Raw genomic sequence first — 115,343 nt, forward strand, 5'->3', positions numbered from 1 at the left:
CTGATCAAGCATATGGCGATGCTGGGCAGTAACACACACCTCCAATGAAAGCATTTCGCGTAGCTGCTGTATCGCTTTGATGACAGGAGCCATCTTGATCGCCTCAGGTCTTGTGCCAAATACAACTAAGATTTTCTTCATTCAAAAGCCATCTTTATTTTTGGTCAACCAACCAATTCATGCCAACATTCGATGTTTTAAGATGCTACAATTATACGAAATACATTGAAGTAATATTTTTCTCGGTGATATATCCATTTCACAAACGCTTGCATAGCTAACATGACCTTCACAGCTAACGCAGCCATGGGGCCTTGCGTCTTGCGAAAATACAATTGCCTACTTCTGGAAAAGGATTTCAGTTTATACAGCGGCCATTTGGCGACTGTTCCATTGCCTCCCCCTTCTAAGTGTACCACCTTCGCAGCTGGTACCCAAGCGGATTTAAACCCAGCTCGTTTAAGACGCCAAGCCAGCTCTGTCTCCTCAAAATACAAGAAGAAATCCGAATCAAATCCGCCCAACCGTCGGAACACCTCGGCGCTTACAAAAAGATCCGCACCAGAAATGTAATCGACTTCCTTCGCCTGTGTATCTGCATTTTTTACCGCGATGGCGAGGTGGTCAAAAAAACGCTTTTTATAGAACCTGTACATACCAAGCTCCGAGAATATTCCAAAAACGGAGGGAAAGTTTCCATAAGAGGCTTGCGGCTCACCTTCCGGGGTCAACAACGTCCCACCACAACACGCGATTCCTTCGTTGCCCTTCGCCTCCATGAAGGTGTGCAAAATACTAACTGCATCATTCAGAAAGTAAGTATCGGAATTGACAAAGAAAAGATAATTTCCCTTTGCGCGTTCAACTCCCTGATTATTCGCTCGGCCGAATCCTACATTCTCTTCGTTACAGATCAGTATAATATCAGCTGTGTCTTCCAACAGCTTAGCAGAATCATCAGACGAATGGTTGTCAACGACGATAATTTCATATGGAACATCTTTTACCATTGAACGAATGCTCCGAATACACTGCAGCGTCAACTCAGCGGTATTGTAATTGACGATAATGATCGAAACATGTATATCGGCGCCTGTCGACGTGTTCATTGTTTATCGGGTATTTCGTTATCAAGTCTACACTCCACCAGCAGCAACTTGCTATGCAGTATGCTCACGACAGGGAGCCAAACCGCTATTTTACGGAGCAACCAATTGCCTGTATAGTCCCCTCCCGATATTTTGATTGCACCGAATCCCATTCCCTTGAGCAACCGGGTGATTTGCTTGGGTGTAAAAACATGAATGATCGGTTTGTTGCTCAAATAAGCATCGCCAACCAGTTCACCACGCATCAGCGACCGGATGGCAAGCCACCGGTACGCGTTAGGCACAACCAATTTTACCGTTGCATTGGCCTTTAAGTTGGCTCTCAACCAAATGAAGTAATCAGCCAAATCCTCTTGATAAGACAAGTTAAATTCCAGTACCGCTTCGTCTACTTGGCCAAAGACACCGGTAAACGGCACCACCCCCGTGATGTTATCACAGTGTTGGATGACAAATCTCGATGCCGATTTGATGTGGTCATGTATAAAAATGTGTTCGTAATGACCCGATTGGTTGAGCAGATGCGGAGACTTGTGCATCGTGTCTAAAAACAGTGTGCCGCGCTTTATCAATGAGACACAAAAGTTCTTGGTGACCAAGGGTATCGCCCGTATTGTCGCCTTGTCAATACGTTTCATGTCAACGCGTTGTAAATCAAGCTTGGTCAACTCGTCTAAAAGATACGAAGCTAGGCATTCCGTAGTAAGAAAGTCTCGTGTATATTGCAAGAGCTGACCGGCGTAGTCGTCGTAGCGTTCGTCAGACAAGCTCCCTTGATCTACTTCTACTTTTATCCGCTCAAGTAGCGTCTTGGGTAATGTTGTCAACGTATCGTGCGGACAGTTCTCTATATCAATAAAATACAGCAGGCAGCCATTGGCCAAAATCTCATAATGCCTTAGGCAATCCCATCCGGCTTTCTTGCATGTCACCGCGTACTTTGACCCGCGATAATCTTCATAATAATCCACTTCCCGGTTATAAATATAGGTATAAGGCCTGCCCGGATAGTTAGTTGCCCACTGTCTATATTTTGGTTTCAGATTGTCAATAATCTTTTCCTTTGGTATAGCGAAACTGATGGGTCTCACCCACGGTAGCCATCGATTTTTACCCCCCAATTCCCGCTTAAAATATAGTCCTGCACCGAAATATTCGCGCTGGATGTCGGTTTCATCTTCCCCATCGATAAAAGCGACTTCACCGGGGGCATAATACGCCGAGACGGCGTCTAATAGTTCATTGCTTCTCCGGATGGACCCATAGATAATGAACGAATAGTGTCGGCTCTGCAACCGTCCCAGTGCTTCGTCGTGGGTCACCACCCGTTGCAAATCACGACTTATATTCCCATATAATGTAAATCCCTTACCGTATAATGCACGGCGATCATCATCACGTATCGAATCGTACATATACCACATATCCGATAGCGACTCAACAGCAATTCCATATAGCCGTTTCAAGCCGTGGTACACAGCGTCTGCTTGATAATCTGGCGAACCACTCGTATTGATATAAAGGATGTTCATTCCAATCATCTCATTAATTTGCGTTCAAGCGTTGTATAGATTTTCAATGCATACGTGGAAATGACTTTATACTCCTCGGTTCTGAAAACAAATAGCAGTAAACACAGCCACAGCAAAATAAAACAACCGTTAGTTAATAATTGCAAAAAGGCGTGATCTACTATAACATATCTGTCAAATAGCATCGAACCAGACCACATCAACAACAAAATGCCAAAATAGCTCAGTAAAATAAGCAAGGTCTCGCGCTTGCTGAAAGGTAAACTCCTGAATAAAAGCATTGCCGCGATGGCATGGCTTAGACACAGCCCGATGGGAAACACACTTGGCCCAAGTTTAGTATAAAGTACGATGTTAATAATGATCATAGCCAATTGAGCGAAAAGCCCGATAAATGCATAAACTTTTCCCTTATTTTGAGACAACAGCGTAAGCCCAAACAATAGATACAAAAAAATAGATAGCGACGCCCAACTGTAATACGTGCTCAATTCGCTTATTCGTGCCAACGCGTCTTCAGCGATATGCCCTTGATCGTATAAAACCTTTATCATCTCGTTGGCTGATGTTGACACGAAACAGGTAAGCAGTGTTACCAGTAACATGCCAAATTGCAGCATCTTCTTAAAATCAATGAACGCTTCGTTTACCTTTACTTGCGCGAACGAACGAGACAGGACAGGCACAAGCATGGTTGTCAACACACTTGTTAGTACGGTCAGGAAAACATCCGGTATTTTCCGCGCATAATCTAGCGAGGAAACCACCCCTATTCCCAAGCTACTTGCCAATGATTTCTCAATCACATGATTAAGTTGTGCAAAAAAATAAGGAACAAAAAATGGGAGTGCGAACAGTATGAAGGGTTTTGTTTGCCTCAAGCTAAACTCACGAACATCTGTAAGTAACGCGATCTTCCGTTTACGGAATTGCGCCAACAATAAAATAGTCAACAAAACCAATCCGATGTAATACCCCAACGTCAACGCATATATGCCCATTGAAGGGGCAAAAATAATGATCATCACTACATTCAACGTGGTGGCTACACAGCTTGATATCTCAGGAATGTAAAATGACTCATATGCATTTAATATGCCTATCGCCAGCTGAGTAGTTTGATTGAATAAAAGTGAGGGTGTCAATACAAGTAGCATCATGGCCAATGCCTGTTTATCCTGATCAGGAAAACCAGGTGCTATAATAGAAGCAACGTATTCCCTGTTTAGCACGATAAAAATGACTATGAAGACGGAAATCAGTGTAGTCGATACAAACAGCGACCCGGATGCCATCAAACTATCCCGCTCCCCTCGCTCAGCTTTCAGCGAAATAAATTTTGCTCTAAACGTTTCATTAATAGGCCCCCAAAGCGCTGCATCCAGTACGACAATACAATTCAATGCCAAAATCCAAATATCTCGGTCCAAGCTAACACCGAAATATTTCGCCGCCAACATCAGATTGAGAACAGACAAAGCCATTTTCGTCATTCTCAGCATGAAAAGTATGGTCGTTTTTTTTCTCAACTGCAATTCCTTCTAAACAGCTTTATTTCAGTTCAGCGCCTTCCTGCTTTGCAAAGAAAGGTTTTTTTTGAGACTTTAGCCGAACAATGAACAGCTTTTCCAAACACTTGAGATAGCCCGCTGTTTTTTTATATAACTGCATCAAGAAATAAACCATTGACGACAATGCACATTAAATTGTACAACCAATCCGCCTACCTCAACGGCAAATTCATCACGGGCCGCAAGACCTTTGATGTCGTCAACCCCGCCACAGGCGAGGCCATTGCTTCAGTACCGGACCTGGGCATAGCCGATTGCCGAAAGGCGATCGACCATGCACACGCCGCATGGCCTGCTTGGCGTGATACCATAGCCACCGACCGCAGCGATATCGTACGGAAGTGGTACGACCTCATCATGGCCAACCGGGAGGAGCTAGCGCGTATCATGACCATGGAGAGCGGCAAGCCGCTGGCAGAAAGCCTCACCGAGGTGGACTACGGTGCATCGTTCGTGGAATGGTTTGCCGAGGAAGCGAAGCGCGCCTATGGTGAAACCATCCCCGCGCCAAAAACAGGCCAACGCCTCGTCACCATCCGCCAACCGGTGGGCGTGGCGGCCGCCATCACGCCGTGGAACTTCCCGCTGGCGATGATTACGCGCAAGGTGGCCCCGGCCCTCGCAAGCGGCTGCACCGTCATCCTCCGGCCGGCTTCGCAAACGCCGCTTACCGCTCTAGCAGTGGCTAAGCTGGCCCATGAGGCGGGGTTTCCACCGGGGGTTTTGAATGTGATCACCGGCAAAGACAGCAAGGGTATGGGTACGGAGTTGGCCACCAATGAGAAGGTGCGCAAAATTTCGTTTACGGGCTCTACCGAAGTGGGACGCTCGCTGATGGCACAGGCCGCAGGCACCATCAAAAAGGTATCGCTCGAACTGGGGGGCAATGCGCCTTTTCTGGTGTTTGACGACGCGGATATTGATGCGGCGGTACAGGGGGCTATCGCAGGCAAATTCCGCAACTCGGGTCAGACCTGCGTGTCCATCAATCGCTTTTTTGTACAGGATGGGATATTTGACCGTTTCGCGAAGAAGCTCACTGCAGCGGTGAAGAAACTCAAGGTGGGCAACGGCCTGGACGAAGGTGTGCAGGTTGGACCGCTCATTAACCAGGATGGACTTGACAAGGTGAACGTGCATGTGGAAGATGCCATTGCCAAAGGCGCCCGATTGCTCACGGGTGGTAAGGCTAAATCGGGACTATTCTACGAACCCACGGTCTTGGCCGATGTCAACTCATCGTCCGTGATCGCTCGCGAAGAGACGTTCGGACCGGTATGTGCCTTATTCCGCTTCAATACGGAGGAAGAGGGCATCGCCATGGCCAATGATACGGAGTTCGGGTTGGCTTCCTATTTTTACAGCCGGGATGTAAACCGGTGCTGGCGGGTATCCGAACAGCTTGAAGCGGGCATGGTGGGTATTAATACGGGCTTGCTTTCCAATGCGGTAGCGCCCTTTGGCGGTGTCAAGCAATCGGGCATCGGCCGTGAAGGGTCAAAACACGGACTTGACGAGTATACCGAAATCAAATACCTGTGTTTCGGCAGTTAGCTGCGCTCCCGGAGTTTTTTGTATCCCTTCACCGCGAGCATCAGCATCACGGACAACAGCAGCAGGCCCAGCACGCCGTATATCCAGTTGATAGCGCTCTTGAGCACGACCGCAAATACGATGGCAAAGAGGATCACAGTGGCCAGTTCGTTCCACAGGCGGAGTCCCGTGGATGTCCACCTGCTTGCTTCATTCCGGAGCCTGTGCATTGTCCGCTGGCAGATGAAATGGTAAATGATCAGGCCGAGCACAAAGGTCAGCTTGACGTGCATCCATCCCGCCTGTAGCAACGCCGGGGTGATATAGAGCATCGTTAGACCCGCCGCTACCGCCAAATACATCGATGGCGTGGTAATGATCCACCACAATTTGCTTTCCATCACCTTGAATTGTTTGTGCAACACCAGGTATTCGGATTCGGGCTTTTGCCTGGCCTCGGTATGGTAGATGAATAGCCGCACCATATAAAACAACCCCGCCATCCAGGTGATGACAAAGATGATGTGTATGGCTTTGGCGTAAAGGTATACCATGGTATCTAATAACTAAACGCTTTCACCACCTCAATAGCGTACTTCACGTTGTCAAAGGGAATATCGGGCATAATGCCATGTCCCAGATTGAAAATGAATCCATCCTCCCCGCGCATGCGTTCGAACAGTTGCCATATTTTTTCCTTGATCACCTTCTTATCGGCATACAATACAAACGGGTCCAGGTTTCCCTGTACGGCCACACCTTGTGGCAGGCTTTCTTTGACCAGACGGAGGTCCGCATTCCAATCCACAGAAACCACATCTGGTTTAGCTTCCGCCATCAGGGGTGCAAATACCGAACTTCCCTTGCAAAAGGAAATCACCGGAATACCTTTCCTATCTAGTTTTGAAATGATATAGGCATTGTATTGATGGGCAAACATCTTGTAATCGTCCCATGCCAGTGCCAATGCCCAACTGTCGAACAACTGTACGGCATTGACACCTGCATCGATCTGCATGTTCAGGTAGTCGACCGTTACATCGGCGATTTTTTGCAGGATCAGGTGCGCCATGGCTGGCTCATTATGCAGCAGTAGCTTCGTGCGTTTGAAGTCTTTGGACGATCCGCCTTCCACCAAATAGCTCAACACCGTAAATGGTGCTCCCGCAAAACCAATCAACGGGATACCTCCCTGCAGCCGTTGCTGGATGACCCCGATGGCGTCTGCCACATAACGCAAGCGATCCGTCACGCCCGTCTGCAAGGCCTCGGCGTCTGCCCAGGTGCGGACGGGATTGGCAAACCGGGGACCCACGCCTTGCTCGAAACTCAATTGTCCGCCCATTGCCTCGGCCGTGACCAAAATATCCGAAAACAGGATGGCGGCGTCCACGCCCAGCAAATCCACGGGGAGCATCGTCACATCCGCGGCGATTTCCGGGGTCTTGCACATTTCCAAAAAGGAATACCTGTTCTTTATGTCCCAGTATTCCTTCATAAACCGGCCTGCTTGGCGCATCATCCACACTGGCGGGCGTTCGGTAGGCTGCGAAAATGCAGCGCGAATCAGTAAATCGTTTTGTAAGTTGGTTGTCACTATTGATCTTTAGGTATTTCGTTTTCGATTTTATTAATAATCTGCGCGACGCGCGAAGTCACTTCCAGTTTCCGCGCGAGGTCGACATATGCCTTTACACGTTCAAAATCTTTCTTGCGGAGGTTGATATTGGCCAGGTTCACCAGAATGATCGCCTTATCGTTCGGTCGCCGGAAAGGCAGCCGCGAGGCGATCTGGAAGTGCCGTTCGGCAGCATCATAATCTTCCACCTTCAGGGCCAGGTTGCCGCTCATAAACTCATAATAATTACGCCGACCTTTGCGCAGGTATTCGGGGTTTCGGATATCCGCAAGCAACCGCCGTGCTTTCTCAAAGTCTTGTTTTTGGAATGCTTGAGTGGCAATAAACACCGTGCCCTCCCGATAATGGCTCCAGGTCAAATAGCCCATTGCCCCAGCAATCATGACCGCCACCTGGTATATGCCAGCGTATACCGCCCACATCAATAACACAAATGCAAGCACCAACACCACGGCACGAGCTTTGGACGTCATCATTGAGTGTGCGGATTATCCGTAAATTTATAGCCTACACCGCGGATGGAATGAAAATATACCGGATGCTTTTGGTCGGGTTCAAAATATTTGCGGAAGGTCAAGATGAAGTTGTCAATGGTGCGGGTAGATGGATATACATCATAGTTCCACACGGTTTCCAGGATCTGCTCACGCGAAACAGCTTCGTTGCGCCGTTCGATCAGTAGTTTAAGCAACATGGTCTCTTTTTTGGTCAGCGAGGTTACCGTGCCATCCACGTGATGCAATTCAAAGGAATTGAAATAAATGGTTTTATCACCGATCGTATAGGAGTTGAGTTCCTTCAGCTCATCCCCCTTCATCCCCCTCCGCACCAGTATACCCACCCGCAGGATGAGTTCTTCCAGGTTGAATGGCTTGACCAAGTAGTCGTCGGCACCTTTCCGAAGTCCCATGATGCGGTCCTCACTGCTGTTTTTAGCGGTGAGGAACATGATCGGTACCTCCGTGTTCTGCAACCGTATCGTTTCGGCCACCTGAAATCCGTCGATTTCGGGAATCATCACATCCAAGATCACCAGGTTGAACCGTTCCTCCTTAAATACTTTCAAGGCCTTCTTTCCATCGGTGGCCGTTGACACCCGGTATCCTTCCAACTCCAAGTTGAGTTTAATGGCATCCAACAGGTGCTCCTCATCTTCCACCAATAAGATACGTTGCTTAGTTTGTTGCATAGTGGTTATTAAATATGACTTCAAAAATACTGCCTGACGGCGTATTGTCTTTCACTTTTATCTGTGCGCGGTGTTTTTCCAGCACGGTTTTCACAATATACAGTCCCAGTCCCGTGCCTTTGGTTTTCCGGGTATCCTCGTTACCCACCCGATAAAATTTATTGAAGATAAACTTTTTTTCCTGGTCTTCGATCCCGATACCGTGATCGGCCACGCTGAACACAACATGATCATCCGCTTTGGTAAGTCTCACGAAGACATGCGCGCATGGGGGTGAATATTTAACTGCGTTCTCGATCAGGTTGGTCACCACATTGGTGATGGCAAATCGATCCCCCTCGATCCGGATACTCGGCTGCAACTCGGTCTTGATGATTTGTGTGGTGCAGGAATGAATCTGCAGTCTCCCCGCCACACTTTTGACCAGCTCGGTAAGGTCAATATCTTCTTTCGGAAAATTATAACGCAGATCTTCCAGTTTCGTCGCAATCAGCACGTTGCCCACCAAATCGTCGAGCCGTTCGATATCTTTCAATGAATTGGAAAGGAACTGGTTGCGCTGTTCCTGGCTGAGATCGCGTTTCAGGATGGTTTGGATGGCCAATTTGATGGATGCCAGCGGTGATTTGAGCTCATGGGTAACGGCCAGCAAGAAATTTTGCTGCTGCTGCTGTATTTTGTGCTCGCGGACAAACGCCTTTTTCAGCTTGAGCGCTCCGAATACAAAGATCAGCATAAAAAAAATCCCCTCGCCGATGATCATGACCTTGCGGCCGGGTTGCGCCTCAATGAGCAGTACGCCCCACCAGATCAACTGCGCCGTTGCATAAAAAACAAGAAAATAAAATAGCACCAAAGGCTTCCGCATAGCAAACTCCTGAAAAGCAACCACAAAAGTATCGATTTACATCAGTTAAAAGCAAATAAGGGAGACATTATGACAATAATAGGAAATTAAATATACACCCTTGCCCCCGAAAAATTCTCCCGAAACGCTTTTGGCGTACAGCTTTTCTTTCGTTTGAAGATGCGGTTAAAATTCGAGATGTTGTTAAATCCGCAACCGTAAGCAATTTCAGCAATCGTTTGGTTGGTATCAATCAACAACCGTGTCGCATGCCCCAGGCGAATCTCATTCAGACTGTCGATAAATGTTTTACCTGTACTTTTCTTGACAAACCTGCTGAACGACGCTTCGTGCATGTTGGCATGGGCCGCCATGTCTGCCAGCGTAATGGGCTTGCTATAATGGTCGTTCATGTATTCAAATACTTTCATGATGCGCCGGCTGTTGGATTGCGCGTGGTGGTCGTCAAATCCGACGCTGCTCAAGCGCTGCATACCATCGGACTGCGATAGGCAATTCAAAATGCTCATCAATTCCAATACCGAATCGAACCCCGTTTTATCTTTCAGGTCAAGGATCCGGTCTTGGAGGGATCGAATGGTTTCGAGCGAAAAGAGGATGCCCTGACGTGATTTGTCAAACAGGTTACGGATAATACGCAGTTGGTTTTTGCGGAGAAAATCATCGCTGAATAGGTTGCGGTGAAATTGGATGGTGACCTCTGTGATCTCTTCGCTTTCGCAGGCATCATCAAACCATCCGTGATATAGATTAGACCCCACCAATACCAGTTCCACATCGTCGATACGGGCGACATGATCACCCACAATGCGTTTGGCCCCTTTTGCATTCAGGATCAGGTTAAGTTCATATTCATCGTGGTAGTGTAGCGGAAAGTCGAAATTTTTCTTGACACGCCAAAATAACGTAAAGCAATCATTTTCAGTCAATGGCGTTACCTCTCTCGTAATTTTCTGGCCCATGGTTTATCCGCAAAATGGTACCACAAAGGTAAAGATAATACCAATTCGACGCAAATATTCACGCGCTCCCGTGTTGTAAGTTGATCACAAAATGCTAAAAAAGTATTACCTTAGATGGTTAAACATCTTGTATGTTTGCTTTTGTTATAACACCGAGTTAACCAAATTATGATGATCCAACGAGCCAGTTTCCTGTTAGCTGTTTTCTGTCTCTTCATGCTTCCGGCATTCGGGGACCGTTCGCCGGAAACGGATGCGTTATTAAACGCCTTAAAGGCATTAAGCGGCAAACACATCCTGTTGGGGCATCAAGACGCCACGGCTTACGGTGTCGGTTGGTCCGGCGAGCCGGGGCGGGCTGATGTGCACCGCACCACCGGGGCCTACCCTGCCGTATATGGGTGGGATGTAGGGCATATCGAAATCGGCAACAAGGCGAATCTGGATCATGTTTTATTCGATCTGATGCGGACCCGCATCACTGAGGCCTATGCGCGTGGCGGCATCAATACGATCAGCTGGCACTTGGGTAATCCCATAAACGGGCGCAGCGCATGGGATACCACGCATCATAGTGTGCGGGAAATACTACCCGGAGGTAGCCATCACGACACGTATAAACACTACCTGGATCGACTGAGCACTTTTTTCAAATCCCTTAAAACGGAAGATGGCGTGGCGGTGCCGATCATCTTCAGACCCTTCCATGAACATACCGGAAGCTGGTTTTGGTGGGGCGCCGACTTCTGTACGCCGCAGGAATACATCGCCCTGTGGCGGTATACCGCAGATTTTCTCCGCAATGACCGAGGACTTGATAACCTGCTGTTTGCCTACTCCAGCAGCACCATCAATACCGAAGCTCATTATCTGGAGCGATATCCGGGCGATGATTATGTGGATATCGTAGGGTTTGATGATTATTGCATGGGCGACGAAACCGCGTATGCCGAACGCATGTCCCATAGCCTGGGCATCCTCACAAAGATTGCCAAAGACCGGGATAAAGTACCGGCGATCACCGAAACCGGTTATGAGCAGATTCCTAACCCAAGGTGGTTTACGCAAGTACTTTACCCCACCATCGCGGCGTATCCGGTTGCTTGGGTATTGTTATGGCGGAATGCCAACAACCGCCCTAATCATTATTACATCCCTTATCCGAAGCATGAGGCCGCCGCAGATTTCAAGGCCTTCCATCGTCTACCCAAGATACTGTTTGAGGATAAATTGGCTCCGCTCCGGATCTATCGGTCAACCCATTAGCCGTTTGCATCATGAAGCTCCAGACCCTCGATATCCTCATCATCGCTGTATACTTGATCACCATGATCATATTGGGCATATTGCTGAAAAAGCGCGCCCAACGTGACAAGGAATCGTATCTCCTTGGCGGCAAAAAATTGCCTTGGTACCTATTGGGTATGTCCAATGCATCGGATATGTTTGACATCTCCGGCACGATGTGGATGGTTACCCTGGCCTTCGTATATGGGATGAAAAGTATCTGGATACCGTGGCTTTGGCCGGTCTTCAACCAGATTTTCCTCATGATGTATTTATCCGTATGGTTGCGGCGGAGCAATGTCACCACAGGTGCCGAATGGTTGGGCACCCGTTTCGGTACCACGGGGCGCGGGGTATTGGCCTCCCACACCATTGTGGTGATATTTGCGTTAATCAGCTGTTTTGGCTTCCTTGCGTATGGCTTCGTCGGTCTGGGCAAATTCGTCGAGATATTCATCCCCTGGAGCGCTGTCGAATCCTATGTGCCGTTTACGGTAGCACCCCGATATGTCCCGCATGTTTATGGCGTGGTATTCAGCCTGCTCACCATGTTCTATGCCATCTTGGGGGGTATGACCAGCATCGTCATCGGCGATGTTATCAAATACATCATCATGTCCACGGCAGCCATCGTCGTGGCCGTCATCGCCACTCAGCATTTGGCCGTCAAGCCACTCCATGTTCCGGAGGGCTGGTTTACGCCGTTTTTTGGTTTGACATTAGATGACCTGAACTGGACGGGTATCATCGATGAGGTGAATGAGAAGGTCGCGAGCGATGGGTTCGGCTTATTTTCGGTCTTTTTCATGATGATGTTGTTCAAGGGCATCTTTGCGAGCCTCGCCGGCCCGGCCCCGAATTATGATATGCAGAAAATACTGTCGACCAAGTCGCCCAAAGACGCTGCAAAGATGAGTGGTCTGGTATCGGTGGTCCTTTTGCCCATCCGATATGCTATGGTCATCGGCTTCGCCGTGCTGGGTCTTTTATATTATGAACAATTGGAGCTTGATTCGGCATACGGTGTTGACTTCGAAAAGATACTCCCTTCGGCCATCCTGCAATTCGTTCCCGCAGGCCTGATGGGACTGCTATTGGCTGGACTGATGGCTGCTTTCATGGGCACATTCGCCGGTACGTTGAATGCCGCGCAAGCCTACTTTACCAACGATATTTTCCTCAAGTATGTCAAGCCTGATGCATCCAACAAAACCATCCGAAATGTCAATTATACCTCCGGAATCCTAATTGCCGCAATAGGCATTGTCATCGGGTTTTTCACCCAGGACGTAAACAGCATCTTGCAATGGATCGTATCGGCGCTGTATGGTGGCTATATCGCAGCCAATTTGCTGAAATGGCATTGGTGGCGGTTCAATGCCGCTGGCTTTTTCTGGGGTATGCTGGCCGGGATCGTGCCGGCATTGATATTTCCCCTGGTATTCGATTTTCTGGATCTTTACTACTTCCCATTGTTGTTTATATTATCATTAGCTGGATGCATCATCGGCTCGCTCGCTACTCCGCCTACCGATATGGAGATCCTTAAGGGGTTTTACCGCACGGTGAGGCCCTGGGGATTTTGGCAGCCTGTACACCGGTTGGTCGTGGCTGAAAATCCCGCATTCCTGCCGAATAAAAACTTGGGCAGGGATTTATTCAACGTTGCACTGGGCATCATCGGACAGCTCTGCCTGACCATCTTGCCCATGTACATCGTGCTGATGATGAAAACCGAACTATGGGTTACCGTATCACTGTTGGGGGTGATCGTCATCGTCCTAAAACAAACATGGTGGAATAAACTTGAAGATTAATTCATTCAATAACATTAAGATTGTGTCACTGTCAATAACTGATTTCGAAGCGAAAAGAGTCGCCTTAAAAGCGCGGCATGAGGCCCTGCTTACCCGTAAGAATGAACCAATATGGCCAGACAATGGGATTTTCACCCGGTTCAACCATCCGGTGCTCACCGCTGCCCACGCACCGCTGGAATGGCAGTACGATTTTAATCGGCACAGCAATCCATTCCTGATGCAGCGCATGGGCATCAACGCGACCTTCAATGCCGGTGCCATCAAATGGCAGGGGCGTTACCTGCTGATGGTCCGGGTAGAAGCCACCGACCGAAAGTCGTTCTTTGCCGTCGCGGAAAGTCCAAATGGCATCGACAATTTCCGGTTCAGGAAATATCCGGTGAGCATCCCGCAAACCGCTGACCCGGATACCAATGTGTACGACATCCGGCTTACTGCCCATGAAGACGGCTGGGTGTATGGACTCTTCTGTACCGAGCGTCGCGATCGCACCGCTCCAGAAGCTGATCAATCCGCCGCCATCGCCCAATGCGGCATCATCCGTACACGCGATATGGAACATTGGGAGCGCCTCCCCGACCTGAAGACCCATTCGCCTCAACAGCGTAACGTCGTGCTTCATCCGGAATTTGTCAATGGCAAATATGCCCTATATACACGTCCGCAGGACGGCTTCATCGAAGCAGGAACGGGAGGCGGCATCGCCTTGGCCCTGGCAGACAGCATGGAACATGCCATCGTCGATAACGAGCACATCATCGATGCCAAAAAATACCACACGGTCTATGAAGCCAAGAATGGCCAGGGCCCCACGCCCATTAAAACAGCGATGGGATGGCTGCACTTGGCACACGGCGTGCGACATACCGCCGCCGGTCTACGGTACGTGCTCTATATGTTTATGACCGATTTGAATGACCTGACCAACATCACCCATAAACCGGCCGGTTATTTCCTGGCCCCCGAGGGCGAGGAGCGCATCGGCGATGTATCCAACGTGGTGTTCTGCAACGGCTGGATCGTCGATGACGATGGCAAAGTATACATCTACTATGCATCGTCGGATACGCGGCTGCATGTCGCATTGAGTTCGATAGACCAACTGATAGACTATGTGTTGCAAACGCCCGAAGATGGCTTCTATTCGGCTACTTCGGTCGAAAACATCAAAAAACTAACCAACCAGAATGAACACATTGGATAGTCAGCGTACGCGGCACTCCTGGGTAGCCGCTGGATTCGAAACCGAGCTGTGCCGCATTCTGGACTATTGGGCGGATGTGGTTTATGATCACGCCAGTGGTCGCTTCCATCCCAAGGTAGACAATGAAAACCGGACTGATGACGGCGTCCCCTCCGGTGCGGTCATGTACGCTCGTATATTATGGGCGTTCTCGGCCGGTTATCGTCATGCACCCACACCCCAATACATGGAAATGGCGGATGCCGCATACCGTTATATCCGGCAGCACTTTGTTGATCCGCAATATGGCGGCGTGTATTGGTCGGTACAGGCAGATGGAAGCCCGGCGGATAGCCGCAAACAGATCTACGCAATTGCCTTCACCATATATGGCCTGACCGAATATTATAAAGTCCGGGCGGATGAGGGGATACTGGTGCTTGCCAAGCAACTTTACACCTGCATCGAGCGGTACAGTGCTGATCGCAAAAACGGCGGGTACATCGAGGCGTTAGCCAGCGATTGGACCCCGACCGATCAACTCAAGCTGAGCGAAAAGGACGATAACGAAAAGAAAACGCTCAACACGCACTTGCACATCTTGGAAGCGTATACCAATTTGTATAAGGTATGGCCAGACCCCTCATTGAAGGAGCGTATTGCGGCCCTGCTGGAGCTTTTCGAACGCCGCTTTGTGGATCGCCACGATCATTTGACGTTATTCTTTGACGAACATTGGCAGGTCAAGTCGCCCCTTCAATCGTTTGGCCATGACATCGAAGCCTCTTGGTTGATCTGCGAAGCCGCGAGCACCATTCACCACGGACAAGTGCCCGACGCCATACGGGACTTGGCCCTGCGGCTCGCCCAGGCCTGCACGGAGTGGGTCGATGAATCCGGCGCCCTGTGTTATGAGCTCGATCCCATCGCTAACCGGCTGATCGAGGAGAAGCATTGGTGGGTCCAGGCGGAGGCGGTGGTTGGCTTCTACCATGCCAGCCTGCTGTCCGGTGATAGCCGCTATGCCGAGCGCGCCTCGGACATTTGGCAATACATTATCGATTATATCGTAGACCGCGAAAACGGAGAATGGTTTTGGGGACGGGATGGAAGCGGCGAGATCATGCCAGAAGACAAAGCGGGGTTCTGGAAATGCCCCTATCATAATAGTCGGTGTTGTTTGGAGATGATGCGACTGACCAGTTGACGGTCATGATGCGTATCGTATTCAATACCGCATTGGCCAATATTTTTGCTATATTAAACCAGTATAAAATCGCAGTTAATCAATTGTAAATTTAATATTATAACTATGAGGTCCGTATTCTACAAAAAAAGCAAGGACAGGGCGTTACATTCTGCAATGGGATGTTTAGCCTTATATCTCATCGTTGTTTCGAGTGTGCCAAACGTGTATGGCCATTACTCGTCGACGATCGGGATCAATCAAGGCGCGATGCAAACGCGCATCACAGGGTCGGTTACCGATGCATCGGGAATACCATTAGCCGGGGTAACCGTCAAAGAGCAGGGCACCACGTCGGCGACCACGACCGACGAGCAGGGGCAATACAGTTTGGCACTAACGACGGCCAATGCTGTGGTGACCTTTTCTTTTATTGGGTTCGTCACCCAGGAAGTCACCGTCAATAATCAGTCGGTCATTAACGTGACGCTGGAAGATGATGTAAACACCTTGGAAGAACTGGTGGTCATCGGCTATGGCACGCAGAAGAAGAAGCTGATCACCGGTGCGACCATACAGGTGAAGGGTGAAGACCTGCAAAAATTGAGCACCTCAAGCGTCTTGGGAGCACTACAGAGCCAGTCACCCGGCGTGCAGATTACCCAAAGTTCCGGCATGCCCGGCCAAGGATTCAAAGTGACCGTACGGGGTATCGGAACCATCGGCAACTCTTCTCCGCTGTACGTGATTGACGGGGTAGCTGGAGGAGACATCAATATGCTCAACCCTTCGGACATCGAATCGGTCGACATTTTAAAGGACGCGGCATCGGCAGCAATTTATGGTGCCCGCGCCGCCAATGGCGTGGTATTGGTCACCACCAAGCAGGGCAAGGTCGGCAAACTGACGCTGAGCTACGACACGTACCTGGGCATGCAGAATGCCTACAAAATGCCCTCGCTTCTGACCGCGAAGGAATACATGGCCATTCAAGACGAGCGCCGGTTCAACGAGGGCCTAGCCCCCTACGATTGGGCTACCTTAATTCCCAACCAGTATGAACAGGCAATGGCCGGCACATGGAACGGCACAAACTGGCTACGCGAAATCCACAACGACGATGCCATCACCCAAAACCACGCGGTCAACCTAATGGGTGGGGGTGAGCAATCCCGATTCTCGCTTGGTTATTCCTTAGCCATACAAGACGGAATTTTCGGAAAACCCGTGTCCCCCAATTCAGAACGCCACACCGTGCGGCTCAACTCTGAGCACATTATTCTCAAAAATGATGATTTCGATGTCATCAAATTTGGCGAAAATGTCACCTATGCGTACAACACAACGGCGGGCATTGGCATTGGTAACATCTATTGGAACGACATCCATAACATGTTGGTGGGCAACCCGCTTCTCCCTGTGTACAACGCCGACGGCGGGTACTACGATCACGCCAGCAAAGTGGCCGACGGATGGGCGTTCGATGGTGCGACTGCTAACCCAATTGCTGACATGCATTATCGGCGGGGACTCAATCGAAGCAAGAACCATACGTTGATGACCAACGCTTACTTAGAAATTCAGCCGATCGAGAACCTAAAGTTCAGGAGTAATTTTGGATACCGCCTCCAAGCAAACGCTTATCGATCATATACGCCAGCCTTCCAGTTATCCACCACTTCGCAAAATGCAGTGGACGACATCTCTCAGAATCAAGGACAGGGCTACAACTGGATTTTGGAGAACACGATTGCCTACCAATGGGCGCTGGATAACTCCCATAATTTTGACGCTGTAATTGGTCAATCGGTAGAGCGATGGGGTCTGGGAGAAGATTTGAGCGCCACTACCGCCAACTCCTCATTTCCAGGGAGCTGGCAAAATGCCTGGGTGATCAACGGACAGGGATATGATGGATTCACCCCCACGGTAGGCGGTCAGCACTGGCCGGATGGGGTATTGGCTTCCTTCTTCGGTCGGGTTAACTATAATTACAAGGAAACCTACATGGCTTCCCTCATTATGCGGGCGGATGGTTCATCCAATTTCGCCAGGGGTAACCGTTGGGGTTATTTCCCATCGGCGGCTGCCGGTTGGGTGCTGACCAATGAATCTTTCATGCAATCATCTTCAGACTGGCTGAATTTCTTCAAGATCCGGGCGAGCTGGGGCCAGAATGGCAACTCCAGTATCGACCCCTTCCAATACCTGGCTACTATCGCTATCACCAGACAAAGTGGCTATTATTTCGGCAATAATAAAAATACGCTGGTCAATGGCGCCTATCCCGATGTACTGCCCAACCCCGACATCTCCTGGGAAACCTCCGAACAGTTGAACATCGGCTTTGACTCGCGGTTCGTCAACGACCGGCTGGGGGTGGTATTCGATTGGTACCGGAAGAGTACGATCGACTGGCTTGTTCAGGCGCCTGTGTTGGCCATATATGGCACCAATGCCCCCTTTATCAACGGGGGGGATATCGAAAACAAAGGTGTTGAACTGGGATTGAATTGGAACGAAACCATCGGCGACTTCCGCTATGGCATCAGTCTCAATGGTGCCTATAACCAGAATGAGGTGAAACGCATCGAAAACGACGAAGGCATTATTCATGGCGCTGATAATGTGCTGAGCCAGGGCACCACCGAGATGTACCGGGCGCAGGTAGGGTATCCCGTAGGATACTTCTTCGGATACAAAACCGATGGCATTTTCCAAAACGCCGAGCAGATCACAGACTACCGCGCCAGGGGACTAGGCGTATTAGCTACGGCCCAGCCAGGTGACGTCATTTTTACCGATACCAACGGCGATGGTACCATTACCACCGACGACCGGGTAATGATCGGCAATCCGCATCCGGACTTTACCGGCGGCATGAGCCTCAATTTTGGGTATAAAGGCTTAGACCTATCCGTCACGGCCACCGGTGCTTTCGGGCACCAGATTGCCAAATCTTACCGCTCGTTTGCAGACAGCCCGCTGCAAAACTATACCACCGAGGTGTTCGAACGCTGGCACGGAGAAGGAACATCCAACCGATACCCGCGGCTTACCAGCGGTAGCCATACCAACAGTCAGTACGTCTCGGATATTTACATTGAAAATGGCGACTTTGTAAAAATCCAAAATGTGACATTGGGGTATGACTTCAAATCCCTGCTTCCGAAAATGCCGTTTGGCCAGGCACGCTTGTACTTGACCGCTCAGAACCTGTACACCTTTACCGGCTACTCCGGCATGGACCCGGAAATCGGCTACGGTTATGATCAAAGCTGGGTATCGGGAATTGACCTGGGTTTTTATCCCAGTCCGCGGACATTCCTGCTTGGACTGAATCTTAAATTTTAATACGCATAACGATGAAAAAGCTACTCTATATAATTGCTTTTAGCCTGACCTTAACCGGTTGCGAAAGCTTTTTGGATACCGAAAGTTACGATAAGAAGAATACGGGGAACTTCCCACTTACCTTGGCGGATGCTGAATCAATGTTGACGGGAATTTATTCTTCGTTCAGCAGTGCCATATCCAATCCGCAAAACACGCATTTCTACATGGCAGAATTAGCGTCAGATGATCGTTTTGGAGGGGGAGGCGAAAATGACAAAGATATGCAGGGAATCGACCACCTGATGAACACCCAACCCAGCCGGTTTGAAACCTACTGGACGGCACGTTATCAGGGGATTTACCGGGCAAATACCGCTATTGGGACCTTGGATCAGGTAACAGGCTGGCAAAGTGATGCCCAGCGGAATCAATTCCTCGGAGAGGTTCATTTCCTGCGGGCGCTATTTTACTTCGAGCTGTCCCAAATGTTCGGCGAAGTGCCCTTGGTCATTCAGACGGAAGCCGAAAATAAACCAAAAGCACCAGCCGATAGTACCTACGCCCAAATTGCGTACGACTTGCAACAGGCCATTTCGCTCATGCCCAGTCAGCCCTATACCAGCGTAGCCTCCGGCCACGCCACCAAATGGGCCGCCCAAGCGTTAGCCGCACGGGTATTCCTGTTCTATACCGGATATTACGATAAAACAGCGCTCCCCGTTGCAAACGACGGCGGCGAGATCACTAAGGCTCAAGTGATCGCCTGGTTGGAAGAGTGCATCGGCAATAGCGGACACGATCTGGTATCGGATTTCAGAAACCTTTGGCCATATACCAATGAATATACCGCTGAGGACTACGATTATGTATCGGAAAATGGCTTGCAGTGGGAAGGTGATGGCAACAAAGAAACGGTCTTTGCGATAAAGTTCGGAACGTTGGTCGACTGGGGCGATCAATATATGCTGGGTTACGCCAATCAATACAACTTGCATTTTGGCCTACGCTCCAATAATGGACAGGCCGGCACGTTCCCCTTTGGTCAGGGTTGGGGCGCAGGTCCGGTGAATACCACCCTGTGGAACCAATGGCGGCAGGCTGAACCCACTGATATCCGGCGGACCGGATCCATCATTAACGTCGAAACTGATCTGGAAAATTACATTTATGGTGCCGATAATCAGATGGAAGAGACCGGATTCTGGCAAAAGAAATATGTGCCCGTAACCGCCTATAGCGAAGGAAACCTCCTTCCTTCATATGCGATCTTGAAAGATGCGGCGCCTACGGACTACCAACTTGCCCATACCCAGGACCTGGTGCTGATCCGCTTTGCCGATGTGCTGCTCATGCAATCTGAATTGAAGGAAGACAATGTCGGACTGAATCGGGTACGGGCCCGCGCTAAGCTGCCGGCAGTTCCTTATTCGCTGGATGCCCTCAAACGGGAGCGCCGATGGGAACTGGCATTTGAAGGCCTGCGCTATTTCGACCTGATGCGCTGGCATGATGCGGCGGATGCGCTGGCTGCCCAAGAAGGTGTCGCCATCAAAAATAAAAGTGTCGATACCCAAATGCGTGCCTTTGGGGGTGGATACCGGGCAAGGTTTGAAGCTACTGGTGGCTTCTGGCCGATCCCGCAGTCGCAGATAGCCCTGTCCGATGGCGTATTGACACAAAATGCAGGATGGGGAACGGTCGCAGACGAATTTCCAGGATGGTAATACTTAAATGAGAAAAATCATGAAACGAATCATATTTTTTATCGTTGCCGCACTCGGCGCGATGTACATGGGTTGCGAACCGATTGAAGACCGCCTCGATATGGGCGGAGCCATCACCGCTGACCAATTGGAGATTACGGCAACGCCCGTCATCGTCGATGGCAAAAACTCAAACAAGGTAGTACTGGACAATAAAAGTCCGGTATTATCCTCGTGGGATTACGGCGTGGGCGTGACCCAAAAGAAGACCGATACGGTGTTGCTGGTGTCGGAAGGTGACAACGAAATCCTATTCACCGGCCTCAATCCGGATGGCACGAAAATTACCAAAACGCTGACCGTCAACGTAGACGAGCTGACTTTTGAGGTACCGTTGGAATGGGGCTTCCTCACCGGGGGTAGCGAACGGGAATGGGTTTGGGATGATACCCAACCGGCAGTGTGGGGCAATGGAGGCTATATGGGTAATGTCGCGCCTGCATGGTGGGCACTCCCCGTAGCCGATATTGATGGGCAGGCGCCGGGAGAAGGCGCAGGAGCCAAAATGGTCTTCTCGTTGCGGGGCGCCCAGTTGACGAAAATCATGTCAACCGGTGAAACGGAAACCGGAACGTTTTCATTTGACATGACGAAAATAACCACCTTAGATGACGGATCGGTGTGGGCGAAAGGAAAACTCACGACCAGGGGGGTGACGGTATTGTGCGGCAAATCACCTAATGAAGGTAATGCCCCCGTCTACGAATATGATATCCTCATCTTGGATGATGGCCGGATGGCGCTGAGCTATGCTGCCGCGGGTGTTGCCGCCTGGGGAGAAGCTTGGTTCTGGATGTTCCGAGCCGCAAACTAGCTCTTCAATTATTATCGGACCTTAGCCGTCTGGAAATCGCGATTATTTTCGTTTTCCAGACGGCTTTTTTTAACTTCGATACCATGAAGGATTTTCCGAATCGCTTCCAGCTTGCACTTGCCCTGCTAATAGCAGGCATGATTTGCAGCTGCTCACCACGCATCCATCCGATAGCAGCGCACGGACCGCTTTCGGTGGCGGATGGGCGCATTGTCAACCAGCATGGTGTTCCCCCGCAATTACGCGGGATCAGCTTCTCCTGGAGTGTGTGGGGCGGCAAGAAGTACTATAATGAGCAAGTGGTCGATTGGCTGGTGGATGATTTCAAGGTCTCACTCGTTCGCCTGTCGATGGCCGTGGAGCCCGACAGCGGATACTTGCAACAACCCGATGAACAGGCGGCACTCGTCCAGCGGGTAGCCGACCGCGCCATAAAACGGGGAATTTATGTCATCATTGACTGGCACGACCATAACGCTGATAAGAACAGGGATGCGGCTAAGGCTTTTTTTGCAGAAATGGCGCGCCGGTATGCCGGTACCCCTAATATCATCTATGAGATATGGAACGAGCCTGAGCGTCAATCCTGGCCGGTCATCAAGGCGTATGCGCTGGATGTCATACGGGAGATCCGAAAGCATGATCCCGACAACTTGATTGTTATGGGCAGTCCCCATTGGGACCAGGATGTAGACATCGCCGCCGCTGACCCTATCCCGGGCTATGGCAACATTGCCTACGCCTTCCACTTCTACGCCAGCGACCCCCATCATCAGGACAGTCTCCGGCGCAAGGCGGAAGTGGCCTTAGCACGGGGGCTCCCCTTGTTTGTGACCGAATGGGGGGTGGGCGAATCCAATGGCGACGGTGTATTCGACGGCGAAAAAACCAAGCAGTGGATGGCTTGGATGGAAGAACGGCAGCTAAGCTGGGCAAACTGGAATATGACCGATAAAGCGGAGACCACCGCGCTGCTTCGTCCCGGCGCACCGACTTCGGGTAGTTGGTCGCCAGATCACCTGACAGCGGCAGGACAGTATATCCGCGATCAGCTCCGGCAACGCAACACTCCGTAAAAGTCCCTATCTTTGCCATATGCAACACACAGGCAAAAGGCATATCTTTTTTGATCTGGACCATACCATCTGGGATTTCGAAAAGAACGCGGAAGAAACGCTGATGGAGCTGTTCGATACCTACCAGTTCAATGGACTGGGTATCCCGTCGGCCGCGTTGTTCATTGAAACGTACAACCGCAATAATCACCGCCTGTGGGCGCAGTACCACAATGGTCACATTACGAAAACCCAGCTCCGGGAAGCACGTTTCGCCGATACGTTCGTCGAATTAGGTTTAGACCCGACGTTATTTCCAAGCGCTTTTGAAACCGATTACCTTCGGCTCTGCCCACAGAAGACCAACCTTTTTCCGCATGCGCATGAAACACTTGGATACCTACAGGAAAAATACACCTTGCACCTGATCTCAAACGGCTTCAGCGATGCCGCGGAAATCAAGGTGACGAAGTGCGACCTGAAGAAATATTTCTCCACGGTGGTGATTTCGGAGATCGTGGGGGTCCATAAACCCCATCCAAAGATCTTTCACTATGCCGTCAGCAATGCCAACACGCGGATCAGTGAAAGTGTCATGATTGGGGATAGTCTTGAAGCGGATATACGGGGTGCACAAAATGTCGGGATGGACGCCATTTATTTCAATCCCAACAATACCGAAGTACCGCCGGATGTCAGGCAAAGCATCGCCGCGCTGGAAGAACTTCAGGCACTTTTCTAGAATTGCGGTTCCTCGCCGCCCAAATCGTTGTTTTCTTCCCGTTTGCGCCGCTCTTCCCGGTCCTCGAAATCCTGGCGGCCAAACCGGTAGTTGAATGACACCATAAACATCCGGCGCATAAAGCGGTTTTCAAAGTACCGGTAAAATTCATTCGTTTGGGTATACCCACCCCAACGGCGCTGGTTAAGCAGGTCCCGCACGTTGAACATGATGCTTCCCTTCTTACTCAGCACATCCCAGCGCACGCCCGCATCGATGACAAACTGCTCAATACCCCTACCCTGCGCCATGACCTCTGGCGCTTGGTATTCGGCGCGCGCCTGAGCAGACAGCCAAGGTTTGATCCGGTAATTTGCCGTCAGGTTGGCGTTCCAGTTGAACCCATCCGCCGGAGCGATATTATGCTCCTCGCTGCCGTAAAACTTGCTGTAATACAGGTTGGCATTCACCATGGCATCTATATTTTTCCCAAACTTGATGGACGATATCAGTTCCAGTCCGGAGGCTTCATTCCGGCTGATATTATCCCATTGCGAGAATGTCACCCCATCCTGTCCCGCTGCTTCGGTAATGATGGGCTGTACCACATCATTCACCCGGCGGTAGTAAGCAGATGATGTCAAGGTGATCTGCTCCCAGAATTTTGCATAGCCCAGTTCAAATGAATGGATATCTTCCGGCAACAGGTTGGGGTTGCCCTGACTGATATTCATCGGATCGGATACATCCACAAATGGGTTGACCTGCCATCCCCTCGGTCGGCTTACCCGCCGGGTATAACTCGCTTGCAGTTGGTTTTTATCCCCGAACTCCTGGGTCAGGAAGATACTGGGATATACCCTGAAATAATCCAATTTACCCACCGCATTTCGGTCTTCAGCGGGGATCTCCGGATCAAAAGAAATGTATTCCGTATTCAAATAGGCCTGTTCGGCCCGCAGCCCCACCTGGAATCCCAAGGTCTCTGTGAGCTTTTGCTGATAGTTGGCGTAGAGCGCATGCACGATATCCTTCATGTTGAAATCGTTGGTCAGGTCATAATCCGGCACCAGCATATCCTGCTCCACCTCGAAATATTCGGAGCGCTGGCCTTCGTCAGACCGTCGTATGGATGTGCTGTATCCGGCCTCGAATTTGTGCTCCTCACTCATTGGAAGCACATAATCTACCTGCACCCGGAAGCGCCTGCCGTCCTCTGTTGTATTGTTGATCCGCCTGTCCAGCGGCATATCCGGATCGGTAAAGGTCTGGTCAAACCGATTCACTCCCTCTTCGGTCTCACGGCCAAAGTCAACATCTGCCGTCAGCAATTCGTTCTCCCTGGCAAAACGATGTTCAAAGTCCAGATCCAGATCGAAGCCGAGATCATCCTCTTCCTGGCGGGATGTGCGGTCACTGGTGCCCGTCAGCTGCGGATGATTGAAGTATAAATAAGCCATATCCTCATTTCGGCTGTTGCCCCGGAGGCTGAGGTCCCCCGATAGTCCGATCACGGTCTTATCCGTGATGTAATAGTCCGTACCCAGCTGTATGCTGTGATTGAGCCCGAGCCGATTACTTCCATTGCGGTTTTCGGTGAGGCTGTTATTGGAAAACTGCTGGGTGCTGTTGAAGCCATTGCCCACACCGTTTCGCCTGTTGAATTGGTATCCCCCGTAATAATTAAACTTGTCGCCCCTGAAATTGAGGTTCACCCCAGCGTTGTAATTATCATACGAACCCGCAGAAGCGTTAACGGTACCGTTCAATCCGATCCGGGCCTCTTTCTTCAATACGATGTTGATAATGCCCGATTGCCCCTCGGCATCGAATTTGGAAGAGGGATTAGTGATGACCTCCACCCGTTCAATCAGGTTTGCTGGCACGGACTGGAGCAATTGGGCGACATCCCCACCGCCCAGCGAGGACTCCCGTCCATTGATCAGTACCCGTACACTGTTCGATCCCCTCAGGCTCACACCGCCATCCATATCCACTTGCAGGGATGGCACGTTCGCCAGCAGATCAGATGCGTTACCCCCCACGCTAATGGTGCTCTGTGCCACGTTGAAAATCTTCCGGTCTATACCCAATTCCATCGCCGGAGGGGTGCCTTCTACCACCACTTCCTCCAATAATTCACCGGAAGATTTGATCAAAATACTGCCTAAATTGATATCCCTCCCCGATTCGACGACAATGTTTTCTTTCAAATAGTCTTCGTATCCCACATAAGTGATCCGCAAGGCATATACCCCGGGAGCCACGTCGGTGAATAGGATTTTACCGTCATCCACGGTCTGCATTCCCTTGACATAGGCTTTCGATGTTTGCGTCAGCAATGCCGCACTGGCAAACCCCACCGGCTCTTTTGAGGCCTCATCAATGACGATAGCCGATACAGCAACGTTCCGCTCTTGCGAAACCGCGCTCAGCGGCAATGCCAATACCGTCAATAAGTATAGATACCCGATCCTTATTTTGTAACCAACATTCATCAATTTGCCCTCAATTAAAGCGTATCTGATTATTTGGCCGCAAAGATTGTGCTTTTATTGCATTTGTCGGCAGATGGTAACCGCATTATTACAGCTTGGGGGCCGCATCGGTCACATTGTTACCATTGACAGCATGTGGGACTATTCGATGCTGACGGTCAATCCTTCGGATTTGAGTATCTTGCGATAGACGTCCACTTCGGAATAGGTACCTTCCAATACGGTACACTTGCCCTCGGTATGTACTTTCCATGCTATTTTCTCCGCTTGTGCCGCAGTGTATTGCAAGTGTTTGATCAAACAATTGATCACATGTTCAAAGGTATTGGTTTCGTCATTCCACAGGATGAGCCGATGGGCAGCAGTAATAGCCGCCAATACCTCGTCAAGTGTGTAGGTTTCTTCTTCCGTCTCGACCGTCATGAACGCAAACTTAGCTAAACTTGCATATAAAAGCAAGTTATTGGTCGCTCATCTGCCATTGAAGGACAAGCCATGCGACTAAAAATTACGTCTTTTTTATAAAATTTTCCGTACAATTGTATAACTCAAAGAGAGGAAGGGATACATGTACCAATCCAAAATAGCCGGCATGGGATATTATGTCCCCAAGCAGGTATATACCAACCATGATCTGACCCGTTTCATGGATACCAGCGACGAGTGGATACAGGAGCGGACTGGCATAAAAGAGCGCCGTTTTGCCAGTCGCCTCGGCGAAACCACGACAACCATGGCCATCGAAGCCGCTAAAATAGCGCTTGAGCGGGCAGGCACCACTGCTCGGGACATCGATTTTATCGTGTTTGCCACCCTGAGTCCCGATTATTATTTTCCGGGCTGTGGCGTTTTGTTGCAACGCGAAATGGGTATGCGTGAAATCGGCGCGTTAGACGTTCGAAACCAATGTTCAGGTTTTATATATGCGCTGTCTGTGGCCGATCAGTTCATCAAAACAGGCATGTATAAAAATGTATTGGTGGTGGGCAGCGAGAAGCATTCGTTCGCGATGGACTTTGAGACGCGCAGCCGCAATGTTTCGGTCATTTTCGGAGACGGTGCAGGTGCTGTCGTGCTCCAGCCCACCGAAGAAAAGACCAAGGGCATCCTCAGTACCCACCTGCACAGCGATGGTGCCGAAGCCGAGTCGTTAGCCATGTATTATCCCGGAGCACACGCCAATAAATGGCTCAAGGACAAGCCACCGTTTCCGGAGCAGGAACTGGGCGGTCTCTTCCTGACCGCCGAACAGCTTGAAAGCGGCGCAGCATTGCCTTACATGGATGGGCCTGCGGTGTTCAAGAAGGCCGTGGTCAAATTTCCGGAAGTCATCAAGGAGGCATTGGCCGTCAACAGCCTTTCGGAAAAAGATATCGATTTGCTCGTGCCCCATCAAGCGAATCTCCGCATCAGCCAATATGTACAGAAGTTACTGGGATTAGCCGACGACCGCGTGTTCAATAACATCCAACGGTATGGAAATACCACAGCGGCTTCGGTGCCGATCGCCCTATGTGAAGCGTGGGAAGCAGGAAGAGTCAAGGAAGGCGACCTGATCTGCCTGGCCGCATTCGGTGCTGGCTTTACCTGGGGAAGCGCACTGATCAGGTGGTGATCATGACCACGCTAACCCGCCGAATCCAACGCCTCAAAGGGTGAATTTTTACTGACAAATTCGGGAACGATCTCCTTCATCTTGCGGACCACTCCGCTGCTGTTTCTCCGTTCGTTGAGCGCGATCAGTTCGTAAATCGAACGTTTGGCCAGCTCGTGCTCGATGGAATTGACGCGGGCGATGTGAATCTTGTCGTGATGCGTGGGCAATACCTTCTCGCCGTCGTTCAACAACTCTTCATAGAGTTTCTCGCCGCTGCGAAGTCCGGTATAGACAATTTCAATATCCTGATCGGGTTTAAGTCCCGCCAGCTGTATCATTTTTTTGGCCAGGTCGACAATCCTCACCGGTTTCCCCATGTCAAATACGTAAATTTCACCCCCGTTGCCCATGGTACCGGCCTCTAATACCAATTGCACGGCTTCTGGTATGGTCATAAAATAGCGCGTGATATCCGGATGGGTCACCGTAATCGGTCCGCCTTTTTCGATCTGCGCCCGAAAACGCGGAATTACCGAACCATTAGAACCCAAAACATTGCCGAATCGCGTGGTAATGAAACGCGTCCCTTTCACCATTTTGGTCTTGCCGGTGGCCGTGTCCATCAATTGCAGTGACTGTTGTCCGTCAAGGCTTTGGGTGTAAATCTCTGCGATCCGTTTGGAGGCCCCCATCACATTTGTCGGGTTCACGGCCTTATCCGTGGAGATCATCACAAACTTCTTCACGCCGAAAAGGATAGACAGATCGGCAATATTCTTGGTTCCTCCCACATTGGTACTGACCGCTTCCCCTGGATTCCGCTCCATCATCGGCACATGCTTGTAGGCGGCCGCGTGATAAACCAACTCGGGTCGATAATCGTTGAATATCTGATGCATGCGTTCCAGGTTTCGGATGTCCGCAATGGCCACCACCACGTTGCTTGATGGGAATGTTTCGTCGATCTCCAACTGAATCTCATGCATGGGAGATTCCGCTTGGTCGCAAAGGATCAGCATCTGGGGTTCATATCGCAGCACCTGACGAACGATTTCCGAACCGATCGAACCGGCGGCGCCGGTGATCAAAATCCGTTTGCCGCATAGATCATCACATATCTTATCGTTATTGATCTTGATGGGCGCCCGCTGCAATAGATCTTCGATACGCAGATTCTTGATCTGCTGAGGGCGGAGCCTGCCCGATATCCATTCGGATGCCGGAGGCACGGTCAGCACCTTAATTCCGAGCCGCAAACAGCGCTCTACGATGACCTTTTTCTCCCGGCTGCCCAAATGATCTTTCACGAAAATCATCTGATCAATGGCATACCGATCTTTCAATGCCGCAAGATCCTTGACATGGTAAACTTTTTTCCGCTCGATATAGCTGTTCAGCTTACTCCTTCCGGTATCAATAAACCCAATGATAATGACCTTCGACTCCCGGCTATTCTCCAATGCCTGCTTCGCCATGATCGCATTCTGATCGGCTCCATAAATCAATACCCGCACCGTATCCACATCCCGTACCCGCCGCATGAGCATAAAATAAATGCTTTTAACTGTGATGCGCAGCATGATGAGAAATGACGTCGCGATAAAAAAGTTGATCAGCAGGACCAATCCCAAATGCGCATCGCTCGTATGGAGAAGCGGGTTGACGACCAGGTAGGTGACCAGTAAATACGTGACCGAGGTGATCAGCATTGCTGAGAATATTTTCAACATATCCCGTGTATCGGAATACCGGATCAACCCGGTGTGGATCCGCATCAGGAAAAATATCGGCAACGCAATGCAACTGTATATTGCCGTATAAATAAAAAAATGCCCCCGAATAATGTCGTGGAAATTAAATTGTTTAGCGACAAAATAGGATAGCGAAAAAGACCAGGTCAGGATTAACCAATCTAAGAGCAATATTGCCCAACGAGGTACGGTCTTGAAGCGAAGTATAAGTTCTTTCATGTAGTTCAGATAATGTAGCCTCACTCACCTTACTCGACCGAACGAGTTACCCCGCCTATTTGCTACAACTTGTGCAACAGTACTTGATGCTTGAAAAGCAATCAAGCGTTATATAAAAAACGCCGTTCAAAGATACAACGCAAAAATATAAGAAATGTTTAGTAAAACATATACTTAACAGTAGGTATTTTTTGGCCATCCAATAAAACGAAAAAAGGGCAAAAATGCCCTTTTTGATGCGTTTTGTGGACCACAAATGGTCCGCTAACCATTGGATAGCGCAGCGGCTCCGCTCACGATCTCCGTCAACTCGGTGGTAATAGCGGCCTGTCTGGCCTGATTATACGACAATTTAAGCGATTTCAACAGGTCACCGGCATTGTCGGTGGCCTTATCCATCGCCGTCATCCGTGCCCCATGTTCGGAAGCATGCGAATCTAATATCGCTTTGTACAGCTGCACTTTAATCGCTTTGGGAATCAGCTCCTCGATGATCTTTTCCTTAGAGGGTTCAATCAGGTAATCCACTTCCAGTTTCGACTGCGCAGACTCCCCTGTCGGCGGCAGCAACGGCAGCAGTTGCTCGGCGGTCAGGACCTGGACGGCCGCATTCTTAAATCGATTATACACCAGCTCCACCCGATCATAGTCGCCCTCCACAAATCCCTTCATGATCATCTCTGTGATCTTAGCGGTATTTTCGAAATTCAAGGCGGCAAACAATTCATTGTGATCGCCCATCACCCGATACTTGCGCCGTTGGTAATAATCCTGTGCCCGTTTGCCGATGGCCAATATGCTCACATTTCCAGCCTGGTGTTGCGCATTGTATTTCGCGGCAATCAGTTGGTTGGCCGTTTTTATCGCATTCGCATTAAACGCCCCCGCCAATCCCCTGTTGGAAGCAATCACGACCACCAGCACCTTGTTCGGTTTACGATCAACTGTATAAGGAGAAGCGCTGCCTTCAACACTGGCCGATACATTCGCCAAGATTTCCCTGAGCTTCTCAGCGTAAGGACGCAACTGCACAATGGCATTCGTAGCCCGCTTAAGCTTGGCCGCAGAGACCATCTTCATGGCCTTCGTGATCTGCTGTGTCGAAGATACCGAAGTGATCCGGTTCCTTACTTCTTTTAAATTTGCCATTTTTTAGACACTAGACGTTAGACACTAGACGTTAGACACTAGACGTTAGACACTGGACTTTAGACACTAGACTTTAGACACTAGACTGGTTTGTCTGTTGTCTAAGGTCTGATGTCTATTGTCTAAGGTCTGATGTCTGATATCTCATGTCCCCTGTTAATACTTATCCGCCAATTCCTTCGCTACCTTGTTCAGTACCCCCGTAAGCTCATCATCGAACTTACCTGCTTTCAGCGCTTTCAACACTTCTGGATGGCGCTGTTCAAGCTGTTGAAGGTATTCGGCCTCAAATTCTTTTACTTTATTCACCGGAACGCTGCGGAACAGACCCTTCGTCCCGGCATAAATGATGGCTACCTGTTTTTCTACAGACACCGGTGAGAATTGGCGCTGCTTCAAGATCTCCACGTTGCGCACCCCTTTATCCAATACCGCCTTGGTGGCCGCATCAAGGTCCGACCCGAATTTGGAAAACGCTTCCAACTCCCGATACTGGGCCTGGTCGAGTTTCAACGTACCTGCCACTTTCTTCATAGACTTGATCTGCGCATTACCGCCCACGCGCGATACCGAAATGCCCACGTTGATGGCCGGGCGTACCCCTGCGTTGAACAGGTTGGACTCCAAGAAAATCTGACCATCCGTGATGGAAATCACGTTGGTCGGAATATAGGCCGATACGTCCCCTGCTTGCGTCTCAATGATGGGCAGTGCCGTGAGCGATCCGCCACCCTTGACCAGCGGCCGGATCGACTCAGGCAAGTCATTCATCTGGCGAGCAATGGTATCAGACGCATTGATTTTAGCCGCGCGCTCCAGCAGCCGGCTGTGCAGGTAAAATACGTCACCGGGGTAAGCTTCACGGCCCGGCGGGCGACGCAACAGCAAGGATACCTCGCGGTACGCAACCGCTTGTTTAGACAAATCGTCGTAAATGATCAGCGCCGGACGACCCGTATCGCGGAAAAATTCGCCGATCGCGGCACCCGCCATGGGTGCATAAAACTGCATCGGCGCCGGATCCGCAGCAGAAGCCGCTACCACAATGGTATACGGCATCGCTCCGTTCTCTTCCAACGTACGCACGATGTTGGCCACGGTGGAATTTTTCTGCCCAACGGCAACGTAGATACAGAATACAGGCTCACCCGCATCGTAAAACTCCTTCTGATTGATGATGGTGTCGACACATACCGCTGTTTTTCCCGTTTGGCGGTCGCCGATCACCAACTCCCGTTGACCACGGCCAATCGGGATCATGGCATCGATCGCTTTGATACCCGTTTGCAAAGGCTCATTCACCGGCTGGCGATAGATAACGCCCGGAGCCTTGCGCTCAATAGGCATTTCATAGACATCGCCAAGAATCGGCCCTTTACCGTCGATCGGTTGGCCCAGTGTATTCACCACACGGCCCAGCATACCCTCGCCTACTTTGATCGAAGCAATACGACGTGTACGTTTGATGGTATCACCTTCCTTAATCTCATCGGATTGACCGAGTAATACAACACCCACATTGTCTTCTTCAAGGTTCAATACAATGCCTTGCAGCCCGCTCTCAAACTCAACCAACTCACCGGACTGTACTTTCGTCAAGCCATATATACGCGCGATACCGTCGCCGATCTGCAATACGGTACCCACTTCTTCAAGCTCGGCTTCTGATTTGAAGCCCGACAATTGCTCTCTTAAAATTGCCGATACTTCATCGGGTCTTACCTCTATCATCTTTGTTATATTAGGGGTTTCTTTTGTTATTTACTATTTATTTTTCGCTATTAGCCGTTTGTTTCCTGCTATCGTCTGATGTCTGATATCTCGTGTCTGATGTCTCGTGTCTAACGTCTCGTGTCTAACGTCTCGTGTCTCGTGTCTAACGTCTGATGTCTGATGTCTGATGTCTCGTGTCTAACGTCTCAACTAACCACCTGCGCATCAAAATGCCGTTCCAGCTTCTTCAGCTTGCCGGCGATGCTGGCATCGACCTGCTTGTCGCCCACCTTCACCACCAGGCCACCGATCAGCGATGCATCCACTTTGTTTTGCAGGATCACGTCGGCGTTGATCTCGCTGGCAATCACCTGTTTCAAAGACGCCAGATTTGCTGCCGAAAGGGCAATAGCCGAAACGACCGTTGCATGGACGATACCCTTCACCTCGTTGTATTCGCGAATGAATTCCTGCGCGGTCGCATACAGGATACCGGCACGCCCCTTGCGGACCATGATATGGAAAAACGCGGTAATAGATGGATGAATTTTCTGCTCGAATAACGCATCCAGGATAGCGCTTTTTTTATCTTGCTTCATGATAGGGTTCCGGAGTACGGCTTGTAGTTCCGTGCTTGCATGCAACACCGCCACAAACTGCTCCATATCCTGCCTGACCGTTTCCAAGGTCCCTTGTTCCTGTGCCAGGTCAATAAGCGATTTGGCGTACCTTGACGCAACTTTAAACTCTGACATGTCTTAGCTCAATTTCACGTCTTTCAGCAGATCGGCCACCAATGCTTCTTGCTTCCGTTCGTCTTCAAATTCCTTTTGCAGCACTTTGCGTGCAATTTCCAGCGAAAGAGACGATACCTGGTTCTTCACCTCTGCCAGTGCGCGTTTCTTTTGGTCGTCTATCTCCTTACGCGCCTGCTCGATCAGTTTGGCACCCTCGACATGCGCCAGCGACTTCGCATCCAGCACGATCTGGTCTTTCAGTTCTTTTGCTTCCTTGAGGATAACATCGCGCTCGGCACGGGCAGCCTTGAGCAATTGCTCATTCTCATTGGTGAGGCGGGCCATTTCTTCCTTGGCTTTTTCAGCCGATGTCAACGCATCTTCGATGGATTTTTCGCGTTCGCTGACCGCCTGCATAATGGGTTTCCACGCAAACTTACGCAAGAGGACTAACAATAAGAGAAACGCTACCGCTGTCCAGAATACTAATCCGATGCTCGGATTACCAATGTCAAAACTCATATTATAGTTTCTAGTTTCTTAAAGTGAACGCTTGTTAAATAAGGGCCGGACACAAAACCAACCGTCAGGTATCCGGCCCTTTTTCATTCAGTGTCTTTATTGGGGATTGTTGCCCAACAAAGCGACTACGATAGCAAACAGTGCAGCACCTTCAACAAGCGCCGCTGCAATGATCATAGCAGTCTGAATTTTTGAAGCAGCCTCGGGCTGACGTGCGATACCTTCCATCGCTTTGCCACCAATCTGTCCGATACCAAGACCGGCACCGATCACTGCTAACCCGGCACCAATTGCCGCAATTGAACCTACCATAACAATTTAATTTAATGTATATTAATATAAGGATTTACAAATCAATGGTGCTCCTCTACCGCCATACCGATGAACAGCGCGGTGAGCAACGTGAATATAAAGGCCTGCAAAAAGGCCACCAACAACTCCAACACATTCATGAACAGCACGAATACCAACGACACGGGGGCAATTGCCAGCGACTTGAAAACGAATATCAGTGAGATCAAGCTGAGGATAATGATGTGCCCGGCGGTAATGTTCGCAAACAAACGAACCATTAATGCAAACGGCTTCGAAATCACGCCGATCAATTCAACCGGAATCATGATGGGATACAGCCACCAGGGCACATCCGGCATGAGAATATGTTTCCAGTAATATTTGTTTCCATTTAAATTGACGGTCACCAGCACCACCAGTGCCAACACAAATGTGGTCGCAATATTTCCGGTCACGTTGGCCGCTCCCGGGAAAATGGGGATCAAGCCCATCAGGTTATTCAACCAGATAAAAAAGAATATCGTCAGCAGCAACGGCATGAACCGCGCATATTTATGCCCGATATTCGGGCGCGCGATATCATCCCGCACAAACAGAATGATTGGCTCGATCAGCGACTGGAATCCCTTAGGAGATTTACCCTCACGCTTTTTGTATGCCCTAGCTACAGACGCGAAAAGCAATACCAACACGAGCACCGATAGGAACATGGATGCCACGTTCTTGGTAATGGAAAAATCCCACACCCGCTTAGACGCTTCCTCATCCACCGCTCCGGCGGCATTCACTACCTGAATTTTTTTCTTATCCACCAATCGATAGGTATAATAGCTACCTTGGTGGTCGTGCTCGCCGTGATGGAACGCGGAAGAAAGGAAAAATTCAAACCCCTTATCGGTATATAAGATCACTGGAAGTGGGATGGACATATGCCCCCAAAGGTGCCAATCATGCGCGTCGCTGATGTGCTCCATGATGGCTTCAGTAGGCTCATATACTTCTTCGCTGTGCGCTTCATGGCCTGTCGAAGTGACGCTATCAACAGCCGTGTTGTCGGCGGCTTGTACAACGGAAAAGGTTGTTAAAACGGCAAAAAATGCAAAGAAGCTTACTATTTTTGAATCGAAAAAGTGCCTAAAATCCATCTATTCCCAATTTTTTACGTCTGATTTTGGTCGCGCAAGTTACGTAACAAACATATAACTTCAAAGAGCGTAAACAAGAAATACAAGCAAAAAAAATTCAAGGCCGTAAGCATCTTATTTTCAGGATATTTTAAGATCAGTACCGCAACCACCGTCAAGCAGGCAAAAAGCTTAATAAAAAGCCCGCCCATCAGAAAGTAAATCGAAAATTCGCCCCCGCTGCGCATCCCCCGGTCGCTGAGGACATAAGCGAACAGCGTGAAGAAAAACACTGTCGCAAAAAGCAACCAGAAATACGGGCTGAGTATCGTGATCGTATCAAAGGCATGCTGTAACGCCAGCGCCGCCAATGCCACCAGCAGCGCAAATCCATGATAGTATAGCAAAAAGCGACGCAGCTTCATCCTACCAAGCGATCTCACCTTTGAATACAAACGTGGCAGGCCCCTCCAAAAAGACGTCGGTAAAGCGGTCCTCATCTTTGGAAAAACGGATGGTCAGGTCGCCCCCGGCCACCCGGATAGGCGTCTGCAATACGCCGTTCCGTCCTTCGTGCCAGGCCATGGCCAACGCCACTGCCGTGGCGCCCGTACCGCAAGCCAACGTTTCGTTTTCGACACCGCGCTCATACGTACGCACGAAATAGCCCTCCCCGTCGGCCTCCACGAAATTCACGTTGATCCCTTGCGCCCGGTAAGCAACGCTATACCGAACGTTTCGCCCTTCATCAACGACCGGAAAGGCTTTAAGGTCACGTACGACCTTTACGTAATGAGGCGAACCGGTATTCAACACATAGGCATCGCCGTCTTGGCTGATTTCAACTACATCGGCCATTTGCAGGCTTATCCATCCGGCCTGATGGCTGTGTACGCGGGCACGATGCAGGCCGTCTGCTGCCAAAAAGGCAGTTTCACTGCCAATAATACCCAGATCTTGCGCAAACGCCACGATACAGCGCCCACCGTTGCCGCACATGCTTCCCTCATGACCGTCAGCATTGTAATAGATCATTTCAAAATCATGGCGCTCCGCGTCCTGCAAAAGCATCACCCCATCCGCCCCGATACCGAACCTTCTATCGCAGAGCCGACGCACCAAATCCACGTTATTCCTGTCGAATAGGCCATTCCGGTTGTCCAAGATAATGAAATCATTGCCCGCTCCTTGGTACTTATAAAAGATATGCGTTTCCATACGTTGACCGTAAACGGGTCAAAGGTAGTCATAATCCGCGGACAGGCTTTAACATTATTTAACAGAAAACTGTCCCTATTCATTTGTTTGCGAGTCCTAAATGGTATTACATTTGAACATCTTTTCGCAATAGCAAATTTTCGACTTATAACGATTGGAATGACCATGAAAAAATTAGGATTAACATTCGTAACCGCACTTGTAGGAGGCTTGATAGCTGTGGGCGGTTATAAACTGTTTGAGCACAAACAGGAAAGCAACATGTCATTTGAGGAACGGCAGCAATTGCATTACGCCAATAACCCGGTTCCCGACGTAGTTTCGTCCACTGGCAATCCGGATTTCACCCAGGCGGCGGCGATGGTTGCACCAGCGGTGGTCCACATCACCACCACGTATTCCGGACGTCCGCGAGGTGCTGGCGGCGGTGATCCCATGGAGTTGTTCGAGGAGTTTTTCGGCATGCCGCGCCAGCAGCAGCCACGCTCGCAACCGCCAGCCCAAGCCACCGGATCCGGTGTCATTATCTCCGAAGACGGTTACATCGTCACCAACAACCACGTTGTTGAGGAAGCCAACAAAATCGAGGTACAGTTGACCGATAAACGTGTCGTACAGGCGAAGGTTATCGGTCGTGATCCCAATACGGACTTGGCTCTGATCAAAATCAACGAAAAAGGACTGCCTTTCGTACGATTTGGCAATTCAGATGATGTGCGCATCGGCGAGTGGGTATTGGCTGTCGGTTACCCGCTTGGTCTGGAATCGACCGTAACCGCCGGTATTGTCAGCGCAACCGGCCGCGCTACAGGCATCATCGCCCGTGAACTGCAACAGCGGCAATACCAGCAACGGGGCTATCCGCAGACCGATGAGGAGCCGTTGATCAACACCGCCGTAGAGTCATTCATCCAGACCGACGCGGTGATCAATAAAGGAAATAGCGGCGGACCGCTGGTTAATGCCAACGGCGAACTGATCGGCATCAACTCCAACATCATGACACCCACGGGCACATATGCTGGATACGGATTCTCGGTACCTGTAAACCTCGTCAAGAAGATTGCCGATGATTTCATCAAATTCGGCATGGTCAAACGCGGATTGATCGGCATTACCTTCCAGGAACTCAATCCGGCAACGGCTAAGGAGCTGGAAATCAAAGAAATCAACGGACTTTACGTTAGCGAAATTGTTCCTGACGGTGCAGCAGAAGAAGCCGGAATCAAAGCAGGCGACATCATTACCAAGCTGGATGGCCGCGTCATCGCATCGTCGTCAGACTTGCAGGAACGCATCTACCGGCTGCGCCCGGGCGACAAGGTGAAACTCACCTATACCCGCGAGGGCAAAGAACGCGATGTAACGGTGACCCTGAAAGAGGATACCCGTGCAGCCGAGAGAAAAGCTGAAGAAGAAAGTGCAGCCGAACGCAGCGCCACGGAGATCTACAACAAGCTGGGCGCCGGATTCGTGCCGGCAAGTGCCGCCAAGAAAAAGGAATTGGGCATTTCTTCAGGTGTAGTGGTCACCCAAGTACATCAAGGCGGACTGTTTGACTACTTCAATGTACAACGTGGACTGGTCATCACACAGATCAACGGTGCGCCGGTAAACAGTGCAGATGATGTCGAAACGGCGCTTGCTGATTCCGAGCGGGGCATCGTCCGCATCGTCGGCGTGCCGCAACAGGGTACTCGTGTCGAGCTGAATATACCCATCGAATACTAGTCAGTAAAGCATACGACAAAAAAAATCCCGACCAACTGGCCGGGATTTTTTTATGGATTCAAAAATTTAAAAAAAGCAATATCGTGTACTAGCAGTATTCGTCAAACGCGGCAGCCAAGTTGTCCGCGATCATATGAGCGGGCCGACCTTCGATTTGGTGTCGCTCGATCATGTGCACCAGCTTACCATCTTTGAACAGGGCCATGGCCGGCGAAGACGGTGGATAAGGCAGCATGTAAGCACGCGCTTTATCAACAGCGTCTTTTTCCATCCCCGCGAAAACGGTCACCACTTTGTCGGGATGCTTTTCATTTTTAATTGCAGTGATGGCAGCCGGACGGGCATTGGCGGCGGCACAGCCACATACCGAATTGACCACAACCAAGACGGTACCGTCCTGTTTAATGGCCGAATCGACTTCTTCTGGCGTCTTCAGTTCTTCAAAACCGACATCGGTTAGTTCCTTGCGCATCGGCGCTACTAAGTATTCGGGATACATGGTTTTAATCCTTTCTGTTTGTTTAATTCAAAATTCTTGGCAAAGATACAGCTATACAATGCTTTTAGCAAATGTCGCGCCTCACCTGAATGTCAGAATTCAACGGAACGTTAATCACGTTTGAACGACAGCTACATTGTTTTCAAGCAGTCCAGTGAATAGTTGGCCACTTAACTTTAATTGAAGAATAGAGAAAAACTAGTAATATTTTATATTTTATCGTAAAATCATCGTGTTATAATCGTAAAGTAATCGTATTTCATACGATTACTTTACGATTAGTAGATGTTAAATTTATGATAATTAGTAAAATTATACTCATATTTAAATTGACTTCATATTGATTTCATTTGCCAATTAGTGGCAAGCCTTTGAAAATCCGCCGCGAAAGCCCTATCTTTGCCATCGTTAATTTCATTAAAGCATATCACGATGTCAACAGTAGACACTACATACGTCCCTTATAAAGTAAAGGACATTAGCCTCGCCGAGTGGGGTCGCAAAGAAATTGAATTGGCTGAGGCCGAAATGCCGGGACTGATGGCGCTCCGGGAAGAATTTGGCGCAGCAAAACCGTTGCAGGGTGCCCGCATTGCGGGATGCCTGCACATGACCATCCAAACCGCTGTCCTGATCGAGACACTCATCGAGTTGGGCGCCGAGGTTAGCTGGTCTTCGTGCAACATCTTTTCTACGCAAGACCATGCCGCCGCCGCTATCGCCGCAGCCGGTATCCCGGTATATGCCTGGAAGGGCATGACCGAACCGGAATTCAACTGGTGCATTGAACAGACCTTATTCTTCGGTGAAGGCCGCAAGCCCCTCAACATGATTTTGGATGATGGCGGCGACCTCACCAATATGGTTTTCGATAAATATCCCGAATTGATCGAAGGGATCAAAGGGCTTTCGGAAGAAACCACTACCGGGGTGCACCGTCTTTATGAACGGATGAAGAATGGCACCCTGCATCTCCCGGCCATCAATGTGAATGACTCGGTGACCAAATCCAAGTTTGACAACAAGTACGGTTGCCGCGAGTCGCTGGTAGATGCCATCCGCCGTGCTACCGACCTGATGCTGGCCGGCAAAGTAGCCGTGGTTGCCGGATATGGCGATGTGGGCAAGGGCTCTGCCGAGTCGCTCAGCAGTGCCGGTGTGCGGGTCATCGTGACCGAAATTGACCCCATCTGTGCGCTGCAAGCCGCTATGGAAGGATACCAGGTGAAGAGATTTGCGGATGCCGTCAAGGAAGCCGATATCATCGTTACCACCACCGGTAACCGAGATATTGTGCGTGCCGAGCATTTCAAAACGATGAAAGACAAAGCCGTCGTGTGCAACATCGGTCACTTCGATAATGAAATTGATGTTGCCTGGCTCAATCAGCAATACGGACACACCAAAGTGGAGATCAAGCCTCAGGTAGACAAGTATACCATCGATGGCAAAGATGTCATCTTGCTGGCCGAAGGCCGGTTGGTCAACTTAGGCTGTGCCACCGGGCACCCTTCGTTCGTAATGAGCAACTCGTTTACTAATCAGACATTGGCCCAGATCGAGTTGTGGACCAACAACGGAAGTTACGAAAACAAGGTGTATACGCTACCCAAGCACCTGGACGAAAAAGTAGCCCGCTTGCACCTTGCCAAGATTGGCGTGGAGCTGGATGTGCTCGACCCGCATCAGGCTGAATACATCGGCGTACCGGTAGAAGGGCCGTATAAACCGGAGCACTACCGGTACTAACAACATCACGCGAGCACGCGAAGAATCGCGCAACGAACGCTAAGGGGTACCAGATGCCTATCGGTGTACGTTGCGCGATTTTAGATAATGCTCCGTCGCCTCCCGTGCGTTGATAAAGCGATCTTGACCTAAACCGGCAATCACTACATAATTCGCCTGAATGGCCTGCAATTCATGGTGCCATACCTGCATGAAATGCTCGCGCAAATGAGGGAAATCCCGTAACGGGTCGTCTACCCAAGGAAGGTCGATGTCCATCAGCAAGTACAGGTCATAGTGGCTGGCCTGAATGGTCTCCTGCACCACCTCCGGTGTGTGGCCAAACAGGTGGTCGCACCACACCTTCATGGTGAGTATCATCGTGTCGCAGATCAACAGCTGATGCCGAGCAAGGGGCACCAAACTCCGTTCCAGTGCAAGCTGCCCATAGAACATGTTCATTTCATCCTGCAGCGTGTATTCACCATTGAGGTGCCGGCAGTATTCCCGGGCGTACTCCGGCACACATACCGTTTTATAATGCCGGGCCAATTGCTCGGCAATGGTTGATTTGCCTGTCGATTCGGGACCGACAACCGCAATGCTGATCAACTGCTTTTCATTTTCCAACATGTGCAAACATAAAAATTGCCATTGGTTTTTCAACCAACGGCAATAACGTTGCAAAGCAAACTGCTTATTTAGAATACGTAACGGGCTGTAACGCCGCCGTTCGCGTAAAAACCGCTATGGTAATCATATCCTCGTACGACATGGACGGTTGGCCGGATGTCCGCTGAGAATGCAAATGGTGCATTCCGAAGCTTATAATCTACACCGCCTGTCGGGAAAATACCGGCATTGAATCCCCTCCTGTCGTCAAAATCGGAAAACGTATTGGATAACACCATACCGCCACCGACAAACCATTTAAACCCGTCAATATCTCCGATGGGAAAATGGTGCTGGTAAGTTCCCGAAATAGACACGCTGGTCCAATCGTAATCACCAACAGAATAAGGACGGATGCCGAGATCGAACTCCAGCGCACCCGGCTGGGTGATGAACGTTTTAAACGCCGCAGCAATCACATCGTAATAACCGGAGCCCAAACGGATACCAATGGAATTCTTGTAATCGCTCTGTGCAGATGCGATCATCGCAAATGCCGTGAATAACGTCATTAATGTCAATTTAATTTTCATGGCTTTAATTTTTACGTTTATGCCCCAAAAGTAAGACATTCCTATGATGAAAGAAAACATGTTAACCAATAAAGAAAAAATACCTGAAAATAGGTAGCCGAAAACGGGATAATAAGCGCTTCGAAAATCCTTATGAATTATTAATCGATTATTCCAGTAAAAAAACATACCTTTGCACTCCGACAAAACAGTCGGAATACCCTACCCAATCATCCCAGGATTCTTGCTGTTTTGACGCTGTAATATCGTTGAACATTGTTAACGTTTTTCACCACATAATGCCCAGAAACACTTCCATCAACTCTGTTTTGATTATCGGTTCAGGTCCCATTGTCATCGGACAGGCCTGCGAATTCGATTATTCCGGATCACAGGCAGCCCTTTCGCTCAAGGAGGAAGGAATTGAAGTATCCATCATCAACTCCAATCCGGCGACCATCATGACCGACAAGGTGATCGCCGATCACGTGTACTTGCTGCCACTCACCTGCGAAAGCATCGAACAAATCCTACAGGAACAGCATATCGATGCCGTCTTACCCACCATGGGCGGTCAGACAGCCCTCAACCTGTGCATCGAGGCCGATGTACGCGGCCTGTGGAAAAAACACCAAGTGCAGGTTATCGGCGTGGACGTGGCGGCCATCGAAAAGACTGAAAACCGTGAAGCATTCCGCCAGCTGATGGTGGATATCGGCGTCGGTGTCGCCCGGTCAAAAATTGCCAACTCCTTCTTGGAGGGTAAAGAAGCTGCTCAGCAAATAGGCTTCCCACTGGTTATCCGTCCATCCTATACATTAGGCGGTACCGGAGGTGGCTTTGTGCACAAGAAAGAAGATTTCGAGGTTGCGCTTAGCCGCGGGCTTCAAGCCTCCCCCACCCACGAAGTGCTGGTTGAACAAGCCGTATTGGGCTGGAAGGAGTTCGAGCTGGAACTGCTGCGCGACAGCAACGATAACGTCATCATCATCTGTACCATCGAGAATTTCGACCCCATGGGCATCCATACCGGCGATTCCATTACGGTTGCACCCGGCATGACGCTAAGCGATCGCTGCTATCAGCAGATGCGCAATCAAGCCATCCAGATGATGCGGGCCATCGGTAATTTTGCAGGAGGTTGCAACGTGCAGTTCTCGGTCAACCCGGAAAATGAGGATATCATCGCCATCGAAATCAATCCACGCGTATCGCGTTCATCCGCGTTGGCTTCCAAAGCCACAGGATATCCCATTGCCAAGATCGCGTCGAAACTTGCCATTGGCTATAACCTCGATGAACTCGAAAACCAGATCACCAAGACCACTTCGGCATATTTCGAACCGACATTGGATTACGTGATCGTCAAGGTACCTCGCTGGAACTTTGCCAAGTTCAAGGGTGCAAACCGCGAGCTGGGCCTGCAGATGAAGTCCGTCGGCGAAGTCATGGCGATCGGGCGCACCTTTATCGAGGCGTTGCAGAAAGCCTGCCAGAGCTTAGAAACTGGCCGCTACGGCCTTGGTGCCGATGGCAAACAGCTACGCAACCTGGAAGAGATCATGTACAGCCTCGAACATCCGAGCAGCGACCGTCTATTTCACATCAAGGACGCCTTTGAGCTGGGTGTCCCGCTCGAATCCATCCGTAAGGCAACGCATATTGACAAATGGTTTTTGCTTCAGATTCAGGAGTTGGTGCACTTAGAAGCAGAATTGCGCCGTTATCAGCTGAACAATATTCCCAGGGATTTTTTCATCACCCTGAAACAGAAAGGATATTCCGATGCACAAATCGCCTGGCTGCTGACCAACGTCACCGAAGACGATGTCTACAATAGGCGCAAGGAACTGGGCATCCGACGGGTATACAAAATGGTCGACACCTGTGCCGCCGAATTCCAAGCACAGACGCCTTATTATTACTCTACCTTCGAGGATGAAAATGAGTCGGTCGTATCAGACAAGAAGAAAATCATCGTCCTCGGCTCAGGCCCGAACCGCATCGGGCAGGGCATCGAATTCGACTATTCCTGTGTGCACGGCCTATTGGCCGCCAAGGAAGCCGGATATGAGTCGATCATGATCAACTGCAACCCCGAAACCGTATCGACCGATTTCAACATGGCAGATAAGCTCTATTTCGAGCCGGTCTACTGGGAGCACGTCCGCGAAATCATCGAACTGGAAAAACCCGAAGGGGTCATCGTACAGCTGGGCGGGCAGACCGCCCTGAAAATGGCCGAACAACTGGAATCTAACGGCATTAAAATCATCGGCACTTCCTTTACCGACATGGATCTGGCCGAAGATCGCGGCCGCTTCTCCGATCTCCTCAAATCATTGGACATCCCCTACCCGCAATATGGCGTAGCGGAGAGTGCTGAAGAAGCGCTGATCGTAGCCAAAGAAGTGGGCTATCCCGTGCTTGTCCGTCCAAGTTATGTACTCGGCGGGGAACGCATGAGCATCGTAATCAACGACGAGGAGCTCGAAAAGGCTGTCGTGAAGCTGCTGCGCAACCTGCCTGGCAACCGGGTGCTGATCGACCATTTCCTCGACCGCGCCGAAGAAGCCGAATCCGACTCCATCAGCGATGGCGAAGATGTGCACATCATCGGCATGATGGAACATATCGAACCCGCCGGCATACACTCCGGCGATTCGAGCGCGGTATTGCCACCGTTCAGCCTGTCTGAAAACGTACAGCGCCGAATGGAGGAATACACCGTCAAATTGGCCAAGGCACTCAACGTAAAGGGGCTGCTCAACATCCAGTTTGCGATAAAGGATGAGAAGGTCTACGTCATCGAAGCTAATCCACGAGCGTCGCGCACGGTACCCTTCATCGCTAAGGCATATGATGTTCCTTACGTCAATATCGCCACCAAGATCATGCTGGGGGTCAATAAATTGAAAGATTTCAACATCGAACGCAAGCTGACTGGCTACGCCATTAAAGAGCCTATCTTCTCGTTCGACAAGTTCCCGGATGTGGATAAGCAATTGGGACCCGAAATGAAATCCACCGGTGAGGCTATCCGCTTCATCAAGGACTTGGATGATCCGTTCTTCCGCGAAATGTACGCTAAGAAGTCGATGTATCTGAGTAAATAGCTGATCTAAAGTTGCTAAGTTTGTCCATATAAAACGTACAGCGATGTCATACCGAATAGAACACGATACCATGGGTGAGGTGCAGGTACCTGCCGATAAGTATTGGGGCGCACAGACCGAACGCTCACGCAACAACTTCAAAATAGGGCCTTCAGCTTCGATGCCCAAGGAAATCATCGAAGCGTTTGCCTATCTCAAAAAAGCAGCGGCCTTCACCAATGTGGATGCCGGCATCTTGCCCGCTGAAAAACGCGACCTGATTGCGCAGGCATGCGACGAAATCCTTGCCGGTCAATTGGATGATCAATTCCCGCTGGTCATCTGGCAGACCGGTTCGGGCACGCAGTCCAACATGAATGTCAATGAAGTGATCTCCAACCGAGCCCACGTCATTCAGGGCAATGCGTTGGGCGAAGGCAAGCCATTCGTTCACCCTAATGACGATGTCAACAAATCGCAATCGTCCAACGACACCTACCCCACGGCCATGCACATCGCGGCCTACAAAAAAGTAGTAGAAACCACCATCCCCGGCGTCGAAAAACTGCGCGACACGCTGAAAGCAAAGACCGAAGCATTTGCCGAAGTTGTTAAGATCGGCCGTACACACCTGATGGATGCGACCCCGCTCACCTTGGGTCAGGAGTTTTCGGGTTATGTAGCCCAGCTCGACTACGGCCTGAAAGCGCTCAGGAATACGCTGGACCACCTGTCCGAGCTGGCACTGGGTGGTACCGCTGTAGGGACGGGCATCAATACGCCGAAGGGCTATGCTGAGAACGTGGCCAACTATATTGCCGATTTTACGGGACTGCCGTTTCGTACTGCACCCAACAAATTCGAGGCATTGGCTTCCCATGACGCCCTCGTGGAGAGCCATGGTGCGTTGAAACAGCTGGCCGTATCGTTACACAAAATCGCCAACGACATCCGGATGCTGGCTTCGGGCCCGCGTTCAGGCATCGGTGAGATCCTGATCCCCGAAAATGAACCCGGCTCGTCTATCATGCCGGGCAAGGTAAACCCCACGCAATGCGAAGCACTGACGATGGTCGCCGCGCAGGTGATCGGCAATGACGTGACCATCGCGTTCGGCGGGGCAAACGGACATTACGAACTGAACGTGTTCAAACCGGTAATGGCCGCCAATTTCTTGCAGTCTGCCCAATTGATCGGCGATGCGTGTGTGTCATTCAATGACCACTGCGCCATCGGTATCGAACCCAACTATGCTGGCATCAAGAAGCACCTCGAAAACTCCCTGATGCTGGTCACGGCACTCAATCCACATATCGGGTATGAAAATGCCGCGAAAATCGCCAAGAAAGCCCACAAAGAAAACAAATCGCTGCGCGAGGCCGCGCTCGAACTAGGACTGTTGACGAATGAGCAATTCGACGAATGGGTACGTCCGGAGGACATGATCGGCGGGTTGAAATAGGGATCACATACCGGTTGCTGATGGCCGGCATGTTTTTGCTATGCATGGGCGGTTGCCGTTTCAATCCTGATGTCCAAAGCGAGGGGGCAGACTACCTTCAAGGCGTGTGGGTGCAGGACAGTGTGCCCATGCAAGATGCGTTGCTTCAATACACCTTGCATGAATTGAAATTCACCTGCGATTCCGTCTATGCCACCCTGCACACCACTGCTAAGGTCGTGAACGTTGCCGACTCATGCTATAACGGCGGGGTGTGGACCGAATACGCGAAGGGGGTGTATGTGGTGCGGGGCGACAGCCTGTTGGTAGACGGCCTGTATACGAAGGCCGATTGGCGGCAGAAGATCTCCGGCTGTTACCGAACGGGGCAGTACCTTCCCCGTTTCAAGATCGTGCGGTATACTGCTGATTCGCTCGTGCTCGAAAACCGCTATGATCAACGTCCCATGCTGCTGCGTAAAACGGGTGACATTAGCTGTGTGCCAAAAAAAAGATGGCAATAAAAAGGGGGTAATTCAGGCGATTGCATCTCGACTGGATCCGGTTCGCTTCGCTGCCGTATCCTAGGTCTCGCCTGCAACTACCTGAATTACTGGGGAGTGTAGGGAAGTGGAAGGAGGGGGGGGTAATTCAGGCGATTGCATCTCGACTGGATCCGGTTCGCTTCGCTGCCGTATCCTAGGTCTCGCCTGCAAGCCACCTGAATTGATGGGGAGTGTAGGGAAGTGGAAGGAGGGGGGGTAATTCAGGCGATTGCATCTCTCGACTGGATCCGGTTCGCTTCGCTGCCGTCTCCGAGGCTTCGTCTGCAACGACCTGAAATCATGGGTTGGGGGAATGGTGGAGATTGTGGAGGTGTTTCAGGTGGTTGCTCTTCAGCTGGATCCGGTTCGCTACGCTGCCGTCTTCTAGGCTTCGGCTGCAACTGCCTGAATTGATGGAGTTGTTGGAAAAGGGAGGGACTGCAGGAACAAAAAAGGCGGCACATGTCGCGCCACCTTCTTGATTTATTATCAACTAAACTATATTTTTAGAACGGCAGATCGTCGTCTTTTCCGTCATCAGCAGAAATATCCACCGTAGGCGGCGCATCGAATGCTTGCGGTCCGGGGCTGTGTTGTCCATTTGACGCTACGGGAGTATTTGCTACCTTGGATACGCGCCAAGCGACCAATGAGTTGAAATAGCTCGTTACCCCGTCCTTATTCGTCCAAGGACGTCCGCGCAGATTGAATGAAACTTCCACCTCATCGCCGACATTCAGGTTGTCGAACAATGAAGTCCGGTCCTGCGTCGCCTCAAAACGGATATATTCGACAAACTGGGGATTTTCGGCATACTGAATAATCAAATCCCTTTTCTTGAATGTATCGGTAACCTGTTGCACATCACCAATCTCGTGTACTTTTCCTCGTATTTCCATTACTTGCTTCTTTTATTGAACCTGCACGGCAAAAAATCACCAAAGCGGGCCTATCAATCTTTCAACTAATTAAATTACCTGTTCTAATGAAACCGTAAAATTACATATTTTTTACTTACGATAATAAGTACCTTTGCCAAAATCTTATGGAAGTTTTCAACACCCCCAGTAAAATCATCATTACCTGCAACAGGCGGTTATCGCCCTATCTGCAAGACGAGATCCGTCGGTTGGGATTTGATATTAAGCGCGGCTTCGCTACGGGTGTGGAGCTTTTGGCGACGGTCAACGATTGCATCCGGCTCAATCTCAACCTGCATTGCGCCAGTCAGGTCCTTTACTCCGTGAGCGCTTTCCCGGCAAGTGATCCCAATGAGCTTTACGATGCACTATCGGCCATTCCCTGGGAAGAGCTCATCGCGTTCGATGGCTATGTTTCGGTCACGTCCAATGTGAATAATCCGACGATCACCACCCCCTTATTTGCCAACCTGAAGGTCAAGGATGCGATAGCCGATCGCATTAAAAGCAAAAAAGGGCTACGCCCCAATAGCGGTCCGGAGCTGCACAAGACCGTGGTACATCTTTATTGGCAGGATGACCAAGCTGAAATTTTCATTGATACTTCGGGTGAGACCCTCGCCAAACACAGCTATCGCAAGCATCCCGGCAAAGCGCCTATGTTGGAGGCACTGGCCGCAGGGGTCGTATACGCCACGGAGTGGGATGGGCGGGCGGCTTTCGTCAATCCCATGTGCGGCTCAGGCACACTGGCCATTGAGGCGGCACTGATCGCCACCAACCGTAAACCCGGTCTCTTCCGCATGAACTATGGCTTTATGCATCTCGTGGGTTACGACGAAGAGGTCTTCTTCGCCGAACGGCGACGGCTAAAAGAGCAGGTCGATAAAAAACCTACGGCCAACATTATCGCATCCGACATTTCCCGAGAAGCAGTCGATATTGCTATCCAGAATGCCAAGACCGCCGGGGTAGACCAGCTTATCCAATTCCATGTCTGTGATTTCGAGGATACCCCCCTGCCAGATGGTCCCGGTGTGGTGGTTTTCAACCCCGAATATGGGGAGCGCTTGGGCGTACATACCAAGCTCGAAGCGACTTATGCCCGCATCGGCGACTTCCTGAAACAACGGTGCGCGGGCAAACGCGGCTTTGTATTTACCGGAAACCCCGATTTGGCCAAGAAAATCGGTCTCCACACATCGCGTCGGACCGAATTCTACAACGGCAAGCTGGATTGCCGCCTGTTGCAATATGAAGTCTATGAAGGAAGCCGTCGGATCAAAGACGAAAACAACGATTGATGCAAACATACATCGACCAGACCGCTGATTTCGTGCGTCAGCGGCTTGCCGGGGCAGAAGCCGGCCACGATTGGTGGCACATCCAGCGTGTATGGAACAATGTGATCGCCCTGCTCCGCCGGGAAGAAGCCGACCGTCTGACCTGTGAATTGGCGGCTTTGTTGCATGATATTGCCGACAGCAAGTTCCACGACGGTGACGAGACACTCGGGCCTGCAATTGCCGGAGCCTTTCTGAACAGTATCGGGGTGCCGCCAGTCACCATCGAACATGTGCAGGCGATCATCCTCAACATGTCGTACAAAGCGAGTCTGGGGCATGTGTCCTTCCGTTCTAAGGAGCTCGAAATCGTGCAGGATGCCGACCGTTTGGATGCGATAGGCGCTATCGGCATCGCCCGCGCTTTCCATTACGGTGGCTTCAAAAACCGGGAGCTCTATCATCCGGAAATCCCTCCACTTGTTCATCAGGATAAGGAAACCTATAAAAACAGCACGGCACCCACCATCAACCACTTTTACGAAAAGCTCCTCCTGCTGAAGGACAAGATGAATACGCCGACAGCCAAGGAGATCGCCGCAGAGCGGCACGCGTTTATGGAACGGTATCTGGAACAGTTTTATCGCGAATGGGAGGGTAATTAAAACCCGCCCTTTACCATCAGCAGGCACTCGCGCGCGGCACGTTGGTTATACTCGTCTGTCATGCTCTTGTGGTTGATGAGATCAACGATGGTTCCGATCCAGCAGAAACCAATCGTAAGAAAATAGATAACCCCCATGGCCACCTGATTGAGCACAAACCGTTGGATGCCCGCAAACCCCAGAAAACCAATCAGGGTAAACAACAGGATATCCTGCGCGTTTTTGCGCTTGCCACTGTATAAGAATACAAAGTTTTTCACCTGATCCTCATTCAACGAAGCTGTGGCATGTTCCAGGTACATCAACTCCTCGGGTGAGATCCCATGGATGCTCATTAATATATTACGGTTACTCATGGCGGTTATGTTTCGTCCAACTATAATATTCTCTTCTTGATAAGGCATATATCCGATGGGCAATCACCCCAAAGGCCGGTATCCCGAGCCAATGCATACGGAAAGATGCTGGTATTTCCCCATGCATGAATAGCGCGATCGAACGGCCCAACCCGCATCCGGGGCACCAATCCAATCCCATGTTTTCCAACGGGCACAGCGTAAAATGATGGCTATGCGGATTGGAAAAATAGAGTAGCACCAACGCCGTTGTCCAACACAACAGCTCAATCGGAAGCGCCGATCTCCCCATGCTCAAGACCCCTTTGCCATTGCTCATCATCAATAAGACACCCGATATACTATTATGTTACGGTCTTAATCCATTAGTATTCAGTAAAATTAAGGATTTAACCGAAAAATGCAAGTGTAGGCCTCTGCTAAAAATTCGACTTTTGTGGCACTTTTTTAACAAAATGACTACCTTTAGCCAACAATACGCTAACACAAATAGGCTAACTAGCGGCCAAATAAAAATATATGAAACCTGCTATGACAGCGACTTCGCAAAAGGCGATGTAATGCAGGTTCCATGAGGCCTTTAAAAATAAATGATCACGAATGAAACGCATTTTTCTGTTATTAACCGTATGCGCGATGTCGCACTTCTCTTTTGCCCAATTTATTCAAAACCAAGTCATCGCCCATCGCGGAGCGTGGAAGGTAGACAGCTTGCCCCAAAACTCCATCGCCTCGCTGCACCGTGCCATCGAACTGGGATGTGCCGGCACTGAGTTTGACGTACACCTCACCAAAGACGACGTACTTGTAGTCAACCACGACCACGAGTTCTATGGGATGGACATCGGCACGTCTACCTATGCTGAACTGCTGACCAAAAAACACCCCAATGGCGAGTCCATCCCCACTGCTGAAGAATATTTGCGCGAAGGGATGAAGCAAAAGAAAACCAAGCTGATCTTTGAGCTGAAAACATCCAAGCTCGGCAAAGAGCGCACCCAGTATTCCGCTGACCTATCGGTTCAGCTGGTGAAAAAACTCCGCGCGGATAAATGGGTCGAATACATCCTGTTCGACTACGATGGCGCCAAGCGTGTCATTGAGCAGGACCCCAAAGCCAAGGTATATTACCTCAACGGAGACATCACCCCCGCACAGGCAAAGGCGGACGGTTTTTACGGGTTGGACTACCACTTCACCGTGTTCCAGAAAAATCCGACATGGATAAAAGAGGCGCATGATCTGGGCCTTATCGTCAACGCATGGACTGTAAATGACGAGGAAGAAATGCGCAACCTGCTGGATCAGGAGGTCGAATACCTCACAACGGATCAGCCGGCCCTGGCACTCGATGTCATCCGTAAACACAGCAAATAAGTTAATAATGACCCATATGAACCGTTTAACCTTACTTTCCATCGCATCTTGCCTGCTGCTTACCCGGTGCGACACGCTAAGCCAAATCGCCACCACCGGCGGAACAGGTGGATCGACCTCGCCTTCGTCCACGTCTTCCACGCCCGTAAGTTCGGGCGAAGCGGCCTCGGGGATCAAACAGGCGCTCAGCCAGGGACTGGATCGCAGCATCAAGTCGCTGGCGGTTCAGGACGGTTTCCTGGGCAACGCTGCGGTCAAGATACTGATGCCGCCCGAAGCCCAAAAAGTAGAGAGTGCCCTCCGCGGAATCGGGCTGGGGTCGCTGTGCGACAACCTGATCCAAAGTCTCAACCGGGCTGCCGAAAGTGCGGTCAGCGAAGCCGCTCCGGTCTTCGTATCCTCGCTTTCACAGTTGACCATACGGGATGCGACCAACATCCTGCTCAGCGGCCAGCAGGATGCCGCCACCGATTTCTTTAAGCGCACCACCACCAGCGAATTGGCCAAGCGGTTCAGTCCCATCGTAGAAGGCGCCCTCGGCAAGCACAACGTGGCTAAATATTGGAATACCCTGGTCACCCGTTACAACCAGATTCCGTTGGTCAACCAGAAGATCGAAACCGACTTGAACAAGTACGTCACCCAAAAAGCCATTGATGGTCTTTTTCATCAGGTGGCACAAGAAGAGCTGAAAATACGGAACAACCTGGGTGGCGCCCGTACCACACCGCTGCTGCAAAAGGTATTTGGATACGCAGACAAGCAAAAAAGCAGCTTATAGCAATGAAAACGTTCCTGATTCCGGTCGATTTTTCGGATGTCTCCTATACGGCAGCTCAATATGCGGTGGATATGGCCGCCCACCTACATGCGCATATGCTCATATTCTACCACTCATACGCCCACCGGCCGACAGATGGATTTGAAACCGACCACGGGTATGAAAGCAGTACGCTCAGGCACCTGGAAAAGATGGCCGCCAAGCTACATATGCCCGCCGCCTTATCATCCGAACAAGTTATCTTCGTAGCCGATGATAAGCCTGTAAAAACCGGCGTTGAAACCATCGTGTCCCAATATGGGGTATCCATGATCGTGATGGGCATCGCCGGGATGTCCGATATCGAGAACACGCTTATCGGCCGCAATACCATGGCCGTGGCTGCGTCAGGCGTTGCGCCGCTGCTCATCGTGCCGCGGAATCACACGTTTAAACCGATACGCAGGGTGGTATACGCTACCGACCTGAAAGAGGTGGAATACATCACGCCCGCCGCAAGCATTATCCGGCTCGCAGGCCAGCTGGAAGCCGAAACACACATCGTGCACGTCGACCCGGCTACGCAGGGGCAGACTCCCGAGAAACTCTTAGGCAAGCAGGAGGTGCTCAAGATGCTGGAACCGCTGAGGCCAATATTCGATGTAAGCGAACACAAAGATGAAGCCGATGGGATTTTTGATTATGTCAAAAAGCACCAGATCGACCTGATACTGATGGCCTCGCGCAACTACAGTTTCTTCCAGCGGCTTTTCCACAGCAGCGTCAGCAAGAAGCTCCTGAACATCGCCGATGTGCCGGTCGTATTGTTGAAGAATAAACCTTAGTTTAATCCTTTGTGCAAAGATTTTCTACTTCAATTTCATTTGGGCAAAATAAGGATGATCGGGGTTAACGATCATTTCCTGCCGTAGCGGGTGGAGAATTACATCCATATCTTCCATAGGAATAGCGCCAAGTAGCGGCTCGCTTTCTCCGGGCAGAACCATGGCGTCTACATTACAGCGTCGGTTTTCAAAACGCACCTCAATAGGTCCAACCACCTCATACTCCACAATATTCCCATTGGCCAATTGGCCCTTCCGTTTTTCGATAACCGGAAGTTGGAGTTGTTCCTGTATATTTTCGTTAATGCACATATATGCCGAGCCGGTATCGACCAACATCCTTACCGGCATGCGCTTGACTTCTTCTTCCCCAATGATATGCCTACGGGCCAGCACGAGGTCTTCTCCGTTAATTAGGTCGATATCTGCATAAATTAATCCCATAGACCAAAATTACTAATTTTTTATTAATCTACCCGTTTCTAACACTCCAAAACGCTGGTTGACCGTTGGAGCGCGGGATCGGGGCCCTACTTCCCCTCCCCGTTTGTGGCAACTGCTTCACCCTGCTCATCGTCATCGCCATTGTCTACCGACTCCGGTTCGTCCACCGACAACGCCGGCTCGTCGTCCGCCTCTTCATCGAGTGATTCCAATTCCGCAGTCGCTTTCTCCCGTCGTTCATCGATAACCTTATCAATATATTCCCCGAGCTTCGACCGCGGCATCTTTCCTTCGAACGCCACTGACGGCCGTGCGATAAAATAGGATGGCACCCGCACAAAAAGCCCGTCGTTCTCATAGATATCCGATAGCGCTTGTGCCATGCGCAGCAATAATTCGCGGATCACAACAATCTTGTCGCCAAACCGATCGTAATGACTCGCCTTTGAATAAGCCAAATACTCCATTACGTCATCCAAAATTGAATACCATTGACGCAACGATTGGAAAGAAAAAAATTTACTTAGTGTATCCGCTGGATTGGTTTCCCCGTCATAGGTATACTCACCATGGAACGAATAAGCGAAATAATCGTCACGAGTTTTGAAAAAAGCCAGCGGCTCTTTTTGCTTTTTCAGTCCGCATTGCTTGTAAATGATGTACGCCACCTCTACCTGTTCAATCAACTGTCTGCAATAGAATCCGTTTTCCGTCATCGCCGGACTAGCCATATCCGAATATGCAGCCGCGTTCACCAACAGGTGAATATCCCGCATCCAATAGTCGATCGAGGTTTGATGTCCAAAAAAATCATCCAGATAGATCATCGGGTTCTTGATGACCTGCTTGGTCACGTACCGGAAATTTTCGGCTTTTAGTTTCTTTTGATTAACTTTCACCATAATTTAGTTTATTTAGTGGCGGTGAAGCTTGCATGAGCTCGTCCTTCTCACCTTCTATTAGCTCGTGCAGGTTTCATCGCGTTAGATTTGGGGATGATAGTTTGAAAATAGTTATTTCTGACAGAACAAATTTAAGAACTATTTTTCTTCAAATCAAAATTTATTGAAGAAAATTATTAACAATGAATTCAGTATTGAAGAGAATTAAAGAAATATCCAACAAAGAAGGCGTCAGCGTGACCGCATTGGAAGCTTCGATTGGAGCCAGCAAGGGTGTTTTTTCAAGGGCGTTGGCAAACGGAACCGATATCCAAAGCAAATGGTTGGTTAAATTGGCTGAAAATTATCCCCAATATTCACCCGAGTGGCTCCTGACGGGAAACGGCAAAATGAGCAAAGCTGACATTGCTCGGGATTTACCGGAAAATTATGCTCCGAACGATCTGACCGACCTGAGCGGTGAACTCTTCCAGACGCTAAAACAGGTGATTTCTTCTCAAGAAACGACGATACGGTCGCAAGAAGTAACCATTGCCGCGCTGCAAAAGCGAATCGCTGAATTGGAAAACATCCGATAATGAGTAGATAATGGGCGATTCGACCATAAACACCATAACTGCTTTTACCGCGGCAGAGCGCTTTCTTCGCTATGTACAAATAGACACCCAATCCGACCCTTCATCACCGACATACCCCTCTACCGAAAAACAGAAAAACCTCGGCAGGCTACTGGTAGATGAGCTATTAGCGATGGGAATCACCGACGCGCACTTGGATGGCCATGGTTACGTCTACGCGACCATCCCGTCCAACAGCGATAAAAACGTACCGGTCATCTGCTTTTGCTCCCACATGGATACCTCGCCGGATTGCTCGGGAGCCGGTGTAAAGCCCATCGTGCATCGGCATTACCAGGGCGGAGACATCATCCTGCCCGATGACCCTGCAGTGGTGATTAAACCCAGCGAGCACCTCGACCTACAGCATCAGCTGGGTAACGACATCATCACAGCCAGCGGCACCACCTTACTCGGCGCAGACGATAAGGCGGGCATCGCCGAGATCATGGCGGCCGCCCATGTGTTGACGACTCATCCTGAAATCAGGCACGGCACCATCAAGTTGCTCTTCACGCCCGATGAGGAAATCGGCCGAGGCGTGGACAAGGTGGACCTGATCAAATTGGGCGCCGACTATGCCTATACGGTCGATGGGGAAACCGCGGGTTCGATTGAAGACGAAACCTTCTCCGCGGATGCGGTAACGGTCGTCATCAATGGCATCAGCGTACACCCAGGCTTCGCCAAAGGCAAACTGCGCAGCGCCATTAAAATCGCCTCCGAAATCATCAGCCAACTGCCCCCAGACCGGCTATCGCCCGAAAGCACCGGAGGCCGCAGCGGTTTTGTCCATCCGGTATCCCTGAAAGGCGGTGTTGAACAAGCCGTCATCGAGTTCATCGTACGGGATTTCATCGATGAAAACCTTCGCGCCCATGAAGCCGAGCTGGAAATCATCGTGAAAACCGCCGTATCGCACTACCCCGGCTGTAGCTATCGTTTTCAGGTGAACGAACAGTATCGCAACATGAAGCAGGTGCTCGACCAGCATCCGCAGATCATGGAAATCGGTCTGGAGGCCATCCGTCGCGCGGGGATGCAGCCCATCCGGCGGAGCATACGTGGCGGCACAGACGGTTCGCGACTTTCGTTCATGGGCCTCCCCTGCCCCAACATCTTCGCCGGTGGCCACGCATTCCATGGCAAACAGGAATGGGTGTCCGTGCCGGACATGGAGCGCGCCGTGCGCACGATATTGCATATAGCAGCACTTTGGGAAGAACGTTGTATTTAATCGTAACCGCCAAAAGCAGCATTGATGCCGAAGAAAACAAATTCATTATCAATAATCTAAAATACTCAAATCATATGTCGTCAAGCGATTTCGATACGATCAAGCGAATCATCAAACACCGCCGATCCATTTTCCCACCCAGCTATACGCGGACGGAAATTCCGAAGGAATTACTAACGGAATTGCTGGAATGTGCCGTCACCGCACCGACGCATAAGCTCACCCAACCCTGGCGGTTTATTGTCTTTCGGGAGGGTGGTCTTATGCGGCTAGCGGACGAATTGGCCACTTTATATACCGCGCATACGCCTACCGAACAGTTCCTGCAAAAGAAATACGAAAACACGCGCGAAAAGGTACTGCAATCCGGCGCTGTCATCGCCATCGTAACAGCCTATAGCGGGGAGGTACCCCGATGGGAAGAACTGGCGGCCACCGCCTGCGCCGTGCAGAACCTCTGGCTCGCAGCCGCGGCAGCCGATATCGGCGGCTACTGGAGCAGTCCAGGTACGGTCAAGCATATGGTTGATTTCTTAGGACTGGCTGATCATGAGGAATGCCTCGGGTTTTTCTACATGGGCTACCACGCCGAGCCTGAGCGAGCGGCCAACCGGCAATCGGTAGATGACAAAATACAGTGGGAGGAATAACAACATCCGGATCAGCCCGATGACGTGGAAGTAAGTTGGCGGTCAAACACTCCTAAAAAAGACAAATGTATCACCCCACTTACCCGGCAAGGGTTACGGTGCGCTTGATAAAGGCTATCTACTAAATTATGGGTCAATTCCAAGTTGAAAACACAATGCTTCAACGACTTCTGCTTGGAGTAAAGAATCATCTATGTCATCATACTTTAACGAAAGTCTTCGTTTATCTAACGTTCTGATTTGATGGCAGAGAATAATCGATTCGTTGGGCAAATTATATAATCCCTGCTTAATCAATACCTCGTTCGGATATACGATTCTCCCAGATTTACGACTGGTAATGGGCAAGACATTTACAATGTTCAACAACTCATTGATTTGATCATCGCTAAACACAAGCACCGGACGGGTCTTTCCTTGTTCAGATCCAATAACGGGATCCAAATTAGCTCGAAATATCCCCCAACGGTTTGCTTTCATACCGTCTCGGAATCAATGTCGTCAAAATCATCTGCGACCTCCTTGATATCCTGTTGAAGCAGGGCATCCGACGCCGCTTTTCTCATCAGCCGATATTTCTTTTCCAAAGCATCGGGCACTTCATTGACGGTGACCATCACTTTCTTTTTATTCCCGAATGATGCTGGAAGTGTAATCACCAATTGATTGTTCTTGACCGGATATATTTGTTTCAGTGTCATTGATACATCTCCTTATTGACAAAGATATGCATTTATGCACATAATAATCGTGTAAAAACACCGTAACGAATGAACGGTAGAGCTCTTCGTTCACCCCATCATGGAAACATCAGCTTAATTTTCCCCGCTTTTCCCTCCCATTTAGGCCCCCGTTCGAGCAACCGCCGGGCTTCAGCAAGCAGTTCTTCGTCTGCTTTTCCGATTTCCTCCACCGCGGTCGGTTTTCCCGATGCGTCGATCTTAAACGTGAGCGTCACTTCTCCTGTAGCGGATAATCCGCCGCTGCTTTCAGCCAGGTATTCATTAAACAGCTGCCACCCGCCCCGGGGCTGTGCGTCAAAGCCGGCAGCGTTCACCGCAGCGGCATGAATCCGCGCGTCGGGTGCCAGTTCCACCTGCACTTCTTTTTCGCCCGTTTGCTGCCGTTCTGGGTAATTGCGCATCCAAAGCAATACCAACACCAGCACCATCATCACGCAGGCCGTGGCCGCTACCGCCAGACGCTGCCACCCAAAATAAAAGGCATTGCGTTCTTTGGCCTGCCCGGCGATACGGGCTGCCAAACGCTGCTGCAACAGACTCAGCTGACGGTGGCTGACTTCCTGTTGCATCCGGTACCCATCGATGGCATCTTGCAGCAACGGATCATCAAGCGCTTCCCGTTCGAGTTGGTACATTTCATCCCTACCCAATTCCCCGTTGAGGTATTGCTGTATCCGAATAATATGGTAATGGTTGTTCATCCTTGCTTGCTATCCATGCAAATTTTGAGATTCCGTTTGCCATTTTGAATATGGCTCTTCACCTTATTGATATCATATCCCGTCCTTTCGGCAACTTCCTTATAACATTTCTGCTCTAAGTAAAATAGCCGGATGCACCGCTGCTGCTCCTCGTTGAGCTTTTCCAAACAGGATTCCATCAACACCAGCCGCTCCTCCGGAATCCGTTCCTCCCGATGCTGTTGATGCAGCAATACATCGCTTTCCACCAGGTGCTCATCGATGTCGACCGTGTTGAGGCGGTTGGCCACGCGCAAATCCATCAAACAATGGTTGCGTGCCAATGTATACAGCCAGCTTTTGAAATGGCTGACTTCGTGGATACGCAATTTAGTGATCAGCGACTCGAAAATCTGCATCACGGCGTCTTCACTTTTCGTTTCGTCTTTATAGTATTTGAAGCACAACCCGTAGATCAGCGGCATATAAGGTTCATACAATTTGCCGAGCAATTGCAAATCCCCGGTCCTTTTATATCCTTCTAAAAGGCTCTGCTCGCTATTGACCATTGTGCCCCTTCTTTAGTGATAGATGCACACCGACGCGCTTTTCCATAAAAGCCGGAACGATTTTCATCGCCCCGGCTCCGCATTCATGTGTTTGTGAATCATTGGTAGTGTGCAGTTAGAAACACCAGCCATTTGCGTCAACCAGTTGTTTTGCTACCCGCTGGCGAGCATCTTTAATATTATAAGGTTCAGCTTTGGTAAAGCGGCGCAATCCCATCAGCATCATTTTCAGCTCATCACCCTCGGCAAAGGCATTGAGCGCTTCTTTGCCTGCAAGGTAAACCGCATCGACTGCCGTGTGCAGGCAAATCTGCGCCATATCCAGTTGCCCCTGTACCGCATCAGCGCCCCGCTGTTCAGTCAGTTTTTCCACGCGCAGCAACGTAGATTCGGCCAAGTAAACATACCCGATCATATCTGCGATATTCATCAGGATCTCCTGCTCCTTCTGCAAGGTCATCATCAGTTTCTGTACGGCGGCCCCTGCCACTAGCAAACCGGCTTTCTTGAGGTTGGCAATGATCTTCTTTTCATAGGCTAAAGGCGTGTCATCCGCATCCCCAAATGCAGGAACGGCCATCAGTTCCGCCGCGACCGCCTGCGCCGGTCCCATTAAATCCAGCTCGCCCTTGAGCGCCCGCTTGAGCAGCATGTCCACGATGAGCAGGCGGTTTACCTCGTTGGTCCCCTCAAAAATACGGTTGATGCGTGAATCACGGTAGGCCCGTTCCATCGGGGCATCGGCCGAGTAGCCCATTCCCCCGTAGATCTGCACCCCCTCATCCACCACATAATCGAGCATCTCCGACCCCCATACTTTCAATATGGCACATTCAATGGCAAACTGCTCCGTCGCTTTGAGCTTGGCCTTAGCGGCATCCATCCCGCCCGCCACCAGGGCATCGTAGGCGTCATCGATGTTTTGTCCCGCGCGGTAGGCGGCACTTTCCACGGCGAAGTTGTGCGTAGCCATCTCGGCCAGCTTATGGCGTATGGCACCGAACTTGGAAATGGGCAGCCCGAATTGCACCCGCTCATTGGCATAGCCAACCGCTTGGTTGATGACCCGCCGCGATGAGCCGATCGCGGAGGCCGCCAGTTTAATGCGCCCTACATTCAAGATGTTGACGGCGATCTTGAAGCCATTCTCCCGCTCGGAGAGCATGTTCTCCACCGGCACGGGACAGTCGTTGAAAAACACCTGTCGGGTGGAAGAACCCTTGATACCCAGCTTATGCTCCTCCGGATTCATCGTGATCCCTCCGAACGTCCGTTCCACAATGAATGCGGTCAGGTTCTTATCGTCATCAATCTTGGCAAACACGATGAATACATCGGCAAAACCGCCATTCGTAATCCACATCTTCTGTCCGTTGAGCAGGTAGTGCGTGCCTTCGGCGTTCAGCTTGGCACTGCTACGGCCCGAGTTGGCATCCGAGCCCGAGTTGGGTTCGGTGAGACAATACGCCGCCTTCCATTCACCCGTGGCCAGCTTAGGGATGTATTTTTCTTTCTGGGCATCATTGCCATAATACAGGATGGGCAGTGTACCGATACCGGTATGCGCCGAAAGGGCCACCGCAAAGGAATGCCCCGCGCCGATGACATCGGCTACCAACATGGCGGTGTTGAAGTTTTTCCCAAACCCGCCGTATACTTCGGGGACCGACACACCCAGCAGGCCTAATTCACCGGCTTTATCCAGCAGGGTCTGCATCAGCCCTTCTTCCTGCGCATCAATGCGGTCGAGATTGGGGAACACCTCTGCCTCGAGGAAATCCGCGCAGGTTTGCCGGATCATGACCTGCTCTTCATCGAATTCTTCGGGAATGAAGATATCGTTATATGGTGTCTCCCGAATTACAAATTCTCCGCCTTTTATTATGTTTTTTGTTTCAGGTGCCATAGTTTTTTAGTATTGATTAAAGATAAAGGAACAAAGAACAAGGAAAGGAACAACGACGACGGACTGTTTCTGTGTTATCATTTCTCCAAAGTTTTCAAAAAATTAGTTATTTTCTTCTGAATCACTACAATCTGCTTTGTCAATTCTGTCAGTCTATGATCGGGAATAAAATCAAGCTCACTGGCTAAAATAATCTGCGTTTCCAATTCAAACGATGAACCAAGTGCTACACGAAGGAAATAAGAAAACTCCTTATTCGAATTCCTTGATGAGCCCTCAGCGATATTTGACGGAATAGATACACTGCATCTTCTTAACTGACTAATTAATCCATATTTTTCGCCCTCAGGAAAATCGCCTGTTTGCACATATACCTGCTTAACCAATAGCATGGATTCCTTCCATATATCCAATTGCCTAAAATTGTGCATCAGTCCTCAATCCTTGTTCCTTAATCCTTGTTCCTCAATCCTTGTTCCTCAATCCTTGATTCATATTTCAATCAAAGCATCTCAAAAATCCCCGCTGCACCCTGTCCGGTCCCGACACACATCGTCACCATACCATATCGTTCGTTTCGTCGTTTCAGTTCGCCGAAAAGCTGCACAGTGAGTTTTGCGCCGGTACAGCCCAGCGGATGGCCCAGTGCAATCGCTCCGCCATTCACATTCAGGATATCGGGATTGATACCCAGTTCCCGTATGACCGCCAATGACTGGGAGGCAAACGCTTCGTTCAATTCGATGAGGCTCATATCGTCCAATTTCATTCCGGCCATCTGGAGTGCCTTCGGAATCGCCACGATGGGGCCGATGCCCATGATCCTTGGCGGCACCCCCGCCACACCATAGCTCACCAGGCGGGCAATGGGCTGCACATTCAATTCCTTCAATTTCCGCTCGGATACCACCAGCACAAATGCCGCCCCGTCCGACGTTTGGGACGAGTTGCCGGCGGTGACACTGCCCCCTGCGGCAAACACCGGTTTCAACTTAGCCAACACCTCGAGGTTGGTATCCGCACGCGGACCTTCATCCGTATCCACCACATATTCGCGGGTCTTGATCTTCTTGCCGCCCTCGAGGTAGTTTTCCTTCACGGTAATCGGCACTACGCCGTCCTTGAGCCTCCCTTCTTTGATGGCTGCCACGGCTTTCTGGTGCGATTTCAGTGCAAACGCATCCTGATCCTCCCGGCTCACCTGATATTCCTTGGCCACCGCCTCAGCGGTCAGTCCCATGCCCCAATACCAATCTGGATGATGCTTGGCGACTTCTGGATTAGGCACTAATTTCCATCCGCCAAAGGGCATACCCGACATCACTTCCACACCCCCGGCGATGATGGCATCTGCCATCCCGGCCTTGATCTTGGCCACCGCTGTGGCGATGGTTTCCAAACCTGAGGCACAGTAGCGGTTGATCGTCGCGCCCGGCACCTTCTCGGTATCCAGCCCCATCAACGAAACCATCCTGCCGATGTTGAGCCCCTGTTCGGCTTCCGGCGTGGCGTTGCCCACGATCACGTCGTCTATCTCCTCCTCGTTGAGGTTAGGCACAGAAGCCATCAGGTGCTTGATCACATCTGCGGCGAGGTCGTCTGCCCGCGTAAAACGGAAGACCCCGCGCGGTGCTTTGCCCACGGCTGTTCTGTATCCTGCTATGATGTATGCTTCCATATTTTTAGACTTAAGATTTGAGACGTCAGACATCAGACTCCTTTCAAGTGCCAAAAAGGTCAATGCCTACGTAATATTAATACCTGTTTAATTTACTCTGAAATCCATGAATCATTCGTTGAAGCTCATCAATCTTATCAATTAAATCAACCAAAATCTCATTACTGATAAGACCCAGTTGATTGGATATAAAAAGCTGCGTCATTAATTCGAATGAAGAGCCTTTGGCAATACCCAAAAAATGAACAAATTCTTTGTCGGAGTTTCTTCCCGCCCCCTCACCTATATTTGACGCAATAGAAACAACAGCTCTTTTCATCTGACTTGTCAAACCGTACCGTTCTTCTGCAGGAAATTCCGATACCGCCGTATAAACCAACGTAGCTAAATCAACGGCCTTCTGCCACACCTTGATCTCTTTCAGATTATGTAATCCCATGCTAATGTCTGATGTCTCTTGTCTAATGTCTAATGTCTAATGTCTCCCGTCTAATGTCTCTCGTCTCCCGCCTCCCGCCTCAACACTAATTCCGTAACGCCTTCCCCGTCGTCAGCATATGCTGTATGCGTTCCAGCGTCTTGCGCTCTCCGCATAGGGACAGAAACGCTTCGCGTTCCAGATCCAACAGGTATTCTTCCGACACTTCCGTAGGCGATGACAGGTCGCCGCCGCACATCACCCAACCCAGCTTTTCGGAAATCAGCTGGTCGTGCTCCGAGATATAATGACCCGCACGCATGGAATTGGCTCCGGCATACACAATGCCCAATCCCTGTTTGCCGAGCACCCTGATGTCCTTGCGTGGCATCGGCTGGACGTAGCCTGCCCCGGCCAATTCAATGGCTTTTGCTTTCGCATCGGCCAGCAGCCGACTGCGATTCATACTAATGGCATACTTACCTGCTTGCAAATAACCCAATTCAAACGCTTCGACCGCCGAAGTGGACACTTTAGCCTGCCCAACGGTGAGGAAACGTTCGCGCAGTACCTGCTGCTCAATCTGTCCTTCCCTAAATTCGTCAGCAGCACGCAGCGCAAACTCCTTCGACCCGCCGCCGCCGGGAATGACCCCCACACCGAACTCGACCAACCCCATATACGTCTCCGCATGGAGCTGCACGAAATCCGCGTGCATGGAAAATTCGCACCCCCCGCCCAATGTAAGTGCAAACGGCGCCGCAACGACTGGAATAGACGAATACCGGAGCCGCATGGACGTTTGTTGGAACGTTTTCACTGCCATGTTCAGCTCGTTGTAGTCCTGCTCCACCGCCATCATGAAGATCATGCCGATATTGGCCCCTGCGGAGAAATTGGCCCCGTCATTGGCGATGACCAAGCCGCGGAAATCCTGCTCGGCCAGATCGATAGCCTTATGCAGCCCCTGGATGACATCCCCACCGATGGTGTTCATCTTGGTATGGAACTCGGCATTGAGGATACCGTCACCCAGATCGGTGACGGTGACGCCGCTGTTTTTCCAGACCGTCTTCTGGCCGCGGATGTTATCCAGGATGATGAAGCTTTCGGCACCGGGAATGGGCTTATAAGACTTGCTTTGCAGGTCATAGTACTGCCTGACACCATTTTCAACCTTATAGAATGAATCATGGCCGGCCGCCAGCATGTCCTGCACCCAGGTCGCCACTTCTCCGCTGTGCCCGGGCACGCGCTGCTCTTCGGTCTTGATTTTTTCGATCGTTTCTTTCACCCCAAGCGCATCCCACACCTCAAAAGGCCCCAACTCCCAACCGAACCCGGCACGCATGGCATCATCGATACGGAAAAATTCGTCCGTGATCTCCGGCACACGCCGCGACACATACTCAAACAGCGGGTAGTGCATGGCACGGAAAAACGCACCGGCTTTATCCGTTCCCTGCTCATACACCTTCATCCGCTTTCGGATATCGTCGACCGGTTTGGTCGCCTCCAAGGTGGCAGACTTCACCTTATCCTGTTTCCGGTATTCCAACGTCTTCAGGTCAAGCGCCAAGATTTCGCTGTTGCCCTTATCGTCCTTTATTTTCTTGTAGAAACCCTGTCCGCTTTTTTCGCCCAGCCATTTCTTTTCGACCATCTGCTGGAGATAAGCCGGCAATTGGAATACGCCTTTGGCTTCATCGCCCTTTGCATTTTCGGCAAGTCCATTGGCGACATTCACCAACGTATCCAGTCCCACCACATCGGCGGTGCGAAACGTAGCCGACTTAGGATGACCCATTGCCGGTCCGGTAAATTTATCCACCTCCTCCACGGTAAGGCCAAGCTGTTCCACCAGGTGGGTGAGTGCCAGCATCGAATAAACACCGATCCGGTTGCCGATAAATGCCGGCGTATCCTTGCACAATACCGTGGTTTTTCCAAGGAACTTATCGCCATAATGCATCAGGAAATCCACCACCTCCGGTTTGGTATCCGATGTGGGAATGATCTCCAGCAGACGCAGGTATCGAGGTGGGTTGAAGAAGTGGGTGCCGCAGAAATGCCTTCTGAAATCATCACTCCTCCCCTCACCCATCAGGTGAATGGGAATACCCGAGGTATTGGAGGTGACCAGCGTACCGGGTTTGCGATGCTGCTCGACCTGATCAAACACCTGCTGTTTGATATCCAAGCGCTCCACCACCACTTCAATGACCCAATCCGCCGACGCGATGGCCGCCATATCATCATCGAAATTTCCCGTCGTGATCAGCCTGGCGCTGCGTGCGCTAAATATCGGCGACGGATTACTCTTGATGGCCGTATCGAGCGATTGGTTGACCATGCGGTTGCGCACCGCCTTACTTTCCAGTGTCAGGCCCTTGGCTTCCTCGGTGGGCAATAGCTCCCGGGGTACAATATCCAGCAGCAGTACCTCCACGCCGATGTTGGCAAAGTGGCACGCGATACGCGAACCCATCACGCCCGAACCCAATACCGCTACTTTTTTGATGCTTCTGTTTATCATAATACGTATAGGTTTAATCGAATTACTCGGGACTATATTCCATAGCCAGTTGGTTAACGCGTTTCAATGTATTGACGAGCGCCGCACGCTCTTCGCCGGAGAGGTGTTCGTCCAGATAGGCATTAAACTTCCGGACCACATCTTTGGCAAGCTCCCGCTTCTCGTTGCCCAGATCGGTCAGGAACACCTTCACCGAACGCTTATCGGCGCTGTTCGTCTCCCGATAGATTAACCCCATGACCTCTAAATTGTTGAGGATACGTGATAAACTGGTTGTTTTCACGCCCAAGAGGTTAGCAAGCTGCGATACCGCTGTCCCTTCTTTATGAATGTGGATGAGCACATAGCCCGTAGCCTGCGTAATCCCGAAACGGGCAGCGATCTGGTTATACTTATTGGCGGCCGACTGCCATGCAGCCTTTAGGTAATAATCAATGGTATTGTAATCATTCGTCATCTCACGCCCAAATACTATGCTTGCATAGCAAATTTAGCGGGAATATTTTGGGAATGCAAATTTTTGTGGAAAATAGTGTACGGGTCGGAGCGGATTCGGGTTATGGCTGCGAACCAACGATTTTCAGGTAGCTTTCAGGCGTCATTACACTCAATGAACTACCCTTGTAGTCTTTGATATTCCGTGTTAGAATTAAATCGACTCCTCCATTAGACAATGCTGCATAGTGCTGTAAAGCATCTTCAAAGTCTTTGAAGGTTGAATCCATTGCCTGTATAATAACGCTCTTATCGATGGCCAATACATCAATAATGATAAACAACTGCCTCAGTCTAGCAATGACCTGTTCATGCTTCGCCGTCCGCCTAAGCAAATAATACACATTACTGCAAATCACCGGTGTAATGAATCCGTTAATCACGTTGGCTTCACAAAGCGAGAGCACATTTGCCGCATGTTCTGAAAAAGGGTGCCTATCAAAAAAGAAATCAAGGAGAACATCCGTATCAATCAGTACCCTTGTCATGGCTATAGGTATTTCTCGGATAATCCTTTGGCAAGTTCTTTACGGTAATCAAATGGCCTTGCAAATTCCCAAAAACCATTATCTTTACAAAAAACTTCACAAGGTTATGCCTACAGTAAATATCCCCCGGCTGGATTTGCATCACTATACACAAGGATCGGCCGAACAGCGCCATCAATTTTCACAGGAGATCGGCAAAGCGTTTAACGAGACCGGTTTCGTGACCATCGCCAACCATGGCATGGACAAGGCGCTGATTACCGAGCTGTATGAAGTCGTACAAGCGTTCTTCTCCCTACCGGAAACGACCAAATTGAAATACGAGATTCCCGGCCTCGCGGGCCAGCGGGGCTATACATCGAAGGGGAAGGAAAAAGCCAAGGATGCCAAGGTGCCGGATCTGAAGGAATTCTGGCAGCGCGGGCAAGATGAAAATCCCGTTGTGGATGAGCTTCCACGCTTTGATGTCGTCACGGGCGACGTGTACCGTCGGCTGGAAGCAGCCGGACGCGAGCTGCTCAAGGCTATTGCAGTATATCTAGGCTTACAGGAAGACTATTTCGAGCCAAAAGTCATCCAGGGCAATTCCATCCTGCGCGCCATCCACTATTTCCCCATCGAAGATCCCGACAGCCTCCCTGATGACGCCGTGCGCGCCGGGGCGCACGAAGATATCAACCTCATCACACTCCTCATCGGTGCCAGCGCTGATGGACTGGAAGTGCTCACCCGCGAAGGCACCTGGTATCCGGTGAAAGCCCATGGCGAAGACATCGTGGTGAATGTGGGCGACATGCTACAGCGCCTCACGAACAACAACTTGAAATCAACCACGCACCGGGTGGTGAACCCTCCGCGTGAACTCATGAAGACCTCTCGTTTTTCAGTGCCGTTCTTCCTGCACCCCAAATCCGACATGAGCCTTGCCGCATTGGACGGTTGTATCGATGCCGAGCACCCAAAGGCTTATGCCGATGTTACGGCAGGGGAATACCTGGATGAGCGGCTCCGGGAGATTGGGTTGAAGATGTAAGCAACGCGGCAAGCTCCGCCTGCACCGACAACCCCCTATCCTCATTATACCATTTCTGCAACGCTATTTTTTGCGTTTCAAAGTCCGCACCTTCGGTTTTCAGCCGGTCGTACAGCAGCTGACAACCCGTGGGTCTCGGTCCCCAAGTGGCCAGGTCAGTGCCATGGGTATCGCGGATAATCAACTTGGGTATTGACCTGCTGCCAGCGGTAAGATACGATTCAATGTGGAAAGGCGGCGAGTCCCGCAGTTCATAGTCTACGGTGATCATCGGATTCAACTGCGCGCCCAATTGGATGAATGGTACCGAATGTGCTGCATCCCCACACCAAGGTTCGGTGATCACGGTCCATTGCTGGGGTTGGGAAATGTCCTTAACCAGCTTTGTTAGCAATTCTGTCAGCTCCCCTTTCTTAAGCCAGCGGTTCATCCGCGACCAGTTAAGGCGGGTGTACTCCATATAAGCCGGATTATTATAAGGAGCAAGGGGTGCCGGGTCATCCACTATACGTTCGAATTCAAGTAAGTAGGCAGGAAAATCCATGTTACATATACGTTTGTGATACAAGCAGCGAAAATACGCTACTCACAAACGACATCCGTCGTATGAATGTCAAATCATCATTGCGCCTGACTGGGCGTTTCCCAAGCCACAAATTTACCCACCACACAGTCAATGGTGCCCGATGCCGGGTCATACACCACTTGCGAAAGCAGCGGGATGGGCATGGCCACTTTCTTTTGTTCCGGATGATGCGTGCGGTTGTGATAGGTAGTGACCCCTTTAGGCGCGATCACGTTCCCATTCACCGCGATGCGGTCAAATACAATATGCGCCACCGGAAGATCGGCATAGTACATGGAATGGGGAAGATTCCGCCCTTTAACAAAATCAATGTAATGGCCGTATTGTTCCAGAAAAATGGTAAATGCACCATCCATCCGCAGCCGATTACCGGGGAAGGCCAGCGAGCCGATGGTAGTCGTGGCTCCTGTTGACAGGTCTTCCACCGTCATGGTCACCCAGCTGTGCTCATATTCCCCCCAAGCAAAAATCAGGTCTTGCCGTGTCGCGCTATCCGGCACTGCCTTATCTGGCACATACCCGGTTTTGGCAAGCGTGACCCGGTATTTCCCTTTGCCCCAGGCCACCTTATTGCGCACACCGATGAAATCCCCTTCCCCATCACTGCTCGCATAGTAGCCATCCGTTTTCAGGGCACCTGTGTCCCGCTCCATCCATCGTGAGAAAATGCCGCCACGCCCGATGTCTTCATGTTGTTGGGTGCTGACAGAAGTTCCCCCCGACATGGTTTGAATACCGCAATAAAAGGGCATCCGGTTGAATGACATGTTAAAGGGAGAAATGTAAAACCGGTAGCTATCCGGCAGCTCATTCTTCACTTCAATGTCTATGCTGATGCTATGGAAATCCGCTATTGCCGAATCCAATAAAACGGCTGTATTGATGTAATGCAATGGTGGTATGATCACACTGTCCGGATATACATTGTCCGATGCTAGTTTTTTCTCGATTTCTTCCTGTATGTCGGACGATTCGTATTTTTTCTTCAATTCTTCTTGCGTTTGTCCGCTGGCGGTAGCGATTCCAGCCAATATAAAGCTGATGGATAATGAGGTGTTCGCGACAGCTACGGCTGTAAAACAGAAGTAACGCGCATCCACCGCCCTGAATACCCGTAAAAATTTGGTTAGTCCACCTACTTCATTTCTTTTCATATTTTTGTTATTAATGATCACGTTATTTCACTACCCCTTTTACTAAGGCACATGAACATGAAAAAAGGGTGAAGGATTTTCAACTAAAACACTTCATACTTTACGATTTCATCGGCATTCTATTTTCCAATACCGGTGTATCCACCACTGTTTTCAGTTGCTCATTAAGCTGTTCGAAATCGTAACTAAGCCGTACCCGGTTTGGAATTAAACCGGGTACGGCCGAATCACTTACTACTTAACGTCGTTGTCCTTTTTCACCTTCATCATCGCTTGACATAGGTCTCCGTTACGATTAGGTAATACCAACCATAAACCGTCACCTTATAATTCAGCGTAAATGTACGGGTGCTGGCATCGAATGTGGAGACTTCGCCGTAATCGACAATCGGCCCTGGACCGAAGTCCGCCAATTCGCCGGAAACATTCACGGTATTATCCGGGTTAATGCGCGCGATAAAGAGCGATTCAGGGCTCCATCCGTTGCCTCCCACTACCGCTGCACCACCATCGATCACCATGCTGATCCGATAATCGGTATCGGTCACCTTTTCGACGGTCTTATCCAGGTCAAAACTATAATCGCCCATCGAACTATCGTCTCCTCCGTAAAGTGCGGCTGTACCCGTAACCTGATACGTGCCACTGATGGGATCTACCCCCGTAACAGCAAAGAAAGTAGTCGACAGACGGGGGTTAATCTCAAAACCCGGTGACGCGCTTTTCAGGGTGACGGGCAAAATATACCGCTCGCCCGCCTGTAGCTTGCCGTTGTTTATCGCTACGCTGAGCACACCGCTTGACCTACCTTTGGCCGGGATAACAGACTCCAACCCGGATAGGGTATACACGCTATCTGGCAGGGGCTGGTATGGGAGTCTTCCGCTAGAGACCTCGATGTCATTGAGTGAATCCAATGTACTGTAATCTACCTCAAATTCCACTTCAATGTCTGCCGTTGCGGCATGTACGCCCGGCAAATAGGCGCTGAAAGCACTTGTAAATAGACTATCCGGTTCGCCCGGAAACGGCTGGGAAATCGACAGATTCACAAAATTGGCACTTTTGGCAGCCTGCGGCATGATCAGCGCCGTATGTCCGGTCAAATCCGAATAATCATAGGGGTCGTTAGCCTCACAAGCAAAAAGCAAGGTCGTGGCGCAAAGCGCCGCGAGTGAATATGGATATCGTTTCATGATTGCTGTATTTAGGGTTAATCAATAGCCTGGAAATTGAACCAACTGCTTGTTCCGATCGATTTCAGCCTGCGGTATAGGCCAGAAATAATTGCGACGGTTCCAACCGGGTTTCCGCAAAACGACTATACGTTCGTAAAATGAAGGGTCGGTTAGCGATGTACCCGCATCCATATTCATCCCATAAAACTCCCCTCCTTGGTGGTCTTCAGGCGTCGTAACGGTTTTCCACCGGCGCACATCAAAGTACCGCTGACCTTCAAAGCACAATTCGACCCGCCTTTCGTTGCGTATATGTTCGCGCATTTCCGCCTGTGAGCTTCCGGCAGCAAGGCTGGGGATTCCGCCGCGGTTGCGCACGGCGTTCAGATATGTCAAGATATCCGGATTCCCGGGATCGTATTCGTTGAGCGCCTCGGCATAGTTGAGGTAGATTTCAGACAAGCGGATCAGCATGGCTGGTCTGGAGGCTGTGGTTATCGGACTGAAATTGACGGTTGGGTGAATATTCTTCCTTGCTGTGTATCCGCTGATGGGCCAGTCCCGGGGCGCATTGGCTTTACCGTTGTTGCCGGTATTGAAAAACTGCACATGGGTTTGACCGCTGGCAGGCACCGTGGGCAGGGTGGCCCCGCTAAAGGTAATATAGGCGTAGAAGCGAGGTTCGCGACCTACATACATATTGCTGGTGTTGTCTACGTAATAACCAGATTTACCCGGGGCGAAACCATTTTCGGTATAACCGGCGGCGGAGTTGTCAATGGTAAGCCCGTTTTCCATGCGGAAAGCATCCACAACTTCCTGGAACGGAGCGATGCCATTCCATGCCTGCCCGCTGGTGTTTCGTGGCGATGCGTGCCGCTCCCAGCTATGTTGATAAGTAGACGACGGGCGCAACCAGATCCCTTCCGTATAACATCCGGCCCAAAACACATTACGGGTAGAAAGATAGGCCTTGCGAAAGGGATCTGCATCGTTTTCCTCATATAAGCTCCATGTTCCCAAGTCTATCACGGCCTTGGCTGCGTCGGCTGCCGCCGCCCATTTGGTCGCATCATACGTTTGGGGAATCAATGTATTTCCTTCGGGATTCCTGAAATCGGCTAGTTCCGTATTGCCGTTGAACAAGGGGCTGGCGTTGAATAGCAATACCTGCGACTGCACGGCCATCACGATACCTTTGGTTATGCGCCCAACCTGGAACAGATCGGGACTATTGTTGCCATCCAGGTGCTGAGCCGGCACATCGGCCTTGGCCAGCTCCAATTCGGTCATCACATAGTCCACGCATTCCTGCCAAGTGCTCCTAGGCTTCTGGAAGTCCGTATCTGTTGTGCCAGCCTCATCGCCCATCAGCACCACGGGACCGTAAATCTTCATCAGCTGAAAATAGTAGTAAGCCCGTAGGAACCGGGCTTCGCCCTTGTATTGTGTTACACGCTCCTGACCATCCTGCGCAACGATTTCTATATTCCGATCTACATTTTGCAGGAAAATGTTAGCCTTGCGGATGCCCTGATAATACCTGCTGTAAATATTGAACACATCATCGTTGTTGGGTTGCAGATTCAATCCAGCCACCACGGCATCGCCAGTTTCATCCCAGGCATAATCCAACTCATCGGTCATAGCCGGCCATGTGGATTCCCGATGCGTGTTGAAAGGTTGGTCCCAAGGATCGGGAACGTAACTATATACCCCGGCCAACCACTCGATGGTTTGATTCCGGTTAACAAAAATCTGGTCAATCGTAACGATATTGTCAGGTACTTCATCAAAATAATCATTGCATGAACCGAAGCACAATGCCAGTATCGATGTTAGCATGCTGCTATTTCGGATAATATTATGTCTAAACATGATGCTTGTTTTTTAGTTAAAAGTGACACGTACTCCAATATTATAATTCGATGTATTGGGATAGGCTGCCCCACGTCCATCGCCCAGTTCCGGATCCCATACTTTCCATCTTGACCAGGTGAGCAGGTTTGTGCCATTGACATAGAAACGCATTTTGGACACGCCATATTTCTGAAAAGTGCTAGGGCCAAAATTATACCCCAACTCGGCGCTTTTCAGGCGAAGGTAGTCAGCCCGATACACCCACCAAGAGTTACTGTTGTAGTTGGTGGTTAGCGTACTGTTGGTAGAAAGCCGCGGGTAGAATGGCCTATCATTGCCTGAATCTGGGGTCCAGCGATCCAACATCGTGGTATAAAAGCTGCCATAGGTCGGCCCTTGGGAGAAAGGTTGGGTGGCTTCTAACAAATCGTTTGAATAGGTATTGTACATAAAATCCACCTGCCCGGCGCCTTGAAAAAACAACCCCAGATCAAACCCTTTGTACCCGAAGCCGAAGTTCAGTCCGTAGAGAATTCGTGGAACCGCACCGTAACCAATAGCCACTTCATCATAAGCGTTGATCAAGCCGTCCCCATTGACATCGGCATACTTGATGTCGCCCGCGCGCACATCGCCGGATTGCTGGGGCGAAGCTGCCACTTCTTGCTCGCTCTCAAAGAGGCCAAGGGCAAGTAGTCCAAACCGCTGGTCTATGGAATGCCCTTGTCGATCCAACCAAGGGTATTGCCACGGCGGAAGGCCATCATAGATATTCCTGTTCACATTGTAATTGAAATTACCGTTGAACATAATAAAGGATTCGTTCCCGAAACTTTTGTTGTAGGTCAGGCTCACATCAACCCCTTTGTTTTCGGTGATACCCACGTTGGAATAGGGAAGGTTACTGTCGGTAAACCCCGATGCATAAGGCACTGTTTTATCCCTGATGAGGATACCTTCCCGCCGTTCTTTGAATACCTCAGCAACCAGCTGCAAATCGTTGCCCAGGGTGTTGATCTCCAACCCAAGGTTATGGCGGTAGGAGGTCTCCCAAGTGACATCATTACCGATTAACGCCTCGTTCCAGCCACCATATCCAATGGTGGAACCCACTTGGCCATAGGTATAACCATCGCCGCTGTCCATCTGGTCGAGGAATAGGAAACGGTCATCCACATTGCTGTTGCCTGAAAGCCCATAGGAATAGCGCAGTTTCAAGTGGTTGATCACATCCTTGGCGTTTTCAAAGAAACCCTCATTGGAAACTACCCAACCGGCTCCTACCGAAGGGAAAAAACCGAAACGGTTTTCGGGCGTGAAGTTTTCCGACCCGGTATAGCCAAAATTGCCCTCTAGGAAATACTTATCTTGGTACCCATACGTGGCGCGGCCCACCAGGCCCCGGTTCCGGAATGCAATCGCTCCTTCGATGCTTGTGGCGTCACCGTTTACATAATCAGACTGGTTGAATAGCAACATACCCGACACATAATGGTCGCCAAACGAATTGTTGTAATTGAAGGCGCTTTCCGTATAGAACCGGCGGTTGGTCGATTTCGCAGATGAATAATCAAGCGTTGTCTGCCCATCGGTGGCCAATACGGTCAGGAGGTTGCCGTCTGCATCACGCCCGCCGTTGTTCCAATCGATGTAATAAGTAGGCAGCGTGCGCCTGCGGTAAAGACCAGTGGCAGCATAGGCATCAAAGGCAAACATGGAAGTAAACGAGAGTCCCTCAACCAGAAAATCCAATTCCTGGGTAAGCCGCAGGTTGGAGCGGGTGGTATTCCGATATTCCTCTCCATAACCCGATTGTGTGGCAAACATCAATGGGCTCGCGAACGTACCGGGTTCCTTGGGCCATAAGCCGTTTGAATACCGTGTCGGAATGCGGTGCGGTGCGACCTTGGTGGCGTAATAAAACAAGATAGATCCCGCAGACTGCGTATCATCTCTATTTGGCGGAGGTGCCGGAAAATTGGAATTGACGATAAACCCATTGATCCCCAGATCCAACTTAGTCGTCTTCGTCAAATTTACATTCACGTTAGATGTGAAGTTAAATCGGTTTAACGCTTGGGAAGCGTTAAATGTCTGTTCTGTGTCTTTCACAATCATCCCCTGTTCATTGTAATAGCCTGCCGAAACATAGTAAGTCACAGCAGGGCTCCCACCGCGCATACTCAGGTTCAGACGCCTATTAGCCCCATAGTCTTCAAAAATTTCATCCAGCCAATCGATGTTTGGATATAAATCCGGATCCGTTTGGTTTACGTAGTTTTGAATGCCTTCGTCGGTGAACGTCGTTGACAATCCGCGTAACTGCCGTCCCTCATTGTACAGCTTCATGTAGTCTACCGCATCTATAAATTCCGGCAATTGGGTAAATTTGGTCCGGGCCTCATTATATTCCACCGTAATAAGTGGCTTACCGTCCCTTCCTTTTTTAGTATTCACGATGATCACCCCGTTGGCACCCCGGGTACCATACACCGCTGTGGCAGAAGCATCTTTCAGTATGGTAAAACTTTCGATATCTTCCGGATCAATATTACTGATGCTCCTATCGGGCACACCATCAACCACCATTAGTGGCGTCCGCGGGCTACTATTAAAGGTAGAAACTCCCCGGATAAAGATGGACGCGTCGTCAAAGCCGGGTTCACCACTTCGTTGCACAGACACCAGGCCTGCCAGGCGACCACCCAACGCGTTAGTCAGGTTCCGCACCGGCTGCTTCAGTTCCGAAGGCCGGACGGTAGCTTGCGAACCGACCACGCTCACTTTTTTCTGGGTACCGAAGGCGACCACTGCCACTTCCTCTAGACTATTGTCTGCATTCAACTGCATATTCACCGTAAGTGTAACACCGGTTACCAGGTGCCTGACGGTCTCATAGCCGATATGCGAAAACTCCAGGCTATCACCCCTCAGCGCCATAATCTGAAATGCGCCTTCAGCGCTGGTAATCGCGGTGGTCGGTTTGCCTACGACTCGTACGGACACTCCCTCCAGCGGGGTACTCGCTTCATCATACACCACGCCTTTGACAGTTTCCTGCCGATACACCATTGATGTTGTCGTTGCGGGCTTCCGTTTGACCACCACCGTCCCGTCGTGTATCTGGTAGGTCAGCGGTTGATCGTCGAATAGTTGCCGCAACGCATCCGCCAACTGCACATTGTTTGCCCTGAGGTTTACATTCTTCGCTTGGGAAAGCAGCCCCTCTTCGTATATAAACCGGTAGCCCGTCTGTTTCTTGATTTCATTAAATACGGATTCAATGGCGGTATTCCTGGCATTCAAGTTGACCGTCTGCGCGAGCGTACTGGCCTGCACCGCCATCGAAAACACACCCACCAGTATCAGCGTTAGTTTCATCGTTAAAACTATTTTTTTGAATAGGTGATGGCCATATCGATACCTACCTAGGTATTGGCCATTTGGACTTTTATCCATAACTTTGAATTGATTAGGGTTAGTTAAATTATTGATACATGATTATACAAGGCCTGATCGTTTCATCCGGAAGTACGTCACTACTTCCGGATTTTTTTGGCTCATTTTTCGGTTGTTGTGTTGTTATGTTCTCATAAACCTCCTGTTTTCTTGCGAGACCGTTAATTTACCGTGAGCGTCTTCCCGGTTATCGAAAAGCGCTTACCGCTCAAATCGCTCAACGTGGCACATACCGTTCCCAGTGTTGCGCTCCGTTTGATTCCCCCGTGGTACCGTTTATTCCCCAATTCAGCCGCCTTCACTTCCACCCCGTACCACCTCGCCAGTTCATCCAAGATTTCGGGCATGGTCTTCCGATCGAAATAAAAATACCCATCTTTCCAGGCCAACGCTTCCTCGATATCTGCCGGCTCTACCCGTAGTTTTTCTCCATTGCCCAATACCGCTTGGCCGGGCGTGATTACCTGCTCCTGCCTGCCATTACTTACGCGTATTTTGCCTTCGGTGAGGATGGTCTTTGTCTGTCCAGACTGGTTGTGGGTATTGATATTAAAGGCAGTACCCAGGGCCTGCACCTGCATATCGCCCACGGTAACGATAAACGGTCGCCTGCTATCCTTCGCCACTTCGAAATACACCTCTCCATCTACCTTCACCGTTCTTTCCGAGGCACCGAAAACTGCAGGATAGACCATGTGGGAGTTAGCATTGAGCCATACCCGGGTCCCGTCGGAAAGCTCCACCTGGTATGTGCCTCCTACCGGCACAGTGATTTGGTGATATTGTGGTGCTGCTGAGGCATCGACATCCCCTTGGGAGCGGTAGGACACCCGGTCGCCCTGAATATCCAGCACCGACTGTGCATCCGCCAGCCGCATTGCCAGGTCATCTCCCAGTACCAGGTCTTCGCCGTCGGCCAATGTCAGGATGGCCTTGTTGCCGCCCGGGAGCACGTCGTTGGCATGGCCATAGCGGTTGTCGGGTACGGTGTTCGTTTCCGCCCGATCAGGCGGCAATAACCACCATGTGGTAATGGCTAGCAGCAATACGGCAGCAGCCATCCCAATCCATTTGGCATACCCTTTTTTCCTCTTGGCCAGCTTACGGAGTACGTTTTCCCAGTCGGACTCCTTGTCAATCTTATCCAGCTCGGCTAACCGTTCGGTGATCGCTCTTTCATCGCTGTATTCCACCAGCAACTGGCGGATATCTTCATGTGTTACAGCCATTTGTTCCAGCTTGGCCAAATCGGCTTCGCTGAGCGTACCTTGTATATACCCTGAGATGAGTCTTGCTACTTCAAAATGTTCTTGCTCCATGCCAAATAGCCGTGTTTATAAGCTAAGGAACATGAACATCAAAAATGGGTGAAAGAAAATGAAATTTTTATTGCATAAGCCATCCGGCATACCCGGGCCCAACCCTGTGGCAAGGTTTCAAGAGCAGCGTTGAGCTCACCGAGGATTTAATAGCGTATTATAAGTCAGATAAAGGTGTACGAAAAAAGCCATCCGATAGGGGATGGCTCAATATCAATACGCGACAGCCTCGACTTCGCTATTTCTTCTTATTGGCTAAATCAGCGCGGACTTTCTTGACGAAGGGCTCCCGCACTACGGCTAACGACGCAATCTTGGCATCATCAAACTCCGTATTCTGAATTAGGTTTTTAACAAATTCATAGCTTTTAACTTCGGCACCTTTTTCAATGCCTTTTTCAATGCCTTTTTCAATGCCTTTTTCAATGCCTTGACGTTCAGCCCTTTCCAGTAAATACTCCTTTGTTCCCATAGCTTCGGTGCTCCTTCCTTCTAGTTCTGCTGTTTCTTCTTCAAAGATAGCGAATTGATTCGAATCTTTCCCCTTTCCCTTTCTGCGACTGAACTTCCACATGCGTGAGCACAAATTGCTCGCCACCATCTTTCAGGAATACCTTCACCAGTTTATCGACGTAGCGCACGCCCCTATTACTACTATTGCGGTGCTCGGGGAAGAGTTCGTCCAGTTCCTTATCCAAATAGACAAAATCTTTGCTGAAATCGAATATTTCCGATGCATTCGGGAAGAAGAATCTCAGGAAATAACGGAATACGTGTTCCAGCACGGCTTTCCATAGGCGGTCATCCTGTTTCGGCGGTTTGCTGTTTGGTCTGTTACTTTCCATAGCGTAGATGTATGGCAAATACAAAAAGCCAGACACATTTACTAATTTTTTTATCTGAAACATGGGCTGGATTATCGCCCCGAGATTAAATATTTTTAAATGTCGCTTACATCCTTAATGATGCTTACTATCACGATCAACCATCAGTTCTTCATACGCTTCAGTGAGCAATTGGGTTAACCTTTTATCCTGATTGCTCATTTTGGATTTCAGCGATTCGTAGGTCAACAAAGCGACTGCTGAAAGTAGGATGATAGTTTTATTCATATTTTTACCTACTAAATCAAAAACGGCTTGAAATAGCAAATTGTGCCGCCTTCATGACTAAGGAACATGAACATCAAAAATGGGTGAAAGAAAATGAAATTTTTATTGCATCAGCAACGCTACAAGCAGCAGGAATGACTGGGGGGAAAGTTTGCTTTTGAGCAGAAAAACAGCCCGTTGCTTCTGGGTTTTGATGGTATTGATGCTGACTTCCAGTAGATCGGCGATTTCCTGATTCTTCTTGCCTTCGAAATAAGCCATCCGGCATACTTGGGCGCAACCCTGGGGCAGGGTTTCGAGTGCAGCATACAATTCGCCGAGGATTTCGGCATGAATCATGGCGTGGGTGATTTTTTCCTCTTCTGCTTCTTCCCGCAAGTGCTGGCCGTGGATACGGTCTGCGATATGCCGGTGCCTGACCCGATTGAGGGCCGCATGCTTCACGGTGCTGTAAAGGTAGCTTTTGATGCTGTTTGCTTCCAGTCCGATGCGTTCCCGGTTTTCCATCAAAACCACGAATGCGTCCTGTACCAGATCCCTGGCGGATTCACGGCATGCCACGATGCGATAGGCAAACTCGCACAGCCGCACATAATAGCGTTCAAATAGTTCCTTTACCAAGTCCGTACGTTGGTTCATGATCGTTGTGTTACCGCCTCACCAATTGAATATCGTTTATAATGAATGGTTAGACAACCTGTTAGGTTGTATTGGAAGCAATGTTAAAAGAATAACTTTGTATTAACAACTATTTTACAAACGCAAACGGTTGCGTTATTTTGAGAGTGTTAAGCCATCAGATACGGACATCTTGGTCAGTTCGCCTTCGATCTCTGCTTTGATTTTGTTTTTCAATCGTTTGTTGGTACCGAAATCAATGGCCGCCAAAGGATTATAATAATCCAGTACATTGATATAAAAAAAATCAGCTGCCACCAAAACCGTAATGCGGTGGGAACTGCCGAAAAAACGCTTACCGAAGAAATACCGATAGCAATTCTCGGTGCTGTCTTGCTCAAGTCTCCAATTATAAGATAGTGCTAGTTTATCAAGCAACGCTTTTTTCTTCATCTCATCAATACTGGATGGTATTACCGTCCATTCGGCAAGCTTTTTCCACTTAACGATGGCATAAACACCCAATATCAGCATGAAAAGAGCGAGTATATAGATGGCTATCTCCGGCATCACATCTCCTGAGATAGCTTTCTTTTCATACCAATCGGTATATACCAACAGGTAAAGAAAAGTCAAGGACGCTGAGAAAAGAAGGGCCAGATAAGCCCATCGCAGTATCCTTTCGGCTGGCGTCAAGAGCAGCCGGTTACGCGCTATTGCTTTATCCATCTCCATGGAGAAGCCCTCTATCTTTCTTCGGCAACCCCGCCACCACCAGGTCATAGCTATGGTCTATCAAACTAAGCAACGCGGGGTCATCCAGTTCTCCATTGCATACCACCTCATTCCAGTGGCGTTTGTTCATGTGGTAAGCGCCTTTCACACTATGGGGATGCCGCTCACGGAGCTCCAATGCATATTCGGGATCACATTTGGCGCTGAATGACAAGGGTTGGCTGTCCAGGCCGGTAAGCAGGAACATCTTGCCAGCCACCTTGAACACTAAGGCATCCGGTCCGAAGGGGCAGCTTTCGGTCACGCCGGGTTTACCAAGGCAATAGTCTCGCAGTTGTTCGATGTTCATGAGGTAAAAATAAGCAATTTGTTTTGTTATACCTCCTTCCTGCCATATCCCTGTGATATCCTACCATACTTCGGTAAAAACACCAAAAGACGGCGTTTTAACGGATAACTACCGGGAAAGTATAGGGTAAAAAGGGCATTCGGATAGGCGCTGGGTAGGACTAGGCAGGAACATGGGAAAAGGTAACCCGAGTCTGGAGGTCAGCAACAAATGACACATTGTCATAGTGCCGTCACGGGTAAATGACGTATTTCCCGCTATCGCAGGATAATTGGCATCCCAAAAGCGATTGGCACAAGGCTTGTACATTCATGAGAGCAAACGATTTATCATCAACGTAGCATAAGGAATAAACGATATGGCAAAAATTATTGGAATTGACTTAGGAACTACCAACTCTTGCGTAGCTGTGATGGAGGGTAATGAGCCGGTAGTCATTACAAACAATGAAGGGAAACGGACCACTCCCTCAATTGTGGCTTTTGTGGAGAATGGTGAACGCAAGGTGGGTGACCCTGCTAAGCGCCAAGCCATCACAAACCCCCAGAAGACCGTATACTCCATCAAGCGGTTTATGGGTACCACCTATGACGAAGCCCGGAAAGAGGTTGAACGTGTACCCTATACGGTAGTAAAGGGCGACAACAACACCCCACGCGTAGAAATAGACGACCGGAAATACACGCCGCAGGAAATCTCTGCGATGATCTTGCAGAAGATGAAAAAGACTGCTGAAGATTTCCTCGGTCATGAGGTATCGGAGGCCGTTATTACGGTGCCCGCTTACTTCAATGACGCTCAGCGTCAAGCCACCAAGGAAGCTGGTGAAATTGCAGGGTTGAATGTAAAGCGCATCATCAACGAACCGACTGCCGCGGCGCTGGCTTACGGATTGGACAAAGCCAACAGGGACATGAAGATCGCCGTGTTTGACTGCGGTGGCGGTACGCACGACGTGTCGGTATTGGAGCTGGGAGATGGCGTATTCGAAGTGAAATCGACAGACGGCGATACGCACCTGGGCGGTGACGACTTTGACCAGGTTATTATCGACTGGTTGAATGACGAGTTTAAGAACGACAACAACGGTTTCGACCTGGGCAAGGATCCGATGGCATTGCAACGGCTGAAAGAAGCTGCTGAAAAAGCCAAGATCGAGCTCTCGAGCTCGTCTTCTACTGAAATCAACTTGCCGTATATCACGGCAGACCAAACCGGTCCGAAACACTTGGTACGCACACTGAGCCGTGCTAAATTCGAGCAACTGGCCGACAGCCTGATCAAGCGCACCATCGAGCCTTGCAAATCGGCCTTGAAGAATGCGGGATACTCCGCATCGGATATCGATGAAATCATCCTGGTGGGCGGTTCTACCCGTATCCCGGCGATCCAAGAGGCGGTCAAGAAATTCTTCGGCAAGGAGCCTTCGAAGGGCGTAAACCCAGATGAGGTGGTTGCCTTGGGCGCCGCTATACAAGGTGGTGTATTAACCGGCGAAGTGAAAGATGTATTGCTCCTGGACGTGACCCCGCTTTCATTGGGTATCGAAACCATGGGCGGCGTGATGACCAAGCTGATCGAATCGAATACGACCATCCCGACCAAGAAATCGGAGGTGTTCTCTACCGCTTCGGACAATCAGCCTTCGGTAGAAATCCACATCCTGCAAGGTGAGCGGCCGATGGCTGCGCAAAACCGCACAATCGGACGTTTCCACCTGGATGGCCTTCCGCCCGCACCGCGTGGTGTGCCGCAAATCGAAGTAACGTTCGACATCGACGCCAACGGCATCCTGCACGTATCGGCAAAAGACAAGGCTACCGGTAAAGAGCAAAAGATACGCATCGAAGCCTCCTCCGGCCTCACCGATGACGAGATCAAAAAGATGAAGCAAGAGGCAGAAGCCAACGCTGAAACCGACAAAAAGGCGAAGGAAGAAATAGACAAGCTGAATGCGGCAGATGCATTGATCTTCTCTACCGAAAAGCAGCTGAAGGAATACGGCGACAAAATCGGCGGCGACAAAAAGGCCCCGATCGAAGACAGCTTGAAGAAATTGAAAGACGCCTATGCGGCTAAGGATTTCGCGGCCATCGATGCGGCACAAGCCGAACTGCAAAACGCTTGGAACGTGGCTTCCGAAGACATGTACAAAGCATCTCAAGAAGCGGCTGGACAGGCTGGAGGTGATGCCGGTCAATCGGCCAACACCGGAGACGATGTGACCGACGTGGAGTATGAGGAAGTGAAAGACAACGATAAGAAATAGTTGACACCGTGCAGCAATAAAAAACCTCGTGGATTCATTCCACGAGGTTTTTTAATTTAGCGGCAATGCCTTTAAAACAATTTCTCCGGATACACCCCGTCATTGACCAACCGGGCGATGTTATCCTGCACGATGGGTTTGTCATCCGGATAAGTGACCCCAAACCATTTCTGCGACGTCGGGATGACCTTAAACGTGGCCTTGCCTGCCTTGATCAGCTCATCAGCGACCTTAGGGATCAGGAATTCCGATTTCGGATTAGCTTCATTGGCGGGTACGAACGCCTTGAACAGTTCTTCGCTGATCTTGAAAATAGCAGGCGTGAACCCCCAAAAGTTCATCGACACGCGGCTGCTGCTTGGCAGCTCCGTTTCTACGCCATCTTCCTCGAAGAAAATGCGCTTCTCGCCATCTACCTCCTTGAAATACACCTTCAGCCGTTCGTTGATTTCGGTCATGTTGCCGTTTTCGTCTACCTTGCATACACCCCGGGATACCGATCCGTGTTCGGAGAGCGTCTTGTCTATCTGGTAACCCATCAGTGAAAACTGATCGTCTGTCACCTCTTCATTCAGGAATTCGGCCATTTTCTCGAAGGCTTCGGCCCCGTAGAAGTCATCCGCGTTGATCACGCAAAACGGCTCATTTACCTGATGACGAGCCGACAGCACCGCATGAGCTGTACCCCAGGGTTTCGAGCGTTCAATCTGTTTGTCGATACCAAAGGGACTGAGGTCATAACTTTGGTACACATAGTCCGTCTCGATCTTGCCAGCCAACTTGGGCTCAAAAATCGTTTTGAACTTGTCTGCGAACTCTTCCCGGATGATGAAGCTCACCTTGCCAAATCCGGCGCGGATCGCATCATAGATGGAATAATCGATAATGGTTTCTCCATTTGGTCCGAAGGGATCAATCTGTTTCATACTTCCGTATCGGCTGGCCATCCCCGCCGCGAGAATCAATAAAGTGGGTTTGCTCATTACTGAAATTTATAGTTATTGAAATAAAAACGTGTTCACTGATGCCAAATTAATGCCAAAGATATGACGTTCATGTTACCTCAACGTTTTCTCTTGAACATCTAAACTTCTCGATAAATTGAGCCTTCTGATCCATAAATGCGGTTAAACTACATACTTCCAGCGGGAATTGCAAATGGCGATCGCTATATTTCCTTAAAAGGCCTTGTCTTCAACATCCCACCACAAGCGAGTGCCCCCGTTATCAGGTCCCCCAAGCATCTCCACGGCAGCGGCGACCGCCGTACTATTACTGTTATATTCACGCTGCGGATAAGGCATTCTTCGTACACCGGGAATGGTGGGTATCACGCCGCCACTGTAATTGACCACCACCGGGAATAGTATTGGATAACCCGTCCTGCGGTATTCGGCCCATGCTTCATCCCCATCCGGGAAGATAGCGATCCATTTCTGCGTGATGATGCGTTCGAGTTTCTGATCATTAGCAGCGGCGTCATCCCATTTGATCGTAATCGTACTGAGGTAGGGGGATCCTGCAGCCACATTATTTTCACCGGGATTCAGGGCTTTAGGATCTACATACGGCATGGGCTTGCTAGCCGCGTCAGCCTTATAGGCTGCCGCTTGGGCGCTGATGCCATACATCTCGAATGACTTATCAATACCTTTTTCATAGTTGGCTTTCGCATCACCGGCATTAGCCCATCCGCGCAGAGCGGCTTCGGCCCTCAGGAACCAGCTTTCGGGCGCCACCATCAGCTGCATACGCTGCGGCTGGGGCACCAACCTGGAATAGTTGTCATAACGGCTCTTCGCATCGATATTGACGCCCGACCGGATACCCTTGTACTGGCCGTTTACCGCGGGATCCACCGCCGGGAGGAACCATTTGCCCAATCGGGGGTCGTGATATCCACCAAGGACGGATTCCACAGGTGCACCCATCCGCGTATCGCTCCACGAGCTGGTGATGATGTTAAGCGGGTGGTCGGCATTAAGCCGGATCAGGCAATTGTCGGCCACCTCTTCGAGCAATCCGCCACTGGCAGGGTCAAGTGCTTTTTCGCCTTGCAGCTGCGCGACTTCCGGCGCGACAAAAGCCAAGCGGAGGGCCATGCGCAGGCGCAGCGTATTGGCAAATTTCAACCACCGCGCATAATTATCACCGGTATAGGCCAGGTCAGACTTGCTCATGGCCGATGACGTCGGTTCTCCTTGTTTACTACTGAGGATATTACATGCCGTATCGAGGTCCATGAAAAAATTATTGTACAGTTCGGGCATCGGATCGTAAGCGATAGCCCCACTTTCGTCGGGCTGATTATAGCGGCTGTAGATCAGCGGTCCAACCTTATCGCTGGTACGGTGCATGGCAGCCACCTTCAGCACCAATGAAAAGGCGAAGATGTCTTGCAACTGTTCATTTTGACGCGTTAGCTCGATCACCCGGTGCAGCGGATTCATCGCCTTGATGTATCGATCTGACCAGATCGCCTGATACCAGCCTTCGACCAAGCTGTAAGTCAGGTTGTTTGCGTTGCCCACGAATGGCGCTTGGGCACCGAAATAGCCGCTATACACATCGCTGCATAGGTTGTTGGCCAGCTGGTATTCGCCCACGTCTTCGGGTATGATATCGCGCTGCGCCTGAGACAAGAACGACGCGATCAGTGCATAGTCGCCATTGGCCTCTTCATCGGTTACCCCGACCGGACTGGTATTTAAATCCATAAAGTTTTTTGTGCAGCCCAACGCTGTCAGCAAGACCGGAAGCAGCAACAGTAACCGTCCGGATTTTTTGATGTTGATATGAGATGTCATGATGCTTAGCAATTAAAAGGATACCTTTAGATTCAAACCATAGCTGCGGGTGGTTGGAAGGCCGAAAATATCATAGCCCTGTCCGCCTACCCCTGTCGTCGTATTCAATTCGGGATCGTAGGGTGCATCATTCCTGAAGAAAAACAGGTTCCGGCCGGTGAGACTGATGCTCGCCTGTTGAATACCCGACCATCGGATCGGCAGCTTATAACTGAGCGACACTTCGCGCAGGCGGATATTCGTGGCATCGTAAATTTGCCCCTCGATGATACCATCGCGGTTGCCAATGGCACCGTAGTAGGCCTGTGCCGGCAGCAACCCGGACCATGGCGTTCCGTCTGCCTTCACCGCAGGGACATCCACGCCATCGTTATCACGTGCCTGGGCACTCTCCAGGCTTGTTCCGAAGGAATTCAGGTAACCCTGTGTAATGCTGATCACCTGCCCGCCGAAGCGCCCGTCGATCGTCATGCTTAGGCCAAAATCGCCATAACTAAACGTGTTGTTCCACCCGATAAGGGATTTGGGATTGTTGTTGCCGATATATCCATCCGGTCCGCCCTGCGGGCGCCCTTCATCATCGACCACAATGACGCCGTTTTCATCCCGGAGGAAGGTCTTGGCCCAAAAATCCCCAAAAGACCCTCCGAGGCGCAGCACATTGAAATTCCCGCCGATGGCATAACGATCGCCCAGATTAGGGGCCAATTCGAGTATTTTGTTGCGATTGAGGGTAAAGTTGACGCCCGTATTCCAGGTAAATTTATCCGATTTGGCCACATCCACACCGAGGGCCGCTTCGATCCCCTTATTCTCCACATTTCCGGCATTCAGGAATACGGTGGTAAACACCACGCCTACCGGACCTTGGTAGGAGAAATACTGGTCTTTGGTGTTCGTTTTATAGAGTGCCACATCGAGGTTCACCCGGTCGTCCCAAAAACGGCCTTCATAGCCCAATTCGTAGCTGCGGCTTATTTCCGGTTTCAGTGGCAGCCCCATGTAAGAGCCAGAGACATTGGAAGTGAGCGTCCCCGTACTCAGCGTATTGGTAGGCATGGTGGCATATACAGCCACGTCGTTGCCCACCTCGGCCAACGAAAACCGAAGCTTACTGTACGTAATAAAAGAAGGGAGATCCATCAACTCCGACAGGATGGTGGTGAGTCCTGCCGACCAGTAGAAATAACCCTGTTCTTCCTGCGGCGTATTGGCCAATGTGGAAGCCCAGTCGTTTCTTGCCGTTACGTCAAGGTACACCTTTTCCTGATAACCGAGATTGGCTGACGCGAACAGCGACTGGATCTGGCGAGTTGTTGCCGTTTCATTCAGCACATTCATGGGCGCATTGCGGTAGATATTGCTCAGCAAAAAGATATTCGCGATGGCCAGTTTTCGCTGGTCAAGGTTCCATCCGCTTTCGCGGACATCATTGATGGAAGCGCCCGCCGTAAAATTCAAATCCCATTGATCCGCAAATTGCTTATTGCCGGAAAACAGCACATCGCCATAAAGTGCCGTGCTTTCATTGTTGTCTAACTGAAACCGCCCATTATCGGCGAGCACCCCATCGATAACCTCACCAGATAGTACCCCTTGGGTACCGGCGTAGGTCCGGCGCTCCCAATGATCCCAGCGTTTATTGAGGGTACCCCGCGCACTTACCGTCAGCCAGTCCGTCAGGCTCAAGCGCAATTGCGCCTGTCCGATCACATTGTCGCGATCCTGATCGGTGGGGTTCCGGTGCAAAATCCAATAGGGATTTTGCTGGTGATGCGTTCCGGTCAGGCCGGCATCCGCGTTGATGTTCCACCAATTCTGCAGGTTCAGGTTACGCGCTTCCGAATAATATTCAAATGCGTTATACTGATCAAAATCCTGACCACGGGGGAACATATACAACCCGCTAAGCGGACCGAAGTACAAGCCCGATGCGGGGCGGTTGTGTATCTGCTGGCGGGAGTACATCAGGCTCCCATCAAAAGAAAGCCTATTGTCAAAGAAGTTGGTAGAGTTGCGGAAAGTAGCCGTATGCTGGCCGAACGTATTGGTAGGCAAGATGCCCTTATTAGTGGTATTGCCATAGGAGAAGTAATTCTGTATCCGTTCAGTACCGCCGCTGAAACTCACTGAATTGATAAAGGTCGTACCGGTATTGAGAAACCCGTCCACCGGGTCAGAAAATGTCCCCGGCGCTCCCCAGCTTTCCTCACTATCGGGCGTTGACTGCCCGTAACTGTATTGCAATTCCGGCAAATAAAAGGCTTGGTCCATCGTCACGCCGCTGGATATGTCGATGCGTGTGCGCCCGGCAGCGCCTTTCTTGGTGGTGATCATGATGGCTCCGTTGGCGCCCTGGCTGCCATATAGCGCCGAGGCAGAAGCCCCTTTCAACACGTTGATGCTGGCGATATCGTCAGCATTCAGGGTACTGAGGATATCCCCTCTATCGGTACCCCCACCAAACGGGCCTTCGGAGCCACTACCCGCCGTGTTGGTGATGGGCAAACCGTCTATTACGTATAACGGTTGGTTGTTGCGGTTGGACTTAAATCCGCGGAGAATGATATTGACCGATCCGCCAATACCCGAGGAGCTCCGGTTGATCTGCAGACCCGACACCTTGCCCGTCAGGTTATTCATCGGGTTGGCATCTTTCACCCGCGTGATCTCATCACCCTTCACCACTTGGGTGGAGTACGTGAGGCTCTTGGATTTGCGCTCGATACCGAGGGCCGTCACCACTACTTCCTGCAGCTCATCCGCGCTGGCCGACAACTGCACTACGACATCGTTGTCATCCGCCCCTACTGTTTGGCTCGCATTGCCGTAGCCCACAGAAGTCACCAAGAGCGTCGCCCCCGTTGCTGGTATTTCCAGCGTGAAACTGCCATCATCTCCACTGGATGTAGTCTGTTGCCCGCCTTCCAGACGAATGGTGGCTCCAGCAATGGGTGCGTTAGTGGTTCCATCGACCACCCGACCCTTAATCGGCCGTAGCTGCGCCGATACCAACGGCACGATCAGCAACCACAGCATGAAAAAGCATAAGGTTCTTTTCATCATGTTACATTTGATTTGTTAATACCAGAATTTCCGCTGCTATCAAGATTCAAGTAGGCCGTCAAAACGTTTTAGCTTTACTGGGCGGTAAACGCCAAACGATGTTGTGTGTTCATGTCCTACATGCTCTCAGGCAGGAAGCGATTCGATGTCACGAAAATAATACTATTATTAAAAAAACAATAATATTTCTGCTTTTTTTAATAAAATTTTTCAATAAATCAGCAAATTACTTAAATCGTAACAACAATAAGGTCTATTTTATGGGAAAATTGAATGGATTATCCTTTAGTGCGTGATTTTTTGATTATTCTTAGCACTTTTATTCAGCTAATAGAATATATTAGGGAATGTAAAGGTATAATTTGGGTCGATATCTAATCCACTATCGGGTAGTCGGGTCATGCACTTTCAGCACACCGCCGGTATCGATGCTCATCTCGTCGATGAAAACCATCCGATCATCGCCTGTCTTTTTGGTGCGCCCATGGTATACGCACAGCATGCGGCCATCCGGCAGGAACACCACGCTGTTGTGGCCGGTGCCCGTCACCTCTCCTCCGTTTGCTGTATTTTTCTCCAGCACCGGATTGTTTGCCGCCTTGGTGTATGGCCCAAGGGGATCCTTGGCAGTGGCATAACCCACGGCATAGTTCTCCCCAGCGAAATGATTCGCCGAATACATCATGTAATACGTGTCGCCGTGCTTGAAGGTAAACGAACCTTCCGTCCAGCGTCGATTGACCTCCTGGCTGGTGACCGATCGGCTTTCCCACTCCGCCTGGGCGTCGTCCATCGTGACGGGCGGACGCAACAGCAAGACCGGTTCACCGATGGTTCCCGAAAAATCCGGCTTTAGCTCCACCCCATACACCCAGCTTTCCTCGATTTCGTCAAACCACCCCTTCTGCCGCGCCCAATTAGCCACCTCACTCTCCACGGCGTGCTTGTAGCAGCAGCGGGAATAGTAGAGGTACACACGGCCATCTTCTGCAAAATAGACATTCGCATCGATAATGGGATATCCAGGATCGAAGAGCGGACCATCGTGCAAATCACGGAATGGACCCGTAGGCTTGTCGGACACCGCTACGCCAATGCGAAAATTTTCCAATTCCTTACCCGGATTGTCTTTCCATTGCGCGCTGTAGAACATAAAAAACTTACCGTTATGCGCATACACTTCAGGTGCCCAGTATGCTCCACCCCATGCGGCCGTGGAATCACTCCAGCCATTTTCGTTGCTGGCACGATAAACCTGGCCTTCGTTCTTCCAGTTCGCCAGATCGGTAGCGGAATATGCCGCAAAACCGTTCTTGGCTCCGCCGCCGGTGCCGTACATATAGTACCGTTCAGTGGCCTCATCATAGATGACATAAGGGTCGCCAAAAGCGACACTAAGGGGATTGCTATGTTTCAACTCCTGCGCGATGGCAGCTGCCAAGGACAGTTGAATGAAGACCAAGGTTAGTAATAAACTCCGTTTCATACGCGGTACTTGATTATTCCGATGCCTTGACATGATGAAGTAAAATATGGAAGCCCGGCGCGGCCATCGCCCCGTGATCAAAACCATCCAGCTCGTAGAGGTAGGTCTTTTTGTGGCCGGCTACCTTCATCATCCGGTAGAAATAGGCCGTTTCTTCATACCTGCCCAGCATTTCCTGTTCGCGATCGCCCGACACGAGCACCAGCATAGGCGCGTCAGCGCGGACATGATACAGCGGTGCATACTCATCCACGATGGGTTGCGTATCTTTAATGCCCCGCTCAGCGCGAATGGTCATGTGCGTGATCGCATGCCCGCTGAAATCGATGATGCCCGCTACCTGGTCGGCATCCACATCATATCGCTGCAACCACGATTTATCCAACCCGACCATGGCGATCAGGTACCCGCCTGCCGAATGCCCGGCGATGTAGATTTTGCTGGGATCGCCCCCGTACTCACTGATGTGTTTGAATACCCAGGCAATCGCAGCCGCGGCGTCGTCTATATATGCCGGGTTTTTGACTTTCGGACTCAGCCGGTAGTTGACTCCCACCACGGCGATGCCCTGCTTTTGCAGTTCCGCAGGTATGAATTTCTCCCCGCCCGTGATGCCTCCACCGTGGAACCACACCACTGTAGGGAAATCCTTGCTGTTGTTCGGGTAATATACATCCAGCACACAGCGTTCGCGGATGTAGGCGTCCGTACTGTCGGGCCGGTAATTGATGTTTTCCTTGGTTTGGTAGGTGGAGGATGTATTGGCATCTTGTCCTAATGCAGTACCCGTTAATCCGACTATCAAAAAAGCCATCGACAGCCAGAAAGCTTTTATACTCACCTCTATTTTGTGCATGCAACTTGAGAAATTGATAATCGAAACGAAGATAGGAAATTATTACTATCTTTGTATTATCATGAAAACGGTGACATTAGATATCTTGAATGACCACGCTTTCAACCTCTTGAAAGACTTGGAAAAATTGAAAGTGATTCGGCTGCGGAAAGAGAATAAAAAGGCAATTGGAGGGACTTCAACTCCCAAAAAGGCCTCGTTCCAAGCCTTGACTATTGACACCCGGGGCCTCTGGTTTGACAGGGACGAAGCCAATGAGCGATAAGGTTTTTCTTGACACCAATATTATTATCTATTCCTATTCATCTACTGAACCGGAAAAACAAATCATTGCACGCAAACTGATCGCGGAAACGAATTCCTACATCAGCACCCAGGTGCTTACTGAACTTTGCAATATCGCTACCAAAAAATTGAAGCTAACCTATAAAGTGGCGGCAGCTGTGGTGCGTGAATGCTGCAATAACAATACACTTATCATAAACACGCAAGAAACCATCGAAGGGGCAACCAAAATAGCCGAACGCTATGGGTTTTCTTTTTACGACAGCCTCATCCTCAGTGCTGCACTAAATGCAGGATGCCAAAAATTATATTCTGAGGATTTGCAGGACAATCAACTAATCGAAAAGAAACTGACGATTATTAATCCTTTTGTACAACATCGTATAAAATAAAATAACCGCTACCATCCAAAAGACGATAGCGGTTACTTGCTCAAGGCACCAACTTATTTACCGCAACTTCACCACCTGCGAATAAATCGCTTGGTCTTTGCCTACGGGCCGCACGCCTACCCGAGCAAATAACTCCGATCCGGCGTTGAAATCACTGTTGCCAGACAGGTCCAGCGATTGGGTTATCGCAGACCCGGCTTCGGCTTCGTTCAGGTCCTGCCTGACGATGTATACCACATCGTCCACAAATGCCGTCTTGCTTACCAATATCATCGCATAATCAATGGAAGCATCGTCAACCAATTGATTGATTTGGAAGGATGCATCCATGTTATTGCCATTCAAGGACAACGACACGTTTGAAAGGGTATAAAACGGTGTGACTTCTACATCGACATTCGCTGTACCGTTAACGTTGACGATCGTGGTGTCCCGATTATTCACCCAGGGGCCATTGTTATCCCGGGTCACCAGTTTGTACTCGCCGTCGAATAGCGTGGCCTCGAACGTGCCGTCCTGCTTGACAAAAACCTGGATCGGATTCCGCAATTCGTATCCATCCTGGTAGAGCTGTAGCTGCACCGCTTCCTGCGTGCCTTTCACCCCTACGGGTTCGCCATTGTATACCACCCTACCGTATAACTTGGATTCGGGCGCATCGTAGTTGTCAAGTCCACAACTGCCAACCGCAACTATCGCGGGAAGCAATAACAAATTTAAATATCTTCTCATGGTCGTAATCATAACGTTTATTGAAACGGATTCAATACAATCTTGGGGTTTGCATTCTGCCAAGCTAAGTCGATGAAATTATAGTAATTCCGCAGTTCAAATAAGCGAGGGTGCAACGAGTTACTGAATACAAGCCTATCGAACACGTACTTACCATCGTTCGGTGTCCCCGGAGCAACTACCAGATAAGGAAACAAGGCGTATTGCTGAGCCGTTGGACTATTAGCTACACCGTTCCACACCAGATGTGCCTTGCGCCACCGCTTCAAATCCCAATACCGGTGGTTTTCAAAGGCAAACTCTACGCGCCGCTCCTGAATGATATCGTCCAACGTCACTGAACTTAGGGGCTGGATACCTGCGCGCTCACGGACCTGGTTGATGTAGCCAACGGCCACCGGCTGTTGACCTAACTCCATGGCCGCCTCCGCAGCGATCAGCACCGCCTCGGCAAACCGGAACCGGGGAAACCACATCTCGCTGTTACGGCCACGGGTAGAGGCCCCCGCGGCTTCATCCAGAAACTTACGGAAGAAAAAGCCTGTTTTATTAATATATTGGTCATTGGTGCGGGTTGGTCCATTTGCAGCGGTCACCAGACGCCCCCCGGTATCCCGCTCGCCAGGCTGACCGAGAATGGTTTGCCAAGCGCCGTTGTTCCATACTTTCTGGCCTGCTTGCAGCTCCACCGGTGTTCCTTTGAACAACGCATTTGGTAGGATCACGGTGCCGCCTAACCGCGCATCCTTATTCGCGAAGGCATCTAGTGGATTGTCGTAGAAGATATAGTTACCCTGATTATCTCGAATATGAATATCTCCATTCCGATCGTCCGTGTATTCGAAATCCTCCACCAAATTAAGAATCGGACCTCCATACGCGCGGTCGATATCCTCCGCGTGCGAACCGGGAATGTTTCTCGTTGTAAAAGCCGTCTGTTGATTGGTACCGGGATAGATACGGTCCTGTGCCCAAATGACCTCGGTGTTGTTCTCTTTTATGCTTAATGTTTCGTAGAAATTACGCTCCAGATCGTCCGGCTTGTTTAACTGCAACCCATACGGACTGTTGGCGATCACGTCCTGTGCTGCGGCCAGGGCTTGTTCGTAATATCCCGCAGCACGATCAGCTGGAATCCCTACTTCCCCACCGGCAGTACGAATGGGATTTGGCATCTTGTTGTTGTAATTCGCTAATGACCCCGCATAAATCGCTGCCCGCGCTTTCAGCATTAAGGCCGCCCACTTGTTAGCACGGGCGGAATGGGCGTTCGTTTCGTCAGATGCCAGGGTTGAAATCGCTTCGCACTCGGCGATGATGTAGTCATATATACCGGCTTCCGTAGAACGCGGGTATTGCAGGGTAGTGATATCCATACCACTTTCGTATTCAAATACCTCATCACCTACAATCGGCATTCCGCCCAGTCCCCTGGCCATATTGAAATAGGTCCAGGCACGGAGGAACCTGGCTTCCGCTTCGTATACCTGTTTTTCTTCATCACCAAGTGCGGTGGTCTCACGCAGGCCTTGTAAAAATTGGTTAACATCACGTATTAGCGTATAATCGTAAACCCGCCACAATTCGTTTCCATAATTCTGGATATTATCCGGTCCACCATCAGACTTTCCGGCCTCATCCAGTATCGTGTACTGGTAGTCGTCGCCGATATGTTGCCCCCAGCTCACCCGACCGTAATAGTTGGCCAATACCGAACGGATCATTACCTCGTCACCGAAAATTTGGTCATCGGTCATGATCGTGTCGGGCTGGCGTTCAAGGAAGTCCGAACAGCTGCTGATGCAGGTAATCCCGCCCGCCAACACCAACACCTTGAATATTGATATGCTTGACTTTTTCATAATTCTTTTTTTTACATTAACTAAATCGCAAAGTACTAGAACTGCACATTCAAACCAAAATTGAAAATCCGCATCGTCGGATAACCCAATCCGTTGGTGTCCTGCGTTTCCGGGTCAATGCCAATCAGGTTGGTGAGTGTAAGCAGGTTTTGGCCCGAAAAATATACCCGGACACCCGTAATCGAAAGCGGTTCCAGTATCCGAGAAGGCAATGAATAGCCAAAGTCCACATTGCGAAGTTTGATATACCGGATCTTCTGCTTCCAGAAATCGCTATTCCAGTAGTTGCTGTGTGCGCCGTTACCGATCAAGAGCATGGGGTATTTACCCGGAATCAACTCACTGTTGGCATCCCAGATATCAGAAAGCTGCCAAGCATCATCCGCATAGTACTGCGGAATGTTACCCCCGTTTTGGAAGGGCGTGCGCATTTCATTCTCCTTGTAGAAGGTGTACATGCCACCGCCGGAGAAGTCCAGCGCCAAATCAAACCCTTTGTACGCAAAGGCAAAATTTAGTCCGAAGTTCAGGGCGGGTGTAGCATCCTGGCGATACCCGATCGGACGCTCATCCAGTCCATTGATTACCCCGTCGCCGTTGAGGTCCTTATACTTGACATCTCCTGGGCGCAGTGTGCGGTTACCCTCGCGGTCGTTGTCGATCGGCCAACTGGCGATCTCTTCCCAACTTTGGAATTGCCCATCAGACTGCAACCCCCAGTTCAGGTAACCATACCGCTGCACAATCGAGCCTCGGTATACATCCCAGGAATTGCTAAAGCGTGGCTTGTAACGATCCCAATCATAAAAACGGGAAAACGTGACGTTACCTGCCAGTGAATAATTGAATTCGCCCGCACGGTCACCCCAACGCACCACCGCTTCGTAACCACGATGCATATCGGAATTCAGGTTCTCATTGGGTAGCCCAAAGCCAACTTCCGTAGGCAATAACACATCATATCGTGCCGCTGGAAGGCCTGTACGTTTACGTTGGAAGAGCTCAATCGTTGTCGTCAGCCGGTTGCGGAGGAACGCGGCATCGATGCCGATATTGGCCATCTCAGCACGTAACCAAGATAGCGTGGTAACCGGAAGCCCACGAGGCTGCGTGCCTACTACATATGCGCCATCAATTACCGATGACGCGACGTTCACCCAATCACCGGCGGCATTTCTGTATCTTTTATAGTTGTAGCCACTCATGTAGTCAAAAGGATTATACCCGGCCGTATTGTCGTCCCCAACCAAACCGAACGATCCTCTGATCTTCAAATCGTTGACCACTTGACCTATCTTGCTATCTTGCCAAAACGATTCCTGAGAAATCCGCCATCCCGCGGATGCCGCAGGGAAAAATCCCCAACGGTCGTCGGTGGGAAATTTCCAGGAGCCATCGTAGCGGCCCAGTAATTCAAGAAGGTATTTTCCATCATAATCGTAGTTGACTTTACCGATGTATCCCAGCCGTGCCTGTGGATTTTCTCCCTCATCATCATAGGTATCCATGGTCTCATAGTCAATTAGCGTCAATGAGTTGGCTGTTGGAATAGAGTGTACCCACGTAGTAGGCGTTTTACGAAGAATACTCTCTACACCGCCAATCACTGCGAGATTATGTGATCCGAATGACTTGTTATAATTCAATTGCACATTCGAAGTCATTTCTTCCACGTGGCCCATACGGCGCTCACGCCAAGGGTTGTTGTTTTCGAAATCAACTTCGTACGTATCCGTGGCTTCATCGTATCTGTACAGCTTATACGTGAACTCATGATTATCCATCCGCTGGTTGGCAAAATAATAACCTACCAATGCCTTGGCTTTCAATCCGTCGATAATGTCATACTCCGCGTCAAAGTTAAGCTGGCTAACCCGCCAGGTCTCCGTCCGTTCGCCGGATAGCTCGTAGTTCAACCACCCAAAGTTGGTGCCGGGGTCTGTGGAAGTCAGCGCAGGATAATCGGGGTTGTCGTTTGCAAACGGACGTTTTGTCGGCAGATTACGGTATGTGCCGAAGCGCGGCAACCACAAGTCGTCTCCCCCGGGTACACCAGGATTTCGCCGATATTCATGCCGGGCATTGTAATTTGCCCCCACTCGGAAGCGATCAGAAATCTGAGCGGTGATGTTCATCTGCACGTTCGTCCGTTTGAACCCCCCATAGTTCACAATGACGTCATTCTGGTTGAGGTGACCCAAACTGAAATAGTAGTTGATCTTGTCGGATCCGCCGGATACGTTGGCGTTGACGTAAACCTGGGGAGAGGTCTCCCAAATGTAATCGTACCAATCAAAAGGTACATAGCCCTTCTCCGTGCCTTGCCGCCATTTCGCCAAGTCATCTGCATCGTAGGTGTAGTCGACCCCTTGCACGGTTTCGGATTGGATATAGCTCTCCACGTAGGTCACCGCATCCGCAGGCTTTGGAAACGCAGATAAGTTTTGAAAACCGTAGTTTGATGTCAAACTGATGATATTCTTGGTATTGCGTTTACCCCGTTTGGTCGTGACAACTACGACACCATTTGCCGCCCGTACACCGTAAATAGCCGCAGATGCGTCCTTCAGAATGGTAACGGATTCAATGTCATTGAAGTCCAGATTATTAAACTGACCGGCATCCTTCTGTACACCGTCGATGACGTATAGGGGGCTACCCATGTTACGGATCTGGATATTGGTGGATGACCCCGGCCGGCCGTCGGTCTGCCGGAAGTTCAGCCCCGGAATCTTCCCGACCAAGGCTCCCGAGGTAGTCGAAGCCAAGGATCGGTTGATGTCATCTGCGGTAACGGTAGAAATAGCTCCTGTTAACGTCTCTTTCTTCTGCTCCATACCAAACCCCGTGACCACCACTTCTTCCAATGATTCCGCTGAGGTGGTAAGATCGACCACCACATTGTTGCTCGTGGCGCTCACCGCCACGGTGGCTTGGTCGTAACCGATAAACGACACCATCAAGGAATCGCCCGCTGATGCCACCTCAATGGAAAACGTGCCGTCCGGCGAACTCGAAGTGGTCTGCTGGCTGCCCAATGCCCTGATCGTGGCGCCGCCGATGGGTGTTTGCCCCGCCGCATCCCTGACCGTCCCGCTGATCGGGCGCGTCTGGGCCATCGCTATGGATAGTCCAACACACCATAGCAATGATACTAGTAATGCTTTGTTCATAATTTGTTTTGTTTTAAACGTTTATAATGGCATTAATCGACCTTGGTAGCGTCAACTTGGTTGGATCGGCTGCCAAGGGTATTAGCGATATGCTATCGCAATAGTTTCAAACCGAAACCCGGTGTGGCGGGTGGAATCAGTTTTCCATCTACCACGGTGTATCCACTGAGATCTACATCGTCAGAAGTGCTGGTAACGCCTTCTATCGTCACGGTGTTGCCCAGCCCGCCGGTTAAATGGGCGGTGTAGTACGACTTCAGCAGCGAGCCCCAGGCGTGCGGCGATGCTTGTACCTTGTACTGTACTAACTGCGGCATGAGCTTGCGCCAATTCGTAAAGCCCAGGCCTTCGATATCGCTGATGTGTACGTCCATCAGTTGCTCTCGCATGAGTTCGTCTAACAAGGCGGGATCGGGGTCTGCCTCGCCATCAGCGATCAGGCTCTTGACGTTGGTCTTTGCCATCCAGTCCCGCAGCTTCCGGTAATCTTCAACCGTTTCATGAAAGGGTTCCTCGATCCAGAAAAGGGGGATACCGCCGATCCCGTCGAGGTAGCTGGTAAATTCGCTTACGGTGAAGCCGTTGTTGCCATCCACGAGTATATCGCAGTCCGGAAATGCCTTTGCCACCTGCTTGGTCACTTCGATGTCGCGGGCGAGCCCTTCTTTTTGCGCCATCCAACGGTGCCCTCTTCCTATTTTCAGTTTGAATTGGCGGTAACCGTATTCGTAATCATAGCGGCAGTTCGCCAGCACCTTATCAATGCCGCCGGGTGCGTGGGCGGGCTCCAGGTCGTCGAAATAGATCATACCGCTGTAATACGGCGCCGTATGTGGGGTCTCGCGACCCAACAGGGCATATACGGGCTTGTTTAAGACTACGCCCGCGAGGTCATGCAGGGCAATGTCGAACGGAAGGTACCGATCGTCTTTGATGCCGACGGCGACGGCGAATACGTCTGCCAGTTTCTTTCCGACCAACTCGGGAACGAGGCGTTGCGCCTCTCCCCGGCCGCCCCGCAAGGAAGCCCAGCCCTGGGCACCCTTATCGGTGGTGATGGTGCAGATCTCTATCCGCGGCCCGAACCCATGCACATCCAGCCGTGCATTTTTGCCGACGAAGCGAGGGTATTGCAGCCTGACATCGCCGAATGTCACCGATTTGATGGTATGGTAGGCCAGTTCTTCTTGTAGGCGCCCTCCACCCCCCGCATCTGTAAGGATGCCGGCAATGGCGGTTTTGGATAGCAGGCTGGTTGCAATCCCCGCATTCACTGTCTGAATAAATTTTCTCCTTTTCATATATAATCCTGTTTTATAATTAGTTATTCATCTAGTATCCTTGATTTCAGTGTCCCCCTTCGACGTTCAAGCTCATGCAAAATCGGCCTTGAAAACCAACTTCTTCATTTGCAAAACGTTTTATTTAAAAAAGCAAAGCCTTCTGTGGCGAGCTCATCCGCACTGCCAGCCAATGGCCGCCAGATACTGGCGGCTCTCGCCAGTTCTTTGGATGGCGCCCCGAATGTTTCGATGACCAGACTCCCCTGGTAATCGATCGTATCGAGCGCTGCACGGATGCCTGCCCAATCGAGATGGCCTGTGCCCGGTGTGCCGCGATCATTCTCATTGGCTTGGACATGAACCAGCCGATCGCCTAGCTTTATGATACTGGCAGGGATATCCTTCTCTTCGATGTTGCTATGGAAGGTATCTAACAAGATCTTCAAGTATGGGCTGCTGACCTCATCTACCAGGGAAATGGCTTGATCGACGGTGTTGATCATATCCGTTTCAAATCGATTTAGCGGCTCCAGCGCCAAGGTGACCCCCAAAGCCTCCGCTCGCTGAGCGGCCTGGTGAAGATTGTCCAGACACCACTGCCGCTCCTGCTTTTTCTGATCGGCAGACACCAGTCGGGTTTTGCCCACGGCTGAATAAAGCGGACCGCCGAAGACCGGGCTTTCCAGTTCGTTGGCGATTTCCAGGCAGTCAACGATATAGGAAAGCCCGTTTGCCCTGATTTCGGGCTGTTCGTGTGCAATATCCCGATCCATCCCGAAAGCACCGCTAACGGTGACGGCTAAGTCCAGGTCGCGGCACGTTTTTTTCAGCGCAGCCCAATCGATCAGACTTCGGTCTTCTACGGCGATTTCAATAACGTCGTAGCCAATGTCTTTGGCCTTACGCAAGATATCGAAGGCCGCGGTAGCAAACGGCGAAACCCAAACAAACGTGCTTATTCCTATCTTCATCACCAACTCATTTATTGTTCGAAACTCGGCACATCGACCCGGATACCGCCTTTCATGGCCGACTCATGTGCGCAGATCCCCGCGCAGGTGTAATTGGCCGCCAACGCGGCATCCACCGCGGAATTCCGGCCTTCTACAATCGCAGCGACAAACTCCTGTACCAAGTGGGGGTGCGACCCGCCATGACCGGCTCCCTGTAGGAAGGACACGTGGTTGGGGTCGTCGATCTTTTCGCGCTTGGTGAAATCCGCTATTTCGGGAATCAGCAGCTCATCGGTATCGGGCACGTCAATGCGTTTAGCATTTTCACCGCCATCGAACACCACGTGTTCCTCATCCTGCAATTGCTCCCATTCGAAGGACATCTTGGTGCCGTATACATCATAGCTTTCGCGGTATTGCCGCACCACGTCAAACAGCGAACGGGTGGCTTCGGCAACCACATCGGTGCCGCGGAGCTTGAATGTAGCGGTCTCCACCGCATAGGGGGCATTATAGCGGCTGGCCAGATCATCGGATAACCGACCCGATCCGTGGCAAACCACCGATTCGGCGATGGTATTGTTGATGCGCAACAAAGGCGATATGGCGTGTGTGCCATTCAACATGGGCGGATAACCCTTCCAATAGTCGGCCCAGCCTTCCATGCTCATGTCCTGGATGTGCGATCCGCGCACAAACTGGATCTTACCCAGCTGTCCGGTTTCGGCGAGCTTGAGCCCGTACAGGAATTCGCGGGTATACAGGGCGGTCTCCATCATCATGTACACCTTCCCTGCCCTGCGCTTGGCGTCGACAATCGCTTTGCAATCTTCCACCGTCATGGCCATCGGGATGGTACAGGCCGTATGCTTATTTGCATTCAATGATGCCAAGGTCATGCGTGCGTGTTCGGGTACGGGTGTGACGATATGGATGGCATCGACATCTGCTCGCTTAACGACCTCCTCGAAATCGGTAAAGACCAAGTCCTCATCCAGGTTGAACTTGGTCTTGAGTTCATCAAGGGTATTTTGATTACGGGTGCAAATGCCTACTGCTTTGATGTTGGGATGTTTCTGATAAATAGGGATAAATTCTTTTCCAAATCCCATACCGACGATAACGACTGTGATTTTTGACATGTGTTTAATCTATTGATTGATGATACCATTTGTTTAGTTCGTAACCCATTTGAGCGCGTTGAGTAATAAGGTCCGGTACGCTTCATGCTGATGACTGTGCTCATCGTGGCCCGTTGTAATTCCAGCTATTTTTGCCTTCTTGTGCTTCACCGTGAATACGCCTGGATAAACCGCGTCGGTTTCCTTAGATTGGCCAATGACCAATACTTCAATACCTTTTGCTGTGGGGTCTGGCACGAGCCTGTACAACTCATCGACAAACTCGAATTTTGCCGGAACGCCTTGTGTGATCGGATGGCCGGGATTAACGACAAAGTTTTTGATTTCCTGAAGCTTTTCATGGCTCTTGCTGCCGCCGCCCACATAGTTGAGATTATATGCAGGCCAGTCCTCCCAGTTGTACCATACGGCTGCGTGCAGCAACAGCAGTCCCTTCCCTTTCTCCACAAATTTCGTAATGGCGGCCTGGCTTTTTGCGCCGACGGGCTGATTGTTGGCGAGGATCAGGACGTCAGTCTGTTTCAGATAGACTGGTATGGAATCCGGCTGCTCGGTGTAGGTCACCTGGTAGCTGCCGGTCGATTCAATCGTTTTGGTGTCTTCCTGCCCATACCAGCGCGCGAAATCATGGGATCCCCCACCGCCGACCATGAGTACCCTCGTCTGCGCCATTGCCATACCGGCAATAGACCATGCTAATGCAACTCCTGCGAGTAATTTTGCTGCGTTATTCATTCGTCAATTTGTTTTAATGGTTATTTTACAACTCTCATAATGCCATTCATGCCGCGCCAGTGTCCTGGAAACGTACAGACATAGGGATAATCACCGGCCGCTGTCGGTGCGGTAAATTCCAGCGTAAAGCGCTCGCCCGGATTGACCAACGAGGTATGATGCAACACTTCGGGGATGTCCGGAATATATTGCTTCTCGAATGCTTCGGAAGAGCGGAGCATGTCATCCGCGGCTTTACCGACGATCTCCAATGTACCCGGCTGGAGAATCAGCAGATTATGCTGCATGCCGTCGGGATTTTCAAACACGAGGGTGATCCGTTTGCCCGCGGGCACCGTGATCAGCTTCTTGTCGTACTGCATGATGTCTTTTACCGCCTTCAACTCAATGCGCTCCGATGGCGTACTGCTCGCAGAGTCTTCCGCCGCGCCATCAGCAGCCAGGCCGCCTTGGATAGCCGCTTTGGATAGCCTAAGCGTAATGTCATTGACATTGCCGGTAAAGTCCGAAGATTCGCCGTAGTCCGTGAATGCATGCTCGTCGTCAAAATCGGCTCCCGTGCGCAGGTAGAGGTTCAGCGGGCTTTGGAACAGGTGCATGGCCTTTGCTACCCCTTGGTTGGCGCCATTCACCAACAGGCTGACGGTACCGTCGGCCAGCAGCTGTGCGTTTACGGTGAAGTCGTTGGGCACCTGGCCCCGCGAAGACACGGCAGCCGTTTTTCCATGCTGGTACACCTCAAAGAACAAGCGATTGCTCTTCATGAATAACGCATAGCCTTCGTGCTTATCTCCCTGGCCGATGATCAGCCCGTTGTAGGGTTGATTGTCCCGGCGGCTGACCTCGGTCTGGATGTGGATTTCCTTGTTGGACACGTCCGGTGAAAACTGGAAGCGGGTGCGGCGGCCAAACGTGTATTGCTCATTTGCAAGCGATTCAAGGATCCGGCGGGCAAAATCCCCGGGGGATTGCTTGGATGCGATAGGGAAGAACGCGTCTTCCTGTTGGGCGATAGCAGCAAACAGGGCTTGTGACAGCCACCGGTCACCCTCATTGGTAGCGTCTTTGGTCGCTTCCAACAAGGCCGTAGCCACGGCATCGGAAGTTGGATATTCGGCAAGCTGCACGAATGCGGCCAGCCGTGTATTCAGGTTCGTATCGGCCAGGATGCCGCTGCCCAAAAGGGCGTCCCTGGATCGATCATGAATTGGCAGTACCTGGACGGCTGCCTTGCGCACACCGGCGGAGGGATGGCTTAATGATTTCACCACCGCGTCGAATGCCGCTTGATTCGACTCGATTGCTTTTAGCCCTTGCAGTGTCCACAGCGCATGGATGGCCGGTGCATTCAGCCCGATATCATCCTGCTTTTGGTCGAGGGCAATATCGATCAGCTCGTCAACGATGTCATCCTGCTGCCGCTCTACCAACAAGCGCTGGGCATGCATGCGCCAAAATTTATTGTTGCTCTTTAAGGCGTTCAACAATCCTGACGCGTCGTCCTTTGATAGTTTTTTGTGAGTCGTTTTATGCTTGGCGTCTTTATATACCAGCCGGTAAACCCGACCGTATTTCTTGTCCCGCAGGTCGCTTTCAAACGCGTTACCCGGACCATGTGGCTGTTCGACGAACGGCAATACCTTATCGGAAGGCGCTTGCGCCGGTACGAACACGTTGTGCTGGATGATGAAATTGTACCAATCGAGTATCCAGACGGCGCCATCCGGACCGACCTCTGCATGGATGGGACCGTACCATTCATCCGAACTTGCCACCAGATTCCATCCGTCATGCTCCTTAAACCCCGCGCCATCGGGTTCGATGACCGCATTGTGCACCAAACGCACTGTTGGTTCGGTGACAAACGCCACCCGATTCCAGTATTCCCGCGGATAATCCCGCGCGGTATACAGTTGATGCCCCGCTGCCGAGGTGAAGCCGCCAACGACATCCACCTGCCGCAGATTTGGCGTCAGGGCATGCACATCGTAATGTCCGTCGATCTTCTGCACCGCATTGACGTTGAGCTTCCGGTCGTCTTCCTTGAGCCGGCGCTGCACCGATTGCTCGGGCATGGAATAATATGCACTGTGTGTATTGTTTGCCGTGGAGATAAAGACGTTGTTGTCTTCGGCCATTCCAAGTCCCCAGGTATTATTGCTCGTCGTTGCCAGGAACCGGAAGTCCGACCCATCCGGATTGAAGTGGTACACCCCTTGCCCGAAGGCCTGCCGCTGGCCATTGATCTGCCCATCGAAACCTGCGTACCCCGTGACCCCCCATATTTTATTGTCAAACCCATATTGCAGGTTGGATGGTCCGGCATGGGTGTCGTTCTTGTTCCAGCCGGTCATGATGGTGTCCCGCTGATCCACGACATCGTCGCCATCGGTATCTTTCATGAAGATAAAATGCGGAGCCATGGCGACCAGGACACCATCATTGGCAAACGTGAGGCTCGTTGCGATATTCAGCCCCTCGGCGAATACCGTAAACTTATCGGCCACCCCGTCGCCGTCCGTATCTTCACAGATCTTGATCCGGTCATTTGCCGCACCTTTTAGTTCCACAAAATTATTGGGATAGTCCATGGCCTCAATGATCCACAACCGGCCCTTTTCATCCCAGCTCATCGCAATGGGATTGACGATGTCGGGCTCCGCTGCAAAGAGCTTCAGTTCGAACCCTACCGGAACCTGCATCAGCTTCTGCGATTCCTCCGGCGACAGCGGATCCTGCATCTTCGGCACGAAATGCCGGGCCGTGAAATCAGCAATGGTATCTTCATAGATGCTGACGCTGGGGATCTTCAACTGGGTTATCAATCCCATCACCCTATCGCCGATGGCCCATTGTACGCCGTTGCTGACCAACTCCAGGAAGTCAAGGTCCTTCCAAGTGGCCTCATCCCGGCCATAAGCCGTGTGGAAAACACGACCTTTGCCCTTGGTCACCTGCTGTGCTGAATCGGTTGTCGCCAGTGTGTCTCCATCGATCGCGCTGATCAGCCATGTCGGATGGCGCTCCGCCGGTTCCATTCCAAGCGCGATCAATCCCTTTCCGCCTTCCACGAAGTCCTCCAACGCATTTTCCTGATCAGAAGCAATCGAATCCGGCGCAGCGAACAGCACCAGCCCGTCATATCCGCGCAAATCTTTCTTGTTCAAATCACCGGGGTCGCTCGTATACGTCAGGTTGATACCGCTTTTGAAAAGCTCGATCGCCAGCCATGAGGCATATTTCGTCGATTCGTCGGACGCATCGACGCTTCCCAAGAACAACACCTCGCCCCTTCTCGGGTGGTCGTCGTTGGTGCAACGGATGAACAGTAAGCAGCAAATGCTAATGATGCAGCAGGAAACTCGGGTCATAATATAACTTTACAATTGTCTATCAACAAAAATACGCGTGATGAAGACAGGAAAACCGCGATATAGTATCACTTTATAGTCAAATTATATCATGATTTGATATATTTGCATCTACACGATGATAAATCATGAAAAGAAGCCACGTCATACCCAAGGCACTCATTCCTGAAAGCCGGTCGTTTGTCGTACGGAAACAAGTCGAGCCATACTTCGATCCGACATTCCACCTGCATCCTGAATTTCAGCTGTCATACGTTACCGAGGGAGAGGGCAACCGCATTGTAGGCGACAGCATCAAGCCGTTTAAAGCCGGCGATCTGGTGTTGATCGGGCCGAACTTGCCCCACGTGTGGCGTAGCCACAATACCTACTTTGAGAAGAATAGTAAACTGAGCACCACGGTCATCGTGCTTTATTTCCACGATCACTTCTTAGGCGAAACCATTCATCAAAAAGAGGAATTCGAAAACATCAGGCACCTCTTCCAACGCTCACATAACGGTCTGGAAATCACCGGAACCACCCATCGGCAAGTGAGCAAATTGATGGAGGAGTTGCTTCATCTGAAAGGGGCCGACAGCATCATCCAATTATTGAAGATCTTGAGTGTACTCGCCTCATCAGAAGAGTGCCACGCCGTTACCCATACGCACTCCGTAGCGTATAATACCGAGGCTGAAACGCACCGGATGAACAAGGTGTATGAGTTTATCATGAAAAATTTCCACCGCAAGATCCACATCGAAGAAGTCGCATCCATTGCCAGCATGACCCGAACATCGTTTAGCCGGTATTTCAAATCCCGTGTAAATCAATCCTTCTCCGATTTCCTCAAAGAGATACGGGTGGAGTATGCCTGCAAATTATTGAAGGAAGGCAAAATGAACATCGAACGCATTGGGTATGAATGCGGCTTTCAATCGACTACGAATTTCAACAAGCAATTCAAGAAAGTCATCGGCAAGCAACCCCACCTATACCGCCATGAATACCAAAAAGTGGCGGTCGATGCCTACCATCACCATCACTGAAACACCGGCGCCGCTTGCTGCGTGGTGCTGGGTGTACCGCCCTTGATTTCTGGCCAGCCAGCCCGCCAGGTAATCGGGTCGAGCATCAGCATGCGTCGGCTGGCGCCGCTCGGAACCTTGCCCCTTGTTTTGTCGATGCCGTGGTAGATCAGCCAATCCGTTCCCTTGTCATCGGTGATCAGCCTCGCATTGTGCCCCGGTCCCACAAACACGTCGTTGCCCTGTATCAGCAGGGTGCCGTTGCCCCGTTCGGCGATGTCGTTGCCATTCCGATCCAGGTAGGGGCCTTTCAGGTGCTTAGCGCGGGCCACCAACACATGGTATTGGCTGTTCGCGCCATCGCAGCAACTTCCCTTAGAACCGAAAAAATAGTAATAGCCATCGCGTTGGTGAATCATCACCGCTTCGAAATCGCCGGCTGCCACCTTGAATTTCGCGGAGAGGTCCGGCACTGAAAGGCCATCATCAGCCAATGGTACCCCGTAGGTCCCCTGGGTAGACGCATCACTGAAGCTGCCCCAAAACACGTACTTGTCGCCGTTTTCTTCGAAGAAAAACGGGTCAATGGAATTGGGGACATCCACCTCCTCACTGGTGAATAACTTTCCATGATCGGTGAACGGACCAGCGGGCTTATCGGCCACGGCCACCCCGATGCCGGGGTTGGAGTCGCCCCATGTGGAGTAGGCGTAGTACAAATAATAGCGGCCATCCACCTCATTAACATCCGGCGCCCACAGTCCGCCGTCTTCTTTCCACGTGGGCTTGGCGGTAAATGCCTGGCCCGCGACCTCCCAATCGACCAGGTTGGACGACCGTAGGATGGGCATCAACCGGCTGCCCTGCCCATCGCCCCAATTATCCTGCGTACCGTAGGCATAGAACTGGCCCGACTGCAGATCGCGGATCACCGAGGGGTCGGCGAGGATGGGTTCAAATACCGGGTTGACGTACGTGCTCTCTCCGCGGGCGGCCGGTTGCAGCACGGGCTTAATGACCTCATTGCTATCCACACTAAATGTATAGTGGCCGGTCTCGGCATCCCAACGCCTGGTGATGGGAACGATCCGTGTCCGCCTTGGGCCTATCTGCTGCCCGTCAAAGTGGACGTGGTATACATAGTACAATTGCCCGTCTAATCCTTCAAACAAATCGCCATGCCCCGAGCCATTTTCGCCCACGATAGAACGATGAAGAATAGGGCTGTCTTTCTGCTTGACCCAAGGTCCGTATGGAGAATCAGCAACGGCATAGCCAACAGCATAGTCGATATTCCGGAAGTGGTTGGCTGAATAAAACAGGTAGTATTTATCCGTTAATTTGATCACGGTCGGACCCTCCATGATGGGTGACGACTCATAAGCAGGGGTGGCTTCCCAAGGCTCCGTTTGGTCGAAGCACTTCCGTAGCGTTTCGGGCTTGATCTTCCCTTTTTCCAAGTCAAACTCGGCCACCCATAGGTAATTACCGTTCCCAAACCGAACATGGTAGAGGTAATACCTGCCATCATCATCTTTGAAAATGTAGGAGTCAATATTTTTCTCCGTGCCATCGATCGGTGCAATTTCCGTTTGTTTATACGGACCTAGCAGAGACGTGGACTGCGCCAATACCGTCTGTTCGTTGGCGGTATAAGTCAGGTAATAGGTGTCATTTGCGTTGAATAGCTGCGGCGCCCAGAAGCCCTCGGTGCCAAAGGCTTGATCGCCCTGGGTTAAGATCATATACGCCGAGTCTTTTGCCCCAGCAGGCGGCGCCCAGTTTTTCAGGTCGGTGGATACCAAAACAGAAAAACCCGATGCCCCCTTTCCGCTTCCTCCTGTCCCGGTCAGGTAATATTGACCATTCTCGATATAGATCGTTGGGTCCGCAAAAAATAGTTCCCGCGTTGACTGTGCTGACAGTTGTGCTGAAGCAGTTAATAGGACGGTGATTAGAACGATGGGATAGAGAACAATGGCTTTCATCTTTTTTTATGGTAGTTATTGGTAAATGCCGTAGGGATTTGCGCATCATTCCGCGAATACCGGCGTGGAATAATCCTGATCAATCTGCAGGATGGTGTTTCCTCCCTGTTCGGTAAAAGTCGCCGTGCTGAGGTGCATGATACGCGGATGTATGTTCGTCTCGCTATGATGTGCGTGAAAAACAATTCGCAAAGCGCCTGCTTTATCCTTAAACATCGCGCTATGCCCCACGCCGACCAAGTCGCCGGGCTTCTGCAAGATCGGGTTGCCCGCGTATTTGGTCCACAGTCCGTTAGGGTGAGTCGCTGTCGCGACACCGATACCGTAAAACGGGCTTTCATAACTATTGGCCGAATAGGTCATGTAGTAAACGCCCTCGTGTTTGACGACAAAGGCGCCCTCATTGACCCTCGGCCATACCTCCTCCCATTCCTGCGACACGTGTATGCAGGGCTTCATCGTCGCCGGTTTAATGGTTTTCAGGTCGGCTTCCAGCTCGGCCACCCAGATGTTGAGACCATCGTTAAACCGATCAAAGTAGAGGTAAGGTTTGCCATCATCATCGATAAACAACGAGTTATCAATGCTTTTCTCCTCGGCCAGCATCGGCTGCTGAACATCCTGCCGGAACGGTCCCAAGGGGTTGTCACTGGTCGCCACGCAGATGTGTTCGTCCGCCGTATAATACATATAAAATGTACCGTTCACCTGGTAAACCTCAGGCGCCCAAAACCAACGGTCGCCCCAAGAGTCGTCCTTATGCAGGGCCAACCGGCCCGTTGGAGCCGATTCCCAGGTCAGCAGGTCGTCCGAGGTGTACACGGCGATACCGTCTTCGGCCGATGTCCCATAGGCATAATAGGTATCCTCATGCAACAAGATAAACGGATCCCCGAACAACACCTTGCGCGCTACCGGATCGGCAGGCGTTTCAGGACGCGCACCGGAATCTCCCGAGGAACACGCCAATACGCTAAAACCAACGGCTAGGGTTACCAAAAAAGAATTTCTCATCACAGCTACAAATATGCTTATTCTTTATCAATCCCAAACCGTTTTACCAAGGCATCGTATTCACTTTTTGAAATCGTGATCATGCAGCCGTGACGCACAGATTCCGGCAAACTGTATTTATCCCAATCGTCGTGAAAGGTGTACCCCGATGCCTGATACCACGGTCCGTTCAGGTTATCCGCGATGGACAGACCATACGATACACCGGGATATTGTTCATAATACAGGTACCAAATCCGATTGTCGGGCGAAGGAATGAGCATCGGTGCTTCCCTGAAATTAGGACTTATGGACGGTGCGGGTTCTGAATAGGGACCGGTAAGTGCTGGTGCCCTGGCTATACGGATGGTCTTTCCCGTGGTCCAATACAGTGTGGGGTATGTTTCATCTTTCAAGATCGCAAAGTACTGATCACCGACACGGCGGATCAACACATCGATGGTCCCCATATTCCAATCAAACAATTTCGTGGGATGCTCCGAAAAAGACTTCAAGTCTTTTGAAAGCACGTAGAGTGTGCGTTGGCTTGCCCAGTACCGCTCGGGATCTTCCTTGGTACCTTCCTGATGCGGGGTATGCCAGGTCAGGATATATTGTTCGGTAGCGTCGTCAAAGAACAGCTTGGGCGCGCCTATCCGCTGCAACGCCTGCTCATAACCGGGGGTACTTTTCAAATCGGGGGTATAGGTATTGTATTTTTCCCAGGCGATTAAATCTGCCGAAACCCAGATATCGATATCTGGCGAGGAATCGTTGTTATTCCCCGCCAGATAATACCTCCCGTCGTGACCCTTACAGATATCCGGGTGTCCCCTGTACGCTTCGGATACCCGTTTTTTTCCATTCAATGCCTGCCAATGCAATCCGTCTGTACTGACGGTGTAGTACAACCGGCCGTAATCCTCATGCAGCATATGGGCAAAGAGGTATGCCTGATTCGCCGCATCTTCGGTACGCTCCACCTGTCCCGGAGGATTCGGTTGTTGCCCGATGCTTTTGATAATGGGCAACATGAGCAGCATGACCATTCCGATCCGGACTTGTATTCCGTTATACATGGCTTAGTAGTTTGGATTCTGGCTTAGTTTACCTCCGCTGTTATCCACTTCGATCTGCGGAACAGGCAGCCGGTTGTGCTTGCCGATAATGAAATTATTAAAATCAGGGTCGCGGCTCTTCAGTTCATCAATGCCTGCCTGTGCGTCCAATAATCCCCACCGCTTCAGATCCACCCATCGCCACCCTTCAAAACAAAGTTCGAGTGTACGCTCCATCTGCAGGTGTTTCAAAAATTGCTCCGGCGAACCCAATGCACTGGCATAGATGCTGTTTTCCAATGCCGGTAAATTGACAGAAGGACGGCGCCTAACCTTGTTGACATATGGCGCCGCCTCCGCCGGCGAGCTGCCTGTTTCGATCAAGCATTCGGCATACATCAGCAACACATCGGCATAACGGATCACGCGGTAGTTGTTTGGCGCAAAATAATCCTCGAAATCCCGGAAGTAGCCCGTTGAATATTTCCGGATGAAGAGGTGGTCGCCCCAGTCTGCATCATTCCATGGCCTTCCATAGATCGACGGATCTTCATCCGGAAAATCGGATGGACTGCCCTTATAGTACAGGTTGTGATACAACCGGATATCATTCGTTCCCCCGAGGTTTTTCTCTTTCTTATATTCGCCGACGAGCCACGCACGGGCCTTTCCATCCTGCCAGCCGATCCCGCCGGGGGCATAGAACTGCGTACGCTGAAGTCCGGTCGCCATGGCGATGTCATCGCCGGTACCGCCCTTATTTTCGTCGTCAAACTGAATTTCGAATACCCCTTCGATATTGTTTTCATTCAGGTGCGTAAAGTTATCCAGGTAATTATCCATCAGACCATATAACGTACCTTCCTTATCGATCAGCCACTGCAATTCTGCTTTGGCCTCGGCATATTTATGCTGCTGCATGTATGCCTTTGCGAGCAATGCTTTGGCGGCCCCGATCGTGGCCCGGCCCACATTATTCGCATCCCAGCTCTCCGGCAGTTTCGTGATGGCGTCTGTGAGGTCGGCCTCTACCTGTGCCCAAATTGCCTCCTCCGGCACCTCCTCCGGCACATAGCCCGGATCTTGGGGCTCCAATACCAGTGCTCCTTTCCCCCATAGCGTGGCGATCTGGAAATACCAGAGCGCGCGCAGGAATGAAGCCTGACCCAACACCTGGTCCTTCGTGACCTGGTCTGCGAATTCGATATCGGGAACGCGGGTCAACACCTGATTTGCGCGGAATATCCCGGCATAGAAGTTGGCCCAGTGCACGTTGTTCCCCTCGAAAAAATTGTAATTTACATAGTTGAACCGCGTCCAATCGCCCAATTCGTTCCAAGGGCTGCTGCTCCACCCTTCATCGGAAGACAGGTCATACCGGAAAGACAGCCACCGCATCCAGGTACCTTCTTTATACAAGCTGCTGTATGCCGCATTGATGCCCATCTGTGCATCAGACTCCGTTTGCCAGAACGTATGGATAGGCGCCTCATTGGGGTTGTCGATATCCAGCAGGTTTTTGTTGCAAGCTGCCGCTAGCAAGCTGACCAGCGCACCCAGCATGATTAATTTATATGTATTCATCTTCGTCTGCATTTTTAACGGTTCCATCGCTTAAAAATTAACCTGTAAACCCAGCATGATGGTGCGGGCATTCGGAAAAGACATATTGTCCGTTCCCCTATCCCATACACTCGTATTGATAAAATCCGGATCAAGCCCGCTATACTTGGTCAGCGTGATCAAATTGTTGCCGCTGACGTAGGCCCGCAAGGTATTCATCCCGGCCTTAGTCAACCAAGTTGCCGGGAAGGTATAACCAAGCTGCACATTGCGCATGCGGAAGAACGAGCCGCTCTCCAACCATAGGTCGGTATCGCCGCGCGTGTTCCGGAGATCGCCATAAATGATCCGCGGAAAGTTGCTGTTGGGATTTTCCTGATAGGGTTCGTTACCCGCCTCAAACCGGATGTAGTTGGAATTATCTGAGAAGTACCTACCCTGCCGCATCGCTCCATTGATGATCTCGTTGCCAAACTGTCCATACCATTGCATGGAGAAGTCCACATTCTTCCAGGAGGCACTGGCATTGAATCCCAGCTGCACGTCTGCCCAGGGATCGCCTACGATCTGCCGGTCGTTCGTGGTGATCACCCCGTTATCATCGGTATCGATATACCGGAGATCGCCGAGCTTCGGCCGCTTTCCTTCAATGGTGATCGGCGCGCCCTGCGAATTCACATAGCCATCGATATCTTCCTGCGTGCGGAATAACCCATCTGTTTTCAGCAAATAAAATTCGCCGAGCGACCGGCCGACCTCACTGCGGGTCTGCCCGGTGTAGAACACCTGTGTTCCATAGCCCAGTTGGAGAATTTCATTATTCAGGGTAGTCACGTTAGCCCCCAGGGAATAATTGAATTCCCCCACCTGATCTTTCCACGTTGCGGCCAGTTCAAAGCCGGTATTCCGTAGACTTGCGGCGTTCGCCAGGGGGTTGGTACCGGTATGCCCGGTCGTCATCGAGATCGGCATCTGCGTAAGCACATCAGATGTGGTCGACTGGTAATATTCGGCTGTCACGCCCAATCGGTTGGACAAAAATGCGGCATCCAAGCCGATGTTTACCTGTTCGGTCCGTTCCCACCGCAGGTCTTCGTTTTGTATCCTCACCTGGGTGGCACCGTTGACCAGCGACTGGTCGATACCAAATACGGTAACGATATTGGCGTTAACGGTGTTCATGTAATCCCAGTGACCGGCATTCCCTTGGCCAATAGCTGCATTACCCAGCTGACCGTAATTGGCGCGCAGTTTCAGATCGTCAATCCAGGACGATTGAAAAAAGGGTTCGTTACTGATCCGCCAGGCACCCGATACCGAATAGTAATCTGCCCACCGATATTGCTCAGCCAGCTTGGAATCACCGTCGCGCCGGTAGGTCAGCGTCAGAAAGTACCTGTCGTCATATATGTAATTGGCCCGTCCCAAATAGGAGATCAGCGCATATTCGCCGATGGTATTCCAGTTGGTCTGATTAGCCTGCCCTGCACTCAATACGGTGATATAGTCGCCGCCCAACAGCGGGAAGCGAAGGCGCTGGGCGCCGACATCTTCCCAGTAAAAATGCTGATACGTCAGACCGGCCACGGCATCGATGTGATGATTGCCGAAATCTTTGTTGAGATTCAACGTATTTTCAATCAGCTCGTTGGTTTCCTTGATCCGGTTCTTCTGCCCTGTCGGATCCCTGAATTCCTGGTTCATGGTCCAGTTGCCTTCACCCCGGAAATACCGGTAGTCGTCAAAGATATAGTCAATACCGCCGTTGATTTTGTAGGTCAGGAAATCGGTGAGCCGCGCCTCGCCCCAGAGCGTACCGCGTAATCGGTAAATCTGGGTATTGGTCGCTTCCAGATCCTCGCGTGCGATCGGATTGGTGCCGAATGTACGGGCATTGGCCTCGTTACCGTAGCCGTATCCGCCCGGATTGTTGGCATCCCTGACCGGGATAGTAGGCAGCATGCGGACAACATCGACATATGGCGCTGTCTGTAATGGATCCCGATTGGTCTGGGCAAAATTAAAGGTTTCTCCGAATGAAAAAATGCCGCGCTTCCCACTGGTATTGACACGGAAGGTATACCGGTCAAACGAATTGCCGTACATGATGCCCTCATTGTTGTAATACCCCCCGGAAACGAAGTAGTTGCCCGACTCACCTCCGCCCGACAGCGAGAGGTTATAATCCTGCACCAACGCGGTCTTCATCGTTTCCTCTTGCCAGTCCGTATCGAAGTCAGCATGGTTCTGAAGTGCACCGTTCCAAACGCCGTCATTGATGCCTTCCTGATAGGCCATGTCGTTGTATTTTTTATATTCCTCCGCGCTCATCAGGTCGTATTTCGGCGACCAGTCAAACGACTCCCTGACCGAGACATCGACTTTCATCGGGCCCTTGCCCCCGCTTTTCGTGGTGACGATGATCACCCCGTTGGCGGCGCGCGACCCATAGATGGCCGCCGCTGAGGCATCTTTCAGGATCTGGATGGACTCCACGTCGTTGGGGTTGAAGTCGGCCCCGCCACTCGTAATCATCCCGTCAATGACCCAAAGCGGGTTGTTATTGGTGAGGTTGCCCACGCCGCGTATTTCGATGTTCGCATCCGCCCCGGCATTGCCCGTATTGCGTACACTCACCCCCGTAGCCAGTCCCTGAATGGACTGCCCGATCGTGCTGGCTCCGGTCTTGGTCATTTCAGCAGGATCGATCACCGACACCGCGCCGGTTAAATCCTTCTTTTTGACTGAACCGTAACCGATGACCACCACTTCTTCGAGCGTTGCCTGCGCCTCATCTACCTGCAAGGTAAATACCCGCTCCGTCGCGTCGCCCACCACCTCCTCCAGCGGCAGGTAACCTTGGTAGGTGATCACAATGATCGCGTTGCTGTCACCGACCGTTAATTTGAACCTGCCGTCGTCATCGGCCACGGTGCCTTGCTCCGTGCCTTTGATGACAATCGTTGCGTTGGCCAGGGGCTGACCGCCATCGCCCAAGACCTGCCCATTCAACACATGCTGTGCAAAGACGATGGAATGGAGGCATATCAGGGCTGCCGTAAAAATACTTTTCATCATATCGCGTTATCGTTGGTTACTTGTGCTATTTATTCCGTCCCGTAAATGTCTTATCAAGTCCACCTCATCCTGTTTGTAGGGGGTGCCATCGCCCCTGAAAATATCGTGGAACCACAGTGGCGGTTCAGCCGTGTAGGTTTTGGTCCAGCTGTCCCAGGGATAAATGGTTTGCGTTTTACCGTCAACAAACCCCCAGTTGAACATGGCCACCTGATGCTTCTTGGCGACGGGGAGAAAGCCCGCGAACGTACTGCCGTTTGGCCGTGCCATGTATTCGGTGCACAACAGCGGCTTGCCATACCGCTGAAGCTGCTGTATCCGCTGCTCGAAATCCGCCGGTGTATCATAATTGTGGAAACTGATGACGTCCGACTGCTCGATCTGCAACCGCTCAATCGGTTTCAAGGTACTATCAGCCGACCAATTGCCTGCCCAGACGCCGGAAGTAAGCGGCTGTGTCGGGTTGGCCGAGCGTGCCCATTCGAATGTTTGCGCCAACAGGGGCACTACGTAGGCCACCTTGTCCTTGATCTCTACGGCCTCATAAGATGGTCCGGTCATGTTATCCGGTTCATTCCACACGTCCCACCCGAGGATGCGGTCGTCATCGGCAAACCGGCCTACCAGTGCCTTGACATACCGTTCGAGCCGGGGATACTGTGTGCTGTCTTTCAAGGCCTCTTGGCCCGGGCTTTGCACCCACCCGGAATTATGTACGTGAGGCTTGGGAGCGCGCTGTTTGCCCAACGCAGGAAAAGGGTCCCAGCAGGAGTCAAAGATGACCAATAGGGGCTTGATGCCGTGTTTGGCCGAAATGGTCAAAAAAGAGTCTATGCGGCTGAAAAAGCCAAGTGAATCCTGCTCATACAGCAAATCATGGAGGTAGACCCGCACCGTATTCATACCCAAGTCAGCCGCCCACCCGAGTTCCTTATCGATCGTCTGCGGATCAAAGGTATCCGCCTGCCACATCTCCAACTGGTTGATGGCCGTGGCTGGGATATAATTGGACCCCACCAGCCATCCCTGCTTTTCATACCAGGCATCGGCCGTTGATGCGGTCCACACGGTCCGGCTTTGGCTTTCAGTGTCTTGTTGTGTGTGTTTCTGATGGCGCCCGCATCCTGTAAACAAACAGGTATATAGCGCTACGGCTAATAAAGGAGTTCTGAGCATTCGCATAGCGATTTTAATGTTTATCGTTGGTTTTCAAAATGGGTGATATATGACCATCCCGCACACAAAGGACGGTAATGCGTGCCAAACGATGTCACCATTTTGTTTCAATTTTTCCTTATTTTGTCTCATCAAAATCACTTAGTTTCGCCATGCCATCCGTTTCTTTTTACCGCGACATATTTCACGCCGCATCCACCGAATACCCGCATCGAAATGCATTCGGGATAGAAGCGCTACTGCTCCGAGACTCCTCCAAGACTGCTTCGCCATACTGGCGGGGTCCAGTCGGCGTGCGTCCACGATGAAAGCACGTTTTATGCGGCAAAACGTGGACTCAACGTGGAGTTACCGTGCCTGCACGGTGCCAGCATACCGCAGGAGTCTCGAAGCACTGTCGGATGAGTGGTACACGAGGTACAAACAGTATAGCGGGAACATACAATTTTCCTGTTATCTTTGGCTTGACCGGAGGGGACC

General features: G+C 50.7%; 99 protein-coding genes (1 of these 99 cut by a window edge). 29 read left to right on the forward strand and 70 right to left on the reverse strand.

The genetic code is table 11. From position 1 onward, the window contains the following. The 4 genes in view from wecB to ACMGDE_RS00555 are tightly spaced (at most 56 nt apart) and all read right to left on the reverse strand, a layout consistent with a single transcriptional unit that may run on beyond the window. On the reverse strand, positions 1 to 141 hold the 5' end (the start) of the coding sequence (gene wecB / locus ACMGDE_RS00540) for a non-hydrolyzing UDP-N-acetylglucosamine 2-epimerase (protein WP_436830789.1). 975 nt of this gene lie to the left of the window's left edge; the window shows 141 of its 1,116 coding nt (coding positions 1–141); the start codon lies at positions 139 to 141; its stop codon lies off the left edge, out of view. 56 nt (positions 142 to 197) lie between these two features. Then, entirely contained in the window at positions 198 to 1,109 is a 912-nt protein-coding gene (locus ACMGDE_RS00545; protein ID WP_436830790.1) for a glycosyltransferase family 2 protein, read from the reverse strand. Further along, positions 1,106 to 2,641 (reverse strand): hypothetical protein, encoded by a 1,536-nt coding sequence (locus ACMGDE_RS00550; RefSeq protein WP_436830791.1) that lies wholly within the window; start codon positions 2,639 to 2,641, stop codon positions 1,106 to 1,108. The genes ACMGDE_RS00545 and ACMGDE_RS00550 overlap by 4 nt, the downstream gene beginning before the upstream one ends. 5 nt (positions 2,642 to 2,646) lie before the next feature. Then, positions 2,647 to 4,143, reverse strand: a complete 1,497-nt coding sequence (locus ACMGDE_RS00555) for a lipid II flippase MurJ (protein ID WP_436830792.1) — start codon at positions 4,141 to 4,143, stop codon at positions 2,647 to 2,649. Positions 4,144 to 4,335: 192 nt separating this feature from the next. Between ACMGDE_RS00555 and ACMGDE_RS00560 the strand changes: the two genes are divergently transcribed. Beyond that, positions 4,336 to 5,766, forward strand: a complete 1,431-nt coding sequence (locus ACMGDE_RS00560; protein ID WP_436830793.1) for an NAD-dependent succinate-semialdehyde dehydrogenase — start codon at positions 4,336 to 4,338, stop codon at positions 5,764 to 5,766. On the opposite strand, the gene hemJ is transcribed toward ACMGDE_RS00560, so the two are convergent. From hemJ to ACMGDE_RS00590, 6 genes are all read right to left on the reverse strand, one after another. Next, positions 5,763 to 6,299, reverse strand: a complete 537-nt coding sequence (gene hemJ, locus ACMGDE_RS00565; RefSeq protein ID WP_436830794.1) for a protoporphyrinogen oxidase HemJ — start codon at positions 6,297 to 6,299, stop codon at positions 5,763 to 5,765. The genes ACMGDE_RS00560 and hemJ overlap by 4 nt on opposite strands. A gap of 5 nt (positions 6,300 to 6,304) precedes the next feature. Beyond that, positions 6,305 to 7,342 (reverse strand): uroporphyrinogen decarboxylase, encoded by a 1,038-nt coding sequence (gene hemE / locus ACMGDE_RS00570; RefSeq protein WP_436830795.1) that lies wholly within the window; start codon positions 7,340 to 7,342, stop codon positions 6,305 to 6,307. Then, the gene (locus ACMGDE_RS00575) at positions 7,342 to 7,860 is read right to left on the reverse strand and encodes a hypothetical protein (protein WP_436830796.1); all 519 of its coding nucleotides are present in this window, start codon (positions 7,858 to 7,860) and stop codon (positions 7,342 to 7,344) included. The genes hemE and ACMGDE_RS00575 overlap by 1 nt, the downstream gene beginning before the upstream one ends. Continuing rightward, the gene (locus ACMGDE_RS00580; protein ID WP_436830797.1) at positions 7,857 to 8,573 is read right to left on the reverse strand and encodes a response regulator transcription factor; all 717 of its coding nucleotides are present in this window, start codon (positions 8,571 to 8,573) and stop codon (positions 7,857 to 7,859) included. The genes ACMGDE_RS00575 and ACMGDE_RS00580 overlap by 4 nt, the downstream gene beginning before the upstream one ends. Then, positions 8,560 to 9,441: a sensor histidine kinase gene (locus ACMGDE_RS00585; RefSeq protein WP_436830798.1), complete on the reverse strand. Its 882-nt coding sequence runs from the start codon at positions 9,439 to 9,441 to the stop codon at positions 8,560 to 8,562. Before ACMGDE_RS00585 ends, ACMGDE_RS00580 begins: the two co-directional genes overlap by 14 nt. Positions 9,442 to 9,527: 86 nt before the next feature. Beyond that, complete coding sequence (locus tag ACMGDE_RS00590; RefSeq protein WP_436830799.1) at positions 9,528 to 10,403, reverse strand: helix-turn-helix domain-containing protein; 876 nt, start codon at positions 10,401 to 10,403, stop codon at positions 9,528 to 9,530. 168 nt (positions 10,404 to 10,571) lie between these two features. Between ACMGDE_RS00590 and ACMGDE_RS00595 the strand changes: the two genes are divergently transcribed. From ACMGDE_RS00595 to ACMGDE_RS00635, 9 genes are all read left to right on the forward strand, one after another. Next, positions 10,572 to 11,669 carry a glycoside hydrolase family 26 protein gene (locus ACMGDE_RS00595; RefSeq protein WP_436830800.1) on the forward strand — a complete coding sequence of 366 codons (1,098 nt, stop codon included), beginning with the start codon at positions 10,572 to 10,574 and terminating at the stop codon, positions 11,667 to 11,669. A gap of 11 nt (positions 11,670 to 11,680) precedes the next feature. Next, entirely contained in the window at positions 11,681 to 13,507 is a 1,827-nt protein-coding gene (locus ACMGDE_RS00600; RefSeq protein WP_436830801.1) for a sodium:solute symporter family protein, read from the forward strand. 22 nt (positions 13,508 to 13,529) lie between these two features. Next, positions 13,530 to 14,714, forward strand: a complete 1,185-nt coding sequence (locus tag ACMGDE_RS00605) for a glycoside hydrolase family 130 protein (RefSeq protein ID WP_436830802.1) — start codon at positions 13,530 to 13,532, stop codon at positions 14,712 to 14,714. Next, positions 14,698 to 15,900, forward strand: a complete 1,203-nt coding sequence (locus ACMGDE_RS00610; RefSeq protein WP_436830803.1) for an AGE family epimerase/isomerase — start codon at positions 14,698 to 14,700, stop codon at positions 15,898 to 15,900. Before ACMGDE_RS00605 ends, ACMGDE_RS00610 begins: the two co-directional genes overlap by 17 nt. 105 nt (positions 15,901 to 16,005) lie before the next feature. Further along, positions 16,006 to 19,233, forward strand: coding sequence for a SusC/RagA family TonB-linked outer membrane protein (locus ACMGDE_RS00615; protein ID WP_436830804.1), 3,228 nt, complete (start codon positions 16,006 to 16,008; stop codon positions 19,231 to 19,233). 11 nt (positions 19,234 to 19,244) lie between these two features. After that, on the forward strand, positions 19,245 to 20,939 hold the full coding sequence (locus tag ACMGDE_RS00620) for a RagB/SusD family nutrient uptake outer membrane protein (RefSeq protein WP_436830805.1): 1,695 nt from the start codon (positions 19,245 to 19,247) through the stop codon (positions 20,937 to 20,939). Between the two features lie 19 nt (positions 20,940 to 20,958). Continuing rightward, a complete protein-coding gene (locus ACMGDE_RS00625; RefSeq protein WP_436830806.1) occupies positions 20,959 to 21,792 on the forward strand; it encodes a hypothetical protein in 834 nt (277 codons plus the stop codon). 83 nt (positions 21,793 to 21,875) lie between these two features. Beyond that, positions 21,876 to 22,868, forward strand: coding sequence for a glycoside hydrolase family 5 protein (locus tag ACMGDE_RS00630; protein WP_436830807.1), 993 nt, complete (start codon positions 21,876 to 21,878; stop codon positions 22,866 to 22,868). Between the two features lie 19 nt (positions 22,869 to 22,887). Next, entirely contained in the window at positions 22,888 to 23,589 is a 702-nt protein-coding gene (locus tag ACMGDE_RS00635; RefSeq protein WP_436830808.1) for a YjjG family noncanonical pyrimidine nucleotidase, read from the forward strand. Here ACMGDE_RS00635 and ACMGDE_RS00640 read toward each other — a convergent pair. Both ACMGDE_RS00640 and ACMGDE_RS00645 read right to left on the reverse strand, forming a co-directional pair. Further along, entirely contained in the window at positions 23,586 to 26,066 is a 2,481-nt protein-coding gene (locus ACMGDE_RS00640; protein WP_436830809.1) for a TonB-dependent receptor, read from the reverse strand. The two genes, ACMGDE_RS00635 and ACMGDE_RS00640, sit on opposite strands and share 4 nt — an antisense overlap. Positions 26,067 to 26,207: 141 nt before the next feature. Next, on the reverse strand, positions 26,208 to 26,489 hold the full coding sequence (locus ACMGDE_RS00645) for an ATP-dependent Clp protease adaptor ClpS (protein ID WP_436830810.1): 282 nt from the start codon (positions 26,487 to 26,489) through the stop codon (positions 26,208 to 26,210). Positions 26,490 to 26,634: 145 nt separating this feature from the next. Here ACMGDE_RS00645 and ACMGDE_RS00650 point away from each other — a divergent pair, with 145 nt between their 5' ends. After that, positions 26,635 to 27,681: a 3-oxoacyl-ACP synthase III family protein gene (locus ACMGDE_RS00650; RefSeq protein ID WP_436830811.1), complete on the forward strand. Its 1,047-nt coding sequence runs from the start codon at positions 26,635 to 26,637 to the stop codon at positions 27,679 to 27,681. Positions 27,682 to 27,692: 11 nt separating this feature from the next. Here the strand turns inward: ACMGDE_RS00650 and ACMGDE_RS00655 are convergent, their stop codons facing one another. The 9 genes from ACMGDE_RS00655 to dapF all read right to left on the reverse strand — a co-directional run bounded on the left by ACMGDE_RS00655 (position 27,693) and on the right by dapF (position 36,390). Then, positions 27,693 to 29,633, reverse strand: a complete 1,941-nt coding sequence (locus ACMGDE_RS00655; RefSeq protein ID WP_436830812.1) for a polysaccharide biosynthesis protein — start codon at positions 29,631 to 29,633, stop codon at positions 27,693 to 27,695. Between the two features lie 264 nt (positions 29,634 to 29,897). After that, positions 29,898 to 30,782 carry an ATP synthase F1 subunit gamma gene (atpG, locus tag ACMGDE_RS00660; protein ID WP_436830813.1) on the reverse strand — a complete coding sequence of 295 codons (885 nt, stop codon included), beginning with the start codon at positions 30,780 to 30,782 and terminating at the stop codon, positions 29,898 to 29,900. A gap of 156 nt (positions 30,783 to 30,938) precedes the next feature. Continuing rightward, on the reverse strand, positions 30,939 to 32,513 hold the full coding sequence (atpA, locus tag ACMGDE_RS00665; protein WP_436830814.1) for a F0F1 ATP synthase subunit alpha: 1,575 nt from the start codon (positions 32,511 to 32,513) through the stop codon (positions 30,939 to 30,941). A 188-nt stretch (positions 32,514 to 32,701) separates the two neighbouring features. After that, positions 32,702 to 33,250 (reverse strand): ATP synthase F1 subunit delta, encoded by a 549-nt coding sequence (atpH, locus tag ACMGDE_RS00670; RefSeq protein ID WP_436830815.1) that lies wholly within the window; start codon positions 33,248 to 33,250, stop codon positions 32,702 to 32,704. A 3-nt stretch (positions 33,251 to 33,253) separates the two neighbouring features. Next, on the reverse strand, positions 33,254 to 33,754 hold the full coding sequence (gene atpF, locus ACMGDE_RS00675; protein ID WP_436830816.1) for a F0F1 ATP synthase subunit B: 501 nt from the start codon (positions 33,752 to 33,754) through the stop codon (positions 33,254 to 33,256). A gap of 96 nt (positions 33,755 to 33,850) precedes the next feature. Next, complete coding sequence (gene atpE / locus ACMGDE_RS00680) at positions 33,851 to 34,066, reverse strand: ATP synthase F0 subunit C (RefSeq protein WP_436830817.1); 216 nt, start codon at positions 34,064 to 34,066, stop codon at positions 33,851 to 33,853. A gap of 41 nt (positions 34,067 to 34,107) precedes the next feature. After that, the gene (gene atpB / locus ACMGDE_RS00685; protein ID WP_436830818.1) at positions 34,108 to 35,193 is read right to left on the reverse strand and encodes a F0F1 ATP synthase subunit A; all 1,086 of its coding nucleotides are present in this window, start codon (positions 35,191 to 35,193) and stop codon (positions 34,108 to 34,110) included. A 14-nt stretch (positions 35,194 to 35,207) separates the two neighbouring features. Next, positions 35,208 to 35,597, reverse strand: coding sequence for a hypothetical protein (locus tag ACMGDE_RS00690; protein WP_436830819.1), 390 nt, complete (start codon positions 35,595 to 35,597; stop codon positions 35,208 to 35,210). Between the two features lies 1 nt (position 35,598). Beyond that, positions 35,599 to 36,390: a diaminopimelate epimerase gene (gene dapF, locus ACMGDE_RS00695; RefSeq protein WP_436830820.1), complete on the reverse strand. Its 792-nt coding sequence runs from the start codon at positions 36,388 to 36,390 to the stop codon at positions 35,599 to 35,601. 165 nt (positions 36,391 to 36,555) lie between these two features. Here dapF and ACMGDE_RS00700 point away from each other — a divergent pair, with 165 nt between their 5' ends. Then, positions 36,556 to 38,121: a Do family serine endopeptidase gene (locus ACMGDE_RS00700; protein WP_436830821.1), complete on the forward strand. Its 1,566-nt coding sequence runs from the start codon at positions 36,556 to 36,558 to the stop codon at positions 38,119 to 38,121. A gap of 88 nt (positions 38,122 to 38,209) precedes the next feature. Here ACMGDE_RS00700 and ACMGDE_RS00705 read toward each other — a convergent pair whose 3' ends face one another. Then, positions 38,210 to 38,620, reverse strand: coding sequence for a BrxA/BrxB family bacilliredoxin (locus ACMGDE_RS00705; protein ID WP_436830822.1), 411 nt, complete (start codon positions 38,618 to 38,620; stop codon positions 38,210 to 38,212). 432 nt (positions 38,621 to 39,052) lie between these two features. On the opposite strand from ACMGDE_RS00705, the gene ahcY reads away from it, so the two are divergent. Then, positions 39,053 to 40,369 carry an adenosylhomocysteinase gene (gene ahcY, locus ACMGDE_RS00710; protein ID WP_436830823.1) on the forward strand — a complete coding sequence of 439 codons (1,317 nt, stop codon included), beginning with the start codon at positions 39,053 to 39,055 and terminating at the stop codon, positions 40,367 to 40,369. A 57-nt stretch (positions 40,370 to 40,426) separates the two neighbouring features. Here ahcY and ACMGDE_RS00715 read toward each other — a convergent pair whose 3' ends face one another. After that, positions 40,427 to 40,981, reverse strand: coding sequence for an AAA family ATPase (locus ACMGDE_RS00715; RefSeq protein ID WP_436830824.1), 555 nt, complete (start codon positions 40,979 to 40,981; stop codon positions 40,427 to 40,429). Between the two features lie 68 nt (positions 40,982 to 41,049). Further along, complete coding sequence (locus tag ACMGDE_RS00720; protein WP_436830825.1) at positions 41,050 to 41,553, reverse strand: hypothetical protein; 504 nt, start codon at positions 41,551 to 41,553, stop codon at positions 41,050 to 41,052. 278 nt (positions 41,554 to 41,831) lie between these two features. On the opposite strand from ACMGDE_RS00720, the gene carB reads away from it, so the two are divergent. The 3 genes from carB to ACMGDE_RS00735 are packed head-to-tail and all read left to right on the forward strand — an operon-like array spanning position 41,832 to position 46,592. Beyond that, positions 41,832 to 44,648: a carbamoyl-phosphate synthase large subunit gene (gene carB, locus ACMGDE_RS00725; RefSeq protein WP_436830826.1), complete on the forward strand. Its 2,817-nt coding sequence runs from the start codon at positions 41,832 to 41,834 to the stop codon at positions 44,646 to 44,648. Between the two features lie 43 nt (positions 44,649 to 44,691). Continuing rightward, entirely contained in the window at positions 44,692 to 46,089 is a 1,398-nt protein-coding gene (gene fumC, locus ACMGDE_RS00730) for a class II fumarate hydratase (RefSeq protein WP_436830827.1), read from the forward strand. Beyond that, complete coding sequence (locus ACMGDE_RS00735; protein WP_436830828.1) at positions 46,050 to 46,592, forward strand: fumarate hydratase; 543 nt, start codon at positions 46,050 to 46,052, stop codon at positions 46,590 to 46,592. The genes fumC and ACMGDE_RS00735 overlap by 40 nt, the downstream gene beginning before the upstream one ends. 527 nt (positions 46,593 to 47,119) lie before the next feature. Here the strand turns inward: ACMGDE_RS00735 and ACMGDE_RS00740 are convergent. Further along, entirely contained in the window at positions 47,120 to 47,512 is a 393-nt protein-coding gene (locus ACMGDE_RS00740) for a DUF3127 domain-containing protein (RefSeq protein WP_436830829.1), read from the reverse strand. Between the two features lie 146 nt (positions 47,513 to 47,658). Between ACMGDE_RS00740 and ACMGDE_RS00745 the strand changes: the two genes are divergently transcribed. Further along, positions 47,659 to 48,837, forward strand: a complete 1,179-nt coding sequence (locus ACMGDE_RS00745) for a THUMP domain-containing class I SAM-dependent RNA methyltransferase (RefSeq protein WP_436830830.1) — start codon at positions 47,659 to 47,661, stop codon at positions 48,835 to 48,837. Next, complete coding sequence (locus ACMGDE_RS00750) at positions 48,837 to 49,481, forward strand: HD domain-containing protein (protein ID WP_436830831.1); 645 nt, start codon at positions 48,837 to 48,839, stop codon at positions 49,479 to 49,481. The genes ACMGDE_RS00745 and ACMGDE_RS00750 overlap by 1 nt, the downstream gene beginning before the upstream one ends. On the opposite strand, the gene ACMGDE_RS00755 is transcribed toward ACMGDE_RS00750, so the two are convergent. Together ACMGDE_RS00755 and ACMGDE_RS00760 are read right to left on the reverse strand one after the other, a co-directional pair. Then, positions 49,478 to 49,837: an NINE protein gene (locus ACMGDE_RS00755; protein ID WP_436830832.1), complete on the reverse strand. Its 360-nt coding sequence runs from the start codon at positions 49,835 to 49,837 to the stop codon at positions 49,478 to 49,480. The two genes, ACMGDE_RS00750 and ACMGDE_RS00755, sit on opposite strands and share 4 nt — an antisense overlap. Beyond that, positions 49,830 to 50,156 (reverse strand): DUF2752 domain-containing protein, encoded by a 327-nt coding sequence (locus tag ACMGDE_RS00760; protein WP_436830833.1) that lies wholly within the window; start codon positions 50,154 to 50,156, stop codon positions 49,830 to 49,832. The genes ACMGDE_RS00755 and ACMGDE_RS00760 overlap by 8 nt, the downstream gene beginning before the upstream one ends. A gap of 281 nt (positions 50,157 to 50,437) precedes the next feature. Here ACMGDE_RS00760 and ACMGDE_RS00765 point away from each other — a divergent pair, with 281 nt between their 5' ends. The 3 genes from ACMGDE_RS00765 to ACMGDE_RS00775 are packed head-to-tail and all read left to right on the forward strand — an operon-like array spanning position 50,438 to position 52,819. Beyond that, positions 50,438 to 51,214: a glycerophosphodiester phosphodiesterase gene (locus tag ACMGDE_RS00765; RefSeq protein WP_436830834.1), complete on the forward strand. Its 777-nt coding sequence runs from the start codon at positions 50,438 to 50,440 to the stop codon at positions 51,212 to 51,214. A 16-nt stretch (positions 51,215 to 51,230) separates the two neighbouring features. Continuing rightward, on the forward strand, positions 51,231 to 51,995 hold the full coding sequence (locus tag ACMGDE_RS00770) for a DUF4197 domain-containing protein (RefSeq protein ID WP_436830835.1): 765 nt from the start codon (positions 51,231 to 51,233) through the stop codon (positions 51,993 to 51,995). 2 nt (positions 51,996 to 51,997) lie between these two features. Further along, the gene (locus tag ACMGDE_RS00775; RefSeq protein WP_436830836.1) at positions 51,998 to 52,819 is read left to right on the forward strand and encodes a universal stress protein; all 822 of its coding nucleotides are present in this window, start codon (positions 51,998 to 52,000) and stop codon (positions 52,817 to 52,819) included. A gap of 24 nt (positions 52,820 to 52,843) precedes the next feature. Here the strand turns inward: ACMGDE_RS00775 and ACMGDE_RS00780 are convergent, their stop codons facing one another. Both ACMGDE_RS00780 and ACMGDE_RS00785 read right to left on the reverse strand, forming a co-directional pair. Continuing rightward, positions 52,844 to 53,263: a retropepsin-like aspartic protease gene (locus tag ACMGDE_RS00780; protein WP_436830837.1), complete on the reverse strand. Its 420-nt coding sequence runs from the start codon at positions 53,261 to 53,263 to the stop codon at positions 52,844 to 52,846. A gap of 86 nt (positions 53,264 to 53,349) precedes the next feature. Further along, positions 53,350 to 54,165, reverse strand: a complete 816-nt coding sequence (locus ACMGDE_RS00785) for a hypothetical protein (RefSeq protein WP_436830838.1) — start codon at positions 54,163 to 54,165, stop codon at positions 53,350 to 53,352. A gap of 194 nt (positions 54,166 to 54,359) precedes the next feature. Between ACMGDE_RS00785 and ACMGDE_RS00790 the strand changes: the two genes are divergently transcribed. The 3 genes from ACMGDE_RS00790 (at position 54,360) to ACMGDE_RS00800 (ending at position 56,669) form a co-directional block, all read left to right on the forward strand. Further along, the gene (locus ACMGDE_RS00790) at positions 54,360 to 54,743 is read left to right on the forward strand and encodes a hypothetical protein (RefSeq protein WP_436830839.1); all 384 of its coding nucleotides are present in this window, start codon (positions 54,360 to 54,362) and stop codon (positions 54,741 to 54,743) included. A gap of 10 nt (positions 54,744 to 54,753) precedes the next feature. Beyond that, a complete protein-coding gene (gene pepT / locus ACMGDE_RS00795; RefSeq protein WP_436830840.1) occupies positions 54,754 to 56,019 on the forward strand; it encodes a peptidase T in 1,266 nt (421 codons plus the stop codon). 74 nt (positions 56,020 to 56,093) lie between these two features. Next, entirely contained in the window at positions 56,094 to 56,669 is a 576-nt protein-coding gene (locus tag ACMGDE_RS00800; protein ID WP_436830841.1) for a nitroreductase family protein, read from the forward strand. Positions 56,670 to 56,795: 126 nt separating this feature from the next. On the opposite strand, the gene ACMGDE_RS00805 is transcribed toward ACMGDE_RS00800, so the two are convergent. The 11 genes from ACMGDE_RS00805 to ACMGDE_RS00855 all read right to left on the reverse strand — a co-directional run bounded on the left by ACMGDE_RS00805 (position 56,796) and on the right by ACMGDE_RS00855 (position 66,182). Next, positions 56,796 to 57,149: a type II toxin-antitoxin system PemK/MazF family toxin gene (locus tag ACMGDE_RS00805; RefSeq protein ID WP_436830842.1), complete on the reverse strand. Its 354-nt coding sequence runs from the start codon at positions 57,147 to 57,149 to the stop codon at positions 56,796 to 56,798. After that, a complete protein-coding gene (locus ACMGDE_RS00810; protein ID WP_436830843.1) occupies positions 57,146 to 57,370 on the reverse strand; it encodes a hypothetical protein in 225 nt (74 codons plus the stop codon). Before ACMGDE_RS00810 ends, ACMGDE_RS00805 begins: the two co-directional genes overlap by 4 nt. 98 nt (positions 57,371 to 57,468) lie before the next feature. Further along, the gene (locus tag ACMGDE_RS00815) at positions 57,469 to 58,113 is read right to left on the reverse strand and encodes a hypothetical protein (protein WP_436830844.1); all 645 of its coding nucleotides are present in this window, start codon (positions 58,111 to 58,113) and stop codon (positions 57,469 to 57,471) included. Then, positions 58,110 to 58,661 (reverse strand): RNA polymerase sigma factor, encoded by a 552-nt coding sequence (locus tag ACMGDE_RS00820; protein ID WP_436830845.1) that lies wholly within the window; start codon positions 58,659 to 58,661, stop codon positions 58,110 to 58,112. The genes ACMGDE_RS00815 and ACMGDE_RS00820 overlap by 4 nt, the downstream gene beginning before the upstream one ends. Before the next feature lie 115 nt (positions 58,662 to 58,776). Continuing rightward, positions 58,777 to 60,567 carry an acyl-CoA dehydrogenase FadE gene (locus tag ACMGDE_RS00825; RefSeq protein ID WP_436830846.1) on the reverse strand — a complete coding sequence of 597 codons (1,791 nt, stop codon included), beginning with the start codon at positions 60,565 to 60,567 and terminating at the stop codon, positions 58,777 to 58,779. 77 nt (positions 60,568 to 60,644) lie between these two features. Continuing rightward, positions 60,645 to 60,998 carry a four helix bundle protein gene (locus tag ACMGDE_RS00830; protein ID WP_436830847.1) on the reverse strand — a complete coding sequence of 118 codons (354 nt, stop codon included), beginning with the start codon at positions 60,996 to 60,998 and terminating at the stop codon, positions 60,645 to 60,647. A gap of 71 nt (positions 60,999 to 61,069) precedes the next feature. Beyond that, complete coding sequence (locus tag ACMGDE_RS00835; RefSeq protein WP_436830848.1) at positions 61,070 to 62,245, reverse strand: acetyl-CoA C-acyltransferase; 1,176 nt, start codon at positions 62,243 to 62,245, stop codon at positions 61,070 to 61,072. 76 nt (positions 62,246 to 62,321) lie between these two features. Beyond that, a complete protein-coding gene (locus ACMGDE_RS00840; protein ID WP_436830849.1) occupies positions 62,322 to 62,684 on the reverse strand; it encodes a four helix bundle protein in 363 nt (120 codons plus the stop codon). Positions 62,685 to 62,769: 85 nt separating this feature from the next. Then, positions 62,770 to 65,199, reverse strand: a complete 2,430-nt coding sequence (locus ACMGDE_RS00845) for a 3-hydroxyacyl-CoA dehydrogenase/enoyl-CoA hydratase family protein (protein ID WP_436830850.1) — start codon at positions 65,197 to 65,199, stop codon at positions 62,770 to 62,772. 22 nt (positions 65,200 to 65,221) lie between these two features. Continuing rightward, positions 65,222 to 65,656, reverse strand: a complete 435-nt coding sequence (locus ACMGDE_RS00850) for a MarR family winged helix-turn-helix transcriptional regulator (RefSeq protein ID WP_436830851.1) — start codon at positions 65,654 to 65,656, stop codon at positions 65,222 to 65,224. 100 nt (positions 65,657 to 65,756) lie between these two features. After that, positions 65,757 to 66,182: a type II toxin-antitoxin system VapC family toxin gene (locus ACMGDE_RS00855; protein WP_436830852.1), complete on the reverse strand. Its 426-nt coding sequence runs from the start codon at positions 66,180 to 66,182 to the stop codon at positions 65,757 to 65,759. A 106-nt stretch (positions 66,183 to 66,288) separates the two neighbouring features. Here ACMGDE_RS00855 and ACMGDE_RS00860 point away from each other — a divergent pair, with 106 nt between their 5' ends. Then, complete coding sequence (locus ACMGDE_RS00860; protein ID WP_436830853.1) at positions 66,289 to 67,215, forward strand: isopenicillin N synthase family dioxygenase; 927 nt, start codon at positions 66,289 to 66,291, stop codon at positions 67,213 to 67,215. Here ACMGDE_RS00860 and ACMGDE_RS00865 read toward each other — a convergent pair. The 11 genes from ACMGDE_RS00865 to ACMGDE_RS00915 form a co-directional block, all read right to left on the reverse strand. Beyond that, positions 67,160 to 67,759 (reverse strand): thioredoxin family protein, encoded by a 600-nt coding sequence (locus ACMGDE_RS00865; protein WP_436830854.1) that lies wholly within the window; start codon positions 67,757 to 67,759, stop codon positions 67,160 to 67,162. The genes ACMGDE_RS00860 and ACMGDE_RS00865 overlap by 56 nt on opposite strands. 77 nt (positions 67,760 to 67,836) lie before the next feature. Continuing rightward, complete coding sequence (locus ACMGDE_RS00870) at positions 67,837 to 68,955, reverse strand: hypothetical protein (RefSeq protein ID WP_436830855.1); 1,119 nt, start codon at positions 68,953 to 68,955, stop codon at positions 67,837 to 67,839. A gap of 266 nt (positions 68,956 to 69,221) precedes the next feature. Beyond that, positions 69,222 to 70,151 carry a DUF1735 domain-containing protein gene (locus tag ACMGDE_RS00875; protein WP_436830856.1) on the reverse strand — a complete coding sequence of 310 codons (930 nt, stop codon included), beginning with the start codon at positions 70,149 to 70,151 and terminating at the stop codon, positions 69,222 to 69,224. Positions 70,152 to 70,172: 21 nt separating this feature from the next. Then, on the reverse strand, positions 70,173 to 72,011 hold the full coding sequence (locus tag ACMGDE_RS00880; RefSeq protein WP_436830857.1) for a RagB/SusD family nutrient uptake outer membrane protein: 1,839 nt from the start codon (positions 72,009 to 72,011) through the stop codon (positions 70,173 to 70,175). A gap of 12 nt (positions 72,012 to 72,023) precedes the next feature. Beyond that, positions 72,024 to 75,374, reverse strand: coding sequence for a TonB-dependent receptor (locus ACMGDE_RS00885; RefSeq protein ID WP_436830858.1), 3,351 nt, complete (start codon positions 75,372 to 75,374; stop codon positions 72,024 to 72,026). A 239-nt stretch (positions 75,375 to 75,613) separates the two neighbouring features. Continuing rightward, the gene (locus ACMGDE_RS00890; RefSeq protein WP_436830859.1) at positions 75,614 to 76,771 is read right to left on the reverse strand and encodes a FecR family protein; all 1,158 of its coding nucleotides are present in this window, start codon (positions 76,769 to 76,771) and stop codon (positions 75,614 to 75,616) included. Between the two features lie 238 nt (positions 76,772 to 77,009). Then, complete coding sequence (locus ACMGDE_RS00895) at positions 77,010 to 77,345, reverse strand: hypothetical protein (protein ID WP_436830860.1); 336 nt, start codon at positions 77,343 to 77,345, stop codon at positions 77,010 to 77,012. Then, a complete protein-coding gene (locus ACMGDE_RS00900) occupies positions 77,284 to 77,616 on the reverse strand; it encodes an RpnC/YadD family protein (RefSeq protein WP_436830861.1) in 333 nt (110 codons plus the stop codon). Before ACMGDE_RS00900 ends, ACMGDE_RS00895 begins: the two co-directional genes overlap by 62 nt. Before the next feature lie 369 nt (positions 77,617 to 77,985). Beyond that, positions 77,986 to 78,522, reverse strand: coding sequence for an RNA polymerase sigma-70 factor (locus ACMGDE_RS00905; RefSeq protein ID WP_436830862.1), 537 nt, complete (start codon positions 78,520 to 78,522; stop codon positions 77,986 to 77,988). A gap of 135 nt (positions 78,523 to 78,657) precedes the next feature. Further along, positions 78,658 to 79,236 (reverse strand): hypothetical protein, encoded by a 579-nt coding sequence (locus ACMGDE_RS00910; RefSeq protein WP_436830863.1) that lies wholly within the window; start codon positions 79,234 to 79,236, stop codon positions 78,658 to 78,660. Next, the gene (locus tag ACMGDE_RS00915; RefSeq protein ID WP_436830864.1) at positions 79,223 to 79,585 is read right to left on the reverse strand and encodes an MmcQ/YjbR family DNA-binding protein; all 363 of its coding nucleotides are present in this window, start codon (positions 79,583 to 79,585) and stop codon (positions 79,223 to 79,225) included. The genes ACMGDE_RS00910 and ACMGDE_RS00915 overlap by 14 nt, the downstream gene beginning before the upstream one ends. A gap of 358 nt (positions 79,586 to 79,943) precedes the next feature. Between ACMGDE_RS00915 and dnaK the strand changes: the two genes are divergently transcribed. Next, positions 79,944 to 81,854 (forward strand): molecular chaperone DnaK, encoded by a 1,911-nt coding sequence (gene dnaK, locus ACMGDE_RS00920; RefSeq protein ID WP_436830865.1) that lies wholly within the window; start codon positions 79,944 to 79,946, stop codon positions 81,852 to 81,854. A 71-nt stretch (positions 81,855 to 81,925) separates the two neighbouring features. Here dnaK and ACMGDE_RS00925 read toward each other — a convergent pair whose 3' ends face one another. The 5 genes from ACMGDE_RS00925 to ACMGDE_RS00945 form a co-directional block, all read right to left on the reverse strand. Next, positions 81,926 to 82,837: a nucleotidyltransferase family protein gene (locus ACMGDE_RS00925; protein ID WP_436830866.1), complete on the reverse strand. Its 912-nt coding sequence runs from the start codon at positions 82,835 to 82,837 to the stop codon at positions 81,926 to 81,928. Positions 82,838 to 83,032: 195 nt separating this feature from the next. After that, the gene (locus ACMGDE_RS00930; RefSeq protein ID WP_436830867.1) at positions 83,033 to 84,661 is read right to left on the reverse strand and encodes a SusD/RagB family nutrient-binding outer membrane lipoprotein; all 1,629 of its coding nucleotides are present in this window, start codon (positions 84,659 to 84,661) and stop codon (positions 83,033 to 83,035) included. Positions 84,662 to 84,673: 12 nt separating this feature from the next. After that, positions 84,674 to 87,724 carry a SusC/RagA family TonB-linked outer membrane protein gene (locus ACMGDE_RS00935; protein ID WP_436830868.1) on the reverse strand — a complete coding sequence of 1,017 codons (3,051 nt, stop codon included), beginning with the start codon at positions 87,722 to 87,724 and terminating at the stop codon, positions 84,674 to 84,676. Between the two features lie 385 nt (positions 87,725 to 88,109). Then, entirely contained in the window at positions 88,110 to 89,213 is a 1,104-nt protein-coding gene (locus ACMGDE_RS00940; RefSeq protein WP_436830869.1) for a glycoside hydrolase family 43 protein, read from the reverse strand. A gap of 13 nt (positions 89,214 to 89,226) precedes the next feature. Continuing rightward, complete coding sequence (locus ACMGDE_RS00945) at positions 89,227 to 90,069, reverse strand: alpha/beta hydrolase (RefSeq protein WP_436830870.1); 843 nt, start codon at positions 90,067 to 90,069, stop codon at positions 89,227 to 89,229. Positions 90,070 to 90,130: 61 nt separating this feature from the next. Here ACMGDE_RS00945 and ACMGDE_RS00950 point away from each other — a divergent pair, with 61 nt between their 5' ends. Both ACMGDE_RS00950 and ACMGDE_RS00955 read left to right on the forward strand, forming a co-directional pair. After that, positions 90,131 to 90,334, forward strand: a complete 204-nt coding sequence (locus tag ACMGDE_RS00950) for a hypothetical protein (protein ID WP_436830871.1) — start codon at positions 90,131 to 90,133, stop codon at positions 90,332 to 90,334. Then, positions 90,324 to 90,746 carry a PIN domain-containing protein gene (locus ACMGDE_RS00955; protein ID WP_436830872.1) on the forward strand — a complete coding sequence of 141 codons (423 nt, stop codon included), beginning with the start codon at positions 90,324 to 90,326 and terminating at the stop codon, positions 90,744 to 90,746. The genes ACMGDE_RS00950 and ACMGDE_RS00955 overlap by 11 nt, the downstream gene beginning before the upstream one ends. 57 nt (positions 90,747 to 90,803) lie before the next feature. On the opposite strand, the gene ACMGDE_RS00960 is transcribed toward ACMGDE_RS00955, so the two are convergent. The 8 genes from ACMGDE_RS00960 to ACMGDE_RS00995 all read right to left on the reverse strand — a co-directional run bounded on the left by ACMGDE_RS00960 (position 90,804) and on the right by ACMGDE_RS00995 (position 103,997). Then, positions 90,804 to 91,478, reverse strand: a complete 675-nt coding sequence (locus ACMGDE_RS00960) for a DUF3823 domain-containing protein (protein WP_436830873.1) — start codon at positions 91,476 to 91,478, stop codon at positions 90,804 to 90,806. 17 nt (positions 91,479 to 91,495) lie between these two features. Continuing rightward, on the reverse strand, positions 91,496 to 93,340 hold the full coding sequence (locus ACMGDE_RS00965; protein WP_436830874.1) for a RagB/SusD family nutrient uptake outer membrane protein: 1,845 nt from the start codon (positions 93,338 to 93,340) through the stop codon (positions 91,496 to 91,498). A gap of 35 nt (positions 93,341 to 93,375) precedes the next feature. Next, positions 93,376 to 96,513 carry a SusC/RagA family TonB-linked outer membrane protein gene (locus ACMGDE_RS00970; protein ID WP_436830875.1) on the reverse strand — a complete coding sequence of 1,046 codons (3,138 nt, stop codon included), beginning with the start codon at positions 96,511 to 96,513 and terminating at the stop codon, positions 93,376 to 93,378. Between the two features lie 92 nt (positions 96,514 to 96,605). Beyond that, the gene (locus ACMGDE_RS00975) at positions 96,606 to 97,814 is read right to left on the reverse strand and encodes an enolase C-terminal domain-like protein (RefSeq protein WP_436830876.1); all 1,209 of its coding nucleotides are present in this window, start codon (positions 97,812 to 97,814) and stop codon (positions 96,606 to 96,608) included. A 104-nt stretch (positions 97,815 to 97,918) separates the two neighbouring features. Then, on the reverse strand, positions 97,919 to 98,767 hold the full coding sequence (locus ACMGDE_RS00980; protein WP_436830877.1) for a sugar phosphate isomerase/epimerase family protein: 849 nt from the start codon (positions 98,765 to 98,767) through the stop codon (positions 97,919 to 97,921). An 11-nt stretch (positions 98,768 to 98,778) separates the two neighbouring features. Then, a complete protein-coding gene (locus tag ACMGDE_RS00985; protein ID WP_436830878.1) occupies positions 98,779 to 99,891 on the reverse strand; it encodes a Gfo/Idh/MocA family protein in 1,113 nt (370 codons plus the stop codon). 33 nt (positions 99,892 to 99,924) lie between these two features. Beyond that, on the reverse strand, positions 99,925 to 100,626 hold the full coding sequence (locus tag ACMGDE_RS00990; protein ID WP_436830879.1) for a ThuA domain-containing protein: 702 nt from the start codon (positions 100,624 to 100,626) through the stop codon (positions 99,925 to 99,927). A 20-nt stretch (positions 100,627 to 100,646) separates the two neighbouring features. Then, the gene (locus ACMGDE_RS00995; RefSeq protein WP_436830880.1) at positions 100,647 to 103,997 is read right to left on the reverse strand and encodes a PVC-type heme-binding CxxCH protein; all 3,351 of its coding nucleotides are present in this window, start codon (positions 103,995 to 103,997) and stop codon (positions 100,647 to 100,649) included. A 128-nt stretch (positions 103,998 to 104,125) separates the two neighbouring features. Here ACMGDE_RS00995 and ACMGDE_RS01000 point away from each other — a divergent pair, with 128 nt between their 5' ends. After that, on the forward strand, positions 104,126 to 105,028 hold the full coding sequence (locus ACMGDE_RS01000) for an AraC family transcriptional regulator (RefSeq protein WP_436830881.1): 903 nt from the start codon (positions 104,126 to 104,128) through the stop codon (positions 105,026 to 105,028). Here the strand turns inward: ACMGDE_RS01000 and ACMGDE_RS01005 are convergent. Genes ACMGDE_RS01005 through ACMGDE_RS01030 form a run of 6 tightly spaced genes read right to left on the reverse strand, consistent with a single transcriptional unit; the run spans position 105,022 to position 114,863 of the window. Further along, positions 105,022 to 106,995, reverse strand: coding sequence for a family 43 glycosylhydrolase (locus tag ACMGDE_RS01005; protein ID WP_436830882.1), 1,974 nt, complete (start codon positions 106,993 to 106,995; stop codon positions 105,022 to 105,024). The genes ACMGDE_RS01000 and ACMGDE_RS01005 overlap by 7 nt on opposite strands. Positions 106,996 to 107,040: 45 nt before the next feature. Beyond that, positions 107,041 to 108,009, reverse strand: a complete 969-nt coding sequence (locus ACMGDE_RS01010; protein ID WP_436830883.1) for a glycoside hydrolase family 43 protein — start codon at positions 108,007 to 108,009, stop codon at positions 107,041 to 107,043. A gap of 17 nt (positions 108,010 to 108,026) precedes the next feature. After that, positions 108,027 to 109,067, reverse strand: coding sequence for a glycoside hydrolase family protein (locus ACMGDE_RS01015; protein ID WP_436830884.1), 1,041 nt, complete (start codon positions 109,065 to 109,067; stop codon positions 108,027 to 108,029). A gap of 3 nt (positions 109,068 to 109,070) precedes the next feature. After that, entirely contained in the window at positions 109,071 to 110,630 is a 1,560-nt protein-coding gene (locus ACMGDE_RS01020; protein WP_436830885.1) for a RagB/SusD family nutrient uptake outer membrane protein, read from the reverse strand. A 30-nt stretch (positions 110,631 to 110,660) separates the two neighbouring features. Continuing rightward, positions 110,661 to 113,687: a SusC/RagA family TonB-linked outer membrane protein gene (locus ACMGDE_RS01025; protein WP_436830886.1), complete on the reverse strand. Its 3,027-nt coding sequence runs from the start codon at positions 113,685 to 113,687 to the stop codon at positions 110,661 to 110,663. A 6-nt stretch (positions 113,688 to 113,693) separates the two neighbouring features. After that, a complete protein-coding gene (locus tag ACMGDE_RS01030) occupies positions 113,694 to 114,863 on the reverse strand; it encodes a glycoside hydrolase 5 family protein (RefSeq protein ID WP_436830887.1) in 1,170 nt (389 codons plus the stop codon). Positions 114,864 to 115,343 lie beyond the last annotated feature (480 nt).

The organism is Parapedobacter brassicae, assembly GCF_051400755.1.
In the GTDB taxonomy this organism is placed as follows: domain Bacteria; phylum Bacteroidota; class Bacteroidia; order Sphingobacteriales; family Sphingobacteriaceae; genus Parapedobacter.

Bases quoted from the DNA above. Each gene is read 5' to 3' on its own strand.
- ACMGDE_RS00635 (WP_436830808.1), top strand. From the start codon at position 22,888: ATGCAACACACAGGCAAAAGGCATATCTTTTTTGATCTGGACCATACC.
- ACMGDE_RS00910 (WP_436830863.1), bottom strand. From the start codon at position 79,236: ATGGAGATGGATAAAGCAATAGCGCGTAACCGGCTGCTCTTGACGCCA.
- ACMGDE_RS00705 (WP_436830822.1), bottom strand. From the start codon at position 38,620: ATGTATCCCGAATACTTAGTAGCGCCGATGCGCAAGGAACTAACCGAT.
- ACMGDE_RS00875 (WP_436830856.1), bottom strand. From the start codon at position 70,151: ATGAAACGATATCCATATTCACTCGCGGCGCTTTGCGCCACGACCTTG.
- ACMGDE_RS00950 (WP_436830871.1), top strand. From the start codon at position 90,131: ATGAAAACGGTGACATTAGATATCTTGAATGACCACGCTTTCAACCTC.
- atpG (WP_436830813.1), bottom strand. From the start codon at position 30,782: ATGGCAAATTTAAAAGAAGTAAGGAACCGGATCACTTCGGTATCTTCG.
- ACMGDE_RS00820 (WP_436830845.1), bottom strand. From the start codon at position 58,661: ATGGTCAATAGCGAGCAGAGCCTTTTAGAAGGATATAAAAGGACCGGG.
- ACMGDE_RS00900 (WP_436830861.1), bottom strand. From the start codon at position 77,616: ATGGAAAGTAACAGACCAAACAGCAAACCGCCGAAACAGGATGACCGC.
- ACMGDE_RS00560 (WP_436830793.1), top strand. From the start codon at position 4,336: ATGCACATTAAATTGTACAACCAATCCGCCTACCTCAACGGCAAATTC.
- ACMGDE_RS00620 (WP_436830805.1), top strand. From the start codon at position 19,245: ATGAAAAAGCTACTCTATATAATTGCTTTTAGCCTGACCTTAACCGGT.
- ACMGDE_RS00755 (WP_436830832.1), bottom strand. From the start codon at position 49,837: ATGAGTAACCGTAATATATTAATGAGCATCCATGGGATCTCACCCGAG.
- ACMGDE_RS00600 (WP_436830801.1), top strand. From the start codon at position 11,681: ATGAAGCTCCAGACCCTCGATATCCTCATCATCGCTGTATACTTGATC.
- ACMGDE_RS00980 (WP_436830877.1), bottom strand. From the start codon at position 98,767: ATGAAGATAGGAATAAGCACGTTTGTTTGGGTTTCGCCGTTTGCTACC.
- ACMGDE_RS00915 (WP_436830864.1), bottom strand. From the start codon at position 79,585: ATGAACATCGAACAACTGCGAGACTATTGCCTTGGTAAACCCGGCGTG.
- ACMGDE_RS00940 (WP_436830869.1), bottom strand. From the start codon at position 89,213: ATGAAACGGAGTTTATTACTAACCTTGGTCTTCATTCAACTGTCCTTG.
- ACMGDE_RS00785 (WP_436830838.1), bottom strand. From the start codon at position 54,165: ATGGTGAAAGTTAATCAAAAGAAACTAAAAGCCGAAAATTTCCGGTAC.
- ACMGDE_RS00990 (WP_436830879.1), bottom strand. From the start codon at position 100,626: ATGAATAACGCAGCAAAATTACTCGCAGGAGTTGCATTAGCATGGTCT.
- fumC (WP_436830827.1), top strand. From the start codon at position 44,692: ATGTCATACCGAATAGAACACGATACCATGGGTGAGGTGCAGGTACCT.
- atpB (WP_436830818.1), bottom strand. From the start codon at position 35,193: ATGGATTTTAGGCACTTTTTCGATTCAAAAATAGTAAGCTTCTTTGCA.
- ACMGDE_RS00970 (WP_436830875.1), bottom strand. From the start codon at position 96,513: ATGAACAAAGCATTACTAGTATCATTGCTATGGTGTGTTGGACTATCC.
- ACMGDE_RS00830 (WP_436830847.1), bottom strand. From the start codon at position 60,998: ATGCACAATTTTAGGCAATTGGATATATGGAAGGAATCCATGCTATTG.
- ACMGDE_RS00650 (WP_436830811.1), top strand. From the start codon at position 26,635: ATGTACCAATCCAAAATAGCCGGCATGGGATATTATGTCCCCAAGCAG.
- atpF (WP_436830816.1), bottom strand. From the start codon at position 33,754: ATGAGTTTTGACATTGGTAATCCGAGCATCGGATTAGTATTCTGGACA.
- ACMGDE_RS00770 (WP_436830835.1), top strand. From the start codon at position 51,231: ATGAACCGTTTAACCTTACTTTCCATCGCATCTTGCCTGCTGCTTACC.
- ACMGDE_RS00720 (WP_436830825.1), bottom strand. From the start codon at position 41,553: ATGAAAATTAAATTGACATTAATGACGTTATTCACGGCATTTGCGATG.
- ACMGDE_RS00975 (WP_436830876.1), bottom strand. From the start codon at position 97,814: ATGAAAAGGAGAAAATTTATTCAGACAGTGAATGCGGGGATTGCAACC.
- ACMGDE_RS00745 (WP_436830830.1), top strand. From the start codon at position 47,659: ATGGAAGTTTTCAACACCCCCAGTAAAATCATCATTACCTGCAACAGG.
- ACMGDE_RS00925 (WP_436830866.1), bottom strand. From the start codon at position 82,837: ATGAGCAAACCCACTTTATTGATTCTCGCGGCGGGGATGGCCAGCCGA.
- ACMGDE_RS00885 (WP_436830858.1), bottom strand. From the start codon at position 75,374: ATGAAACTAACGCTGATACTGGTGGGTGTGTTTTCGATGGCGGTGCAG.
- ACMGDE_RS00810 (WP_436830843.1), bottom strand. From the start codon at position 57,370: ATGACACTGAAACAAATATATCCGGTCAAGAACAATCAATTGGTGATT.
- ACMGDE_RS00655 (WP_436830812.1), bottom strand. From the start codon at position 29,633: ATGAAAGAACTTATACTTCGCTTCAAGACCGTACCTCGTTGGGCAATA.
- ACMGDE_RS00595 (WP_436830800.1), top strand. From the start codon at position 10,572: ATGATGATCCAACGAGCCAGTTTCCTGTTAGCTGTTTTCTGTCTCTTC.
- ACMGDE_RS00855 (WP_436830852.1), bottom strand. From the start codon at position 66,182: ATGACAAGGGTACTGATTGATACGGATGTTCTCCTTGATTTCTTTTTT.
- ACMGDE_RS00905 (WP_436830862.1), bottom strand. From the start codon at position 78,522: ATGAACCAACGTACGGACTTGGTAAAGGAACTATTTGAACGCTATTAT.
- ACMGDE_RS00960 (WP_436830873.1), bottom strand. From the start codon at position 91,478: ATGAGAAGATATTTAAATTTGTTATTGCTTCCCGCGATAGTTGCGGTT.
- ACMGDE_RS00945 (WP_436830870.1), bottom strand. From the start codon at position 90,069: ATGCACAAAATAGAGGTGAGTATAAAAGCTTTCTGGCTGTCGATGGCT.
- ACMGDE_RS00835 (WP_436830848.1), bottom strand. From the start codon at position 62,245: ATGGAAGCATACATCATAGCAGGATACAGAACAGCCGTGGGCAAAGCA.
- ACMGDE_RS00825 (WP_436830846.1), bottom strand. From the start codon at position 60,567: ATGGCACCTGAAACAAAAAACATAATAAAAGGCGGAGAATTTGTAATT.
- ACMGDE_RS00700 (WP_436830821.1), top strand. From the start codon at position 36,556: ATGAAAAAATTAGGATTAACATTCGTAACCGCACTTGTAGGAGGCTTG.
- ACMGDE_RS00850 (WP_436830851.1), bottom strand. From the start codon at position 65,656: ATGACGAATGATTACAATACCATTGATTATTACCTAAAGGCTGCATGG.
- ACMGDE_RS00735 (WP_436830828.1), top strand. From the start codon at position 46,050: ATGGGTACGTCCGGAGGACATGATCGGCGGGTTGAAATAGGGATCACA.
- ACMGDE_RS00880 (WP_436830857.1), bottom strand. From the start codon at position 72,011: ATGTTTAGACATAATATTATCCGAAATAGCAGCATGCTAACATCGATA.
- ACMGDE_RS00645 (WP_436830810.1), bottom strand. From the start codon at position 26,489: ATGACGGTCGAGACGGAAGAAGAAACCTACACACTTGACGAGGTATTG.
- ACMGDE_RS00845 (WP_436830850.1), bottom strand. From the start codon at position 65,199: ATGATAAACAGAAGCATCAAAAAAGTAGCGGTATTGGGTTCGGGCGTG.
- ACMGDE_RS00750 (WP_436830831.1), top strand. From the start codon at position 48,837: ATGCAAACATACATCGACCAGACCGCTGATTTCGTGCGTCAGCGGCTT.
- ACMGDE_RS00690 (WP_436830819.1), bottom strand. From the start codon at position 35,597: ATGAAGCTGCGTCGCTTTTTGCTATACTATCATGGATTTGCGCTGCTG.
- ACMGDE_RS00575 (WP_436830796.1), bottom strand. From the start codon at position 7,860: ATGATGACGTCCAAAGCTCGTGCCGTGGTGTTGGTGCTTGCATTTGTG.
- ACMGDE_RS00545 (WP_436830790.1), bottom strand. From the start codon at position 1,109: ATGAACACGTCGACAGGCGCCGATATACATGTTTCGATCATTATCGTC.
- ACMGDE_RS00555 (WP_436830792.1), bottom strand. From the start codon at position 4,143: ATGCTGAGAATGACGAAAATGGCTTTGTCTGTTCTCAATCTGATGTTG.
- atpH (WP_436830815.1), bottom strand. From the start codon at position 33,250: ATGTCAGAGTTTAAAGTTGCGTCAAGGTACGCCAAATCGCTTATTGAC.
- ACMGDE_RS00630 (WP_436830807.1), top strand. From the start codon at position 21,876: ATGAAGGATTTTCCGAATCGCTTCCAGCTTGCACTTGCCCTGCTAATA.
- ACMGDE_RS00865 (WP_436830854.1), bottom strand. From the start codon at position 67,759: ATGGATTTTCCTGCCTACTTACTTGAATTCGAACGTATAGTGGATGAC.
- ACMGDE_RS00930 (WP_436830867.1), bottom strand. From the start codon at position 84,661: ATGACATCTCATATCAACATCAAAAAATCCGGACGGTTACTGTTGCTG.
- ACMGDE_RS00625 (WP_436830806.1), top strand. From the start codon at position 20,959: ATGAAACGAATCATATTTTTTATCGTTGCCGCACTCGGCGCGATGTAC.
- ACMGDE_RS00965 (WP_436830874.1), bottom strand. From the start codon at position 93,340: ATGAAAAAGTCAAGCATATCAATATTCAAGGTGTTGGTGTTGGCGGGC.
- ACMGDE_RS00805 (WP_436830842.1), bottom strand. From the start codon at position 57,149: ATGAAAGCAAACCGTTGGGGGATATTTCGAGCTAATTTGGATCCCGTT.
- ACMGDE_RS01010 (WP_436830883.1), bottom strand. From the start codon at position 108,009: ATGAGAAATTCTTTTTTGGTAACCCTAGCCGTTGGTTTTAGCGTATTG.
- ACMGDE_RS00870 (WP_436830855.1), bottom strand. From the start codon at position 68,955: ATGAAAAGAAATGAAGTAGGTGGACTAACCAAATTTTTACGGGTATTC.
- ACMGDE_RS00715 (WP_436830824.1), bottom strand. From the start codon at position 40,981: ATGTTGGAAAATGAAAAGCAGTTGATCAGCATTGCGGTTGTCGGTCCC.
- ACMGDE_RS00775 (WP_436830836.1), top strand. From the start codon at position 51,998: ATGAAAACGTTCCTGATTCCGGTCGATTTTTCGGATGTCTCCTATACG.
- ACMGDE_RS00760 (WP_436830833.1), bottom strand. From the start codon at position 50,156: ATGAGCAATGGCAAAGGGGTCTTGAGCATGGGGAGATCGGCGCTTCCG.
- ACMGDE_RS00985 (WP_436830878.1), bottom strand. From the start codon at position 99,891: ATGTCAAAAATCACAGTCGTTATCGTCGGTATGGGATTTGGAAAAGAA.
- ACMGDE_RS01005 (WP_436830882.1), bottom strand. From the start codon at position 106,995: ATGAAAGCCATTGTTCTCTATCCCATCGTTCTAATCACCGTCCTATTA.
- ACMGDE_RS00995 (WP_436830880.1), bottom strand. From the start codon at position 103,997: ATGACCCGAGTTTCCTGCTGCATCATTAGCATTTGCTGCTTACTGTTC.
- ACMGDE_RS00550 (WP_436830791.1), bottom strand. From the start codon at position 2,641: ATGAACATCCTTTATATCAATACGAGTGGTTCGCCAGATTATCAAGCA.
- dapF (WP_436830820.1), bottom strand. From the start codon at position 36,390: ATGGAAACGCATATCTTTTATAAGTACCAAGGAGCGGGCAATGATTTC.
- ACMGDE_RS00955 (WP_436830872.1), top strand. From the start codon at position 90,324: ATGAGCGATAAGGTTTTTCTTGACACCAATATTATTATCTATTCCTAT.
- ACMGDE_RS00765 (WP_436830834.1), top strand. From the start codon at position 50,438: ATGAAACGCATTTTTCTGTTATTAACCGTATGCGCGATGTCGCACTTC.
- ACMGDE_RS01025 (WP_436830886.1), bottom strand. From the start codon at position 113,687: ATGATGAAAAGTATTTTTACGGCAGCCCTGATATGCCTCCATTCCATC.
- ACMGDE_RS00890 (WP_436830859.1), bottom strand. From the start codon at position 76,771: ATGGAGCAAGAACATTTTGAAGTAGCAAGACTCATCTCAGGGTATATA.
- ACMGDE_RS00840 (WP_436830849.1), bottom strand. From the start codon at position 62,684: ATGGGATTACATAATCTGAAAGAGATCAAGGTGTGGCAGAAGGCCGTT.
- ACMGDE_RS00580 (WP_436830797.1), bottom strand. From the start codon at position 8,573: ATGCAACAAACTAAGCAACGTATCTTATTGGTGGAAGATGAGGAGCAC.
- dnaK (WP_436830865.1), top strand. From the start codon at position 79,944: ATGGCAAAAATTATTGGAATTGACTTAGGAACTACCAACTCTTGCGTA.
- ACMGDE_RS00895 (WP_436830860.1), bottom strand. From the start codon at position 77,345: ATGTGGAAGTTCAGTCGCAGAAAGGGAAAGGGGAAAGATTCGAATCAA.
- ACMGDE_RS01030 (WP_436830887.1), bottom strand. From the start codon at position 114,863: ATGCTCAGAACTCCTTTATTAGCCGTAGCGCTATATACCTGTTTGTTT.
- ACMGDE_RS00935 (WP_436830868.1), bottom strand. From the start codon at position 87,724: ATGAAAAGAACCTTATGCTTTTTCATGCTGTGGTTGCTGATCGTGCCG.
- pepT (WP_436830840.1), top strand. From the start codon at position 54,754: ATGGGCGATTCGACCATAAACACCATAACTGCTTTTACCGCGGCAGAG.
- ACMGDE_RS00590 (WP_436830799.1), bottom strand. From the start codon at position 10,403: ATGGGCCAGAAAATTACGAGAGAGGTAACGCCATTGACTGAAAATGAT.
- carB (WP_436830826.1), top strand. From the start codon at position 41,832: ATGCCCAGAAACACTTCCATCAACTCTGTTTTGATTATCGGTTCAGGT.
- ACMGDE_RS00860 (WP_436830853.1), top strand. From the start codon at position 66,289: ATGCCTACAGTAAATATCCCCCGGCTGGATTTGCATCACTATACACAA.
- ACMGDE_RS00815 (WP_436830844.1), bottom strand. From the start codon at position 58,113: ATGAACAACCATTACCATATTATTCGGATACAGCAATACCTCAACGGG.
- ahcY (WP_436830823.1), top strand. From the start codon at position 39,053: ATGTCAACAGTAGACACTACATACGTCCCTTATAAAGTAAAGGACATT.
- ACMGDE_RS00640 (WP_436830809.1), bottom strand. From the start codon at position 26,066: ATGAATGTTGGTTACAAAATAAGGATCGGGTATCTATACTTATTGACG.
- ACMGDE_RS01000 (WP_436830881.1), top strand. From the start codon at position 104,126: ATGAAAAGAAGCCACGTCATACCCAAGGCACTCATTCCTGAAAGCCGG.
- hemJ (WP_436830794.1), bottom strand. From the start codon at position 6,299: ATGGTATACCTTTACGCCAAAGCCATACACATCATCTTTGTCATCACC.
- ACMGDE_RS01020 (WP_436830885.1), bottom strand. From the start codon at position 110,630: ATGAATACATATAAATTAATCATGCTGGGTGCGCTGGTCAGCTTGCTA.
- ACMGDE_RS00610 (WP_436830803.1), top strand. From the start codon at position 14,698: ATGAACACATTGGATAGTCAGCGTACGCGGCACTCCTGGGTAGCCGCT.
- ACMGDE_RS00800 (WP_436830841.1), top strand. From the start codon at position 56,094: ATGTCGTCAAGCGATTTCGATACGATCAAGCGAATCATCAAACACCGC.
- ACMGDE_RS01015 (WP_436830884.1), bottom strand. From the start codon at position 109,067: ATGTATAACGGAATACAAGTCCGGATCGGAATGGTCATGCTGCTCATG.
- atpE (WP_436830817.1), bottom strand. From the start codon at position 34,066: ATGGTAGGTTCAATTGCGGCAATTGGTGCCGGGTTAGCAGTGATCGGT.
- ACMGDE_RS00585 (WP_436830798.1), bottom strand. From the start codon at position 9,441: ATGCGGAAGCCTTTGGTGCTATTTTATTTTCTTGTTTTTTATGCAACG.
- ACMGDE_RS00780 (WP_436830837.1), bottom strand. From the start codon at position 53,263: ATGGGATTAATTTATGCAGATATCGACCTAATTAACGGAGAAGACCTC.
- ACMGDE_RS00615 (WP_436830804.1), top strand. From the start codon at position 16,006: ATGAGGTCCGTATTCTACAAAAAAAGCAAGGACAGGGCGTTACATTCT.
- atpA (WP_436830814.1), bottom strand. From the start codon at position 32,513: ATGATAGAGGTAAGACCCGATGAAGTATCGGCAATTTTAAGAGAGCAA.
- ACMGDE_RS00740 (WP_436830829.1), bottom strand. From the start codon at position 47,512: ATGGAAATACGAGGAAAAGTACACGAGATTGGTGATGTGCAACAGGTT.